The following is a 91,287-nucleotide window of genomic DNA, read 5'->3' on the forward strand; positions in this document are numbered from 1 at the left end:
TTTGCCTGGCGGCAATAGCGCGGTGGTCCCACCTGACCCCATGCCGAACTCAGAAGTGAAACGCCGTAGCGCCGATGGTAGTGTGGGGTCTCCCCATGCGAGAGTAGGACACTGCCAGGCATCAAATTAAGCGTGCTGATATGGCTCAGTTGGTAGAGCGCACCCTTGGTAAGGGTGAGGTCCCCAGTTCGACTCTGGGTATCAGCACCACTTTATTTAAAGTGGGTTTAGAAGTTCGGCAGAAAAAAGAATTTGCTTGGCGGCAATAGCGCGGTGGTCCCACCTGACCCCATGCCGAACTCAGAAGTGAAACGCCGTAGCGCCGATGGTAGTGTGGGGTCTCCCCATGCGAGAGTAGGACACTGCCAAGCATCAAATAAAACAACAAGCCTCATGCGAAAGCATGGGGCTTTTTGTTTTTTCTGATATCTGGCGTTCTGCTCGAGCATGGCCATGCGAAAGGCCCGTCGGGAACGGGCCTTAACGCCGCTTGCGGCGGCCCCGCAGGGGAGAGTCTCAGGATGAGACGAATACTGTAGGACACTGCCAAGCATCAAATAAGCCAAGAGGCCATCCGAAAGGATGGCCTTTTTGCTTTCAGTGCCTCTCATCCTCCCTGCGAAGATCCTGACGCAGCTCGCGCAATGAAACATTTTCACCTTTCCGCCGAATGCTCGACATCGACGGAAAAAAACGCTATCTTCGGGCATCTAGAAGTCTAAACGTATAAATGGATGTGTGAGGATTAAGCAATGCCGATTCGTGTTCCTGATGAGTTACCTGCGGTCAATTTCTTGCGCGGTGAGAATGTCTTCGTGATGACATCCTCGCGGGCAAAAACACAGGAAATCAGGCCGCTGAAAGTGCTGATCCTCAACCTGATGCCAAAGAAGATCGAAACGGAAAACCAGTTTTTGCGCCTGCTTTCCAACTCGCCGCTGCAGATTGATATCCAGCTGCTGCGTATCGACAGCCGCGAATCGAAGAATACGCCGGCGGAGCATCTGAACAACTTCTACTGCGACTTCGAGGATATCCAGAACGAGAACTTCGATGGTTTGATCGTCACTGGTGCACCGCTGGGGCTGGTCGATTTCTGCGATGTTGCCTACTGGCCGCAGATCGAACGGGTGATCGACTGGGCCAAGAACCACGTCACTTCCACCCTGTTCGTGTGCTGGGCGGTACAAGCGGCGTTGAACATCCTGTACGGTATTCCCAAGATGACGCGCGAAGTGAAGCTCTCTGGGGTTTATCCGCACCAAACGCTGCAGCAGCATGCGTTGCTGACGCGCGGCTTCGACGAAAGCTTCCTGGCGCCGCATTCACGCTATGCCGATTTCCCGACCGAGGTGATTCGCCAATATACCGACCTGGACATCCTGGCCGAATCCGAGCAGGCCGGCGCCTACCTGTTCGCCAGCAGGGATAAGCGCCTGGCGTTCGTCACCGGCCATCCGGAATACGATACAATGACGCTGGCGGGAGAGTATTGTCGCGACAACGAAGCTGGCCTCGATCCTGCCGTACCGCTCAACTACTTCCCCGATGACAACCCCGCACTGATACCGAAAGCCACCTGGCGCAGCCATGGCCACCTGCTGTTTTCCAATTGGCTCAACTATTACGTCTACCAGATCACGCCTTACGATCTGCGCCATATGAATCCGACTCTCGACTGATCTTTTCTGCCTGCCGGCGGCTGAATCGAGGCCGCCGCACTGCTCATCCTCTGCACGATCCTCTTTTTACCCGTCAATTCTCCCAAAAAATCATTACCTAACAAGGCGTTAGCTCGTCTTTGCAATTCTATTGGAACCGATTTCCTTACCTGTTGACCGTGTTATTTTCCCTAACCAATTGATAATGAAGTGTTAATAAAATATTTAATAATAAAATGGAAATGGTTTTTGATTTTTATTTTTTGTTGGGTATTCTTAACGCTATCGGGATGAGATCTGACCAGTTTAGGATCGTTTCATCCGCCCTGATCCACAGTGATTTCTGATGAAAATGCGCCGGTCGCTCGGGCGCAACGATGGGAAGGAGCAAGGTCATGACGCAACAGATAGCAGGCACGGAGTTAAGGTTTACGCAGGGTTTCGCCGCAGCGGAGCGCCAGGTGTTAACGGATGAAGCGGTTGAATTCCTGGCGGACCTGGTGGCTAAATTCACGCCGCGGCGCAACGAGCTGCTGGCGGCGCGTGTCCGCTGGCAACAAAATATCGATCGCGGTGAACTGCCGGGATTTATTTCGGAAACTGCTTCCATTCGTGAAGGCAGTTGGCAGATCCGCGGCATTCCGCAAGACCTGCGTGACCGCAGGGTAGAGATCACCGGGCCGGTCGAGCGCAAGATGGTGATCAATGCGCTGAACGCCAACGTAAAAGTGTTTATGGCCGACTTCGAAGATTCGCTGGCGCCAAGCTGGGACAAAGTCATCGACGGCCAAATCAACCTGCATGATGCGGTTAACGGCACCATCTCCTACACCAATGAAGCCGGCAAAATCTACCAGCTGAAACCGAACCCGGCGGTATTGATCGCTCGCGTACGCGGTCTGCATCTGCCGGAGAAGCACGTGCTGTGGCGTGATGAGGCCATTCCCGGCGGCCTGTTCGATTTCGCGCTGTACTTCTACCACAACTATCGCCAGCTGTTGGCCAAGGGCAGCGGCCCGTATTTCTATCTGCCGAAAACCCAGTCCTGGGAGGAAGCGGCCTGGTGGAGCGATGTCTTCAGCTTTACCGAGGATCGTTTCGATCTGCCGCGCGGCACCATCAAGGCGACCGTGCTGATCGAAACCTTGCCGGCGGTGTTCCAGATGGACGAGATCCTGTATCACCTGCGCGATCACATCGTCGGTCTGAACTGCGGCCGTTGGGATTACATCTTCAGCTACATCAAAACGCTGAAGAACCACGGCGATCGCGTGCTGCCGGACCGTCAGTCGGTGACCATGGAAAAACCTTTCCTCAGCGCCTATTCGCGCCTGTTGATCAAAACCTGTCATAAGCGCGGCGCGTTCGCCATGGGCGGCATGGCGGCGTTTATCCCGAGCAAAGACGCCGAAAAAAACGCCTGGGTGCTGAACAAGGTGCGGGCGGACAAAGAGCTGGAGGCCAACAATGGCCACGACGGCACCTGGGTGGCGCACCCGGGCTTGGCGGACACGGTGATGGAGGTGTTCGGCAACGCATTGGGCGATCGCCAGAACCAGCTGGACGTGCTGCGTGAGCAGGATGCGCCGATCAGCGCCGCGCAACTGCTGGAGCCGTGCGACGGCGAACGCACCGAAGCGGGGATGCGCGCCAATATCCGCGTGGCGGTGCAGTACATCGAAGCCTGGATCTCCGGCAACGGCTGCGTGCCGATTTACGGATTGATGGAAGATGCGGCGACGGCGGAGATCTCCCGTACGTCTATCTGGCAGTGGATCCACCACGAGAAGAGCCTGAACGACGGGCGCCCGGTCACCAAGGCGCTGTTCCGCCAGATGCTGCAAGAAGAGATGTTGGTGGTGCGTGAAGAAGTAGGGGAAGCGCGCTTTAACGCCGGCCGGTTCGAAGAGGCGGCGCGCCTGATGGAGCGCATCACCACGCAAGATGAATTAATCGATTTCCTGACGTTGCCCGGCTATGAGCTGCTGGCCTGAACTTTCCCAATCAACCCTACATGACTGAAAGGATAAAAATTATGTCTACCTCTCGCTCTCAACAGATCCAGCAGCTGGAACAGGAATGGAAATCGGCCCGTTGGGAAGGCATTACCCGCCCTTACAGCGCTGAAGACGTGATCAACCTGCGCGGTTCGGTCAACCCGGAATGCACCCTGGCGCAAAACGGCGCCGCCAAACTGTGGGCGTTGCTGAACGGCAAGTCGCGCAAAGGCTACGTGAACTGCCTGGGCGCGCTGACCGGCGGCCAGGCGCTGCAGCAGGCCAAAGCCGGCGTCGAGGCCATCTACCTGTCCGGCTGGCAGGTGGCGGCCGACGCCAACAGCGCGGCGGCCATGTACCCTGACCAATCGCTGTATCCGGTGGACTCGGTGCCGAAGGTGGTCGAGCGCATCAACAACACCTTCCGCCGCGCCGATCAGATCCAATGGGCGAACCAGATTGAGCCGGGCAGCAAAGGGTACACCGATTATTTCCTGCCGATCGTCGCCGATGCGGAAGCCGGCTTCGGCGGCGTGTTGAACGCCTTTGAGCTGATGAAAGCGATGATTACCGCCGGGGCCGCCGGGGTGCACTTCGAAGATCAGCTGGCGGCGGTGAAGAAATGCGGCCATATGGGCGGCAAAGTGCTGGTGCCGACGCAAGAAGCGATCCAGAAACTGGTCGCCGCGCGCCTGGCGGCCGACGTGCTCGGCGTGCCGACGCTGGTGATCGCCCGTACCGACGCCGATGCGGCCGACCTGCTGACCTCTGACTGCGATCCGTATGACAGCGCCTTCGTCACCGGCGAGCGTACGGCGGAAGGCTTCTTCCGCACCCATGCCGGCGTCGAACAGGCGATCAGCCGCGGCCTGGCTTATGCCCCTTACGCCGATATGGTGTGGTGCGAAACCTCAACGCCGGATCTGGATGCCGCCCAGCGCTTCGCCGACGCCATCCACGCCAAATACCCTGGCAAGCTGCTGGCCTACAACTGCTCGCCGTCGTTCAACTGGAAGAAGAACCTCGACGACCAGACCATCGCCCGCTTCCAGCAGGCGCTGTCGGACATGGGCTACAAGTATCAGTTCATCACGCTGGCGGGCATCCACAGCATGTGGTTCAACATGTTCGACCTGGCGCACGCCTATGCGCAGGGCGAAGGGATGAAACACTACGTCGAGAAGGTGCAGCAGGCGGAGTTCGCCGCGGTGGAGCGCGGTTACACCTTCGCGTCGCACCAGCAAGAGGTGGGCACCGGCTACTTCGACAAGGTCACTACCATCATTCAGGGCGGCGCCTCTTCGGTCACCGCGCTGACCGGTTCGACGGAAGAACAGCAGTTCTGATGCGGCAAGCTTGAAGACGTTTCACCCGGAGCCTGCATGCGCAGGCTTCTTTTTCTGGCGGGGGTAAGGATGGCGGCAAAACTGGAGTTGTTGATCGCACAGACGATCCTGCAGGGCTTCGATGCGCAGTACGGCCGCTTTCTGGAAGTGACCGCTGGCGCGCAGCAGCGCTTTGAGCAGGCGGATTGGCCGGCGGTGCAGCAGGCGATGAAAAAGCGCATCCATCTGTACGACCATCACGTCGGTCTGGTGGTGGAGCAGCTTAAATGCATCACCGGGCAGAAATATTTCGACGCCGACTTCCCCAGCCGGGTCAAAGCGGTCTATATCGATCTGCTGCCGGACTACCCGCGTTTTGAGATCGCCGAAAGCTTCTTCAACTCGGTCTATTGCCGGCTGTTCAAGCATCGCGATCTGACGCCGGACAAGCTGTTCGTCTTCAGTTCGCAGCCGGAACGGCGTTTTCGCGACATTCCGCGTCCGCTGGCGCGCGATTTCACTCCCCATGGCGATCTGCCGGCGATGCTGCGCAGCCTGCTGAGCGATCTGCCGCTGCGGCTGCCGTGGGAGGATTTGACGCGCGATATCCGCTATATCACGCAAGCGCTGCAACGCACCTTCAGCGCACAGCAGCTGGCGGGCGCGACCTTTCAGATCGCCAACGAACTGTTCTATCGCAACAAGGCCGCCTGGCTGGTTGGCAAGCTGCGCCTGGCCGACGGCGTTTACCCGTTCCTGTTGCCGATCCACCACAGCGAATCGGGCGCGCTGTTTATCGACGCCTGCCTGACCGGCAAGGCGGAGGCCAGCATCGTTTTCGGCTTCGCCCGCTCTTATTTTATGGTCTACGCGCCGCTGCCGGCGGCGATGGTGGAGTGGCTGCGCGAGATCCTGCCGGGCAAGACCACCGCCGAGCTGTACATGGCGATCGGCTGCCAGAAGCATGGCAAAACCGAATGCTATCGCGAATACCTGACCTTTATGGCGCAGTCGCAGGAGCAGTTCATCATCGCGCCGGGGGTGAAGGGCATGGTGATGCTGGTGTTCACCCTGCCGTCCTTCGATCGGGTGTTCAAAGTGATCAAAGACGAATTCGCCCCGCAGAAAGAGGTGACGCAGGCGCAGGTGATGGCTTGCTATCAGCTGGTGAAAGAGCACGATCGCGTCGGGCGCATGGCGGATACCCAGGAGTACGAAAATTTCGTCGTCGACAAGGCGCGCCTCAGCCCGGAACTGCTGGAAGAGCTGCGGCGCGAAGTGCTGGGCAAGCTGGAAGATCTCGGCGATCGCATCGTGATCAAACATCTGTATATGGAACGGCGCATGACGCCGCTGAACCTGTATCTGGAGCAGGCCAACGACCAGCAGATGCGCGATGCGATTGAAGAGTACGGCAACGCGATCAAGCAGTTGGCCGCCGCCAATATTTTCCCCGGCGACATGCTGTTCAAGAACTTCGGCGTGACGCGCCACGGGCGTGTGGTGTTCTACGACTACGACGAGATTTGCTACATGACCGAGGTCAACTTCCGCGACATTCCGCCGCCGCGTTATCCGGAGGACGAGCTGGCCAGCGAGCCGTGGTACAGCATCGCGCCCAACGATGTGTTCCCGGAAGAGTTCCGCCACTTCCTGTGCGGCGATCGGCGCATTCGGCAGGTGTTTGAAGAGCTGCACAGCGATCTGTTTACCGCGGAGTATTGGCGCGGGTTGCAGCAGCGCATCCGCGAGGGGCATGTGGAAGACGTGTTCGCTTATCGCAAGAAGCAGCGGTTCAGCCAGCGCAGCGGGGCGGCGCTGCCGGCCGCCACCGCTGCGATGTAAATCAGGCCTGGGCGCCCGCCACGGCGGCGCGTGCCAGTTCAGTGATGCGCGCGTAGTCGCCGCTTTCGAGCGCGTCCGCCGGCACCAGCCAGGAGCCGCCGATGCACAGCACGCTTTTCAGCGCCAGATAGCTGCGGTAATTGTCCGGCGAGATGCCGCCGGTCGGGCAGAAACGCACCTGCGGGAACGGGCCGCCGATCGCCTGCAGCGCTTTTACGCCGCCGTTGGCTTCCGCCGGGAAGAATTTAAACTCGCGTAGGCCGTAATCCATGCCCTGCATCAGTTCGGAAACGGTGCTGATGCCCGGGATCAAGGGAATGGAACCGGCGGTGGCGGCTTTGAGCAGCTCGTCGGTCAGGCCTGGGCTGATGGCGAACTGCGCACCGGCTTCGGTCACTTCCCGCAGCTGCTGCGGATTGATCACCGTACCGGCGCCGATGATCGCTTCCGGCACTTCTTGGGCGATGGCGCGAATGGCGTCCATGGCGCAGGCGGTGCGCAGCGTCACCTCCAGCACCCGCACGCCGCCGGCGACCAGCGCTTTCGCCAACGGCACCGCATGTTCCAGCTTGTTGATCACGATGACCGGCACCACCGGCCCCGCCGTCAGGATCTGCTCGGCGCTTGTTGTCCACTTGTTCATGCTGACGTTCTCCTCTGTGGCCGCCGCCAGGCGGCGATGCGGCCAGGCTATCGATTAAAATTTGATGCAGCAGGCGCCCTGCTCGGCGCCTGACAGCTGGCTGCGCAGCGCGCCGAACAGCTCGCGGCCGCAGCCGATGTGTTCCGCGCTCAGATCGGGTTGGCATGGCGTGCGCCGCGCCAGTTCGTCGGCGTCGACCAGCACCTGCAGCTCGCCGCTGCGGCCGTTGACGCGGATCGGATCGCCGTCGCGCACTTTCGCCAGCAGGCCGCCGGTATAGGCTTCCGGGGTGACGTGAATGGCGGAAGGCACCTTGCCGGAGGCGCCGGACAGGCGGCCGTCGGTCACCAGCGCCACTTTGAAGCCGCGATCCATCAGCACGCCCAGCGGCGGCATCAGCTTGTGCAGCTCCGGCATGCCGTTGGCCTGCGGCCCCTGGAAGCGCACCACCACCACGCAATCGCGATCCAGCTTGCCGGCTTCGAACGCCGGCACGATGTCGTGCTGGCTGTCGAACACCACCGCCGGCGCTTCGATGATCTGGTTATCGGCGGGCACCGCCGAGGTTTTCATCACCGCGCGGCCCAGATTGCCGGCCATCACTTTGGTGCCGCCGTGATGTTCGAACGGCTGGGCCACGCTGGCGATCACGCTGGCGTCGAGCGAGCCGGCCACGCCTTCGCGCCACACCAGTTGGCCGTTATCCAGCCACGGTTCTTGGGTGTAGCGGCGCAGGCCGAAACCGGCCACGGTATGCACGTCTTCGTGCAGCAGGCCGTGTTGCAGCAGCTCGCGCACCACCAGCGGCACGCCGCCGGCGGCCTGGAATTGGTTGATGTCGGCCGGGCCGTTCGGGTAGATGCGGCACAGCAGCGGCACCGCCTCCGACAGCTCCGAGAAATCGTCCCAGGTGATGATGATGCCCGCCGCCCGCGCCATCGCCACCAGATGCATGGTCAGGTTGGTGGAGCCGCCGGTGGCCAGCAGCGAGACGATGCCGTTCACCACCACTTTCTCGTCCACCAGGCGGCCGATCGGCAGGTAGTTGCCGGCGGTATCGGTCAGTCGGGTCACCTGGCGCGCGGCGGCGTCGTTCAGCGCGTCGCGCAGCGGCGTGTCCGGATGGACGAAGGAGGCTCCCGGCAGATGCAGACCCATCACTTCCATCACCATCTGGTTGGTGTTGGCGGTGCCGTAGAAGGTGCAGGTACCGATGCCGTGATAAGAGGCCGCCTCGGCCTCCAGCAGCGCCAAACGGTCGGCCTTGCCCTCGGCGTACAGCTGGCGCACGCGCACTTTTTCCTTGTTCGGCAGGCCGCTGCTCATCGGGCCGGCCGGCACGAACAGCGCGGGCAGGTGGCCGAAGGAGAGGGCAGCCATCACCAGCCCCGGCACGATCTTGTCGCAGATGCCGAGGAACAGCGCGCCGTCGAACATATTGTGCGACAGGCCGACGGCGGCCGACATGGCGATCACGTCGCGGCTCATCAGCGACAGTTCCATGCCGTCCTGCCCCTGCGTCACGCCGTCGCACATCGCCGGCACGCCGCCGGCCACCTGGCCCACGGCGCCGACCGCCTTCAGCGCCTGCTTCAGCCGCTCTGGGTAGTGTTCGTAGGGCTGGTGGGCCGACAGCATGTCGTTGTAAGCGGTGATGATGGCGATATCGCTGCGCACCATGTTTTTCAGCGACGCCTTGTCATCGGGCTGACAGGCGGCGAAGCCGTGGGCCAGGTTGCCGCAGGCGAGCTGCGCGCGGTGGACGGTTTGGGAGCGGGCCGCCTCGATACGCGCCAGATAGGCGGCGCGGCTGGCCTGGGAACGGTCGATGATGCGCTGTGTGACACGGGACAAGGTTGGATTAATCATGCCTTCCTCACATTGCTGTTGTTATAGTCGCCGCCTGTGGCGGTGCCCCCGGGGGTGATTTGCAGCCCTGGTGTGCAAGGCCGGGGGCGATGTGGATTTAAAACATCGTGAATGCAATCATGCCGATGACGCCGCCGACGCTGCCCAGAATGGTTTCCATCACCGTCCAGGTTTTCAGCGTTTGCAGTTCGTTGGCGCCGGTGAATTTGCCGAACAGCCAGAAGCCGGCGTCGTTGACGTGGCTCAGCACGATGGAGCCGCCGGCGATGCAGATGGCCAGCGCGGCCAGTTGCCCGCCGCTGAGCCCGAGCTGACTGGTGACCGGCAGCACCAGACCGACGGTGGTCAGGCAGGCGACGGTGGCCGAGCCCTGAATCACCCGCACCATGGCGGACAGCGCGAAGGCGGCCACGGCGATCGGCAGGCCGGCGCCGATCATGGCGTCACCCAGCGCCGGCCCCACGCCGGAATCCACCAGGATCTGCTTGAACACCCCGCCGGCGCCGGTCATCAGCAGGATGATCCCGGCCGGCTGCACCGCAGCGGAGCAGATGGCCAGCGTCTGTTCGTTGCTCATGCCGCGCGGCTTCGCCAGACCGTAAATCACGATCAGGCAGGCCAGCAGGATGGCGGTGAACGGGTGGCCGATAAACTCCAGCCACTGCTGCAGTTGCGAACCGGGGGTGACCAGCCGCGCGCCGATGGTTTTCATGCCGACCAGCACCAGCGGGCATAGCACCAGCGCCAGGCTGAAGCCGAACGACGGCAGATTGCCCTTGGTCAGCGTCGGCTCATTCTCTTCCGGTGGCATCGGCCAGTTGACGAAACGGCTGATAAAGCTGCCGTACAGCGGGCCGGCGATCAGCATGCCGATCACCGCCGCCACCAGGCCGATGGCGATCATCCAGCCGAAATCGGCCTTCATCTGCGACGCCAGCAGCATCGGCACCGGCCCCGGCAGCAGGAAGGAAGCGGCGGCGGCCACGCCGGCGAACAGCGGGATGGCCAGCTTGACGATATTGCCGTCGGTGCGGCGCGCCACGGCGAACACGATGCCGATCAGCAGCACCACCGCCACGTCGAAGAACAGCGGCAGCGCGCAGATCAGCCCGGCGATGCCGAGCGCGTAGTGCGCCTTGCTTTGTCCGAATCGTTTCAGCAATTGCGCCGCAATTTGGTCGAGCGCGCCGACCTCATGCAGGATCTTGCCGAACATCGCCCCGAGCGCCACCACGATCGCCAGGAAGCCCAGCGTGTCGCCCATGCCTTTTTGCATGGTGTCGGCGATGTGTTCCAGCGGCATGCCGGAGAAAATGCCGGCGGCGATGGACACCAGCATCAGCGCGACGAAGGCGTGCATGCGCGCCTTCATCACCAGGAATAACAGCAGTAAAACCGAGCCGACTGCGGTACCGACCAGCGTTACGGTACTCACGCGCACACGTCCTGCGGCAGGAAGCTCTGGATATGGCGGACGGTATCGGCGATCACCGCGTCCAGCGGCTGATTGATGTCGATCGCCATCACGTCGTTCTCGTCGGCGCCCGGTTGCTCCAGCGCGGCGAACTGGGTGACCAGCATCTGCGGCTTGAAGAAGTGCCCGTTGCGCGCCGCCAGGCGGGATTCGATCACCGGGAACTCGCCGTGCAGATAGATGAATGACAGGTTGCCGTTGCCGGCGCGCAGGCGGTCGCGATACTGCTTTTTCAACGCCGAGCAGACGATGATCGACACGTTGTTGGTGCGTTGCATGGCGAAGGCGGCGTCGTTGAGCGCGGCCAGCCACGGCGCGCGATCGTCGTCGTTCAACGCCTCGCCGGCGGCCATCTTCAGGATGTTGCTGCGCGGGTGCAGGAAGTCGCCGTCGAGGAAGCCGGCGGAGAGTTGGCGGGCCGCGGCGGCGGCGACGGCGGACTTGCCGCTGCCGGAAACGCCCATAACGACGTAAATGCGATTTTGATTGTTGGTCATGGCTTGGCTCCAAAACACCGGGTGACGTTACCTTCGTTCAGTTTGATTGTTACCGGTAACATGTTATCGGTAACATTGTCGAAGGAAGTTTGAGCGGTTGCAATGGGCTTTCGCCGTGAGGATCGTTAACTGTGATCGGCTTCAAGCTTTTTTCCTGTGCGCTAAACAGGATGCCGACAGCCTGTTACATGCTGACAACAGAGCATGGCAGGGGAGCAGGGGCGCACTGGGGCGCCCCTCGGATGAGCAGGATTAGCGCACGCCGCCGTAGGCCAGGCTGATCTCTTTCGCCGCGTGGATCACCAGCGCGCCCAGCTCGATCACGCGATCGTCGGTGATGCGCGACACCGGGCCGGAGATGGAAATGGCGGCGAAGGCTTCGCGGTGCTCGTCGAAGATGCAGGCCGCCACGCAGCGCAGGCCGAGCGCGTGCTCTTCGTCGTCAAAGGAGAAGCCCTGTTTGCGGATCTGCGCCAGCCCCTCTTTCAGGTTGTGCGGCGTCAGGGTATGCGGCGTGTAGGTGTGCATGCCTTTCTTGTGCAGCAGTTTGGTCACCTGATCGTCCGGCAGGGTGGCGAGGAACGCTTTGCCGGCGCCGGAGGCGTGCATCGGCAGTTTGCCGCCGATCGGCGCAGACATGCGCATCAGCGCCGTGCACTGCACCTGATCGATGATGATTGCCTGGTACTCGCTGGTATCCAGCACCGCCAGGTTGACCGTTTCACCCGACTCTTCCATCAGGCGGCGCAGCGTCGGATGCACCATCGCCAGCAGGTTGCGGCTTTGCAGGAAGCTGCTGCCGACCACAAAGGCGTGCGAGCCGATGGTCCACAGGCCGAGATCGCCGACCTGGCGCACGAATCCCTGCTGCTGCATGGTGGTGAGCAGGCGGTGAGTGGTGGAGTTCGGCAGGCCGGCCTGCTGGGCCAGATCGGTCAGGGCCACGTTGCCCTGGGCTTCCGAAATGTATTCCAACAGTTTCAGGCCACGGGTCAACGATTGTACCTGACCGGTCGCCGCACTGGCGGCGGGGGCTGCTGCGCGGGGCTTCTTGCCGCGCTTGGCGGGAGCAGGGGTGGCCATGGGTGAGATTCCTTTTTCCGTATGATGGAATTCATTTTCGTTTTTTGCCGATGAATTGCAAGCCGCCGTCAGCTCATCGGAGGTGTTGGCGCACAACCTGAAAAACTCTCAATTGTCGCCTGGCCCTTTGTCCTTACAAGCTGTGCTAGGATGACTCGTTGGTTTTTGCGGCAGTTGAGCAATGGGCTGGATGGCAATGGAAGGGGTTACAGTGACGAATCGAGTAGAACAACTGCGCCGCCAGTTAGCGCAGCGCATTTTGGTGTTGGACGGCGGCATGGGCACCATGATCCAGAGCTACCGTCTGGATGAGCGCGATTTCCGCGGTGAGCGTTTCGCCGACTGGCGCAGCGATCTGAAAGGCAATAACGATCTGCTGGTGCTGACCAAGCCGGAAGTGATCACCGCCATTCATTACGCCTACCTCGAGGCGGGCGCCGATATCCTTGAAACCAATACCTTCAACGCCACCCCCATCGCCATGGCCGACTACCATATGGAGTCGCTGTCCGCCGAGATTAACTATCAGGCCGCCTGCCTGGCGCGCGTCTGCGCCGACGAATGGACGGCGCGCACGCCGGAAAAACCGCGCTACGTCGCCGGGGTGTTGGGGCCGACCAACCGCACCGCGTCCATCTCGCCGAACGTCAACGATCCGGCGTTCCGCAACATCTCGTTCGACGAACTGGTGGCGGCTTACCGCGAATCGACCCGCGCGCTGGTGGAGGGCGGCGTCGATCTGATCATGATCGAAACCATCTTCGACACCCTCAACGCCAAGGCCGCCGCTTTTGCGGTGGAAACCGAATTCGAAGCGCTGGGGGTGGAACTGCCGATCATGATTTCCGGCACCATCACCGACGCCTCCGGCCGCACCCTGTCCGGCCAGACCACCGAAGCGTTTTACAATTCGCTGCGCCACGTCAAGCCGCTGACCTTCGGCCTTAACTGCGCTCTGGGGCCGGATGAGCTGCGTCAGTACGTCGCCGAGCTGGCGCGCATCTCGGAGACCTACGTCACCGCACACCCGAACGCCGGTTTGCCGAACGCCTTCGGCGAGTACGATCTGGATGCGGCCGAGATGGCGCACCAGGTCGGGGAGTGGGCGCAGGCCGGCTTCCTCAATATCATCGGCGGTTGCTGCGGCACCACGCCGGAACATATCGCCGCGATGGCCAAGGCGGTCGAGGGCGTGCCGCCGCGCCGGCTGCCGGAGATCCCGGTCGCCTGCCGCCTGGCCGGTCTGGAACCGCTGACCATCGACGCCAACACCCTGTTCGTCAACGTCGGCGAGCGCACCAACGTCACCGGTTCGGCGCGTTTCAAACGCTTGATCAAAGAAGAGAAATACAACGAGGCGCTCGACGTGGCGCGTCAGCAGGTCGAGAGCGGCGCGCAGATCATCGACATCAACATGGACGAGGGGATGCTCGACGCCGAAGCGGCGATGGTGCGCTTCCTCAACCTGATCGCCGGCGAGCCGGATATCGCCCGGGTGCCGATCATGATCGACTCCTCCAAGTGGTCCGTTATCGAGAAAGGCCTGAAGTGCATTCAGGGCAAGGGTATCGTCAACTCGATCTCGATGAAGGAGGGCGAAGAGGCCTTTATCCACCACGCTCGGCTGGTGCGCCGCTATGGCGCCGCGGTGGTGGTGATGGCGTTCGACGAAGTGGGCCAGGCGGACACCCGCGAGCGCAAGTTTGAGATCTGTCGCCGCGCCTATAAAATTTTGACCGAACGCGTCGGTTTCCCGCCGGAAGACATCATTTTCGACCCGAACATCTTCGCCGTCGCCACCGGCATCGAAGAGCACAACAACTACGCCGTCGACTTTATCGAAGCCTGCGCCGACATCAAAACCCACCTGCCGCACGCGATGATCTCCGGCGGGGTGTCCAACGTGTCGTTCTCGTTCCGCGGCAACGATCCGGTGCGTGAAGCAATCCACGCGGTGTTCCTGTATCACGCCATTCGCAACGGCATGGACATGGGCATCGTCAACGCCGGGCAGCTGGCGATTTACGACGATCTGCCTGGCGAGCTGCGCGAGGCGGTAGAAGACGTGATCCTCAACCGTCGCGAGGATGGCACCGAACGCCTGCTGGAACTGGCGGAAAAGTACCGCGGCAGCAAAGACGGCGAAGCGGCGGTACAGCAGGCGGAATGGCGCGGCTGGCCGGTGGAGAAGCGGCTGGAATATTCGCTGGTGAAGGGCATCACCGAGTTTATCGAGCTGGATACCGAAGAAGCGCGGCAGCAGGCCGAACGCCCGATCGAAGTGATCGAGGGGCCGCTGATGGCGGGGATGAACGTGGTCGGCGATCTGTTCGGCGAGGGCAAGATGTTCCTGCCGCAGGTGGTGAAATCCGCCCGCGTGATGAAGCAGGCGGTGGCCTACCTGGAACCGTACATCGAGGCCAGCAAGCAGCAGGGCACCTCCGCGGGGAAAATCCTGTTGGCGACGGTGAAGGGCGACGTGCACGACATCGGCAAGAACATCGTCGGCGTGGTGCTGCAGTGCAACAACTATGAAATCGTCGATCTTGGCGTGATGGTGCCGACGGAGAAAATCCTGCGCACCGCGCGCGAGGAGAATGTCGACATCATCGGCCTGTCGGGGCTGATCACGCCGTCGCTCGACGAGATGGTCAACGTGGCCAAAGAGATGGAGCGCCAGGGCTTTACGCTGCCGCTGCTGATCGGCGGCGCCACCACCTCCAAGGCGCACACCGCGGTGAAAATCGAGCAGAACTACAGCGGCCCGACCACCTACGTGCAAAACGCTTCGCGCACCGTGGGCGTGGTGTCGGCGCTGCTGTCCGCCTCCCTGCGCGACGAGTTTGTGGCGCGCACCCGCAAAGAGTATGAAACGGTGCGCATTCAGCACGCGCGCAAAAAGCCGCGTACGCCGCCGGTCGATCTGCACAAGGCGCGCGCCAACGCTATGGCGCTGGATTGGGCCGATTATCAGCCGCCGGCGCCACGGCAATTGGGCGTGTTCCCGGTGGTGGCCGGCATCGAGACGCTGCGCCACTATATCGACTGGACGCCGTTCTTCATGACCTGGTCGCTGGCGGGCAAATACCCGCGCATCCTCGAGGATGAGGTGGTGGGGGAAGAGGCCAAGCGCCTGTTCCATGACGCCAATCAGATGCTGGATCGGTTGGCCGCCGAGCGCAGCCTCAACCCGCGCGGCGTTTACGGCCTGTTCCCGGCCAACCGCGTCGGCGACGACGTGGAGGTATACCGCGACGAACGGCGTGACGAGGTGCTGGCGGTGAGCCGCCACCTGCGGCAACAGACGGAAAAAACCGACTTCCCGAACTACTGCCTGGCGGACTTTGTGGCGCCGAAAAGCAGCGGCAAAGCCGACTACTTCGGCGCCTTCGCGGTGACCGGCGGGCTGGAGGAAGACGCGCTGGCGGCGGCGTACGACGCGCAGCACGACGATTACAACAAAATCATGGTCAAGGCGCTGGCGGATCGTTTGGCGGAGGCTTTTGCCGAATACCTGCACGAACAGGTGCGCAAGCTGCACTGGGGCTATGCCGCCGACGAGAGCCTGAGCAACGAGGAGCTGATCCGGGAAAACTATCAGGGCATCCGGCCGGCGCCGGGCTACCCGGCCTGCCCGGAGCACACCGAAAAAGCGACCATCTGGCAGCTGTTGGACGTCAACCGCCACACCGGCATGGAACTGACGGAGTCCTTCGCCATGTGGCCGGGGGCGGCGGTGTCCGGCTGGTACTTCAGCCACCCCGAGAGCAAGTACTTCGCGGTAGCGCAGATCCAGCGCGATCAGGTGGAAGACTACGCGGCGCGTAAAGGGATGAGCGTGAGCGAGGTCGAGCGCTGGCTGGCGCCAAACCTCGGCTACGACGCCGACTGACTTTCCTCTTTAAGGGCGCAGCGATGCGCCCTTGTCATTTACAGCGCTTCCACATCGATGTGCAGCGCGTCGTACCGCCAATACTCCAGGTCACAATCGATCACCCTGTCGTGCTGATCGCGATTCACCCGCGTAATGAACAGCGCCGGGCTGCCGTAGGTCACCTTCAGCATGGCGGCGGCCTGCTGCGGCAGCAGGGTGGGCAGCATGTCGAAACGCACCCGGCCGTAGTGAATGCCGTAGCGCGCGGCGTACAGCGCGGTCAGCGACTGGGTCAGATCTTCGTCCAGAATGCCGGGGAAATAGGCCGGATTGAGGTAGTGCTCGCAGTACAGCACCGCGCGCCCGTCGATGTAGCGCAGCCGGCGAATGCGATAGGCCTGCGCGCCAGGAGGCAGCGCCAGGCGGCCGGCCAGCGGCGCGTCGAGCGTGACGACCGCACTGTCGATCGCTTCGGTATGCGCGGCGCGCCCCTGCTGCTGCGCCATGGCGTGAAAATGGCTGCGCTGCAGCGGGTTGTAGATCAAACGTGGCGGCGAGATGAACCAGCCGCGCCGCACCTGGCGGTAGATGACGCCCTGCGCCTCCAACTGGCCGAGCGCCTCCTGCAAGGTAATGCGGGTGGTGGCGAATTGCTCGCTCAGGGCGCGTTCGGAGGGCAGCTTGCCGCCCGCGGCGAACTCGCCGGCGGTGATGCGGGCGCTTAGCGTTTGGCAGATGGTGGCGACGGTCGTCGGTGCTTCACTCATACAGCGGGTGTCCCGTTTCAGTGCGTTTGGCCTTCCTTAAGGTAGACCAGCGTCGCGTTTTCGCCGTTGCAATGGGTGATAAAACTGTCGCTTTTTTAAGCTGACATATAATTATCACATTCGTCCGTTAGATTGGTTTGGTCCTTGCTGGACTAGTCCAGCCATCCCCACACTACCACCTGGAGCATCAGTTATGAAACGTTTGTGCGCTTCTGTGTTAACCAGTGCCATCGTGTTATCCAGCCAGATGAGCTGGGCCGCGGATACCGATCTGGCGGCGCTGGAGCAGGCCGCGAAGAAAGAAGGCGAAGTCAACAGCGTCGGCATGCCGGACAGCTGGGCCAACTGGAAAGGCACCTGGCAAGATCTGTTGAGCAAGTACGGCCTGAAACATGTCGATACCGACATGAGCTCCGCGCAGGAGATCGCCAAATTCGATGCGGAAAAGAACAACGCCACGGCGGACATCGGTGACGTCGGCGCGGCCTTCGGCCCGGTGGCGGTGCAGAAGGGCGTAACGCAGCCGTACAAACCGTCTACCTGGGATCAGGTGCCGGAGTGGGCGAAAGACAAAGACGGCCACTGGGCGCTGGCTTACACCGGCACCATCGCCTTCATCATCAACAAGCAGCAGGTGAAAGACATCCCGCACAGCTGGGCCGATCTGCTCAAGGGCAGCTATCAGGTCACCATCGGCGACGTCGGTACCGCGTCGCAGGCGGCCAGCGGCGTGCTGGCGGCCACCTACGCCATGGGCGGCAACGAGAAAAACCTCAAGCCGGGCCTGGAATTCTTCGGCAAGCTGGCCAAGGCCGGCCGCCTGAGCCTGAGTAACCCGGTGATCGCATCGCTGGAGAAAGGGGAAGTGCAGGTTGGCGTGGTGTGGGACTTCAACGGCCTGAACTACCGCGATCAGATCGACAAAACCCGCTTTGAAGTGCTGATCCCGTCGGACGGCTCGATCACCTCCGGCTACACCACCATCATCAATAAATACGCCAAGCACCCGAACGCCGCCAAGCTGGCGCGCGAATACATCTTCTCCGACGCCGGCCAGATCAACCTGGCGCGCGGCTATGCCCGCCCGATCCGCGCCGAACATCTGACGCTGCCGGACGACGTCAAGGCCAAGCTGCTGCCGGCCGAGCAATACAAGAATGCGCACCCGATCGCCGATCCGGCGGCCTGGGAACAGAGCGCCAAAGCGCTGCCGCGTTTGTGGCAGGAAAACGTCATTATGTTTATGCAGCAGTGAGTTAACGCACCATGAAAACGATCCTCGTGCTGCTGGACGGCCTCAACTACCGGGTGGCGCACGACGCCATGGGGTATCTGCAGGCCGAATGCGCGGCGGGACGCGGGCGGTTGTACCTGTTGGAGAGCGAGTTGCCCTCGCTCTCCCGGCCGCTGTATGAATGCATCCTCACCGGCGTCACGCCGGTGGAGAGCGGCGTGGTACACAACCACGTCTCGCGCCTTTCCCATCAACAAAGCGTGTTTCATTACGCGCGCGCCGCCGGGCTGACCACCGCCGCCGCCGCGTATCATTGGTTCAGCGAATTGTATAACCGCACGCCGTTCGACGCCGCGCGCGACCGCCACACCGACGCTCCCGAACTGCCGATTCAGCACGGCCATTTCTATTACGATGACGGCTATCCCGACAGCCATCTGTTCGACGACGCCGAAAGCCTGCGCCAGCGTCATCAGCCGGATTTCCTGCTGATCCACCCGATGAACATCGACGACGCCGGGCACCGCTTCGGCCTCTCTTCGCCGCAGTACCGCAACGCGGCGCGGCGCGCCGACGGCTCGCTGTCGCGCTACCTGCCCGAGTGGCTGACGGCCGGTTATCAGGTGCTGGTCACCGCCGACCACGGCATGAACGACGATCGCAGCCACGGCGGGGTGTTGCCGGAAGAGCGCCAGGTGCCGCTGTTCGTGTTCGGCGCGGGTTTCAGCCTGGACGACGCCGATCCGCAGCAAACCGAGCTGTGCGGCACGATCTGCGATCTGCTGCAGGCGCCGCACGACAAGCCGCGCTGCCGGGCGCTGCTGGCGCAGGATGCGCGATGAACAGCAAAACCAAATGGATCGCCGCGCTGTGCCTGCTGCCGTTTATCGTGCTGTTCGGCGCGTTTCAGATCGCCCCGCTGGTGTGGATCGCGGTTCACAGCTTTTTCAGCGAGAGCGGCGGCTGGGGATGGGGCAACTATGTCGATATCCTCACGTCGCCGTTCTACCTGCAGGCCTTTCAGTTCTCGCTGGAGATCTCGCTGTGGTCGAGCGTCTACGGCTTGCTGATTGCATTAGTGGGCAGTTACTCACTTCGCCAGCTCGGCCAGACCCGCTTTCATGACTTCGTGATGTCGTTCACCAACATGACCAGCAACTTCGCCGGGGTGCCGCTGGCGTTCGCCTTCGTCATTCTGCTGGGGTTGAACGGCTGCCTGACGCTGCTGCTGCGCAAATACGGTTTGATGGAGAGCTTCAACCTCTATTCGAAGAGCGGCCTGATCGTGCTGTATACCTACTTCCAGATCCCGTTGGGCGTGCTGTTGCTCTATCCGGCGTTCGATGCTCTGCGCGCCGATTGGCGCGAGTCGGCGGCGCTGCTCGGCGCCGGCCCCTGGCGCTACTGGCGGCATATCGGCCTGCCGGTGTTGGCGCCGGCGCTGATGGGCACCTTCGTCATCCTGCTGGCCAACGCGCTGGGCGCCTACGCCACGGTGTACGCGCTGACCACCGGCAACTTCAACGTGATCCCGATCCGCATCTCGGCGTTGGTGGCGGGGGACATCTCCCTCGATCCGAACCTGGCCAGCGCGCTGGCGATGCTGCTGGTGGCGATGATGGCGTTTATCACGGTGATCCACCAATGGATGCTGCGCAGGAGCTACCTCAATGCGCGCTCATAATCGGATGGAGAATGCTCATGTCGCGTGTTGAACGCCTGTACCACCGCACGGTGACCGGCCTGCTGCTGTTGATTCTGCTGCTGCCGCTGGCGGCGACGCTGGTTTACGCGCTGGCCACCCAGTGGGGCGCCACCATTTTGCCGGACGGTTTTACCCTGAAGTGGCTGACGGCGCTGTGGAGCGATTCGCGCTTTTTGCTGGCGCTGTGGCACTCGCTGCTGATCTGCTTTGGCACGTTGCTGCTGTCGGTGGTGGTGATCCTGCCGGCGATGTTTGTAATCGCTTACTACTTCCCTAGGCTTGACGCGGTGATGAACGTGCTGATCCTGCTGCCGTTCGCCGTGCCGCCGGTGGTGTCGGCGGTGGGGCTGATGCAGCTGTTCGCCGCCGATCCGCTGCCGCTGCTCGGCACCCCCTGGATTTTGGTGGGCTGCTATTTCACCATCGCGCTGCCGTTTATCTACCGCGCCATCAGCAACAACATGCAGGCGATCAACCTGCGCGATCTGATGGACGCCGCGCACCTGCTCGGCGCCAGCACTTGGCAGGCGGCGCTTTGGGTGGTGCTGCCGAACCTGCGCAAGGGCGGAACGATCGCCGTGTTGCTGTCGTTTTCGTTCCTGATCGGCGAGTTCGTGTTCGCCAACCTGCTGGTGGGCAGCCAGTATGAAACGCTGCAGGTCTATCTGTTCAATATGCGCAACGGCAGCGGGCACTTTACCAGCGCGCTGGTCATCTCCTATTTCGCCGTGGTGCTGCTCGTCACCTGGCTGGCGAACCTGCTGAATAAAAACAAGGGCTAACCCGATGGCTTATCTCAACGTCACCCGCCTGAACAAACACTATGGCCAGACCCAGGTGTTTCAGGATATCGATTTCACCGCCGAAGAGGGGGAGTTCGTCACCCTGCTGGGGCCAAGCGGCTGCGGCAAATCGACGCTGCTGCGCTGTCTGGCCGGTCTGACCCCGGTCGACAGCGGGCAAATTTTGCTGCAGGGCCAGGATCTGGTGCCGCTGGCGCCGCAAAAGCGCGGCATCGGCATGGTGTTCCAAAGTTATGCGCTGTTTCCCAATATGACGGTGGAAGGCAACGTGGCCTTTGGACTGAAAATGCAGAAGCTGGCGGCCGGACAGATCGGCCAGCGGGTGCAGGAGGCGCTGGCGCTGGTGGAGTTGAGCGATCTGGCGAAGCGCTATCCGCATCAGCTGTCGGGCGGGCAGTGCCAGCGCGTGGCGTTGGCGCGATCGCTGGTCACTCGCCCGCGTCTGCTGCTGCTCGACGAACCGCTGTCGGCGCTGGATGCGCGTATTCGCAAACACCTGCGCGAGCAGATCCGGCGCATTCAGCGCGAGCTGAACCTGACGGCGATCTTCGTCACCCACGATCAGGAAGAGGCGCTGACCCTGTCGGATCGCATCGTGCTGATGAACAAGGGGCAGATCGTGCAGAGCGGCGATGCGGAAACCCTGTATACCCAGCCGGCGGATGCCTTCGCCGCCGGGTTTATCGGCAACTACAACCTGCTGAGCGCCGAACAGGCCGGCCGCTTGACCGGGCGCAGCTATGTCGGCAAGGTGGCGATCCGCCCCGAATCGATCGGCCTGTTGCCGGCCGGACAGGGGATCGGCGGGGTGATCCTGGGTCACAGTTTGCTCGGGAATGTGGTACGGTATCGGATTCAGGTTTGCGAGGTAGAATTGCTGGTTGACGTGCTCAACCGTTCGGTGGCCGACCTGCGGCCCGACGGCGCGGAAATTGGGCTACACTTGGAACCTGTTGTATTGCGGGAAGTTGCATGACTTCGCAGCGCGGCGCCGGGGCCTTCCCGCCGCCGCATTAACCCTTCTCTTCTGCGGTCTGCCGCCCGCCCGCTGTCCTGCCAGACCCACGCCCGGCAGGCGGGACCGCGCGCTGTATCCGTCATCCTTTGGCTCGCCTCTGTGCGTCGCGTGACAAACATCGGGTATCAGCCTCCTTTGGCCGGGCGTTAATGGAGCGTATCTTCCGTGCTGACCCTTCTTCACCTGCTTTCGTCCGTGGCGCTGTTGGTGTGGGGCACCCACATCGTGCGCACCGGGATCATGCGGGTTTACGGCGCCAATCTGCGGCGCGTGTTGAGCGACAGCGTTGAGAAAAAACCGCTGGCGTTCGTTTCCGGCATCGGCGTGACCGCGCTGGTGCAAAGCAGCAACGCCACCGCGCTGCTGGTGACCTCTTTCGTCGCTCAGGGGCTGGTGGGGCTGGCGCCTGCGCTGGTGATCATGCTGGGCGCCGACGTCGGCACCGCGCTGATGGCGCGCGTGCTGACCTTCGATCTTTCCTGGCTGTCGCCGCTGCTGATCCTGGTCGGCGTCTTCCTGTTCCTCAGCCGCAAACAGATGCGGATCGGCCAGATCGGGCGCGTCCTGATCGGCCTTGGGCTGATCGTGCTGGCGCTGGAGCTGATCGTCGCCGCCGCCACGCCGATCACCCAGGCGGCCGGGGTGAAAGTGCTGTTCTCGTCGCTGACCGGCGACGTGATGCTGGATGCCCTGACCGGCGCGCTGTTCGCCATCGTCAGCTATTCCAGCCTGGCGGCGGTGCTGCTGACCGCCACCCTGACCGCATCCGGCGTGATTTCGCTGAAGGTGGCGCTCTGTCTGGTGATCGGCGCCAACCTCGGCAGCGGTCTGCTGGCGATGATCAACGCCAGCGGCCAGAACGCCGCGGGGCGGCGCGTGGCGCTCGGCAGCCTGCTGTTCAAGCTGGTGGGCTGCATACTGGTGCTGCCGTTCGTCTCCTATCTGGCGGATTTGATGGCTCAACTGCCGGGCGGCAGCGAAGAGCTGGTGATCTATTTCCACGTGTTCTACAACCTGATCCGCTGCCTGGTGATGATCCCGCTGGCCGGGCCGATGGCGACGCTGTGCGAACGGCTGATCGTCGACGAAGCGGCCGACGATCCGCGCATGCGGCCGCGCCATCTGGACGCCAGCGCGCTGGACACGCCGACGCTGGCGTTGGCCAACGCGGCGCGCGAAACGCTGCGCATGGGCGACGTGGTGGAACACATGATGATCCTGCAACGTGAGGTGCTGCACGGTAAGCAGGGGGTCGATAAAGAGGTGCGGCGCCTCGACGATGACGTCGACGTGCTGTACACCGCCATCAAGCTGTATCTGGCGCAGATCCAGAAGGAAGACTTGGGCGAGGAAGACTCGCGCCGCTGGGCGGAGATCATCGAAATGGCGCTCAACCTGGAACAGGCGGGCGACATCATCGAGCGCATGGCCGGCGATGTGGGCGCCAAGTCGCACGCCGCGCGCCGCGCCTTCTCGGCGGAAGGGTTGGCGGAGCTGGACGGGCTGCACGAACGGCTGATCGGCAATCTGCGCTTGGGGCTGTCGGTGTTCCTGTCCGGCGACGTCACCAGCGCCAAGCGCCTGCGCCGTTCCAAGCACCGTTTCCGCATTCTGGATCGTCGCTACGCGCACGCGCACGTCGATCGTTTGCACCAGCAAAACGTGCAGAGCATCGAGACCAGTTCGTTGCATTTGGGATTGTTGGGGGACATGAAGCGCCTGAACTCGCTGTTCTGCGCTGTGGCCTACAACGTATTGGATCAGGATGCGAAAGACGACGATCGCGACTGGGAAGACACCCCGAGCACGCTGTAAAAAAAACGCCCCCGGTTTTAACCGGGGGCGTTGCGTTGGGGCGCGTTATTTGCCGCTGAACACCCCGGCTTTGGCGTCCGCTTGCTGAGTTGAAGCATGGCCGCTGGCGAACGGCACGTTGCCGTCGACGCTTTGCTTCGCCGCGCCGCCTAACAGCCCGCCGATCGTGGCGGCCGCATCGACGCGGCCGCCGCCCTGATAGCGCTGGCCGCTGACGTCCTGCTGGCTGACCTTGCCGCCGCCCAGTTCCACCTTGCCCTGCTGGCTGCGGATCTCGCCGCCGGTCAGTTGGGTTTGGCCGCCGACCTGCAGCGCCACGCCGTGCTTGCCGGTAATCGCCGACTGCTCGCCAACCGCGTTGTTGTTCACCACGTCGGCATTGACCTTGAGGTGCCCCTGGCGACCGGCCGGACCGGTGATGCTGTCTTTCACCGCGCCGCCGACGGTGCGTGCGCCGCGATCCCACAGTGGGCCTTGCGGTTTTTCGCCGGCCGGCGTTGCCGGCAGCGTGACTTTGCCGTCGGCCTTGCTGAAGCTGACCGCGCCGGTGGTGTCCTGCTGCGGATCGAGGCGACGCGCCACGCTGTTGTATTTGTCGGTGGTGGCGTCGGCCACTTTGTTTACCCCGGCCTCCAGTTTCTCTTTCACCTTACCGGCGTAGCGCGGCGTGCCCACCTTCGACAGCTTGGAGGTGACGCTGCTGCCCAGATCGTTGCTGTGGCTCAGGCCGGCATCCACATCCACCTTCACGCCTGTCTCAACGTCTTTGCGGCTTTCAATGCGCAGATCGCCGCCCACCTTGCCCTGGACGCTGTCGGCATCGACGCGCGCGCCGGCGAGACGGGTGTCCTTGCCGCTGTTGATCGCCACGTCGCCTGCGGTGATGCCGGCGTTGGCGTGGGTGGTTTTATCCTGCTGTTCCACGCCGACCTTCAGACCGGCCCCCAGCGTATGGGTGTCTTTGCCGGTGTTCGGATCGATCTTGCCGCCGGCGTCCTTGTTGAATGTTTGGCCGCCTCTGGCGTTGGCTTTGATGCCCAGATTCCAGTTGTCTTTATGCTGCTCGTTTTTGGCGGACTCTAGCAGGATGCCGCCGTTTTTCGCCTCGATCGCGGCGCTGCCGCCGCTGACTTTGGCCCCCTGCAGATGCAGCGCGTCATCGCCTTTGCCGTTGGCGGACAGGGTGACCTTGCCGTCTGAGGCGATAGTGGCGCCCTGGCGCTCGGTCGCGGACTCATTGACCTTGGCGATGTCAAAGGCGCCGCCGGCGGAGAGGCTGCCGCCGGTTTTTTCCTTGCTGTCGCTGCTGCCGGCGCCCAGATCGATATTGCCGGACAGCTTGCTTTCCTTACGCGTTTGGGTCGATTCCGCCGCCTGCAGCGCGACCTTGTTGCCCGCGTTCAGGCTGACGTCGCCCTGGCTCTTGACGTTGGTGCCCTGCAGAGTCAGATCGCGGCCCGCCTTCAGCTCCACGCCCTGGCCGCTGACGTTGCCGACCTGCGCCGTGCTGCTGCTGCTTTCACCGTTGTTGGTGCCGCCGCCGAAACCGGCGCCGAAGTTTTTGCTGTCGGCGGTGAAACCGCCTTTGGCGGACGCTTTGACATTAAAGCCGCTGTGGTTCTCGCTCTGTTTGTCGCTGGCCTGATCGAAGCGGATATCGCCACCGGCATTGACGGCGGTTTTACCGCTGCCGCCGTTCAGCGCGGTACCTTGATAGACCGCGTCTTTTTTCACGTTGACGTTGATGCCGTTGGCCGCGTCGATCGAGCCGGTCACCGCCTGGCTGGCGCTGCTGTTGCTGCGCTGGGTGCCGCCTTCGCCCTTGGCGTCCACGGTCAGATCGCTGCCGGTGGTGGTGTAGACGCGCACGCCGGCGCTGCCGCGGGTGTCGCGGCTCTGCTCGTCCTGACGGTTTGCTGCGGCTTCGCTGCGGTGGCTATCCGCCGTCAGGTTGACCGCGCCTTTGCTCGCCTGGTACTGCGTGCCCTGATCGCGCACTTCGCCTTTGGCATTGATGTCGATGCTGCCGGCTTTCACCGAGCTGACCACTGCCTGCGAGCTGCTGCTGTGTTTTTCGCTGCTGCCGCCCTGTGCGCCGATATCCAGGCCGACGTTAGGCGCGCCGATGCCGCCGATATCATTGATGACGCCGGTGGCGTCCAGCTTGGTCGCTTTGCCGACCGCACGCTCGACCGGACGCGTGACGGCGCTGTAATCGACGTTGGCGCCGATGTTCACGCCGACGTCGGTCTTGTGGGTGGTGCTGCTGTTGCTGTTGGTGGCCGCCAGGTGATCGACGCCGGTGGCGTTCTCTCGATAGGCGCCGCCGACGCTGTGCTGCGCGCCTTGCTGGGTCAGCTTGTCGCGGGCGTTGACAGTCAGGTTGCCTTTGACGTCGCTGCCGGAGGTGACGGCCTTGCTGCTTTGCGTCTGGGTTTTGCTGTTCTCGTAGCCAGCCTCAACGCCGCTGCCGAGTTTGTCGATGCCGCCGGTGTAATAGAAACCGCCGCCGATCTTGGTTTGCTCGGTGTTTGAGGTCGTTTTGTCGTCGGCCGCCAGGAACGAAACCTTGTTGCCGCTGACGCTGGCGTCGCCTTTGTCGGCCACCAATTGAGAACCGCTGAAGGTCACGTCCTTCTCCGCCTTGAGCTTCACGCTGCCGCCGCTGAGGCCTGAGGCGCTGTTCTCGGTGCGGGTGGTTTTCTCGCTGTCGCTGGTGTGCTCGATGCGCAAACCGGCGCGGTATTGCTTGTCGCCGGCTTCTTTGGCGTAGCCGTTAACGGTGAGCGCGGTCTTCTGCTCGTCGATGTTCTGCTGCTGCTCGGCGGCCTTGACGTTGATGTTGCCAGCCTTCGACTCGACGCTCAGCTCACCGCCGCTGGCGACCTGGCTGCCGATCACGTCAGCATCCTTGCGGCTGACCAGCGTCAGGTTGGTGTCGGACTTCAGCTCGCTGGCGGTGCTGCTCTGGTAGCTGTTGTCGGCCTTGTGCGAGCTGCTGGTGATGTTGAACACGGTGCCGGTGCGCGCGTCGATTTTGTCCACGGTGGTGCTCAGCGCGTTGTCGATGCGCAGGCCGCCGTGGGTGGCGGTGACTTCGCCGCCTTTCTGGCCGCGCGCCTTGCTGCCGGTAATAGTGACGCCCTGCTGGCCGTTCAGGCGCAGGGTGCCGCCGCTGGTCAATTCGGAAGCGTGGCTGACTTCGCGGCGATTACTGTTGTTTTTGTTGTCGCCGCCGCCGATGCCGCCCCAGGAGGTTTTGTCATCGCGCACCGCTTTGGCGTTGGCGGTTTTCTGCACCCCGATCTGGATCTGGTTGTCTGCGTCGATCGTCAGATCGCGCTGGGCGTGGACCTTCGCGCCCTGAGTCGAGACATTGCGACCGCCTTTCAACGTCAGTTCGCCCTGGCTGCGCAGTTCGCTGGCCTTCAGGCTCTCGCTTTCGTCGCTGCTGCTCCATCTGCCGGTGCGCAGGCTGGAGGTGTGGTTGCGCTGGTAGCCGCGCTCGCTGGATTTATCCTTCTCCACCAGCCCGGCAAGGTGTACGTCGCGCGCCGCTTTGACGCTCAGCGCGCGGTCGGCGCTGACGTTGGCGCCCAGCAGCGTCACGTCTTCCTGGGTGCTGATGAGTTTGGCGCTACCGCTGGCGGCGACGGTGCTACCTGCCTGCTGCAGCTGTTCGCGCTCGCGGGTGACGTCGTATTGCCAGGAGTAGAACCAGCGATCGTCGGTATGGCCTTGCGTCTGCTTCAACTGCTGGCCGTCGAGCGTGAGTTTGCCGCCCTGCAGCGTGACGTCTTCGCCGCGGATATCGGTGGCGGTGAGATGCGCGTGGTTATCCGCCACCAGGCTGATGTTTTTGCCTTTCAGCTCGGTGCGGGTCAGCTTCTGGCTGCTGCTGCGATCGTTGACGTAGATGCCGCCACGGTAATTTTGATAGTTATCGCCGCCGTTTTTGTTGCTGCTGGCGTCGTCGACGCGGCTTTCGCTGCGGATATCATAGGCTTTCACCTTGAGCTCGTCGCCGGCGGTCAGCTTGCCGGCCAGCTTCACGCCGCTGCCCTGCGCGGTGTTGATGATGTTGATGCGCCCGGCCTGCATGCTGCCGAGGTAGTAGCTGTCCAGCGCGGTCGGCATCTGTTGGCTGGCCTGCACCGTGCCGTCGCGCGCCACGCGGTTAAGGCCGCTGATGGCGTTGATCGTCGCCGAGGTCACTTTACCATTCGAATGTTTGAAATCTTGCACGATCACTTCGCCGCGGCTGTCGATCTTCGGCGCGATCAGATCCAGTACGCCGCCGGCGTTCAGGGTGCCATTGAGGCTCAGGGTGTTGCGGTTACCGAAGGTGCTGTAACCCTGCAGCACGCCGTTTTCCACCAGCGGGTTGCCGACCACCAGTGAGGAATGGCTGGTATTGATGAACCCGCAGCCCTGACAGCTGATGCCGTTCGGGTTGGCCAGCACGTAGTCGGCAGCCATGCCGAAGATCTCTTGCTGGCCATGCAGTAGCGACGGATTGCGGCCGATCACTTCATTGAGGATCACGCTGGCTTCGCGTCCGCCCAGATTGGGGTTGGCGCCCAGTTGGCCGGCCAACTGCGACAGCCCCGCCTCGCGGGAGTTGTTCAGCACCGCGCCGGGCTGGTTGACGTTGAAGTCCTGATATTGGTTGTGCGACAGCCCGTTGCCGTTCGGCGCGACGATATCGACCACCTGCGCGCCGGTGGCTGCGGTGGAGACGCCGGGGCCGTTGGCGCCGTTGGCCGCGACGATCTCTGCGGCGTAGGCGCCGGCGGAAGCGGCGAGAATTATCGCCAGCGCGGCGGCCAGTTTGCCTGCCGCCGAAAGTCTGAAGTTATTATTTTTCATCCATGTCTCTCCGTATATTGCCGTGGGATCCTGCAAAACTGCTGATTAAAAGGTGTAAGAAAAGCGCGCCAGCACCTGAACGGGATCTTCAGGCGTGGCGTGGTTCGACAAAATCCAGCCGCGGCTGACCTCCAGATCGACCAGCGCCTGCCGGTAGCGTAACGTGGCACCGCTGCTCACCCCGGCGCTGCTGCGCCAGCCCGAGTTGTCCTGACGCGGCAGAATGCGGCCAACGTCGGCGCCAAGGCGCGGCGTCAGCGTGGCGGCGCCTAAATTGAAGCTGCGCGACAGCGTGTTCTGCAGATACCAGCCGTTGTCGCCGGACTGGGTGCTGCGGCTGAAGCCGCGCACGGCGCTGCGATCGGTAAGGCTAAGCCACTCCACGCCGGGCAGCGGGTCGCGGCTGTATTGGCCGTAGAACAGGTTGTTGAGCTGATAGGTGGCATCACCCAGCTTGAGGCGCTGGCTCAGGTTGGCGAACAGCTTGCCCTTGGTGAACTGGCTGTCGAGGTGCACCGAACTCGGGTGGCGATCGGCGCCCAGCCAGGGCAGGCCCTGCTCGACGCTGAGGTTGGCGCTGAACACGCCATGGGGCAGAATTTGCAGATGGCTGGCGCTCAGCTCGGCCAGGGTCAGCGTTGGGCTGCTGACCTCAAGACGCACGCTTTCGAAGTAGTTGTCGATGCGCTTGTAGGTCAACTGGCCGCTCAGGCTGTCTATCTGATCGTGGTCGCGATAAAACACGTAGTCGCTGCGCAGCCCGTACTGTTGGGTCTGACCGTGCAGTTTGACCACGTTGTGCGGCAGCTGCTGGTGGTTCTCATAGGACGAGAAGCTGGCGAACCCGCTGAAGGTGAACGCGCCGTACGGCAGCGAATAGAGCAGGGTGTAGGCGCGATTGTAGCGGTGAGCCGGGTTTTCCAGCGTGCTGTTGGCGTTCAGGCTGACGAAGTCCGACAGGCCGAACGGGCTGTCCAGCGTGGCGGTGGCGCGCGCCAGCCACTGGCCGGTGCTTTTCTGGCCGTAATTATCCGTGCCGGCGGTAATCAGCCAGGGCTTGGCGTGCTGATTGCGCAAACGAATGACCGAACCGCCAACCTGGCGGCCGGGTAATATATCCAGCTTGGTGGTATTCGATTGCAAACGGTTGGCCTGATCCAATCCTTGATCGAGTTCGGTTAATTTCAGCGGCTTGCCTTCCAGCCCAGGAAATAATAATCGGCTGTTGACCCAGCGATCGCCGCCTTCTATTTTCTCGATAAATCCTTCGGTCACGCTTAGCCCCAATTCCCCCTGCGAATTAGGGCGAACAATTTGCACGCGTGCGGTGATATAGCCTTTTTGCACATAAAGGCGCGTTAATTCGCGGGTCAGGCGATTGATATCGTTGCTGCTGATGCAGTTTTCCGGCAGCGCGCTCAGGGCCGACAAATCGGCCGGCGAGAGCAGAGTAATGCCTTGCAGGTAAACGCCGGCGATCGGCAGGCACTGCGCGGATTGCGGCAGGGCGGGCGCGGCCGGTTCCGGTTCCGCCAGCAGGCGCTGTTGCTTCAGTTGCTGATAGCGGCGCTGTTCAATCAGCTGGTTGACTTCACGCGTGCTGTCTTGCAGCGCGCGGCGTGATTCCCCCATCGACATATCCCGCATCATGTGGGAATCCGGCAGGGTTTCAGCGGAAAGGGCCGTGCTGACCAGCAGCATCAAGGCGGTGATTTTTTTTATCATTGTAATCCATTATGAGAGGCTGCCGGGGCAGCCAGCCCAATCCATGAGGTTAACCACGGGCGACCGACGGCCGGCCCGAAATAATGAGCGACATGCACATTGCGAGGTATCTCGATTTGCCGCAGCAAATAAGACGGTGGGTATAGATCTAAATAATAATTAGGCTGCTTCTATTTTGGCGGGCAACCCTGGTGACTTAATTAATTAAAAAAAGTGGAGCATCTCTCCCCCTTGCCAACATTATCGGCATGGATAGGAAGAATCTGAATTTTTATTTTTCACGGATGATAGAGGATGGGGGGGATTATGACAATCCGACCAGTGGGAAATACGAAATTTCGCAGAGAAGAACGGGGACGCAAATGTTTGCGTCCCCGCAGGCGGCTTATTTTTTCTTGATGGGGCGTCCGGACCAATAACCCGCCAGCAGCGAGCCGGAGAGATTGTGCCAGACCGAGAACAGCGCGCCCGGCAGCGCGGCCAGCGGCGAGAAGTAGATTTTGCCCAGCGTGGCCGCCAGCCCGGAGTTCTGCATGCCGACTTCAATCGCCAGCGTGCGGCAGGTGGATTCGTCGAAGCCGAACAGCTTGCCGCCCCAGTAGCCGCTCAACAGACCGATGCCGTTGTGCAGGATCACCGCGACGATCACCACCAGGCCGACCGAGGCGATGTGGCTTTGGCTACCCGCCACCACCGCGCTGATGATCGCCAGGATGCACACCATCGACAGCGCCGGCAGCAGCGGCTCAATGCGCTTCACCGTTTTGGTCAGGGTATGGTGGACGATCAGACCCAGGCCGATCGGGATCACCACGATCTGCAGGATGCTGAGCAGCATGCCCATGATATCGACGCTGATTTCGGCGTCGACGTACAGGCGGGTCAGCAGCGGCGTGGCGAACACCCCCACCAGCGTCGAGACCGCCGAGATGGTCACCGACAGCGCCACGTCTCCTTTGGCCAGGTAGATCATCACGTTGGACGCGGTGCCGCTGGCCACGCTGCCCACCAGCACCATGCCGGCGGACAGATCCGGCGGCATGCGGAACAGCATCGCCAGGATCCAGGCCGCCAGCGGCATGATCAGATAATGCAGGAAGATGCCTGCCGCCACCGGGCCGGGGCGCGCCAGCACGCGTTTGAAGTCGTCGAGCCGCAGCGTGACGCCCATGGCGAACATGATCAGCATCAGCAGCGGGCTGACGTAGGGGCCGATGCCGGTAAAGGTGCTCGGCGTGTAATAGGCGGCGACGGACAGCAGTATCGCCCACAGGGGGAATAAGCGCGTGAGTAGTGCCAGCATGCAGGTTTTCCTTAGCCAGATTGAGAACGGTGGATGTGGTTGTGTTTTTATTGCGGGTTCAACAAGCTGAACCTCTGCCGGTTTTGAACGGATTTTTTTAGACGCAGGGGCGCAGCATGCTGCGCCCGCAATCAGGGATAATGACTTATTCGAACAGATTGTGGTGCAGGGTGCGCACCACCTGCTCGGCTTCTTCGCCCGGCACCAGGAAGCACAGGTTATAGCTGCTGGCGCCGTAGCAGATCAGGCGGATGTTGAACGGATCGAGCACGCCGAACACCTCTTTGCCCACGCCGCAGGCCCGCGACAGCTGGTTGCCGATGATCGCCACCAGCGCCAGGTTTTCTTCCACTTCCACCCGGCACAGCGACGACAGCTCGGTCAACAGCGAGGTGGTCAGCAGGCTGCCGCCGACGGAGGTGGCGCCGGTGGTGTCCATGGTCAGGGCGATGCTGACTTCCGAAGTGGTGATCAGATCGACGGAGATATTGTGGCGCGCCAGAATGTTGAACACCTCGGCCAGGAAGCCGCGCGCGTGCAGCATGTTCAGGCTGTGCAGCGTCAGCAGCGTTTGCTTGCGGCGCAGCGCCAGCGCGCGGAACAGCGGCGGGTTCTCGGTGGTGTTGCACACCAGCGTGCCGCCGGCCGCCGGATCCTTGCTGGAGCCGACGAACACCGGAATGTCGCTGCGCACTGCCGGCAGCAGGGTGGCCGGATGCAGCACTTTGGCGCCGAAGGTGGCCATTTCCGCCGCCTCTTCGAAACCGATTTTATCGATGCGCTTGGCTGCCGGCACCACGCGCGGATCGGTGGTGTAGATGCCCGGCACGTCGGTCCAGATATCCACCCGGCCGACGCCGAGCGCTTCGCCGAGCAGCGCGGCGGTATAGTCGCTGCCGCCGCGGCCGAGCGTGGTGGTGCGGCCTTTCGGTTCGCTGCCGATAAAGCCCTGGGTGACCACCAACGCTTCCTGCAGACGCGGCTGCAACTGCGCCTGCGCCAGTTCGCTGAGCGCGGCGCTGTCCGGCACGGCGCGGCCGAAGTGATCGTCGGTGCGCATCACTTTACGCACGTCGAACCATTCGGCCTGCACGTTGCGGGCGCGCAGGATTTCAACGAACAGCAGGGTGGACATCAGTTCCCCATGGCTGACCAGCTCGTCGGTCAACGCCGTCGAGGTGGCCAGCGACGCGGCCTCCGACAGCATGGCGATGTTTTCCAGCAGGCGGTCTATCTCGTCGCGGATCACCGCAGGCGCCGCGAGGCGATCGAGGATGGCGTATTGGATGCGACGAATTTCATCAAGCTGGTAGTTGCGCTTGTCGGCCTCGCAACCTTCGGCCAGGGCGACCAACAGGTTGGTGACGCCCGCCGAGGCGGACAACACCACCAGGCGGACCTGCGGGTTGGCCAGCACGACGTCGGCGCTGCGGTTCATGGCTTCAAAGTCGGCGACGCTGGTGCCGCCGAACTTGGCTACCACGGTGGAATTCTGGGGTACTGCTTGGTTCATGTAGAAACCTCGTGTCAGGGATGCCCGTTTGGGGGCACTGTAATTCCATAGCCTTGGCACAAGGGGAGAGCGGTAAACAGGGGGCAGGCGTAGAGGTCAGGCTACGATACACCCAGAAGCGCCCCACCTTGTCGATCGCCCTGCGGGCGATCCCCTGGTGACAACCCAGGGGATTCAGCCCCTGTAGTCGATACGATAATGGCCGGCCATTACCCTACCTCGGCGTCGCTCCCCCTCGGGTGCCGTCAACGGAGAAACGGCTCCTCTGACACTCTACCTGGGCGACGCGCCTCTTCTGGCTTGCGCACCGGGTGCGCAAGTAGGCTGTTAGGAATAGCCGGTTATCGTCATTCTGTCAACGTACAGACGGTGAGGGATTTTCATCTTGCACCAGCGCGATAAGCGTACAGGGCATCGCAGGCGTGGAACCGGCGCCAATCGGTTGCAGAGAACCGTCTTCCTTTTGGCTGAATAACGGAATAACGCCCTGATGTTTCTCCAAATACTCCAGCCAACCGAAATTTTCGTTCAATTTGGTCGCTTTGATGGTGGCCCCCCTGGCGAGCAGGCTGCTCAGACGGCCGTAGGTGGCTTCCTGATTAAATAAAATTTCGTGCCGGCGGAAACGCGAACTTTCCGCGCTGGCGCCGCGTCCTTTCAACGGCGCCCCCGAGCGAATGGCGAACACGTGATCCTCGCCGAAGAGGTGGCCGAAGTGATAGACGGCCAGCGCGTTTTGGTGACGATTGGGCGACAGCGCCAGCACCTGGGCGATATTGCTCAGGTCAAGATAGTTCTCGGCGTGTTCGGAGTAGGCGTGGCCATAGTAGGCCGGAATGCCGTCCATGCGCGCCTGACGGTAGTATTCCCAGCTGCTGTCGGTGACGATCACCGGCACGTTCAGCTTGATCAGCGCCTGCGCCAGCATGCGCGCTACGCTGTTGGCGCCGACGATCAGCACGCCGCGCGGTTTCTGCTGCTGCACCCGCAGCCAGCGCGCCATCATGCCGCTGGTCAGGCTTTGCAACACCACGGTGCCGATGATGATGGCGAACACCACGGTCACCAGCCGGTCGGCGCCCTGATAGCCACTGCGCTGCAGCGTCAGCGCGAACAGCGAGCTGACCGCCGCGGCGACGATGCCGCGCGGGGCGATCCAGCACAGCAGCAGCCGATCGCGCCAGTGCAGGGAAGAGCGCCAGGTCGACACAGCGATGCACAGCGGCCGGGCGATGAACTGCACCGCCAGCAGCAGCAGGAGCAGCGGCCAGCCCATGTTCCACAGCGCCTGGATGTCGAGCCGCGCCGCCAGAATGATGAACAGCGCCGAGATCAGGATCGCCGACAGCTCCTCTTTGAACGCCAGAATATCGCTGGTGTCCACGTCGCGCATGTTGGCCAGCCAGATGCCCATCACCGTGACGGTCAGCAAACCGGATTCGTCGGCGATGGCGTTGGAAACGCCGAAGGCGGTCAGCATGATCGCCAGCACCGCCAGGTTCTGCAGGTAGCGCGGCAGCCAGACGCGGCGCAGCGCCAGGCCGAGCAGGTAACCGAACAGCGCGCCGGCGATCAGGCCGACGGCGGCGGTCACGCCCAGCGTCCAAAACAGGTGGGTATAGGATTCCGCATTCTGCTTCAGCACGATGAACTCGAACACCAGCAGGGTGAAGATGGCGCCGACCGGATCGATGACGATCCCTTCCCAGCGCAGCACCTGGTTAATGTTGGCGTTCGGTCGCACCACGCGCATCAGCGGGGCGATCACCGTCGGCCCGGTCACCACCGTCACCGCGCCGATCAACGCCGCCAGCTCCGGCGGGAAATCCAGCAGCCACCAGCTGGCGAGGCTGATGACCAGAAAGGTGACCAGCATGCCGACGGTGACCAGGTTGCGCACTACGCCGCCGAGGCCGCGTATCTCCTCGAAACGCAGCGTTAGCGCCCCTTCGAACAGGATGATCGCCACCGACAGCGACACCAGCGGAAACAGCAGATCGCCGAACAGCAGATCCGGCTGCACCAGATGCACCGTCGGGCCGAGCACGATGCCGAACAGCAGCAGCGGCAAGATGGCCGGCAGGCGCAGCAACCAGGCCAGCCACTGCGCAAGCAGCGACGCCAGGCCGATAAGCACCAACATGAGTGGGGCGGATAATTCCATAAGCGAGATCCCTTTCAAATGACGAAATAAGCGACGATGACACAGCCTGATGACAATTCGGCAACCCCGATAACAGGCCGTTAGCCAAAAGTATAGAGTGAAAGCTGAAACGAGGCGGCAATGCGTTGACAGTTAGCGCCTATCGCAAGAAAAGCGATCATAATCACAGTCGAACAGGCTACAATCGGACAAACGCGTCATTTTTATTCTCAAGCCTAAGAGTGTTGCTATGAAAAATATCAATCCTAGTCAAACCGCTGCTTGGCAAGCCCTGCAGCAACATTATGCACAGATGAAAGACGTACGGATCGCCGACCTGTTCGCCCAGGACAGCGATCGTTTCTCCAGGTTCTCCGCGACCTTCAACGATCAAATGTTGGTGGACTATTCCAAGAACCGCATCACGCAGGAAACCCTGGAGAAGCTGCAGGCGTTGGCGAAAGAAACCGATCTGCAAGGCGCCATCAAATCGATGTTCGCCGGTGAGAAGATCAACCGCACCGAAGATCGCGCGGTGCTGCACATTGCCCTGCGCAATCGCAGCAACAGCCCGATCCTGGTCGACGGCAAAGACGTGATGCCGGAAGTGAACGCGGTGCTGGCCAAGATCAAACAGTTCTGCGCGCGCGTCATCGGCGGCGAGTGGAAAGGCTACACCGGCAAGCCGATCACCGACGTGGTGAACATCGGCATCGGCGGTTCGGATCTCGGCCCTTACATGGTGACCGAAGCGCTGCGCCCTTATAAAAACCACCTGAACATGCACTTCGTCTCCAACGTTGATGGCACCCACATCGCCGAAACGCTGCAGCCGCTGAACCCGGAAACCACGCTGTTCCTGGTGGCGTCCAAAACCTTCACCACTCAGGAAACCATGACCAACGCCCACAGCGCGCGCGACTGGTTCCTGAGCAGCGCCGCCGATCAACAACACGTGGCCAAGCACTTCGCTGCGTTGTCCACCAACGGCAAAGCGGTGGCCGAGTTCGGCATCGATACCGACAACATGTTCGAATTCTGGGACTGGGTCGGCGGCCGTTACTCCCTGTGGTCGGCGATCGGTCTGTCGATCGCGTTGTCCATCGGTTACGACAACTTCGAGCAGCTGCTGAGCGGCGCGCACGCCATGGATAAGCACTTCGCCGAAACGCCGGCGGAGAAAAACCTGCCGGTGCTGCTGGCGCTGATCGGTATTTGGTACAACAACTTCTTCGGTGCCGAAACCGAAGCCATTCTGCCGTACGATCAGTACATGCACCGTTTTGCCGCTTACTTCCAGCAGGGCAACATGGAATCCAACGGCAAGTACGTCGATCGCAACGGCAATCCGGTGGATTACCAGACCGGCCCGATCATCTGGGGCGAGCCGGGCACCAACGGCCAGCATGCGTTCTACCAGCTGATCCACCAGGGCACCAAGCTGGTGCCGTGCGATTTCATCGCGCCGGCCATCAGCCATAACCCGCTGGGCGATCACCACGCCAAATTGCTGTCCAACTTCTTCGCCCAGACCGAAGCGCTGGCGTTCGGCAAGTCGCTGGAGACGGTGGAAGCCGAGTTCGCGGCGCAGGGTAAAACCCCTGAGCAGGTCAAACACGTGGCGCCGTTCAAAGTGTTTGAAGGCAACCGTCCGACCAACTCGATCCTGCTGCGTGAAATCACCCCGTTCAGTCTGGGCAGCCTGATTGCGCTGTATGAGCACAAGATCTTCACCCAGGGCGCAATCCTGAACATCTTCACCTTCGATCAGTGGGGCGTGGAGTTGGGCAAACAGCTGGCCAACCGCATCCTGCCGGAACTGGCGGGCAGCGAGAAAATCAGCAGCCACGACAGCTCAACCAATGCGCTGATCAACCGCTTCAAGGAATGGCGCTAATTGCCTGAACTGAAGCCAATAAAAAACCCGCCGCGGCGGGTTTTTTTACGTCTGCGAAAAGTTACAGGTTGATCGGCACTTCGAAGCTGACGCCCGCACCCACGTCATCGGCGGTGCTGTGATCGCTGTCGGTGTACCACAGGCTGGTGTCGAACTTAACCTGTGACGGGAAGGTGTAACCCCAGCCGAGCTGAATGCCCTTCAGCGTATCGGAACGCGGGAACGCCCGGTTGATGGTTTGGTTGTTCGGATTCACCTTGGCGTATACCAAGCGGGTGCTCCAACGCTGGCTGTCGTCCAGCACCAGCTCGACACGACCGGACAACATCTGGCCGTCGCCGCCCATGGCGTGGCCCAGCGGGTAACCTTGCTGGTAGTAACCGCCCCGATAGACGTAGTGGTTGTACATCACGTTGTTGGCGTTGCCGTTAGAACGGGTATCAGAACCTTCGATATGCCAGTTGATGGTGGTCGGGCCCCATTCCGGATGGCCTTCAAGCCCCAACATATAGGCATTATGCGAAGGCAACATGCCGGCTTCATCTTCGCCGGTGATTTGGCCATAAAGGCTGACCGGCATGCCGACTAGCGGCTGCAATTTGAGTTTGAAGTCAAAGCCGCCCAACTGGTTGCCCGGATCGTTTTTCGGATCGCCGGTATTGTCGTTGCCGGTTACGCCATCCCAGAAGGAACGCCAGGAGTGCGGACGGCCATCACCGCCCCACATCATGACGCGTGAAGCGCCCAGCTCCAGGAAGTCGGTCGGCATCATGGTCAGGCGACCGCCGAACAGTTTGGTATCCGGCACGGCAGCGTACTGCGACAGCTGGCCGGCGGACAACTGGTATTGCCAGCGGCCGATCCACGACAGCCACGGCGTTTCAAACGGCGATTGGTCGGCGCGCTGCAGCATAAAGCCGGCGACCGGGCGCGCGGCGTCGGAGCGGATCAGGCTGCCGTCGTAACCCGGGCCCCACCACTGGGAGACCTCGCCGAAGGAGAGCCATTGGTTCCAGATTTTCACCGCGCCGTAGGAGCCGTTCATATTGAATTTGGAGCCGTCGCTGACGCGCTGGTCGCCTTCCACCGAGCCCTGCAGACGCACGTCCCAGAACTCGCCGTTGGCGCCGGCGCCGATGGTCAGGCGATCGTCGGCGTACTCGTTTTGGCCGAAGCCCTGCGGGGTGCCGGGTTTATCGGTCGAGGCATAACCGCTGACGCGGATGTTGGCTTTCAGGGCGTCAACGCGGCGTTGCACGCGGTCGATGACGTTTTTCTCGGTATTGGTGACCGGTTTGGCCTGCGCAATAACGGAACTGATCTCTTCCTGACTCAGTGGCCAGGTGGACAGGCTGACGTTGATGACGCCGCGGTCAGACAACCAGGCGAGATCGTTACGCAGATCGTTGTCAGGGGCTACCAGGCCGGCGGCGTGGCCGGATAATGCACAGGTAAACAGGCCCGCAGCGACCAGTCCGTTAAGTTTAGCGCGCATAAAGAATTCCCTTGTTAATTCGAGGTTATTGGTTTTATGTAAAGATCTCTGTGACCCATGATAGTTGACATTTCGATTTGCTACAAATCTATAAGCCAGAAACATCTTATTATAACTTTATGAATTAAATGAGGTTTAAAGTGCTTTCGCGAAGGGCGTAATTTTTAGGACAATGCCTATATTGGCAAGCTTGAATCATATAAGCGGTATTCAGAGAGAGGTTTTATGGCAAAAACGTCGCGTTCGATAATGATAGCGAAAGGGCTGCAGCGAGTGCTGAACGTGGGCCTTCTGCTGCTGGCGGCAATTCTGGTGGTGTTTCTGGTCAAGGAAACCATCCATCTGGCGAAGGTGTTATTTATCAACAGCGAAGAGTCGTCCTCTTACCTGTTGATTGAAGGCATCGTGATTTATTTTCTGTACTTTGAATTTATCGCCTTGATCGTCAAGTATTTTGAGTCGGGTTATCATTTCCCGCTGCGCTATTTTATTTATATCGGCATTACCGCGATTATTCGTTTGATTATCGTGGATCACAAAAATCCCATCGACACCCTGATCTACGCGGCGGCGATATTGGTGCTGGTGGTGACGCTCTATCTGGCCAACACCGATCGGCTGAAACGGGAGTAGCGATAAAAATGGCGGCCAAAGGCCGCCAAAGACACAGGATATAATTACCCGTCGTCTTTCAAGCGACAGCGTTGTTGACTGCACTCGCTAACCCCAGATACTTACTGAAGTAAGCGCCTGGGCTTAGCGAGCTGGTCGCCTAGCTGTAACTTGAAAAAAGATAAGGAAAAACATCAAACGCACTGCAGTGGCACAAATTACCCCTTCACGCCGCCGGCCGTCAGGCCGCCCACCAACCAGCGCTGCGCCAGCAGGAACACGGCGGTAATCGGTATCGCCGACAGCACCGCGGCGGCGGCGAAATCGCCCCACAGGTAGTTCTGCGGATTGAGATATTGCTGCATGCCCACCGCCAGCGTGTAGCTGTTTACATCGCGCAGCAGCAGCGACGCCACCGGCACCTCGGTGATGGCGGCGATAAACGACAGAATGAACACCACCGCCAGAATCGGCACCGACAGCGGCAACAGCACCAGACGGAACGCCTGCCACGGCGTGGCGCCATCCAGCGCCGCCGCCTCTTCCAGCGAATTGTCGATGGTTTCGAAATAGCCCTTGATGGTCCAGACATGCAGCGCGATGCCGCCCATATAGGCGAAGATCACGCCGCCGTGGGTGTTGAGGCCGATAAACGGAATGTACTGGCCCAGGCGATCGAACAAGGCGTACAGCGCCACCAGCGACAGCACCGCTGGAAACATCTGGAAGATCAGCATGCTTTTCAGCAGCGTGCTCTTGCCGCGAAAACGCATGCGGGCGAAGGCGTAGGCGCAGGTGGTGGACAGCGTCACGATGCCGATGGCGGTGATCGCCGCGATCTTGATGGAGTTCCACAGCCACAGCAGCACCGGGAACGGCGGCGGCGTCACGCTGCCGTCGGCGTGGGTGACGCTGAAGCCGAGCGCCAGCCGCCAGTGATCCCAGGAGAGGGTTTCCGGTATCAGGCTGCCGGTGGCGAAGTTGCCGGCGCGCAGCGAGATGGCCACCACCATCAGCAGCGGGAACATGATCAGGGCGATAAAGCACAGCATCAAAATGTGGGTGATCCACAGGCGCAGGCGCTGGGATTTGGGTTGAACCATGGCCATCGTTATTCTCCCTAATCGAAGTTCATCTTGCTGGCTTTCAAATTCAGGATCGCCAGCGCGCCCACCAACAGGAAGATCAGCGTGGCGATGGCGGCCGCCAGCCCGAAGTCTTGCCCGCCGCCGCCTTCGAAGGCGATGCGGTAGGTGTAGCTGACCAGCAGATCGGTATAGCCGGCCGGCGTGGTGGTGCCGATCATGTCCGGGCCGCCGTTGGTCAGCAGCTGGATCAGCACGAAGTTGTTAAAGTTGAAGGCGAAGCTGGCGATCATCAGCGGCGTCAGCGGCTTGATCAGCAGCGGGAAGGTGATGCGGAAGAAGTTTTGCCACGGGTTGGCGCCGTCCATCGCCGAGGCCTCGTACAGATCGTCCGGGATGGCCTTCAGCAGCCCCATGCACAGGATCATCATGTACGGGTAGCCGAGCCAGGTGTTGACGATCAGGATCATGCTCTTGGCGGTGAGCGGATCGCTGAACCAGGCCGGTTTGATGCCGAACAGGTGGCTGAGCATCATGTTGATCTCGCCGAAGCTCTGGTTGAACAAGCCTTTGAAGATCAGGATCGAGATGAACGACGGTACCGCATAGGGCAGGATCAGCAGCACGCGGTAGATCGCCTTGCCTTTCAGCGCCTCCCACTGCACCACGCAGGCCAGCACCATGCCGACCGCCACGGTGAGGATCACCGTCATCACCGAGAACACGATGGTCCAGATGAAGATCGACACGAACGGTTTTTTGATGCCCTCGTCCTGCAGCACCCGCAGGAAGTTTTTCCAGCCGGTGGTGACGGTATAGCCTGGGCTCAGGGTTTCCTGCGCCCAGCCGCCGTCGGCGTTGATCGCCTGATAGAAGCCGATGTCGCCGTTCGGCCGGTAGCGCACCTGAGTCTGGTTATTGGTCAGCGTGCTGCCGTCTTGGTCCAACGCATACAGCGGGCGGGTGCCGGAGAACTGGCGCAGGGAGCTCATGCGCAATTCATCGCCGTCCGGCAGCTGCGCCACCAGTTGGCTCAGCGCCTGCCGGTTCTGGGTGATCACCCGCAGCGTGGCGGGTTCGCCCTGCGGCGCAGCGCTCTGGGCCGTCAATTTCAGGGGAGGCGGCGGCGTCGCGTCGAGGCGGAAAGGCTCGGAAATCAGCGGCTGTTCACTGTCCGGCGAGGTCAGCTGCAGGCGCCACCGCTGGTTTTCCGCCGGGTAGAGGCCGAAGGTGAAGGTTTTGCCGCTTTGGAACTGACGCTGCATCAATACCGATTGCGCGCGCTCAAACGTCAGCTGGTTGGTGCTGCTGTAGTTGGTAAAGGCGATGGCAATGGTGCAGATCAGCGGGAACAGGACGAACAATCCCATGCCGGCGACGCCGGGATACACATAGCGCCAGGCGTAGGCGCGGCGGTTGGCGAAGACGTAAAGCCCGGCGCTGACCAGGATCAGCGTCAGGATGGCGAACAGGTATTCACCCTGTGCATACATCAACACAATCAGGTAGCAGGTCACCAGGCTGAACAGGCCGACCACCAGCCATTTCAGCGCGTCGCTTTGCCACCACTTCGATTTTTTACGCGCAGGCGTCCCGGCGTGAGCGAATTGCATAGGGCGTTCCTTTCTGTGAAGCAACGGCGGGGCGACACGGCGCCCCGCACAACGACATTACTTGGTGATACGGGTCTGCACATCGTCCAACGCGGCTTTCACCGTTTGGCGGCCGCTGACGGCATTGAGCACCGCGCTGCGTTCGGCGTACCAGAAAGCGCTCATCTGCGGAATGTTCGGCATGATCTCCCCGTTTTGCGAGTTCTGCATGGTGGCGGCGATCTTCGGATCTTTGGCCAGCGTTTCCTGGTAGGACTTCAGCGCCACCGCGCCCAGCGGTTTGTCTTTGTTGACGTCCGCCAGCCCTTCGTTGGTCAGCAGATAGTTCTCGAGGAACTCGGTCGCCAGCTCTTTATTCGGGCTGGCGGCGTTGATACCGGCGGTCAGCACGCCGACGAACGGTTTGGACGGTTTGCCTTTGAAGGTCGGCAGCAGCGTTACGCCGTAGTTGATTTTGCTCTGCTCGATGTTGTTCCAGGCCCACGGGCCGTTGATGGTCATCGCGGTCTGGCCTTTGTTGAACGCGGCTTCGGCGATCGAGTAATCGGTATCGGCGTTGATGTGTTTGTTTTTCACCAGATCGACGATGAACTGCAGGCCGGCCTGCGAACCGGCGTTGACGACGCCGACATCCTTGATGTTGTATTTGCCGTTCTCATACTTGAAGGCATAACCGCCGTCGGCGGCGATGATAGGCCAGGTGAAGTAGGGTTCCTGCAGGTTCCACATGATGGCGCTCTTGCCGCTGGCGCGCAGCTGTTTGTCCAGCGCCGGGATCTCTTCCCAGGTCTTCGGCGGCTGTTTGACCAGGTCTTTATTGTAAATCAGCGACAGCGCTTCGACGGCGATCGGGTAGCCGATCAGCTTGCCGTCATAGCGTACGGCGTCCCAGGTGAACGGGAACAGCTTGTCCTGGAAGGCTTTGGACGGGTGGACTTCGGCCAGCAGGCCGGACTGCGCATAGCCGCCGAAGCGATCGTGGGCCCAGAGGATGATGTCCGGGCCGTCGCCGGTGGCGGCCACCTGCGGGTATTTCTCTTCCAGCTTGTCGGGATGCTCGACGGTGACTTTGATGCCGGTGTCTTTTTCGAATTTCTTGCCGACTTCGGCCAGGCCGTTATAGCCTTTGTCGCCGTTGATCCAGATAACCAGTTTGCCTTCCTCTATCTTGGCGAAGGCGGAAGAAGAGAGCACCAGGGTGGCCAGTGCCGAGAGCGCCAGCGTACGGGCGAGGGTAATGCTGCGAGTCATAATCCAGTCCTTCTTTTGTGGGCACATAAATCAAGGAGAGACGTTTCGCGATCATAGTGGGTCACAACGCGACATATTCTCATCCTCCCCCCCTCTACGCCCCTGAGATGAGGAGTGTGATCCAGTTAACGTTGCGCTCTATTCTGTGGCGTCAGGCACAAAATAGGGGGGCGATTTTTGCCGGATTGATCACAGATTTGCCTTAAGCGCGGAACTTCTCATCGCCGCGGTCGTTCTCTCATCCTCCCGTCTCCTCCCCCATGAAAAATCCTGTTACGGATGATTACCCTTTCCGGCGACTCCCGCACTATCGGCCCATTGATTTTCAACGCCACGCGCAGCAGGGATACCGGATTTATGTCGTCAATGCCTATAGCCACTCAGCCCACCCTGTACCGGATCCATCCGGCCAGTTTCCGTGACGGAAACGGGGACGGCGTGGGCGACGCGCACGGCATGCTGGCGGCGCTGCCGTACCTGAAAGCGCTGTCGATCGACGGCCTGTTGCTGCCGCAGGCGCTGGCGCCGGAGGCCGAAACGGCGGTGACGGGCGAAGGGCTGACGCTGTGGTACGCCGACGAAGCCCATCGCGTTCGTCATGCCGCCGCCGCGCAGCGGTTCGCCCACGGCGCGCTGGCGCTTGACGTGATGCCGTTCAGCGCGGAAAAGCTGGTGGCGGTGCTGCACGCCCGCCGCGCCACGTTGGCGGACAGCCTGTGGAGCACCGGTGACGCCGATCAGCCTCGGGTGGTCAGCCGCTGGGGGCAGGGCGACCTGCGTTCCGCCGCCGCCTTTTTGACGCTGCTGGCGATGTTGCCGGCGCCGATCTGCCTGTACCAGGGCGAGGAGCTGGGGCTGCCGCACGCCGCCGGCCTGCAGGATCCGCGCGGCGCGCAAACGCCGATGCCGTGGCATGAAGCGCCCGAACAGGTCACCGCCGGCGAAGTCAGCTGGTATCAGCAGGTGGCAATCGAACACCGCGCGTTGGCCATCAGTCGCCAACAGCACGACAGCCACTCCACCTTGCGTTACTGCCAGACGCTGCTGGCCCTGCGCCGTTCGCCGCTTTTCCAGCGCGGCGAGCTGAGCGCGGTCAGCCAGCGCGATGGCGTGGTGCGCTTACTTATTACCCATCAGGATCAATGCCTTGAAGCGCTGATAAACCTGCAGCCTTATACTCAGGCGGCCGCGCCGTCTGAGGCGACCTTGCCGTTGGCATGGCAGCACGGCGCGCAGCAAGAGGGTCATCAATGGGTTTTGGCGGGCTTTGCCTCCGCCATTTTCACACGACATGTTAACTGCGAAAGCAGGGGAGTAACGCATGGCTAGCGTGACACTGCGCAGCGTTTATAAGGCCTTCGGTGAGGCCGTGATTTCCAAAGACGTCAATCTGACCATCGAAGACGGCGAGTTTGTGGTGTTTGTCGGGCCGTCGGGCTGCGGCAAATCGACGCTGCTGCGCATGATCGCCGGGCTGGAGGACATCACCTCCGGCGACCTGCTGATCGGCGAGAAACGCATGAATGAAGTGCCGCCTTCCGAGCGCGGCATCGGCATGGTGTTCCAGTCTTACGCGCTGTATCCGCACCTGTCGGTGGCGGACAACATGTCGTTCGGCCTGAAGCTGGCCGGCGCCAGGAAAGCGGAAATCAATCAACGGGTGAACCAGGTTTCCGAGGTGCTGCAGTTGGCGCACCTGCTCGATCGGCGGCCGAAGGCGCTGTCCGGCGGGCAGCGTCAGCGCGTGGCGATCGGCCGCACGCTGGTGGCCGAGCCGGACGTGTTCCTGCTCGACGAGCCGCTGTCCAACCTCGACGCCGCGCTGCGGGTGCAGATGCGCATCGAGATCTCCCGCCTGCACAAGCGCCTGCAGCGCACCATGATTTACGTCACTCACGATCAGGTCGAAGCGATGACGCTGGCCGACAAGATCGTGGTGCTCGACGCCGGGCGCGTGGCGCAGGTCGGCAAGCCGTTGGAACTGTATCACTATCCGGCCAACCGCTTCGTCGCCGGGTTTATCGGCTCGCCGAAGATGAACTTCCTGCCGGTCAAGGTGACCGCAGCGGAATCACGGCAGGTGCAGGTTGAACTGCCCAACCGCCAGCTGGTGTGGCTGCCGGTGGAGGGCGCGGGCGTTCAGCCCGGCGCCAACCTGTCACTGGGCATTCGCCCCGAACATCTGCTGCCCGGTGAAGCCTCTGAAGTGCGGCTTACCGGCGACGTACAGGTGGTAGAGCAGCTCGGCAACGAGACGCAAATCCACATCCAAATCCCGGCCATCCGTCAAAACCTGGTGTACCGCCAGAACGACGTGGTGCTGGTAGAAGAAGGTGCCACATTCGCCATCGGCCTGCCGCCTCACCGTTGCCACCTGTTCCGTGAAGACGGTACGGCATGTAAACGGCTGCACCAGGAGCCGGGCGTTTAAAGCATCAAAGTCGGTATAACAGGAGAATAATGATGACTACTCTGCGCAAACTTCCTCTGGCACTGGCTGTCGCCGCCGGTGTTCTCTCCACCCAGGCGCTGGCCGTGGATTTCCACGGTTACGCCCGTTCCGGCATCGGCTGGACCGGCAGCGGCGGTGAGCAACAGTGCTTCAAGGCCACCGGCGCCGCGAGCAAGTACCGTCTCGGCAACGAATGCGAAACCTACGCCGAATTGAAACTGGGGCAGGAAGTGTGGAAAGAAGGCGACAAGAGCTTCTATTTCGACACCAACCTGGCCTATTCGGTCTCGCAGCGTTCCGACTGGGAAGACGTGACCCCGGGCTTCCGCGAAGTCAACGTGCAGGGTAAAAACCTGATCGATTGGCTGCCAGGCTCCACGCTGTGGGCCGGTAAGCGCTTCTATCAGCGTCATGACGTTCACATGATCGACTTCTACTACTGGGATATCTCCGGCCCGGGCGCCGGTCTGGAAAACATCGATCTGGGCTTCGGCAAGCTGTCCGCCGCCGTGACCCGCAACTCGGAATCTGGCGGCTCTTACGGCTACCTGGATAACGAATGGAAACAGCGTCCGACCGTCAACGATACCTTCGACGTGCGCCTGGCCGGGCTGGAGCTGAACCCGGGCGGCACCCTGGAGCTGGGCGTGGACTACGGCCGCGCCAATGCGCAGGACCACTACCGCCTGGCCGACGGCGCCAGCAAAGACGGTTGGATGTTCACCGCCGAACACACGCAAAGCATCCTGAACGGTTACAACAAATTCGTGCTGCAGTACGCCACCGACTCGATGACCTCGCAGAACAACGGCCGCAACGAAGGCGCCACCATCGATAACAACGGCAAGATGATCCGCGTGTTGGATCACGGCGCCATCGACTTCAACGATCAGTGGGCGCTGATGTACGTCGCCATGTTCCAGGACATCGACCGCGACAACAACAACGGCACCACCTGGTACACCGTGGGCGTGCGTCCGATGTACAAATGGACGCCGATCATGAGCACCCTGCTGGAAGCCGGCTACGACAACGTCAAATCTCAGCGCACCGGCGATCGCAACGGCCAGTACAAAGTGACCCTGGCGCAGCAGTGGCAGGCGGGCAACAGCATCTGGTCGCGTCCGGCCATCCGCCTGTTCGCCACCTACGCCAAGTGGGACGAGAAGTGGGGTTACGCCACCAGTGACGATACCGGGTATAACGCCGGCACCGCTTACAACGACACCAGCATGCATACCTTCAGCCGCGGCAAGGATGACGAAGTCACCTTCGGCGCCCAGATGGAAATTTGGTGGTAACGACAGGACGGGGAGGGCCGCCGGCTCTCCCCCAACCGCATTCGCCGCGACCCGATCTCTTGCCTGATCCGCCGCGGTGCTGAAAGAGGATATAACGATGAAAAAGAATCTGCTGTCACTCTGCCTGTCGCTGGCGCTGACCGTCGGCGCGCCTTTGGCGGCCAACGCCGATACGCCGGCCAACGTTTCCGTCGCCCCGGCCATCAGCGCCGCCACGTTGCAAAGCCTGCCGTGGCAGCCGCTGCAACCGCCGGTGTCGCAAGAAGTGAAGCTCGACGCCGTTAGCCCGCAGCTCAATCAGGGCGACATTCAGGGGGCGATCGCCGCCTATACGCTGCCGGCCGATCGCGGTTCGCTGGAAGTGACGCTGAGCAGCCTCGCCAAGAACAATTCGCTGTACGCGCCGAGCGTGCTGGTGCTGGACGAGCATCTGCGCCCGGCGGCGTATTACCCGAGCAGCTATTTTCCTTACCAGCCGCCGGGAGCGATGTCCTCCGATCGCCTCGAAGGCACGCTGAAACTGACGCCGGCGCTCGGTCAAAAACAGATTTACCTGCTGGTGTACACCACCCGTCAGGATTTGGCGAAAACCACGCAGCTGACTAACCCGGCCAAGGCCTACGCGCAGGGCGTGGGCAACGCGGTGCCGGATATCCCGGATCCGATCGCCGGCCACGCGACGACCGGCACGCTGAAGCTCAAGGTGACCGCGGAACAGGGCACCGGCAACGTGATGATCGGCATGCTGCAGCCTGCGCCGACCGTGGCGCCGGTGGTGGTGGGATCAAGCGCACCGGCCGCCGTGTCGGCGCCTGCACCGACGCCGGAGAAACCGGCGGAGCCGATGCTCAACGACACCGAAAGCTACTTCAATAACGGCATCAAGCAGGCGGTGAAGGCGGGCGATATCGACAAGGCGCTGAAGCTGATGAATGAGGCCGAGAAGTTGGGCTCGACCACTGCGCGTAAAACGTTTATCAGCAGCGTTAAAGGCAAGGGGTAACACCCGGCGCTGCCGATGCTGGCTCGATGATTGGTGCGCTTTGGCGCACCTTTTTTCATCCGCGGGCCAGCGTTGCGCCGATCAACGCCAGCAGACGGGCGTTGTCGACCTGCTGCATGATGCGCACCGGCTTGCCCTGCGGCGGCGGCATGCCGACCGTCAGGCGCAGGCTGTCCGGCCGCCAGCGGCGTGAGCTGCCGCGCGTCAACGCCCCTTCCAGCGCCACATCCACATGGAACATGTCGGTGGTGACCAGCTGCGGTTCCAGCAGCCAGGCGATCACCAGCGCATCATGGATCCAGCAGCCCGGCAGGCGCCGCGTATGGCGCGAATAATCGATCCATGGCTGCGTGGTGGCGCGCAAATAGCGGCACAGCGGCGTGTCCGGCTGCGTCAGGACGGCCAGATCCGCCTGGGTCAGCATGGTCTGGGTGGTGACGTCCAGCGGCGCCAGCGTGATATTGGCGCCGCTGTTCAGCACCAGCCGCGCCGCTTCCGGATCCAAACCAAAATTGGTGTCCTTGATGTACCCTTCGACGTTGAACACGCCGCCCATGATCACGATCTCTTTCACCGCCTGCGCCATCTGCGGGTACAGCTGCATGGCGTGCGCCACGTTGGTCAGCGGGCCGATCGCCGCCAGCGTTACCTCGCCGGGATGCCGGCAGATCAGTTCGCCGATGGCGATGGCGGCGTCCGGTGCGGGCGCGTTGGCGAGCGAGGGCGCGGGCAAGTCGCGCCACAGCGCTGCCAGCTTGGGATCGGCGATCGGCCTGTCCAGATGCGCGCGCCATGGTTCCGGCGGCTCGCTCAGGGCGCGCGCCGCGCCGAGGGCGACCGGCACCTGGTAGCCGCTTTGCGCCAGCAGCTCGCTGGCGACGGCGAAGCCCACTTCGCGCGGGGTGTTGCCGGCCACGATGCTGATCAGTTCCAGCTGCAGCTGCGGTTTGGCCGCCAGCGCCAGGGCCAGCGCCAGGCCGTCGTCGACGTTGGCGCCGGGAACGCCGTTGCCGGGATCGCAATCAATGATCAAACGCATAGAAGGTGTCCTGAAAAACCGCTAACAGCCGCACGAGCGGCGGATGCGCAGTTGAAAAGCGAATTCATGCAGCTCGGCGGACGCGGCGCCGGCGGCCAGCATGGCGATGGCCCGCTTGGCCATGGCGTCGATCGGCTGCTCGACCGCGCTGAGCGGCGGCACGCTGAATTCGGATTGCTGCGTGCCGTTAAAACAGATCAGCGCCAGATCGTCCGGCGCGCGCAACCCATGCTCCGCCAGCGCCGACAGGCAGCCGAGCGCCTGCTGCTCGTTGGAGGTGAAAACGGCGCGCGGGCGCGGGCCTTGCACCATGCGCTGGGTGGCCTGGTAGCCGCCCTGGCGGGTGTAAGGCGCCTCGAAAATCCACTCGTCGCGCGGCGCAATGCCCGCCTCCAGCAGCGCATCGCGCCAGCCGTTCAGGCGATCCTGCGCGTTGAGCATGGTTAGCGGACCGATAAAAATGCCGATGTCGCGATAGCCGTGCTGCAGCAGATGGCGGGTCGCCTGGCAGGCGGCGTCGCGCTCGTCGACGCGGATGGCGCAGACGCCAGCCTGGCTGTCGATAGTGTCTATCATCACGCAGGGCGTGCCGGAGGCGCGGATCAGCTCGAACCACGGATGGCGATCGACGCTGGTGTACAGCAGGCCGTCGACCTGGCGACGCAGCAGGTTATTGATCAGCTCATACTCGCGCTGCCGGTCATCGCCGGCGTCGCCCAGCAGCAGCACGCGGCCGCGGCTGAAAGCCTCCTGCTGCAGCGCCCGCGCCAGCGTGGCGAAGAACGGGTTGGAAATATCCGGCACCACCAGCCCGTAGGTTTGCGTGCTGCCGGAGGCCAACGCCCGCGCGATGTCGTTCGGCCGGTAGCCGGTCTGCTCGATAGCCGCCAGCACGCGCAGCCGGGTGGCTTCCGCCACCGGGCGCGGGCCGTTGTTGATCACATAGCTGACCACGGCGACGGAGGTGCCCGCTACGCGGGCCACGTCGGCGCGGGTAACGCGTCGCGCGGAGTGATTATCCAAATTGAGGTCCTGTTCGCCTTCTCGCTACGCGGCATCCTGCGGCAGGTTGAGATCGCGGCCGCGGGTTTCGGGAGCAAAGAAGGTGGTGATTAAGCCGATGGCCGCCATTACAACAAAATAGCAGGCGACAGGCCACCAGTGACCGAAACCGGACAGCAGCGCGGTGGCGATCAGCGGCGCGGTGCCGCCCGAGAGGATCGAACCGAGCTCTTTGGCGAACGCCATCTTGGAGTAGCGATTCTTCACGCCGAACAGTTCGACGCCGTAGGCCGCCTGAACGCCGAAGATCCCCAGCGACGCGATGCACATGCCGACCACGATCACCGAGATGACGATAGCCGGTTCACGGCTGTCGAGCAGCCAGAACGCCGGGAAGGCGTACAGCACCAGCAGCAGGCAGAACCACCGGTAGGTGATGCGGCGGCCGAAACGATCGGACAGCCAGCCGGCCAGCGGGATCACCAGAAAACCGCACAGCGAGGCGATCAACACCGCCAGCGCCGGCACCGATTTATCGACCATCAGCACCTTGGCGACATAGCCGACGATAAAGCCCTGGCACAGGTAGGAAGGGCCGTTTTCGCCGATGCGCAGGCCGAGCATCACCCAGAACGCCTTAGTGCGCTGCAGGTAGCTGCGCGTATCCGGCGCGGCCTGGGCGGCGTCCAGCATGCGCTGGTGGTTTTGCTGCAGCTCGCGTTCGAACACCGGCGTTTCCCGCACGTGGCGGCGCAGGTACAGCGCCACCCCGGCGATCAGAATGCTGGCGAGGAACGGAATGCGCCAGCCCCAGCTCATCAGGTCTTCCTTGTCCAGCTGCAGCACCAGCAGCCATACCAGCGACGCCAGCAGGGTGCCGCTGTTGGAGCCGATGGCGATGATCGACGCCACCAGCCCGCGCCGCTTGGCTGGCGCGTATTCCGCCAGCATCACCGCGCCGCCGGACAGCTCAGCACCGGCGCCGAACCCCTGCGCGAAGCGCAGGATCACCAGGCAGGCGGGCGCCCAGACGCCGATTTGCGCATAGGACGGGATCAGGCCTATCAGCGTGGTGGAGAGACCCATCAGCGCCACGGTGGTGATCAGCACCACGCGGCGGCCTTTGCGGTCGCCGATCCAGCCGAACACCAGCGCGCCGATCGGCCGCGCGACGAAGCCGACGGAGTAGGTGGCGAAACTGGCCAGCAACGCCACCAGCGGCGTGGCTTCCGGGAAAAACACGTCGCCGAACACCATGCCGGCCGCCAGGCCGTACAGCGCGAAGTCGACGTATTCCATGGCGGTGCCGAGCCAACAGGAGAAGGTGGCGCGCCAAAATTGGCTGCGCCCCTCTTTGGTCGCCAGGCGTTCATCGGCCGCCAACGCGGCGTCGGCGGTCTGTGAAGGGGCAAGCGTTGTTTCGCTCATGGCAGTGCTATCCTCTTTTGTTCTGCGCCTGGAGGGGCGCGGTTAAAGATGGTTTCCCTGGTGCCGGCAACAAAGGTGTGCCGACAAATCATGTCGGACGCATGGCGATTCAACGCTGCCGTATCAGGGTATCTACGCGCGTAGATAACACAACGCGAGGAAGCTGAAACTTTGCGGGCGATCACAGAATCGTCAGCGCGCCGGGAAATGAAGATAGAGAATGCGGATGGCAAAAAGATGACAGAACCCCGGTTTTTCCGGCCGATAGGCCTGCCGTTTTCGCCACGAATCAGCCTGCCGCTTTCGCATTTCTGCGCTACAATGGGGGCCTGTTAACAGTTTGTATCGTCTGGCGCGCCGTACCGGCTGCGGTTCAGGCGAGGAGTAAAGCAATGTCTGGCATCAGGGATTCCATCCTGCCGCCGCTGGAGTGGTTATCCGAACAGGATCCTCCGGCGCCCGCCGCCGTCAGCGACTGGCTGATGGAGTTAGGCTCCATGACCCGCCGATTTGAACGCCATTGCGCCCAGGTGCGCGTTGAACCGCAGCGCGAATGCTTCGTCACGCGCGAGGCGCTGGGCGACGAGGCGAACCACCTGCCCGACAGCCCGCGCTACTGGCTGCGCGAAGTGGTGCTGCTGGGCGACGACCAGCCCTGGCTGCTGGGGCGCACGGTGATCCCGGAACATACGCTGACCGGCCCCGATCAGGCGTTGGTGGATTTGGGGACGCTGCCACTCGGGCGCTATCTGTTCAGCAGCGGCGATCTGACCCGCGACTATATCCATATCGGCCGGCAGGACGCGCTGTGGGCGCGTCGTTCACGGCTGCGGCTGGCGGGCAAGCCGCTGCTGCTGACCGAACTGTTTTTACCGGCTTCGCCGCTGTATTCAGCGGTTCCCGCATAAGAGAGGAGAGCAGACGTTGGAGGGAAGCGTGACTCAAAGTAAATGGCGGGCTTACAGCCATTTGATGCGCATTGATAAACCGATCGGCACGCTGTTGCTGTTGTGGCCGACGCTGTGGGCGCTGTGGTTGGCCGGGAAAGGCGTGCCACCGCTGTCGATTCTGGTGGTGTTCGTGCTCGGCGTGTTCCTGATGCGCGCCGCCGGCTGCGTGGTGAATGACTACGCCGATCGCGCGGTGGACGGCTACGTAAAGCGCACTGCCGGGCGGCCGATGCCGAGCGGCCGGGTGAGCGCGAAAGAGGCCAAGGTGCTGTTCGTGGTGCTGGTGCTGATCTCGTTCTGCCTGGTGTTGACGCTGAATGCGATGACCATCTGGCTGTCGCTGGCGGCGCTGGCGCTGGCCTGGGTGTATCCGTTTATGAAGCGGGTGACCAACCTGCCGCAGTTCGTGCTGGGCGCCGCGTTCGGCTGGGGCATTCCGATGGGCTATGCGGCGGTCAGCGAATCGCTGCCGCTCAGCTGCTGGCTGCTGCTGCTGGCGAACATCTGCTGGACGGTGGCCTATGACACGCTGTATGCGATGGTCGATCGCGATGACGACCTCAAGATCGGCATCAAGTCCACCGCTATCCTGTTCGGGCGTTATGACAAGCTGATCGTCGGGCTGTTGCAGTTCGCGACGCTGTTGCTGTTGGTGTGGGTCGGTTATCTGGCGCAGCTCGGCGGCGCGTTTTACTGGTCGCTGTTGCTGGCGGGCGCGCTGTTCATTCACCAGCAGAAGCAGATCGCCGGGCGCGAGCGCGAGGCCTGTTTCAAGGCCTTCCTGCAGAACAATTATGTTGGGCTAGTGGTGTTTATCGGCATCGCGCTCAGCTATCTGCCGGCGTAACGGTTTCCTGCAGCAAGAAAAAGGCACCCCAAGGGGTGCCTTTTGTGTTTTCGCGCCGGGCGAAATCACTCGTCTTTCTCTTCTTGCGCATCGGTTTGCGGCAGAGCGTTGGTCTCTTCCGGCATGTTGACGCTTTCGATGGTCAGCTTGATTTCCGGCGTGATCAGATCGCTCAGCATGTTGTACACCTCGAGGGTGTGCTCGCGGATCGCATCGCCGCTGTCGTTGATGTAGCCTTCTTCGCGCAGCGTCGCCACCAGGGTGGAGAACACCGCCTTGTCGAAGAACTCCGGCGCGTTGATGCCGTGCAGCACCGACAGACGCTGCGCCATGATGCGGCTCTCTTTCTCCAGCGCGCCGCGGTTGATGCTCGGGTTGGCGCTGAGGATCGACATGGTGATGGCGTAGCGTTGCAGGGTTTCGCGCACCCCGGCGGCCAGCAGCTGCAGCGGGCGAATGCGCGCCGGGTTCAGCACCAGCTCGTCGCCTTTGTCGCAGATCAGCTGTTGACGGATCAGCTCGTCGATCATCGGCCGCAGCACGTCCGGCAGTTGCTCCTTGTCGTTATGCAGGAACAGCTCGGCTTTCAGCATCGGGTAAATCATGCCAATCTGGCGCAGCAGTTCTGCGCGCGATACCCGGCGATGATGCATCACGATGCTGGCGATCAGCGACGGCAACACCAGCAGGTGGTGGATGTTGTTGCGGTAATAGGTCATCAGCACCGCCTGCTCGCGCGGCAGAATGATGATGTCGCCGATGTTGTCCTTTTCCACCTCGAACTTGTTCATGTTCAGCGCGTGATCCAGCAGCTCGTCCGGCGTCTGCGACGGTACGGTGACGTCATGCGCGTAAGGCGCGTTGCGCATCAGCTGCAGGTAGCACTCGAGCTGCTCGAGCAATTGTTCGCGGGTCAGCGAACGCTGGCGCGAGGCCAGCAGCGCGGTGGAACACAGGTTCATGGCGTTGGCCGCGGCGGCATTGTTGATGCGCACCATGATCTGGCCGGCGAGATCGTTGACCGTCGGCGTCAGCCAGCTTGGGCGCTGAGCTTCGATCGGATCGATCGACTCGCGCCACTGCGGCACGTGCTGGTTGAGGTAAGCGGTCAACGGCAGCGGTTCGCCGAAGTTGACGTAACCCTGGCCCAGATTGCGCAGTTTGCGCAGGCCGCGCAGCATCTGCAGCAGGCTCTCTTTTTCCTTGGTGGCGCCGCGCAGCTCTTTGGCGTAAGTGCCCACTTCCATCACATGCTCGTAGCCGATGTAGATCGGCACCAGCGTGATCGGACGGGCGCCGCCGCGCAGCATCGCCTGGATGGTCATCGACAGGGTGCCGGTTTTCGGTTCCAGCAGACGCCCGGTGCGGGAACGACCGCCTTCCACGAAGTATTCCACCGAGTAACCGCGGGTGAACAGCTCGCCGAGGTATTCGCGGAACACCGTCGAGTAAAGCTTGTTGCCCTTGAAGGTGCGGCGGATGAAGAACGCGCCCAGGCGACGGAAGATCGGGCCAGCCGGCCAGAAGTTGAGGTTGATGCCCGCGGCGATGTGCGGCGGCACCAGGCCCTGGTGATACAGCACGTAGGACAGCAGCAGATAGTCCATGTGGCTGCGGTGGCAGGGTACGTAGACAATCTCGTGGCCGTCCTGCGCGAGCTGGCGCACGCGCTCGGCGTTGGTGACGTTGATGCCCTGATACAACCGGTTCCAGGTCCAGCTCAGCACGCGATCGGAAAGACGCACGGTTTCGTAGGAGAAGTCGGCGGCGATCTCTTCCATCAACGCGATGGCGTTCTGCTGGGCCTTCTCGTGCGAGATCTTCTTGCTGCGCGCTTCGTCCTCGACCGCTTTTTCGATCGCTTTGGACGCCAACAGCTTGTTGAACAGATCCTGACGGGCCGGCAGGCTTGGGCCTACAGCGGCCAGGCGCTGACGCGAGAAGTGCATGCGCGCCACGCGCGCCAGTTTCTGCGCGATGGTTTTATCCGTGCCGTGTTCGGTGGCCATGCGGCGCAGCGACACGGTGTTGGAGAAGCGCACGAAGCTGTCGCGGCCGAGCCACAGCACGGCGAAGAATTTTTGCACGCCGTTCAACAGACGCAGGTGCGGCGTGCCGTGGCCTTCGCGGCCCGGCGAGCGGCCGAACATGACCGAAACCGGCAGCATCTGAATGTCGAGATCCGGATTGCTGCGATGCAGATCCAGGTAGTCGTGGAACAGCTTTACCGACTCTTCTTTCGGGGTGTAGTAGCGGAACACGCGCGGGCCGTCGTGAATGAACACGTAGCTCGGCAGCACGGTGCCGTCGATCTCCAGCGCGTTGAGCGGATCGGGCAGATCCTGCGCCAGGCACTGGGTGCGCAGCGTCAGCAAATCCGCCTTGGAATTGTAAGGTAAAACATACAAAATCGGCCGTGAGGGATCCAACCCTAGCTCGGTAACCGGATCTGAAGGGATGACCTTACTTCTTACCAACAATTTAAGTGGTAAATTCAATATTTTATAATAAATTTTACGCCAACCTGACATAACAACGTGAAGCCTCTTGTTAGCAATGCGCCGCAAGCATACCAGAAACCGGGTAGCAGATCTGTGGTGTTCGAAAACCGAGAGCCGTCAGCGCGGACTGTTCTAGACTCTTTTTATTATGACCGACCTCTGAGAAAGGCACGAAAACATGGCAAACCAAGCAACCGGATTGACCCGCATCATCAAGGCCGCCGGCTATTCTTATAAAGGGCTTTCCGCCGCCTGGCAACACGAGGCGGCGTTCCGCCAGGAACTGGTGGTGACCCTCCTGGCTATCATACTGGCTGTCTGGCTGGACGTGGGTGCGATAGCGCGCATTTTATTGATCGGATCGGTGGCGCTGGTGATGATCGTCGAGATCCTGAACAGCGCGATCGAGGCGGTAGTGGATCGCATCGGCAGCGAACACCATGAGCTGTCCGGGCGGGCCAAGGACATGGGATCGGCGGCGGTGTCGCTGGCGATCGTGCTCGCGCTGTTTGTTTGGGGCACGGTCTTGTGGCAGCATTTCGGCTGACGCAAAGCGCCTACTGACTGATTTTTATTTATTCTTCGGTTCCCAATCCGCGCTTACCTGTATATACTCACAGCAAGACTGTATAAACAAACAGGGGGCGGAATGAAAGCACTAACTACCAGACAGCAAGAGGTCTACGATCTGATTCGCGATCATATTTCGCAAACGGGCATGCCGCCGACGCGTGCCGAGATCGCGATGCGTCTGGGGTTCCGTTCGCCTAACGCCGCCGAAGAGCACCTGAAGGCGCTGGCACGCAAAGGCGTGATCGAAATCGTCTCCGGCGCGTCGCGCGGTATCCGCCTGCTGATGGAAGAAGAAGAAGGGCTGCCGCTGATCGGCCGCGTCGCCGCCGGCGAGCCGCTGCTGGCGCAGCAGCACATCGAAGGGCACTACCAGGTGGATCCATCCCTGTTCAAACCGAGCGCCGATTTCCTGTTGCGGGTGAACGGCATGTCGATGCGCGACATCGGCATTCTGGACGGCGATCTGCTGGCGGTGCACAAAACGCAAGACGTGCGCAACGGCCAGGTCGTGGTCGCGCGCATCGAAGACGAAGTGACGGTCAAACGCTTGAAAAAGCACGGCAACGTGGTTGAACTGCTGCCGGAGAACAACGAATTCCAACCGATCGTGGTCGATCTGCGCCAGCAGAATTTCACGATCGAAGGGCTGGCGGTCGGCGTGATCCGCAACGGCGACTGGATTTAATCGCCGCGCCATCACCGCCGCTCCCTGTATCAATCGCCCCTGTTTTGGGGCGTTTTTGTTTCTGACTTCGCCCTTCGTCACTCTGTCACAGGAACATCCCATCATGCGCCTGATTTCCGCCTTCACCAGCGACACCGATAAAGCCCTGTGGCGCCTCGCCCTGCCGATGATTTTCTCCAATATCACCGTGCCGCTGCTCGGGCTGGTGGACACCGCGGTGATCGGCCACCTCGACAGCCCGATCTATTTGGGTGGCGTGGCGATCGGCGCGGTGGCGACCAGCTTCCTGTTCATGCTGCTGCTGTTCCTGCGCATGAGCACCACCGGCCTCGCGGCGCAGGCGCTGGGAGCGAAGAACCCGCAGGCGCTGGCGCGCGCCTTTATGCAACCGCTGCTGCTGGCGCTGTTGGCCGGGGGGGCGATCGTCCTGTTGCGCTACCCGCTTATTGAACTTGCGCTGCGGATCGTCGGCGGCGATGGCGCGGTGCTGGAGCAGGCGCGGCGTTTTCTTGAGATCCGCTGGTTGAGCGCGCCGGCGGCGCTGGCCAACCTGGTGCTGCTGGGCTGGCTGCTCGGCGTGCAGTACGTGCGTGCGCCGGTGATCCTGCTGATCGTCGGCAACCTGCTGAACATCGTGCTGGATATTTGGCTGGTGATGGGCCTGGGTTGGAACGTGCGAGGGGCGGCGGCGGCCACCGCCATCGCCGAATATGCCACGCTATTGCTCGGCCTGTGGCTGGCGTGGCGGGTGATGCGTCTGCGCGGTATTACCCTGGCGATGCTGCGCCAGGCCTGGCGTGGCGATCTGCGTCGCCTGCTGGCGCTCAATCGCGACATCATGTTGCGTTCATTGCTGCTGCAGCTGTGCTTTGCGTCGCTGACCATTTTCGGCGCTCGCCTGGGGAGCGATGTGGTGGCGGTTAACGCGGTGTTGATGAACCTGCTGACGTTTACCGCCTATGCGCTCGACGGCTTCGCTTATGCGGTGGAGGCCCATTCCGGCCACGCCTACGGCGCCCGGGACGGCAGTCAACTGCGTAAGGTGTGGCACGCGGCCTGCAGGCAGGCGGGGCTGGTCGCGTTGGCCTTCGGCCTGGCGTATGCCGTTACCGGCCAGCAGATCGTGGCGGCGTTGACCTCCCTACCGGAGCTGCGCGCGTTGGCCGCCCACTATTTACCGTGGCAGGTCATTTTGCCGCTGGTCGGGGTGTGGTGTTATTTGCTGGATGGCATGTTTATCGGCGCCACGCGCGGCGCTGAGATGCGTAACAGCATGGCGGTGGCCGCGGCAGGGTACGGTTTGACGCTGTTCAGTGTGCCGCTGCTTGGCAACCACGGGCTCTGGCTGGCGCTGGCGGTGTTTCTGACGTTGCGTGGCGTGGCATTGGGCTGGATTTGGCACCGCCACCAGGTGCGCGGCAGCTGGTTTACTGCACATTAAACCGGACGTTTTGTTGGGTTAATGGTTAGTTTTTCTTATGATTTTGGTCATGTTTGCTTACATGTTTTCAGCCTTGGTCTGTTCGCGTTAGTTCGTTGTTTGTTAGCGTTTTTTGTTTTTATCTTGTTTGTTAATGGTTTTTTATTCTGTGTTTTGGCTTTTTTATTTCCATGTTTAACTAGAATGAATCATGTGGCTGGTAAATGAAGGGGAGCGGTGCTTCTTAAGGTGAAGGAAGCATCAACCAGAAAAATTTCTGGTTAACCCCGGCCGGCAACAGGGATCACTGATTCACCACAGGTTAACGGAGAGACTATGAATAAAGATCAAGCCGACGGTAACTGGAAGCAGCTGAAAGGCAAAGTGAAAGAGAAATGGGGCAAGCTGACCGATGACGATCTGACGGTCATCGAAGGGAAACGCGAACAGCTGGTCGGCAAAATTCAGGAGCGCTACGGTTACCAGAAAGAGGCGGCCGAAAAAGAGGTGAAAGCCTGGGAAGATCACACCAAACACCGCTGGTAACACGCAGGGCCGCCACTGACGGCGGCCGGCAACAGCGCAGGCCGGCGTCGCTCCATCCTCTGGTGCCCCGGCCGCAGGTACAGGGAAGTACCTGACTTCGTCTTACTTCTTCTTGATGGCGATGCTGTGATCGTGTTCGGCGCAGTCATGCTTGCTGTCACAAGCTTCAACTTCAACGCAACCGGCGCACAGACCGTGCGCTTCCACTACGCTGTGCCGCAGTGCAAATCCGGCTTCCTGCGCCAGCTTCCGCAGCGTTTCCTCCACGCCTTCGGTGGTGCGTTCGGTCACCTGGCCGCAGCGGTCGCAGATAAACAGCGCGGACGTATGCATCGGCTGTTCGAAATGGTGGCACAGCACGTAGCTGTTGGCCGACTCCACTCTATGGATAAACCCTTGCTCCAGCAGAAAATCCAGCGCGCGGTATACCGTCGGCGGCTTGGCCTGCGGTTCGGCGACGCGCAGCAGATCGAGCAGGTCATATGCGCTGATTGCACCGGGTTGCTGAGTCATCAGACGCAGCACTTCCAGCCGTTGCGGCGTCAATCGCACATTGCGTTGCTGGCAGAGGCGTTCAGCCTGCGCCAGCAGCTTTTCCTGGGTGGTTGAGTTCATCGCAAATATCCCGGTACGTAAAAAAGCCGATTTTACCATGATTACGGCGAATCGCCGAGAGTTGCCCCCTTTTCCCCTGATGATAGCGCAGGGAAAGGCGCGCCGATCGCGCTAAAAGAGAGATGCGTCACAACTTTTCCCCGCCGTCGGGCGGCAAATCAACGTTGCCGGTTTTAGCGCTGGAGAGCGGGGGACGAGCGCGGTATAACGCCTTTCACCCGCGTGATGAGCAGGAGCCCTGTGTGATGACGGAAAGAGAGAAGCTGTTAAGCGGCCTGGAGTACAACAGCCGCGATGAAGAACTGATCGCCCTGTACCATCGGGCGAGGGCGTTGATCAAAAGCCTGGGGGCGCTGGACTCGCATCAGGCGGACGAGAAAAACCGCCTGCTCGGCGAGCTGTTCGGCACCTGGGGGGAGGCGAGCTGGATTGAAACGCCATTCTGGTGCGACTACGGGCAGCATGTCCGCATCGGTAAAAACTGTTTTATCAACGTCAACGCGGTGTTCCTCGACTGCAATACCATCACCATCGGCGACAACACGCTGATCGGCCCCAACGTGCAAATCTATACGCCGAGCCACCCGCTGAAGGCCACAGAGCGGTTCACCAGCGATCCGGATTTCCCTTTCCGCACCTCGGCGCAGCCGGTGTCCATCGGCAACAACGTCTGGATCGGCGGCAACGTAGTGATCCTGCCGGGAGTGACCATTGGCGACGGCACGACCATCGGCGCGGGCAGCATCGTCACCGGCGACATCCCGGCCAACGTGCTGGCGCTGGGGCAGCCATGCCGGGTTATCCGCTCGTTGGAATAGGGCGTTATCGACGAGCAGGAGGCAAGGGGGCGGGATGGCTCTCTTTGCGGTGCGGGCTGTCGTTTGCCAACGGGCGGTCATCGGCCAATGCCAGACGTGCGGCCGCCAAACGGCTCATGACGGTGCCGATCGGCACCGCCAGCACGTTCGCGGCCTCCCGGTAAGACAGCCCTTCGACATACACCAGAAACAGCGCGTTGCGCTGGGCCGTCGGCAGCCGGCTGACGCGCCGCATCACTTCATGGATCCAGACCGGCCGTTCGCCGTTGTCCGCATCGCCCAGCTCTTCCGCCGCCATGCAGCCTTGCCCCTGGCGAAGATGTTGGGCGCGAACTTCATTGAGCCAAATGGAGTGCAAGATGGAAAACAGCCAGCGATCCAGGTGTGAACCGGGGGTGAATTGCGCGGCGCGCTCCAGCGCACGCAGGCAGGTGGCCTGCACCAGATCGTCGGCGACATCCCGCCGGTGCGAAAGCACCAGCGCATAGCGCCACAGGCGGGAGAGATAGTGGCCGAGTTCATCGCGTATCGCATCGCCGCTGATAGTCACCTCCGCAGGCGCGTCGGATCAAGATTCCGGGTGGTGGTCGATGGCCGCCGCCAAATCGCGGTACTCCTCGCACCCGCTGCCGCACAGCGACTGGATCACCTGCAGCTGTTGGCGAGCCAGATCGGGCCGGCCTTTCAGCATATAGGCTTCCCCCAGATACTCGCGCACTTTGGGGTATTTCGGATCGAGGGCTACTGATTTTAAATAATAGCCGATCCCTTCATCGGTGCGGCCAAGTTTGCGCGTGGCGTAGCCGCGATAGTTCAGCGCAACGGCGGTGTTGGGATTTTTCAACGTATTGAGCATATCGAGCGCTTCCTGATAGCGGCCGCTTTTCGCCAGTGCATAGGCGTAGTTAGTGCGGTCGGCGTCGTCGACCTTGCCGCTTTTATCTACCATGCAGGTCTGAGTTTTGCTGTCGTAGACCTGGCCTTTCGGACAGGTTGGCGGGGTTTGGCCGCTGCCGTCGCCGCCCATCGCCAGCGCTGCGCCGGACAACAGCAGGCAGCCGGCAATGGCCGATGCCAGCAGGCGTTTAATGAAGCTGTTCATGGTTATGTCCTCAAGGCAGAGGCGCCGTGCGCGCCCGTAATGAGATAACACCTGAACGAGCGGGTTTATTCGCCTTGTCTCCGCTTATTTTTGCCGGCGGCAAGCGGGTTTTCCCAACGGCGCCGATTGTCGTTATAATAGCCGTTTGCGGCCGCGCGCCGTTCGTTGAACCCAGACAGACTCAGGTAGCCAGTAACTCAGCATGACGAAAGACAACCACGCCCCAACCTACGCCGCCAATCGTTTCTCCATCGCGCCGATGCTCGACTGGACCGATCGTCATTGCCGTTACTTCCACCGCCTGCTGACCAAGGAAACGCTGCTGTACACCGAGATGGTGACCACCGGCGCGATCATCCACGGCAAGGGTGACTATCTGGCCTACAGCGAAGAAGAGCATCCGGTGGCGCTGCAGCTGGGCGGCAGCGATCCGGCCGCGCTGGCGCATTGCGCCAAGCTGGCGGAGCAGCGCGGTTACGATGAGATTAACCTCAACGTCGGCTGCCCGTCCGATCGGGTGCAAAACGGCATGTTCGGCGCCTGTCTGATGGGCCAGGCGGCGCTGGTCGCCGATTGCATCAAGGCGATGCGCGACGTGGTGTCGATCCCGGTGACGGTGAAGACCCGCATCGGCATCGACGATCAGGACAGCTACGCCTTCCTGTGTGACTTTATCGAGACCGTTGCCGGGCGCGGCGAGTGCGACATGTTCACCATCCACGCGCGCAAGGCCTGGCTCTCCGGCCTCAGCCCGAAAGAAAACCGTGAAGTGCCGCCGCTGGACTATCCACGCGTCTATCAGCTGAAGCGGGATTTCCCGACGTTGACCATCGCCATTAACGGCGGGGTGAAAACGCTGGAAGAGGCGCGGCAGCACCTGCAGCACTTGGACGGCGTGATGATGGGGCGCGAGGCGTATCAGAATCCGGGTATCCTGGCGCGGGTCGACAGCGAACTGTTCGGCGCGCAGACCGCGGTGCCGGACAGCGTGGCGATCGTCGAAGCGCTGTATCCGTATATCGAGCGCGAGCTGTCTAACGGCACCTATCTTGGCCACATTACTCGCCATATTCTCGGTCTGTTCCAGGGCGTGCCGGGCGCGCGCCAGTGGCGTCGCCATCTGAGCGAGAACGCCCACAAGCCGGGCGCCGATGCGCGGGTGGTGGAGCAGGCGCTGGCGTTGGTGCGTCAGCCGCGCGTCGAAATGGCGTAATCCATAAAAAATTTGACCAACAGTTAGTCTTTTTCGCCAGGCGTTCGGTACGTTACCGGATGCCTGCCTTAGGTTTTCAATAGGTTAGCCCATACGCCGTTCTGGCACGCTTCTTGTAATCCACTCTGCAGATACGTTGTATTGCAAAGGAGCAATCATGTTGGAAATCTTCTTTCTCATTGGTTTTGTGGTGATGCTGATGGTGACCGGCATCTCGCTGCTGGGGATTTTCGCTGCGCTGTTGGTGGCGGCGGCATTCATGCTGTTGGGCGGGCTGTTCGCAGTGGTCATTAAGCTGCTGCCGTGGCTGATTTTGGCGGTGGTTGGGGTATGGATTTACCGTTCAATGCAGAAACCCCAGATCCGGCGTTACTGATTTTTTGCTGAATAATCAGACAGTCACACTGAAACTTGCACAATTTCCCGCACCGCGAATGCGGCAGCGATCACAGCTTGGCAGTTTTCCCCGGCGATGTGGCACATAAAGCGTGTTTTTTGCCGGACGGGGCTGTTAGGATGTTGGTCGATGCAGTGATGCGACCGATTTCATCACCGTGAGAGACACCTAAAATTCGTGTTGCTAAAGCAACCCCTGTCTCTGGCGGACTCTGCTCTACCCCTACAAAACGCAGTAACAGAAAGGGCTCCGCAAGGAGCCCTTTTCTTTGGCCGCGATCAGGGGATCAGCAGGCTGGAACCGCTGGTGCTGCGGCTTTCCAGCACCTGGTGCGCACGCTGGGCGTCGGCCAGCGCGAATTTCTGCTCGTCTCTCACTTCCACCCGAATGGCGCCGCTGCCGATCAGCGAGAACAGCTCGTTGCTGGCATACTGCAGCTCGGCGCGGTTGGTGATGTAGCCGTTGAGGGAAGGGCGGGTGACGTACAGCGAGCCCTTTTGATTCAGCAGCGCCAGATCGACGCCGGTCACCGGGCCGGACGCGTTGCCGAAGCTGACCATCAGGCCGCGCCGCTTCAGGCTGTTGAGCGAGGCCTGCCAGGTGCTTTGCCCCACCGAATCGTATACCACGCCGACCTTCTCGCCGTGCGTCAGCTCGGCCACCCGCTGGGCGATATCCTCTTTATGGTAGTTGATGGTGGCCCAGGCGCCGGCCTGCTTCGCCAGCGCCGCCTTCTCGTCGGAGCCGACGCTGCCGATCAGGCGCGCGCCCAGCGCTTTGGCCCACTGACAGGCGATCAGCCCGACGCCGCCGGCGGCGGCATGGAACAAAAATACTTCACCCGGCTGCACTTCGTGGGTCTGGCGCAGCAGATAGTGCACCGTCAGCCCTTTCAGGAAAGAAGCGGCGCCTTGCTCAAAGCTCAGGTTGTGCGGCAGCAGCGCCACTTTCTCTTCCGGCACGTTGTGGATCTCGCTGTAGGCGCCGAGCGACGACTGCGCATACACCACCCGGTCGCCCGGTTTGATCGCGCTGACCCCGGCGCCGACCTTGACCACCACGCCGGCCGCTTCGGTGCCGAGGCCGCTCGGCAGGCTGGCCGGCGCGTACAGCCCGCTGCGCACATAGGTGTCGATGTAGTTGATGCCGATCGCCTTGTTCTCGATCTGCACTTCACCGGCAGCCGGATCGAGCGGTGTAAAATCAACGTATTGCAAGACTTCCGGTCCGCCGACGGCGGAGAATTGAATGCGCTTGGCCATTGGGTTACCTCGTTGGAGTGTCTGATTTCACCCTATTCTTTTTAGTATCGGAGATCCAGTTCGCCCGTGCGGGGTTCAATACCTTTTTTGCATCGGTTATGACGCAAAAATCACGTATACTCTCGCGTCAGGATCCTTCATTCGCAACCGGATAAAGACTACGTTTCATGGCAGGAAAAAAACCAACCAACAAAACAAACGCGGACGAAACCAGAGAGCGTTCCAGAGATCGTCAGATGGAAGGGCTGAAGATGCCGCCGCACTCGCTGGAGGCCGAGCAGTCGGTGTTGGGCGGTTTGATGCTGGATAACGAGCGTTGGGACAACGTGGCGGAACGCGTGGTCGCCAACGACTTCTTCAGCCGCCCGCATCGCCTGATCTTTACCGAGATGCAGCGTCTGCTGGAGATGAGCAAGCCTATCGACCTCATCACCCTGTCCGAATCGCTCGAACAGAAGGGCGAGCTGGACTCGGTGGGGGGCTTCGCCTACCTGGCCGAGCTGTCGAAAAACACCCCGAGCGCCGCCAACATCGGCGCCTACGCCGACATCGTGCGCGAGCGCGCGGTGGTGCGCGAAATGATCTCGGTGGCTAACGAAATCGCCGACGCTGGCTACGATCCGCAGGGGCGCAGCAGCGAAGACCTGCTCGATCTGGCAGAATCCCGCGTATTCCAAATCGCCGAGAACCGCGCCAGCAAAGACGAGGGCCCGAAGGGCATCGAACGCATCCTGGAAGACACCGTCTCGCGCATTGAACAGCTGTATCAGCAGCCGCATGACGGCGTGACCGGGGTCGATACCGGTTATCAGGACCTCAACAAGAAAACCGCGGGCATGCAAAAGTCCGATCTGATCATCGTCGCCGCCCGTCCATCGATGGGGAAAACCACCTTCGCCATGAACCTGTGCGAGAACGCCGCGATGACCCAGGAAAAACCGGTGTTGATCTTCAGCCTGGAGATGCCCGGCGAGCAGATCATGATGCGTATGCTGGCGTCGCTGTCGCGCGTGGATCAGACGCGCATCCGTACCGGTCAGCTTGACGACGAGGATTGGGCGCGCATTTCCAGCACCATGGGCATCCTGCTGGAGAAGCGCAACATGTACATCGACGACTCCTCCGGCCTGACGCCGACCGAAGTGCGCTCGCGTGCGCGGCGCATTTTCCGTGAGCACGACGGGCTTAGCCTGATCATGATCGACTACCTGCAGCTGATGCGCGTGCCGGCCCTGTCCGACAACCGTACGCTGGAGATCGCCGAGATTTCGCGCTCGCTGAAGGCGCTGGCGAAAGAGCTGCAGGTGCCGGTGGTGGCGCTGTCGCAGCTGAACCGAAGCCTGGAGCAGCGCGCCGACAAACGCCCGGTCAACTCCGACCTGCGTGAATCCGGCTCCATCGAGCAGGACGCCGACCTGATTATGTTCATCTATCGTGATGAGGTGTATCACGAGAACAGCGATCTGAAAGGGATCGCGGAAATTATTATCGGTAAGCAGCGTAACGGCCCCATCGGCACCGTGCGCCTTACCTTTAACGGCCAGTGGTCGCGTTTCGATAACTACGCGGGGCCACAATACGATGACGAATAATCAGCTAAGGAACTGAAATGAAAGCGGCAACCGCTGTAATCGACCGCCGCGCTCTGCGACATAATCTGCAACAGGTGCGCCGCCAGGCGCCGCAAAGCCGCCTGATTGCCGTTGTGAAAGCAAACGCTTATGGACATGGCCTGCTGGAAACAGCACACACCCTGCAAGACGCCGACTGCTACGGCGTAGCGCGCATCGGCGAGGCGCAGATGCTGCGCTCCGGCGGCATCGTCAAGCCGATCCTGTTGCTGGAAGGCTTCTTCAGCGCCGAAGACCTGCCGGTGCTGGTGGCGAACAACATCGAAACCGCGGTGCACAGCATCGAACAGCTCGAGGCGCTGGAGCAGGCCGAGCTGGCGCGCCCGGTGCCAGTGTGGATGAAGCTCGATACCGGCATGCATCGGCTGGGGGTGCGCCCCGAACAGGCGGAGGCGTTTTATCAGCGTCTGTGCGCCTGCCGCAACGTGGCGCAGCCGGTCAATATCATGAGCCACTTCAGCCGCGCCGACGAGCCGGGATCCGACGCCACGCTGAAACAGATCGCCTGCTTTGAGCAGTTCGCGCGCGGTAAACCGGGCCAGCGCTCGGTCGCCGCTTCCGGCGGCACGCTGCTGTGGCCGGACGCCCACAACGAGTGGGTACGCCCCGGCATCATTCTGTACGGCGTGTCGCCGTTGGATAGCGGCAGCGGCGCCGAGCATGGTCTGCAGCCGGCGATGACGCTGAAATCCAGTCTGATCGCGATGCGCGAGCACAAGGCCGGCGAAGCGGTGGGCTATGGCGGCACCTGGGTCAGCCCGCGCGATACTCGCCTTGGCGTGGTGGCGATGGGGTACGGCGACGGCTACCCGCGCAGCGCGCCGACCGGCACGCCGATCCTGATCAACGGCCGCGAAGTGCCGATCGTCGGCCGGGTGTCGATGGACATGATTTCGGTCGATCTCGGGCCGGCCGCCGCCGATAAAGTAGGGGATGAAGCGGTGCTGTGGGGGCCGGCGTTGCCGGTCGAGCGCATCGCCGCCTGTACCGGCATCAGCGCTTATGAACTGATCACCAAGCTCACGCAGCGCGTGGCGATGGAATACATCGGCGACTGATACGCCGCAGGGGCCGACGCGCGTCGGCCCCGTTCTTCAACGCGTTACTTCTTTACCGCCAACCACTTGTCGATAATTTTCTGATACTCGCCGGTCGCCTTGGCCAGGTGCAGCCACTGATCCACATACAGTTTCCAGCTCAGATCGTCGCGCGGCAGCATGTAAGCCTTTTCGCCGTACTGCATCGGTTTGGTCGGATTCACCGCGCACAGCTTCGGATAGCGCTTCTGCTGGTACAGCGCCTCGGAGGCGTCGGTGATCATCACGTCCGCCTTGCGATCCACCAGCTGCTGGAAAATACTCATGTTGTCGTGCGTCAGCGTCAGCTTGGCTTTTGGCAGATAGGCGTGCACGAAGGCTTCGTTGGTGCCGCCCGCCGGTTCCAGCAGACGCACCGACGGTTTGTTGATCTGTTCTATCGTGCGGTATTTCTTCACGTCGGTGCAGCGCACCAGCGGAATTTTGCCGTCGGTATCCAGCTTGTCGGCGAAGAACACCTGTTTTTGTCGCTCCAGCGTGACGGAGATGCCGCCCATGGCGATGTCGCACTTGCCGGAGACGAAGTCCGGCGTCAGGGTTTTCCAGCTGGTTTTCACCCACTTCACCTTGGCGCCCAGGCTCTTCGCCAGCGATTCCGCCATGTCGATATCGATGCCTTCATAGCTGCCATCTTCCTTGAGGAAGGTGTAGGGCTTGTAGTCGCCGGTGGTGCAGACCTCCAGGGTCTTTTGCTGCAGCACTTTGTCTAGGTGGGATTGTGCGCCGGCGCTGCCGGCGGCGAGCAGCAGCGCGAGAGGGAGTAACTTTTTCATCTGGCGTCCTTTTTATACATTCGTGGTTTTATGCGTTACTTCGCCGTTAATTGTCGTTTGCCTGCATGAGTTAGCCGTTTTTTATGCCGCTTACCGGCGAAAACGCCGGGCGTTGCTGCTGTACGCGATTTAAGCGCCAGGGTGTGACGTCGGCAACGGTAAAAAAACTGGTAGGCTGTAACGTCAACATTTATTAACACAGTTTACAGGTGGCTATGTACAACATTGACGATTTTGATATGAAAATCCTGACGCTGTTACAGGCCAACGGCCGTTTGACCAATCAGGAGCTGAGCGAACTGGTGGGGCTTTCCGCTTCCCAGTGTTCACGGCGGCGCATCAGCCTGGAACAGGCGCAGCTGATCCGCGGCTACCACGCGCGGCTGGCGCCGGAGGCGGTCGGCCTGGGGCTGGTGGGGCTGATTGAAGTCAGCCTGATCACGCACGCTCAGGAGCAGATCGACAGCTTTCATCAGATGCTGGAGGACGTGGACGCGATCCTGGACGCTTACAAGACCACCGGCGACGCCGATTACCTGCTGAAAGTGGCGGTGGCGGACCTGCCGGCGCTGAGCGAGTTCATCAGCCAGACGCTGTCGCCGCACAAAAGCGTGGCGCATATCAAAACGGCGGTGGTGCTCAATCGCATCAAGGAAAATGGTTTGTTGCCGGTGACGCGAGAAAGCTGAAACCGAATACGCTTTTCCGTCTATATTAGGAACGTAACGCTGTGCCCAAACCACAATAAATAAACCAGGAGAAAAAAACGTGTTCCAGAACGTTGACGCCTATGCCGGCGATCCCATTCTGTCGCTGATGGAAAAATTCAAACAAGACCCGCGCGCGCACAAGGTGAACCTGAGCATTGGCCTGTACTACGATGCGCAGGGCGTTATTCCGCAGATGCGTGCGGTCGCCGCGGCGCAAGCGCAGTTGAACAGCGTCGAGCACGGCGCCTCGGTATACCTGCCGATGGAAGGGCTGCAATCCTACCGCACCGCCATCCAGCATTTGCTGTTCGGCGAGCAGCACCCGATGCTGCAGCAGGGGCGCATCGCCACCATTCAGACCGTCGGCGGTTCCGGCGCGCTGAAAGTGGGCGCGGACTTCCTGAAAAGCTACTTCCCGAATTCGCAGGTGTGGGTCAGCGATCCCACCTGGGAAAACCACGTCGCCATCTTCAGCGGCGCCGGTTTCAAGGTGAATACCTATCCGTATTTTGACGGCGAAAGCCTGGGCGTGAAGTTCGACGCCATGCTGGCTGCGCTGAAACAGCTGCCGAAGCACAGCATCGCGCTGCTGCATCCGTGCTGTCACAACCCGACTGGCTCAGACCTGACCCCCGCCCAGTGGGACGAAGTGATCAAGGTGATCGCCGATCGTGAGATCATTCCGTTCCTCGACATCGCCTATCAGGGCTTCGGCGGCGGTATGGAGCAGGACGTCTACGCCATTCGCGCCATTGCGGCGGCCGGCTTGCCGTGCCTGGTGAGCAACTCGTTCTCGAAGATCTTCTCGCTGTACGGCGAGCGCGTCGGCGGCCTGTCGGTGGTGTGCGAAAGCGAAGAAGCGGCCGGGCGCGTGCTGGGCCAGCTGAAGGCGACCGTGCGCCGCAACTACTCGAGCCCGCCGAACTTCGGCGCGCAGCTGGTGGCCAAAGTGCTGAACGACGCTGAGCTGAAAACCCAGTGGCTGAATGAAGTGGAAAGCATGCGCACCCGCATTCTCGAAATGCGCCACGCGTTGGTGGACACCCTGAAGAGCGCGCTGCCGCAGCGCAACTTCGATTACCTGCTGGCGCAGCGCGGCATGTTCAGCTACACCGGCTTCAGCGCGGCGCAGGTCGATCGCCTGCGCGAAGAGTTCGGCGTCTACCTGATCCACAGCGGCCGCATGTGCGTGGCCGGCCTGAACCACGACAACGTGCGTCAGGTAGCCGAGGCGTTTGCTGCGGTGCAGTAACGCCTGTTAGTCTGAACGGACGTTCATCGGGAGCGATAGCGATATCGCTCCTTTTTTATTGCCGGCGCGCCGCCGAAGTTGCCGCAAACCGGAGAGAGAATATACTGATTGAGGGGCGCTCACTCATGTGGCATCAGCAAACGCTAATCCTCAGCGCAAAAGCGCGTGGCTTTCATCTGGTTACCGACGAGATAGTCAACCAGTTAACCCACTTACACCGCCTGCAAACCGGCCTGCTGCATCTGTTGCTGCAGCATACCTCGGCCTCGCTGACGCTCAACGAGAACTGCGATCCCACGGTGCGAGCCGATATGGAGCAGCATTTCCTGCGTCAGGTGCCGGAAAACGCCCCCTATCAGCATGATTACGAAGGGCCGGACGACATGCCGGCGCACATCAAATCCTCGCTGCTGGGCGCTTCCTTGACGCTGCCCGTCAGGCACGGGCGGCTGATGTTGGGCACATGGCAGGGCATCTGGCTGGGGGAGCACCGCATCCACGGCGGAGCACGCCGTATTGTGGCCACATTACAGGGGGAATAACCCAATGAATAACAGCGCATTGCTGGAGTACTGCATGGCGAAGCCGGGCGCGGAGCAAAGCGACCAGAACCAGTGGCAGGCCAGCCAGATCAAGGTGGGCGACGTGATGTTCGCCATGGTGTGCGAAGTGGAAGGGCGGCCGGCGCTGGCGGTCAAGTCCAGCCCGGAGCTGGCGGAAAGCCTGCGCGAACACCACCCTGAGATCGTCGCCTGCAATGGCCTGAACAAGGCGCACTGGAATACGGTGTTTCTCGACGGCAACCTGCCGAACTCGCAGTTTTATACGTTGATCGACAGCTCCTATCAGCTGGTGGTGGAAGGCTTGCCCGAACACGTGCGCCAGGAACTGCGCGCCTGATTGCCGGGCGGCGGCGCCGCCCGTTTTCTCCTGCTTTCTCGCGTTAAACCGTGATCGGGGCTTTAAATTGGGAACGTTCCCTTTTTATTGCCGGGCTAAAGCGGCTACGCTTGGGCATTCAAGAAACGCGGATGAAGGAGGCCGACATGGCCATGAGCGAAGAAAAGCGCAAGATGATCGCCGGGGAACTGTACGACGCCGGCGATGAACTGCTGCGCAGCGAGCGTCGGCGCGCGCGCCAGATAACGCATCGCTACAACCACTCATCGCCGGAAGAGGGCGAGCTGCGCAAACAGTGGCTGGACGAGCTGCTGGGCGGCTATCAAGGCGGCGCCATCGAGCCGACGTTCCGCTGCGACTATGGCTATAACATCTATCTCGGCAAGAACTTCTACGCCAATTTCGACTGCGTGATCCTCGACGTGTGCGAGGTGCACATCGGCGACAACTGCCTGCTGGCGCCGGGCGTGCATATCTACACCGCCACCCATCCGCTGGACGCCGAGACGCGCGCCGGCGGCGCGGAGTTCGGCAAGCCGGTCAAGATTGGCGACAACGTGTGGATCGGCGGGCGCGCGGTGATCAATCCGGGCGTGACCATCGGCGATAATGCGGTCGTGGCCTCCGGCGCGGTGGTCACCAAAGACGTGCCGGCCAACTGCGTGGTGGGCGGCAACCCGGCGCGCGTGCTGAAAACGCTGTAAGCCCGTCGGGCGGATTAAAACATGCTGCCATGGCGCTCGAAGCCGTGCATCTCGATGTCTTTGAGCGCCTTGAAGCGTTTGACCATCACCGCATGGTCTGACAGCAGATTGCTGATGCGAACAAACAGCTCCTTGTTCTCTTCTTCGCACTGCTCCAGCCAGGCCTGCGGATTCACGCCGTGCTGCATCCAGGGGCCGACGGCCAGCAGCCGCACTGTGTTGGCGTAGTTCGGGCACACCGCGAGCGCCACGCGATCGGCGGAATACTCCTGCGCGCGAGTGGTCGCCAGGCCGGGCAACACCAGCGACTGCGGCACGACGCCGATCGCCAGACGCCACAGCGACACGTGCCGCAGCTTGTGATGGGCCAATTCATGGGCCAGCACGAACTCCACGATCTCCGGCGCGGTGGGCATCAGCATGGCGATTTCAGCATGGATCACCACGTAGCGCTGGCGGCGGTTGCACTCCAGCGCGAAGGCGTTGACCACGCCGTTGCCGTTGGTCAGATAAAGCTTGGGCAGCGTCTTGAGTTCCAGCCGACGGCCGATATCCTGATACAGCGCGAACAGTTCCGGAAATTGCGCCGGCCCGATGCGCAAGGCGTTGGATTTCGCCTGTGCGGCGAGATAGAAACGGTAAATATAGAAAGCGATCGGGATCAGCGGTAATAACGCGAGCAGGCTGAGGGTATCCAATGTTTCCTTGGCGTCGTCTCCCAACCCAAGTGCAGTTCCATCTGTATTTACCACGACGGCGGCGATGCCAAATAAAAAACCGAATAAGGTAATTATCGCCGATAGCCAGATCATGGGCATTTCCCAGCGGTGGCGAAATGCGGTGAAATTACGACATTCCGTCGCATGATGTTGACACATAAAATATCCTTAATAAGGGAGAGCCACGCCTGACATTGTCAGGTAAATAATGAATGTTTAATTATCCATCCGTTTACCTAACACTCAGCTAAACTGTAGTTCGTTTTTTAATCATGGCATTTATCCCTTCCTGCACAGACTTAGGCAAAAAACGTCAGAAGCTGTAGCTGGCGCTGGTGAAGGCCATGCCTGAGGTGGTTTTCTCAACGATGGGGCTGTCGGCCGCGTCGCCCAGCAGGCGCGTTACGCCGACGCCGGCCTGGAAGGCCACGTTCGGTCGCCATTGGTAGTTGAGCGCGGCGGTGAGCGTCGCGTCCTTGAAGCCGCTGCCCGGCCGATACGTGCTGAAGGCGCTGTGCTGCGCCTGCTGCGACGTCACGCCGAAATAGCCGCGCTGATAGCCGCTGTTGGCCCAGGTGGTGGAGAGATTGCCGATAAGCGTCAGCTGTTCGCTGAGCGGATATTGCCCGGTCAGTCCGCTTTCCACATAGGCGGTGTGGCCCAGTTCTTCCCCGCCGTAGCTGCGTTTGCGCGTCGCCTGCATCCCTTTGACATAGGCGCGGAAGGGGTCGAGTTGGTAGCTCAGCTCAGCGCCGGCTTCCAGCGCGCCGCCCAGTTTGCCCATGCCTTTGAGCCGGGTGTTGCGCCCGCGCAAGGTTTTGATTTCCTCGTCACGGCCGGCGTCATAGTTGAGCAATAACGCGATGCCGACGGGCCCGGCGATGGGGAATTGCCAGCGCGCCCCTTCGCTGCCCGCGCTGAATTCTCCCCAGCTGGCGTTTTGATAGCCGGCATTCACCTGATACAGCGGTTCAATGCTGTAAAAAGACGAGCCTTCATAGGCGGGAGCGACGGCGAGGCCGCCGGCGAGCGTTAAAGACGCTTCGCCGTCCTGCGCCTGACCGGCGAGAGGAAAAAGAAAGAGCAGGGCGGCGGCAGAGGTACCCAGTTTATTATCCACGTTAAACACCTTTATATCATCCCATTGAATAAACGGCCCGCAGGCCCGCGTTTAAATGACGGCTTATTGATAAACGCCATGTTTATATTGATTAATCGGCAGACGACGGCGCGCCATTGGCGTTATTTCACCGCAATAGTGAAACGCATGGGGAATAAACAAAAGCCAAACAAATGGCATGATGGGGCGAGTTTATTATTGGCTGGGTTCAAAGCGCCTGTTTTTAAAGGAATGATGCAGAGAAGAGTATTTAATGTTTCTCGCAGAAGGATAGGTTGATTGCTCAACGAGGCGGAATAGGGCGCCTCGTTGAGCGTATCATCCGCCGTTATTTTTCCAACAGCGGTTTCAGGAAGCGCGCGGTGTGCGATTTTTCACACTCGGCGACCGTTTCCGGCGTGCCGGCGACCAGGATCTCGCCGCCGCCGCTGCCGCCTTCCGGCCCCAGATCGACGATCCAGTCGGCGGTTTTGATCACGTCCAGGTTATGCTCGATGACCACGATGGTATTGCCCTGATCGCGCAGCTGATGCAGCACCGCCAACAGCTGTTGGATATCGGCGAAGTGCAGACCGGTGGTCGGCTCGTCGAGAATATACAGCGTCTGGCCGGTGCCGCGTTTCGACAGCTCGCGCGCCAGCTTGACGCGCTGCGCCTCACCGCCGGAGAGCGTGGTGGCCGACTGGCCGAGGCGGATGTAGGACAGGCCGACATCCATCAGGGTTTGCAGCTTGCGCGCCAGCGCCGGCACCGCGTCGAAGAAATCGCGCGCTTCTTCGATGGTCATCTCCAGCACTTCGTGGATGCTCTTGCCTTTGTACTTCACTTCCAGCGTTTCGCGGTTATAGCGTTTGCCTTTGCACTGGTCGCACGGGACGTAGATGTCCGGCAGGAAGTGCATCTCGACCTTGATCACCCCGTCGCCCTGGCAGGCTTCACAGCGCCCGCCCTTGACGTTGAAGCTGAAGCGGCCCGGCGTATAGCCGCGGCTGCGCGACTCCGGCACGCCGGCGAACAGCTCGCGCACCGGGGTGAAGATGCCGGTGTAAGTGGCCGGGTTGGAGCGCGGCGTGCGGCCGATCGGGCTCTGATCGATATCGATCACCTTGTCGAAATGTTCCAGGCCGGTCACTTCGCGGAATGGCGCAGGCTCGGCGATGGTGGCGCCGTTAAGCTGGCGCTGGGCGATCGGGAACAGCGTATCGTTGATCAGCGTCGACTTGCCGGAGCCGGACACGCCGGTGATGCAGGTAAACAGACCGACCGGCAGCGTCAGCGTCACGTCCTTCAGGTTGTTGCCGCGCGCGCCGCTCAGCTTCAGCACCTTGGTCGGATCGGCCTGCACGCGCTGCGCGGGGATGGCGATCTCGCGCTTGCCGCTGAGGAACTGGCCGGTCAGCGATTCCGGCTGCGCCATGATGTCGTCGACGGTGCCTTCCGCCACCACCTGGCCGCCGTGTACGCCGGCGCCGGGGCCGATGTCGATCACGTGGTCGGCGGCGCGGATGGCGTCTTCGTCATGCTCCACCACAATCACCGTGTTGCCGAGGTTGCGCAGGTGGATCAGCGTTTCCAGCAGGCGCTCGTTGTCGCGCTGGTGCAGGCCGATCGACGGCTCATCCAGCACGTACATCACGCCCACCAAACCGGCGCCGATCTGGCTGGCCAAGCGGATACGCTGCGCTTCGCCGCCGGAGAGCGTTTCCGCCGAACGGGACAGCGACAGGTAGTTCAGGCCGACGTTCACCAGGAACTTCAGGCGATCGCCTATCTCTTTCAGCACTTTTTCGGCGATCTTGGCGCGCTGGCCGCTGAGCTTCATGTTCTGGAAGAAGGTCATCGCGTGGCCGATGCTCAGATCGGAGATCTCCGGCAGCGTAGTGTCTTCGACGAACACGTTGCGCGCTTCTTCGCGCAGGCGGGTGCCGTGGCATGAGGCGCAAGGGCGGTTGCTGATGAACTTCGCCAGCTCTTCGCGCACCGCGCTGGATTCGGTCTCTTTATAGCGGCGCTCCATGTTGTGCAGCACGCCTTCGAACGGGTGGCGGCGCACGGTGGTGTCACCGCGATCGTTGATGTATTTGAATTCGATCGACTCTTTGCCGGAGCCGCTCAGCACCGCTTTCTGCACGTTGGCGCTCAGGGTGTTGAACGGGGCTTCGACGTCGAACTCATAGTGCTCCGCCAGCGAGCGCAGCATCTGGAAGTAATAGAAGTTGCGGCGATCCCAGCCGCGGATCGCGCCGCCGGCCAGCGACAGCTCGGGGTTTTGCACCACGCGATCCGGATCGAAGAACTGTTGCACGCCCAGGCCGTCGCAGGTCGGGCAGGCGCCGGCCGGGTTGTTGAAGGAAAACAGGCGCGGTTCCAGTTCGCGCATGCTGTAGCCGCAGATCGGGCAGGCGAAGTTGGCGGAGAACAGCAGCTCGTCCGCTTTTTCGTCGTCCATGTCCGCCACCACCGCGGTGCCGCCCGAGAGCTCCAGCGCGGTTTCGAACGATTCGGCCAGGCGCTGCGCCATGTCGTCGCGCACCTTGAAACGGTCGACCACCACTTCGATGGTGTGTTTTTTCTGCAGCTCCAGCTTCGGCGGATCGGACAGATCGCACACTTCACCGTCGATGCGCGCGCGGATATAGCCCTGGGCGGCCAGGTTTTCCAGCGTTTTGGTGTGTTCGCCCTTGCGATCTTTCACCACCGGCGCCAGCAGCATCAGGCGCTTGCCTTCCGGCTGGCTCAGCACATTGTCGACCATCTGGCTGACGGTCTGCGCCGCCAGCGGCACATGGTGATCCGGGCAGCGCGGCTCGCCGACGCGGGCGAACAGCAGGCGCAGGTAGTCGTGGATCTCGGTGATGGTGCCGACCGTGGATCGCGGGTTATGCGAGGTGGATTTCTGCTCGATGGAGATCGCCGGCGACAGACCTTCAATATGGTCGACGTCCGGTTTTTCCATCAGCGACAGGAACTGGCGCGCATAGGCGGAGAGTGATTCGACATAGCGCCGCTGCCCTTCGGCATACAGCGTATCGAAAGCCAGCGAAGACTTGCCGGAACCGGACAGGCCGGTGACGACGATCAGTTTGTCACGCGGGATGATCAGGTTGATGTTTTTCAGATTATGGGTTCGAGCACCACGAACTTCGATATTGTCCATTTACACTTCCCGTCTTGATGATACACCGCGCCTGTCGCGATTTTTGCGGGGGATTTTGTGATGGATCTCGCAAAAAACCGGCACAGCCAGGTCGAAACGCATAATTATGACACAAAAAAACCTGAATGGATATCCAGTATGCGAATGCAATAAGGTCGATTGGAAAGACAATTCTGGAATGCAATTCGCACTTATCAACACGGGTGTGGTTTCGTACTCAGCGTGGTAAACTGACGCGTTTATACTGTGTAGAAATCAATCATCGGGAGAAGTGCTCATGGCCAGCAGAGGCGTAAACAAAGTAATTCTGGTCGGGAATCTGGGTCAGGATCCAGAAGTCCGTTACATGCCGAACGGCGGCGCAGTGGCCAACATTACCCTGGCGACCTCCGAAAGCTGGCGTGACAAAGCGACCGGCGAACAGAAAGAGAAGACCGAGTGGCACCGCGTCGTGCTGTTCGGCAAACTGGCTGAAGTGGCGGGCGAATACCTGCGCAAAGGCTCTCAGGTTTACATCGAAGGCTCCCTGCAGACCCGTAAATGGCAGGATCAGAGCGGCCAGGATCGCTACACCACCGAGATCGTGGTTAACGTCGGCGGCACCATGCAGATGCTGGGCGGCCGTCAGGGCGGCGGCGCACCGGCCGGTCAATCTGCCGGCGGCCAGGGCGGTTGGGGCCAGCCTCAACAGCCACAGGGCAGCAACCAGTTCAGCGGCGGCCAGCAGCAGTCTCGTCCGGCGCAGAACAGCGCTCCGGCGACCAGCAACGAACCGCCAATGGATTTCGACGACGATATTCCGTTCTGATCTCCGGCCGTTTGCAGCCAATAAAAAAGCCCCGCAAGGGGCTTTTTGCATTTTAGGGACGGTTACGCCGAGAAGCCGCCGTCGATGCTCAGGCTGGCGCCGGTGATATAACCCGCCTGCGGGCCGGCCAGGTAAGCGACAAAACCGGCGATCTCTTCATCTTTGCCGTAGCGGCCGATCGCCATCAGCTGCTTGAGCTGATCGGCGAACTCGCCGGCGTCCGGGTTCATTTCGGTGTCCACCGGGCCGGGCTGCACGTTGTTGACGGTGATGCCGCGCGGGCCGAGATCGCGCGCCATGCCTTTGGTCAGGCCGACCAGCGCCGATTTGCTCATCGCATACACCGCCGCGCCGCCGAACGGCACGCGCTCGGCGTTGGTGCTGCCGATGTGGATGATGCGCCCGCCGTCGTTCATGTGGCGCGCCGCCTCTTGGCTGGCGACAAATACGCTGCGCACGTTAACCGCCAGCATGCGATCCAGATCGTCCAGCGCCAGCGCTTCGGTGCTGCCCAATGTAAACACCCCGGCGTTGTTCACCAGAATATCCAGGTTGCCGAAGTGGCTCACCGCCTGGCGAACCGCCTGCTGCAGCGCCGCTGCATCGGTGCTGTCGGCCTTGATGGCGAGGGCTTTGCCGCCGGCGGCGGTCACGGCGCTCGCCACCGCTTCTGCGCGATCGGCCGAGGCGGCGTAGGTAAAGGCGACGGCGGCGCCTTCGTTCGCTAACCGTTTCACGATGGCGGCGCCGATGCCGCGGGAGCCGCCCTGAACGAATGCGACTTTGCCTTGCAGAGGTTGTGCTGTCGTCATGCTATTTCTCCAAAGTGGGTGAGGGTTTTGCGCTGTCATTCAGTATGGGTGAAATGAATGGCGATCACTGTCCACAAAGAGCTCTGACCGCCTGAAACGAGAAAAGCCCCTTGCGGGGCTTCTTTCTTCCGTCGATTGGCTGTCCGACGATCAGTTGAAGATTTCTGCGGTGCCGTACAGTTTGTTTTGGCCGCCGGCGGCGACGATGCGGTAGGAACTGGCGCCCGACGCGGCGGCTTTGCTGGCCAGTTCGCTTTCCAGCGCGCTCAGGTTGGCGGCGCCGCTCACGGTGACTACGCCGATTTTCTGCGCGTCTGCGGCTGGCTGGCTGGTTGGCAGCTCAGCGGCGAAGGTAGCGAAAGAAGCGGTAGCCAGCAGTGCAGCGGTAGCAAAAATTTTGACGTTTTTCATGATGTGTTCCTCAGAGTATTTATTAGGTGAGAGCGTGTTGTCTCTCGATGTGTTAAATACTAGTGCACCGGGTGTGAATAAAAAATCGGAGAGTTTTGAGTATCTCTGTCAAATAAATTGACGGTTTTTCAGCCGTTGGCGTGCGGTAAAAATTGCCACTACCCTTTACAGACGATCCTTAACCGGAGAAACGTCATGACGGTAAACGCGTTTATCGGCAGCTGGGCGTTGGTGTCGTCGGCGTTCAAAAACCAGAACGGCGAGCTGAATTACCCGCTGGGCGAGCAGGTGTTGGGGCGCATCCACTATGAGGCCAACGGCACGATGGCGGCGCAGCTATACAGCGCCGTGCGGCCGCGTTTCGTCGCCGACGATTTGGCGCAGGGATCCGAGCGGGAGATCCATGCCGCCTTCATCAATATGATTTGCTATTTCGGCCGTTATCAGGTGGAAGAAAGCGAGCAACGGGTGGTGCATCAGGTTGAAGGCTGCTCGTTCCCCAATTGGATAGGCAGCCGTCAGGTGCGCTTTTACGCCTTTAACGCCGATCGGCTGACGTTGCGCACGGTGCCGCTGCAGCTCGGCAACGGCGTGCAGATCGGCGAACTGGTGTGGCAGCGGACAGGAGCGTCATCATGATCATTGTTCATCATCTCAATCACTCGCGGTCGCAGCGCATTCTGTGGTTTTTGGAAGAGCTGGGCGTGCCCTATCAGGTGCAACGCTACGAGCGCGATCCGCACACTCTGCTGGCGCCGCCGGCGCTGAAAAAGATCCACCCGCTGGGCAAATCGCCGGTGATCGTCGATGGCGATCTGACGCTGGCGGAATCCGGCGCCATTATCGAATACTTGCAGGAAGCCTACGACGCACAGGGCATGTTTATGCCGACGGACTTCCACGCGCGCCAGCAATACCGCTACTGGTTGCACTACGCTGAGGGATCGCTGATGCCGCTGTTGGTGATGAAGCTGGTGTTCAGCCGTCTCGGCCAGCCGCCGATCCCCTGGCTGCTGCGGCCGGTGGCGGGCGCGATCGGCAAGGGCGTACAGCGCGAATACCTCGACAAACAGATCGCGCCGCACTGCGAGTATCTCGAACAGCACCTGAACAAGGGCAGCTGGTTCGTCGGCAACGATTTCAGCGCGGCGGACATACAGATGAGCTTCCCGCTCGAGGCGATGGCGGCGCGCGGCGCGTTGGACAATTGCCCGAAACTGCGCGGCTTCCTGCAGCGCATCCACGCCCGGCCCGCTTACCAGCGGGCGCTGGAACAGGGCGGCCCTTACGACCTGCTGAGTTAAGCGGATGGGCTATACTCGATGGGGTCATTCTTCATCGGAGGTAGCCCATGGCTACGCAAATCTTCGTAAATCTGCCCGTACGCGATCTGCCCGCCTCAATGGCGTTTTTCACCCAGCTCGGCTTCAGCTTCAACCCGCAATTTACCGACGATACCGCCGCCTGCATGGTGGTCAGCGACACGATTTACGTGATGCTGCTGACCCACGACAAATTCAGGATGTTTACCCCGAACCCGATCGGCGACGCCAAACAGGCCACCGAAGTGTTGGTGTGCCTGTCGCAACCCAGCCGGGCGGCGGTGGACGAACTGGTGCGCAAGGCGATCGCCGGCGGCGGCAATACCTATCATCCGCCGCGGGACTATGGCGTGATGTACGGCCACGGATTTCAGGATCTGGACGGCCATATCTGGGAATTGATGTATATGGATCCCGCAGCGGTGCAGGCGCAATAAGATCGCCGTGAAACAGGCTGGCAGGGGCGCCGGATCGCCCCGTCTTTTCGCGCACAAGCCCTTCCCGCCGCTTTCTGCATAAATTGCCGCGATCTTTAGTTGATTAGACGCTAGGGAAGGCAGGATAATCGTTTGCCTTGAATAAACCACCATAAATCACCCGTACCGCGCGCTGCGAGTTAAACGTTTGCCTTGGTGCGCATCGCCGTTGGCGGTGCGACGGAAGGGCAAGGAAGCGGAACGTGACGTAAACGATTACGTGGCGATCAGGCGCGGGCGAGATTACAGGCCTGCTGCGACGGGCCGATTCATGAAACACAGGGGAAGTAACCTATGTCGAACTCTCAAGCGAACCACGCCGCAAAACCAACCGGCGGGCTTGATGGCTATTTTAAAATTTCCGCGCGCGGCAGCAGCGTGCGTCAGGAGGTGGTGGCGGGGCTGACCACCTTCCTGGCGATGGTGTACTCGGTGATCGTGGTGCCGAGCATGCTGGGCAAAGCGGGCTTCCCGCCGGCGGCGGTGTTCGTTTCCACCTGTCTGGTGGCCGGTCTGGGCTCGCTGCTGATGGGGCTGTGGGCTAACCTGCCGATGGCCATCGGCTGTGCGATCTCGTTGACCGCCTTTACCGCTTTCAGCCTGGTGCTCGGCCAACATATCAGCATTCCGGTGGCGCTGGGCGCGGTGTTCCTGATGGGCGTGCTGTTTACCGTCATCTCGGTCACCGGCATCCGCGCCTGGATCCTGCGCAACCTGCCGATGGGCGTGGCGCACGGCACCGGCATCGGCATCGGGCTGTTCCTGCTGCTGATCGCCGCCAACGGCGTCGGCCTGGTGGTGAAGAACCCGCTGGATGGCTTGCCGGTGGCGCTCGGCGCGTTCACCTCTTTCCCGGTCGTCATGACGCTGGTCGGCCTGGCGGTGATCTTCGGCCTGGAGAAACTGCGCGTGCCCGGCGGCATTCTGCTGGTGATCATCGCCATTTCCATCATCGGCCTGATCTTCGACCCGGCGGTGAAATATCAGGGGCTGTTCGCCATGCCGAGCCTGGCGGACGCTGACGGCAAATCGTTGATCTTCAGCCTGGATATCATGGGCGCATTGCAGCCGGTGGTGTTGCCGAGCGTGCTGGCGCTGGTGATGACCGCGGTGTTCGACGCCACCGGCACCATCCGCGCGGTAGCCGGGCAGGCCAACCTGCTGGATAAAGACGGCCAGATCATCAACGGCGGCAAGGCGCTGACCTCAGATTCCCTGAGCAGCATCTTCTCCGGGCTGGTGGGCGCCGCGCCCGCCGCAGTCTACATCGAGTCCGCCGCCGGCACCGCCGCGGGCGGCAAGACCGGCCTGACCGCCACCGTGGTCGGCGTTCTGTTCCTGCTGATCCTGTTCCTGTCGCCGCTGGCCTATCTGGTGCCGGTCTACGCCACCGCGCCGGCGCTGATGTACGTCGGCCTGTTGATGCTGAGCAACGTCACCAAGCTGGACTTCAACGACTTCGTCGACGCGATGGCCGGCCTGCTGTGTGCCGTGTTCATCGTGCTGACCTGCAACATCGTCACCGGCATCATGCTGGGCTTCAGCTCGCTGGTCATCGGCCGCATCTTCTCCGGCGAATGGCGCAAGCTGAACATCGGCACCGTGCTGATCGCCGTGGCGCTGGTGGCGTTCTACGCCGGCGGCTGGGCGATTTAAGCCTCTTGGATTTCCCTCGCCCATCGGGCGGGGGAGCCTGTGACGGCAATTCCCTTCTTAAGATAAGTCTTCTTCTGCTCTGCACCGCGTTTTGAAAGGCACAACAAGCTTTAACGGCTGTAAAAAAAGTGATCTACTATCGGGACCAACGCAGGCCCTGAGCCGATGTCGTCTGAATCGTAGAGTCTAAGGAAAGCATGGAAATCTTTTTTACAATCCTCATTTTGATCCTGGTGGTCTCCCTGTCCGGGGTGGTGACGCGCATGTTGCCGTTCCAGGTGCCGCTGCCGCTGATGCAAATCGCCATCGGGGCCCTGTTGGCCTGGCCGCATTTCGGGCTGCACGTCGATTTTGATCCCGAACTGTTCCTGGTGCTGTTCATCCCGCCGTTGCTGTTCGCCGACGGCTGGAAAACGCCGACGCGCGAATTCCTGCATCACGGGCGTGAAATTCTCGGCCTGGCGCTGGTGCTGGTGCTGATCACCGTGGTCGGCGTCGGTTATCTGATCTACGCCATGGTGCCGGGCATTCCGCTGGTGGCGGCCTTCGCGCTGGCGGCGGTGCTGTCGCCGACCGATGCCGTGGCGCTGTCCGGCATCGTCGGCAAAGGGCGGATCCCCAAGCCGATCATGGGCGTGCTCGAGGGCGAGGCGCTGATGAACGACGCGTCCGGCCTGGTGTCGCTCAAGTTCGCCATCGCGGTGGCGATGGGCACGATGGTGTTCACCGTGGGTGGCGCGACCCTTGAATTCCTCAAAGTGGCGATCGGCGGCCTGTTGGCCGGCGTGGCGGTCACCTGGACTTACAGTAAATCGCTGCGGGTGATGAGCCGCTGGAGCGGCGACGATCCGGCGACCCAGATCGTGTTCCTGCTGCTGCTGCCGTTCGCGTCCTACCTGATCGCCGAACATATCGGCGTTTCCGGCATCCTGGCGGCGGTGGCGGCGGGGATGACCATCAGCCAATCCGGCGTGATCCGCAACGCGCCGCTGGCGATGCGCCTGCGCGCCAACAGCGTGTGGGCGATGCTGGAATTCGTGTTCAACGGCATGGTGTTCATCATGTTGGGCCTGCAGCTGCCGGGCATTCTTGAAACCTCCATCCTGCAGGCGGAGCTGGATCCGACCATCCAGACCTGGTATCTGTTCGCCGACGTGGCCACCATCTACGCCGCGCTGCTGGTGCTGCGTTTCACCTGGCTGTGGGTGATGAAGAAGGCCAGTAACCGCTTTATGAAAAAGCGTCCGCTGCAGTTCGGCGATTACAGCACGCGTGAGCTGTGGGTGGCGTCGTTCGCCGGGGTGCGCGGGGCGATTACCCTTGCCGGCGTACTGTCGATACCGCTGTTGCTAAGCGACGGCACCGCCTTCCCGGCGCGTTATCAGCTGGTGTTTATCGCCGCCGGGGTGATCCTGCTGTCGTTGATTGTCGGCGTGCTGGCGTTGCCGCTGCTGTTGCGCGGCGTGCAGGTGACCGACAAGAGCGCCAGCAAGCAGGAAGAGCGGATGGCGATCGCCATGGCGGCCGAGGTGGCGATCGAGAGCGTGAATAAAATGGAAGAGCGCCTGGTCGCCGATACCGAAGAGAACCTCGATCCGCAGGTGTTGAAAGAGGTCAGCTCGCGGGTGACGGGCATGCTGCGGCGGCGTATCGCGTCGAAAGACGATATCGAGAATGCGCTGGCGATGGAGAACCTCGAGCGGCGTTTCCGCCTGACGGCGCTGCGCGCCGAGCGCGGCGAGCTGTACCACCTGCGCGCCACGCAGAAAATCAGCAACGAGACGCTGCAAAAACTGCTGCACGATCTCGATTTGCTCGAAGCGCTGCTGATCGAGCGCGAAGGGTAAACGCAGAGGGAGGAATAAACGTTTTTCCTCTTATTTCCGTCCCGAAGGGCCGCCTGTGCGGCCCTTGTTTTTTGGCTACTTGACCGGCGGCCAGTAGTCGCGGCAGCAGGCTATCCAGGCTTGCGCGCTGTGCGACAAATAGCTGCCCTGGCGCCAGATCAGGCCGATTTTCCATTCCATGCGCGGCTCCAGCGGCAGCCAAACCAGGTTTTCCTTATCCAGCCAGCGGCAAACCGGTTCCGGCAGCATGGCGATGCCCACGCCGGCCTGCACCATCGAGGCGAGGAAGTCCCACTGGCCGCTGCGCACCGCGATTTGCGGCTCAAAACCGGCCTGGCTAAACGCCTTCATCAGCATCTTGTACAGCGCAAAGTCTTCGTTATAAATCAGGATCGGGCTGTCGGCCAATTCGGCGATATTGATGCGGGTGCGATTGAGCCACTGCGGCGTGCGCGGCGCCACCACGCACATCGGATGGCCCAGCAGCGGCAGAAAGGTCAGCGGCTGTTCCGAATCGAAGGGCAGCACCGTCATCGCCAGATCCAGCTCGCCGGACATCACCGCCTGCTCGACCGACAGCCCGCCCAGTTCGGAAATTTTTAATTCGATGCCGGGGTAGGTCTGGCGAAAACGGCGGATTAGATCGGCGATCTGCCTGCCGACCATCGGCGGAATGCCGAGCCGCAGCACCCCTTTTTTCACTGAACCGATGTCTTCCAGCTCCGCCTCCAACTGGCGGAATTCGTCTAGGATCGTCAGGCCGCGCTGATACACCGCCTGGCCGCTGTCGGTCAGGCGCAGCTTGCGGCCTTCGCGGATCAGCAGCGTGCACTCCAGCTCCTCCTCCAGATGCCGCAGCATCTTGCTGATGGTGGGCTGGGTGACGAACAGTTTTTCCGCCGCGCGGGTGAAGCTTTGCTGGCGCACCACTTCAACGAAGTAGCGCAGGGTGCGGACATCCACGTTAGGGTTCTCCTTGGGGACGCTACCGGTGGGAAACTATTCCCGGACGGCATGATGTCGATAATTTTAATTCATTTCAGGCGTGGTTTCCCGGCTGCGTATACTGTAGGCCGTCAATTTATTGTTTGAGGTCATCTTTCATGTCTCTGGCGTTACGCCGCGTAGCCCCCTCCCTGCTGACCCGTTTGCAGGTGCCGATTCAGGTGGCGTTGTATGCGGCGCTGTTCCTGCTCGCCGATCGTCTGGTGCAACAATTCCACCTGCCGCTTCCCGCCAATATCGTCGGCATGCTGATGCTGTTGGCGCTGATCCTGCTGCGCATTCTGCCGCTGAGCTGGGTCAAGGCCGGTTCCCGCTGGCTGCTGGCGGAAATGCTGCTGTTTTTCGTGCCGGCGGTGGTGGCGGTGGTCAACTATGCCCAGCTGCTGATGGTCGAGGGCTGGAAGATCTTTCTGGTGATCGCGGTCAGCACCATGCTCACGCTGGGCGCCACCGGGCTGGTGGTGGACAGGGTATATCGGCTGGAGATTTGGCTGCAGCGACGGAAGCAGCGCCATGAATGATTTCATCCTTAGCCTGGCCTGTTTTCTGGCGACGCTGGCGCTGTACTTCGCCAACAAGAAACTCTATCGCCGCCGCCGCACGTTGCTGCTGATGCCGCTGGTGCTGACGCCGATGATTCTGGTGTTGCTGCTGGTGGTCACCCATATCTCCTATCAGGACTACATCGGTGAAACCCACTGGCTGCTGTGGCTGTTGGGGCCGGCGACCATCGCCTTCGCGGTGCCGGTGTACGAGAACCTGCATATCATCCGTCGTCACTGGCTGTCGCTGACCGCCGGCGTAACGACGGCGGTGCTGGTGGCGGTGTACAGCTCGGTGTGGCTGGCGCGCTTGCTGACATTGCCGGAAGAGGTGCAGCGCAGCCTGGCGGTGCGGTCGATCACTACGCCGTTCGCGCTGGAGGCCGCCAAACAGATGGGCGGGCAGCCGGATCTGGTGGCGCTGTTCGTGGTGATCACCGGGGTGTTCGGCATGGCGGTGGGGGATATTTTGTTTTTGCGGCTGGCGGTGCGCAGCCGTCTGGCGAAGGGCGCCGGATTTGGCGCCTCGTCGCATGGCGCCGGCACCGCCCGCGCCTATGAGCTGGGGCCGCAGGAGGGCGTGGTGTCGAGTTTGGTGATGATGCTGGCCGGCATCATCACGGTCGTGGCCGCGCCATTGATCGGCCGGCTGATGTGGTAAGACCTCTTGGGGCGGGCTCTGCCGCCCCATTGACCTTGTCTGCGGTTGGGAACGGTGCCGTTGATTTGCGCACGAAAAAACGCAAAATTTTTTCAGCATAATTTTTCCCATTGTTATAACAAAAAGCGATAGAGCCGCTGCCGATAAAACCGGGCATAAATTTCGATGACAATGAATTAATTAAATTATTAATTATTGTTTTTCAAACAATAAAGTATAACTTATTGATATGGAGAGGCTCTTATCGTAAGAATTGCTGCATATTAACCTCGATAAATAATACAAAAAAATATTAATTATTATCCAATTATATCAGGTTAATACAAGTTCAATACCCTCGTCATCCCTGAGTAATATCGGGGAAATAAAATGGTCATTTATTCCCTTTCGCACGTTTCGCCAAAAAAAATATCCTCTCCTATACTTCACAGCTCAGCAAATTGAGGCGCAGGGGGGACCTCTGGATTAGCCATTCTATCCTTTCTTAGTTGGGGGAGACCCAGCTTTTCTACGGTTTTTTTATTCTGACTTGAACTGTCGGGCGGCCAGCCTTTGCCTAAATCCTGACGGTCTATTTCATTAACGTAATGAAAACGTGCTAGAGAATATTATGAACAAACAAACTGATGTGAAGAGTGGGGAATTCCGTGCAGGGGCTCAGGCCGCAACGGAGAAAGTTGAGCTGCATGAAATAACAACCGCCCAGCGTGAACTCTGGCTGGGGGAAAACATCTCCAAAGATTTGTCATTCAATATCTGGGGCTACGGACAGGTCGACGGGCCGCTCAACGTTAAGCTACTGCGGCAAGCCATCGACGCCATCGTCGAAGAAACGCCGGCTCTGCAAGCGCATTTTGTGGAAAAAGACGGTGAGCTTTATCAATACCGCGCGCCACGTACACATGAGCCGCTGTTCACGCTCGATCTCAGCAAGGAGCCCGATCCTCTGCAGGCGGCCAGACGCTGGATGGTGGCGGATTCGGCGCTGCCGCGCCGCGCTACGGGAGAAGAACCTTTTAGTTTTTATGTCATTACGCTCGCGCCGCAGCGCTACATCCTCTATCGCCGTTTCCACCATATGATCACCGACGGCCGCAGTGCCGAGGAAGTGATGCGGCGCATCGCGGCTTACTATAACGCGCTGGCGTCCGGCGGCGTCATCCCTGAATTCGCCAACTGCAATTTCTCTCTGCTGTATGAAAACGACATCAAGTACCGCGACTCTTCGCGCTTTTCTTCCGATCAGGCGTTTTGGCGGGAATATACCGCCGCCGCGCCGCAGAGCTTGTCACGCAGGGCCGTATTGACGCCGGACGCTGCGATGCACCACAACACGCAGCTGCTGGAAAAAGAGGCATTGGATCAGCTGCAGCAACAAGCTGACAATATCGGCGTACACCGTGCGCATATATTGGCCGCCGCCGTAGCATTATGTTTCTACAGCTTAACCGGCAGCGAATATCTTAATTTCAGCATGCCGGTGACCGGGACAAGGGAACGAAACAGTATTGGTATGACCTCTAACGTTGTCCCTTTGATTATTAAGGTTGAACCTCAGCTAAGCCTGGCTGAATTTATCCAGAAAGTGGCGGCTGAAATAGCGAAAGTGGTTCGCCATCAATTATATCGTGGGGAGGATATTCGGCGTGATAATGGCGCAACGGATTCCGCCTGGTTTGGCCCTTCAATTAACATCGTTTCTTTCGACCATGGCGATCCTTTCTGGGGATGCCGCACCCGTTGGTATTACGGTGGCAATATTCCGTCCGGCGATCTACAGATTATGCTGTATGAAGACCAGCAGGCGAATGAACTGGACGTCACTTTTTCTGACGCCGCCTATGCAAATTCATTAGACGATCTGGATGTTTTGCAGCGTCGTTTCCAGTTCATTTTACGCGCGCTGAACGCTTCAACGACGGGAACGATCGAGGCGTTGGATCGGCAAGTGGCGACGTTGGCGGATGCCGGGGCCGGCGGCAGCTTTTACGCCAACCGGCGGCAACCGCCTGCCGGCGGCATCATCCGTTGGGATCGCCCGGCTCAGGCGCTGCAGCGCCTGGTGAGCTCGCTGAGCCATGGCGCGGGATGCGCGGCGAAGATACTGTTGGCGGAGCGTGTGCTGGGCGTGACGACGCTGCTGGCGGTGAGCGATGAACGCCAGGCCGAACCCGGCACCCTGCTGCGCATCGAGACCGACGGCTGGGAGATCGCCGCGCATCCCGGCATGGTGCGCGTCGGGCCGTTCTTGCGCGCCGACGGCTCGATTCAGCCGGGTGATGCGCTGGCGCAGGCCTGCGGCCTGTCTGTCGGCTCGGTCTTGCCGACGCTTAGCGATGCCGAAGCTTCGCTGTTAGGCGCGGCCTATGGCGCCAGCGCCGACAGCGCCGCTTTCTGGCAACCGCGTCTGACACGCTTTTATCCGGCGCCGTTCCCGCCAGGGCCTGACCGCCGGGCGGACCTTCCCGCACGCTGGCAGGCCACGGCCTGGCAGCGCCTGGAAAAGATTGCCGGCGAGCAGGTGCTGGCGGCAGCAACCCTCTATCTGGCGCGCATGTGTAATGAAACCGATTTTCAGCTGGGTTGGATTACGTCGAACGATCGGGATTGGGGACGTTGGGCTCACCTGAGCGCGCGCGTGCTGCCGCTGCAGGTCTCAGTTGATCACTCCTACAATTTCCAGCAGGCATTGGCCGCGCTGGAACAAGAATACGGCCGGTTGCGCGCTCATGCTGATTATCATCCCGCGTTGCTGACGGGCGATGCGGATCTGCGGGCGCCCCAAGCTTGGCCGACGGCGGTATCGATCGTCAGCCGGCGTTCAGAGACAGGGTTGCAGCCTGAAGACGAGGGCGTGGCTGCCATCATGGCTTCCGGCTCGCGCGCGGTATTGCAAATCTGCAAGGCTGACGGCGCCTTCCGTTGGGTATACGACGCCGCCTCAGTGGCTGACGAACAGATGTTGCGTGCGACGCAACATCTGCTGATGCTGCTCAACGACGCGGTGAGAGCGGGCTCTCATCGTCGCACCATCGGCGAACTCAATCTGGTTTCCGAGGAAGAACGCACGCAGTTGCTGCAGGGCCTCAATCACACCGTTGCTTCGCACTCGCCGGCGGCGTGTCTGCATCGGCTGTTCGAAGCGCAGGTCAAACGCACGCCAGATGCGACGGCGATGACATACGGCGATGACAGCCTGACTTACGCTGAATTGAATACCTGGGCGAACCGATGGGCCCATCGGCTGATAGAGCTTGGCGTACAACCGGACAGTCTGGTGGCGCTGTGCGCCGGACGCGGTCTGCCGATGCTGGCCGGGTTGCTGGGGATCCTCAAAGCCGGCGGCGCCTATGTGCCGTTGGATCCCGCCTATAGCGGAGAGCGGCTACAGTACATCCTGGCGGACTCCGCGCCGGTGCTGCTGTTGGCGGATGAACTCGGCAGGCAAGCGCTGGGCGGCTGCGAGGTGCCGGTATTGGCGCTGGAACAGCCGTTGACGGGGAAAGGCGACGATCTGCAGGACGTCGAGGTGCGGCCATCACACCTGGCGTATGTGATTTACACCTCCGGTTCGACCGGCAAACCGAAAGGGGTCATGGTGGAGCATCGCCAGGTCGCGCGCTTGTTCAGCGCCACCAACGCCTGGTTTAACTTCAGCGCCGCCGACAAGTGGTGCTTGTTCCACTCATTCGCCTTCGACTTTTCGGTTTGGGAGATCTGGGGCGCCTGGTTGTATGGCGGCCAGCTGTTCATCGTACCGCAGGAGATCGCCCGTTCGGCGCCGGACTTTTATCATTTCCTCTGCCGCAGCGGCATCACGGTATTGAATCAGACGCCGAGCGCCTTCAAAGCCTTTATCCAGGCTCAGGCGCACAGCGAAGCGCGCCATCAGCTGCGCGAGATCGTGTTCGGTGGTGAAATGCTGAAACCTTCCGATCTCGCGCCGTGGTTTGCTCGTCCAGAGAACCGGCAGACGCGATTGGTCAACATGTACGGCATCACCGAAACCACGGTGCACGTGACGTACCGGCCGCTGTCGGCGCAGGATACGGCGATCGTCGCCAGCCCGATCGGTTGCCGCATTCCGGATTTGCGACTGTATCTGCTGGGCACCGATGGCGAACCGGTGCCGATGGGAGCGATCGGCGAACTGTACGTCGGCGGTGAAGGGGTGGCGCGAGGCTACCTGAACCGGCCCGAATTGACGGCGGAACGTTTTCTCGAAGACCCTTTCAACCGGGCGCCGGGTGCGCGCATGTATCGCACCGGCGATCTGGCGCGCTATCTGCCGGGGGGGGATATCGAATACCTGGGGCGCAACGACCAGCAGGTGAAAATCCGCGGTTTCCGCATCGAGTGCGGTGAGGTGGAAGCGCAGCTGAGCGCCGATCCGCGCGTGCGCAGCGTAGCCGTGGACGCTATCGACGATGGCGACGGGAATAAGCGACTGGTGGCGTGGGTAGTTCCGGCGCCGGTGACGGAACGCGCTACGCTGGCGACCGAATTGCGCCGGCATCTGCAGGCGCGGTTGCCGGACTATATGGTGCCGGCGGCTTACGTTTGGCTGGAGGCGTTGCCGCTGACCGGCAACGGCAAATTGGACAAGCGCGCCCTGCCGGTGCCGCAGGTCGACGCCTGCGCGCGCGAGGCCTATGCGCCGCCGCAGGGCGAGGCAGAAAATCTGTTGGCGGCTATCTGGCATGAGCTGTTGGGCGTAGAACGGATTGGCCGTTACGACCACTTCTTCGAACTGGGCGGGCATTCGCTGATGGCGGTGCGCCTGGCGAACCGCGTGCAACAGGCCGGATGGCAGCTGCCGTTGCACGCGCTGTTCGCCAGTCCGGTGTTGCACGTGTTGGCCCAGGCGCTGCAGGTTGCGCCGACGCAGGAATCGATCCCGATGCTGCCGGTGGCGCGCGATGGGGAATTGCCCCTGTCGTTTGCTCAGCAGCGTCTGTGGTTCCTGACCCAGTTGGAGGGGATGAGCGAAACCTACCATATCCCGCTGGCGTTGCGGCTGCGCGGTCGGTTGGACCGGCAGGCGTTGCAACAGGGGCTGGACGCGCTCTATGCGCGCCACGAATCGCTGCGCAGCCGGTTCATCACCCGGGAAGATCGGCCACAGGTACAGATTTTGCCGGCAAACGGGTTACCGCTTGCGTTCCACGATCTGCGACGTCACCCCGCGCAGGCTGAAACGCTGTGCCGTCAGGCGGCCACTCAATCGTTCGATTTGACGCAGGGGCCGCTGGTGCGCGCCGCGCTGCTCCGCCTGGCGGATGAGGAACATCTGTTCCTGCTCACCTGCCATCACATCGTCTCCGACGGCTGGTCGACCGGCATACTGCTGCGCGAATTGGGCGCGCTGTACGGCGCTTTCCGTCGCGGCGAGGCCGATCCGCTGCCGCCGCCGA

General features: G+C 61.4%; 72 protein-coding genes, 1 tRNA gene, 2 rRNA genes and 1 riboswitch. Of the genes, 45 read left to right on the plus strand and 30 right to left on the minus strand.

Annotation, left to right across the window (positions count from 1 at the left end; translation table 11 throughout):
• Positions 1 to 4 precede the first annotated feature (4 nt).
• The 7 genes from rrf (J9788_RS24105) to aceK all read left to right on the plus strand — a co-directional run bounded on the left by rrf (J9788_RS24105) (position 5) and on the right by aceK (position 6,828).
• A 5S ribosomal RNA gene (gene rrf / locus J9788_RS24105) occupies positions 5 to 120 on the plus strand.
• A gap of 14 nt (positions 121 to 134) precedes the next feature.
• Positions 135 to 210 (plus strand) — tRNA-Thr (locus tag J9788_RS24110).
• A 45-nt stretch (positions 211 to 255) separates the two neighbouring features.
• Positions 256 to 371, plus strand: a 5S ribosomal RNA gene (gene rrf, locus J9788_RS24115).
• Between the two features lie 381 nt (positions 372 to 752).
• The gene (gene metA / locus J9788_RS24120) at positions 753 to 1,682 is read left to right on the plus strand and encodes a homoserine O-succinyltransferase (protein ID WP_025304485.1); all 930 of its coding nucleotides are present in this window, start codon (positions 753 to 755) and stop codon (positions 1,680 to 1,682) included.
• A 374-nt stretch (positions 1,683 to 2,056) separates the two neighbouring features.
• Positions 2,057 to 3,655, plus strand: coding sequence for a malate synthase A (aceB, locus tag J9788_RS24125; protein ID WP_182265771.1), 1,599 nt, complete (start codon positions 2,057 to 2,059; stop codon positions 3,653 to 3,655).
• Positions 3,656 to 3,696: 41 nt separating this feature from the next.
• Positions 3,697 to 5,004 (plus strand): isocitrate lyase, encoded by a 1,308-nt coding sequence (aceA, locus tag J9788_RS24130; RefSeq protein WP_182265772.1) that lies wholly within the window; start codon positions 3,697 to 3,699, stop codon positions 5,002 to 5,004.
• Between the two features lie 69 nt (positions 5,005 to 5,073).
• Positions 5,074 to 6,828, plus strand: a complete 1,755-nt coding sequence (aceK, locus tag J9788_RS24135; protein WP_182265773.1) for a bifunctional isocitrate dehydrogenase kinase/phosphatase — start codon at positions 5,074 to 5,076, stop codon at positions 6,826 to 6,828.
• A gap of 1 nt (position 6,829) precedes the next feature.
• Here aceK and J9788_RS24140 read toward each other — a convergent pair whose 3' ends face one another.
• The 5 genes from J9788_RS24140 to iclR form a co-directional block, all read right to left on the minus strand.
• Positions 6,830 to 7,471, minus strand: coding sequence for a bifunctional 4-hydroxy-2-oxoglutarate aldolase/2-dehydro-3-deoxy-phosphogluconate aldolase (locus tag J9788_RS24140; RefSeq protein WP_025304481.1), 642 nt, complete (start codon positions 7,469 to 7,471; stop codon positions 6,830 to 6,832).
• A gap of 54 nt (positions 7,472 to 7,525) precedes the next feature.
• On the minus strand, positions 7,526 to 9,340 hold the full coding sequence (gene edd / locus J9788_RS24145; RefSeq protein WP_182265774.1) for a phosphogluconate dehydratase: 1,815 nt from the start codon (positions 9,338 to 9,340) through the stop codon (positions 7,526 to 7,528).
• 97 nt (positions 9,341 to 9,437) lie between these two features.
• Positions 9,438 to 10,775, minus strand: a complete 1,338-nt coding sequence (gene gntU / locus J9788_RS24150; RefSeq protein WP_046897204.1) for a gluconate transporter — start codon at positions 10,773 to 10,775, stop codon at positions 9,438 to 9,440.
• Positions 10,772 to 11,311, minus strand: coding sequence for a gluconokinase (gntK, locus tag J9788_RS24155; protein WP_004936645.1), 540 nt, complete (start codon positions 11,309 to 11,311; stop codon positions 10,772 to 10,774). The genes gntU and gntK overlap by 4 nt, the downstream gene beginning before the upstream one ends.
• Positions 11,312 to 11,563: 252 nt before the next feature.
• Positions 11,564 to 12,394, minus strand: a complete 831-nt coding sequence (gene iclR / locus J9788_RS24160) for a glyoxylate bypass operon transcriptional repressor IclR (protein WP_004936648.1) — start codon at positions 12,392 to 12,394, stop codon at positions 11,564 to 11,566.
• 196 nt (positions 12,395 to 12,590) lie between these two features.
• Here iclR and metH point away from each other — a divergent pair, with 196 nt between their 5' ends.
• Positions 12,591 to 16,286 carry a methionine synthase gene (metH, locus tag J9788_RS24165; protein WP_182265775.1) on the plus strand — a complete coding sequence of 1,232 codons (3,696 nt, stop codon included), beginning with the start codon at positions 12,591 to 12,593 and terminating at the stop codon, positions 16,284 to 16,286.
• A gap of 38 nt (positions 16,287 to 16,324) precedes the next feature.
• On the opposite strand, the gene J9788_RS24170 is transcribed toward metH, so the two are convergent.
• On the minus strand, positions 16,325 to 17,035 hold the full coding sequence (locus tag J9788_RS24170) for a UTRA domain-containing protein (RefSeq protein ID WP_015379250.1): 711 nt from the start codon (positions 17,033 to 17,035) through the stop codon (positions 16,325 to 16,327).
• A 193-nt stretch (positions 17,036 to 17,228) separates the two neighbouring features.
• On the opposite strand from J9788_RS24170, the gene J9788_RS24175 reads away from it, so the two are divergent.
• From J9788_RS24175 to J9788_RS24200, 6 genes are all read left to right on the plus strand, one after another.
• Positions 17,229 to 18,290: an ABC transporter substrate-binding protein gene (locus J9788_RS24175; protein WP_033631954.1), complete on the plus strand. Its 1,062-nt coding sequence runs from the start codon at positions 17,229 to 17,231 to the stop codon at positions 18,288 to 18,290.
• Between the two features lie 11 nt (positions 18,291 to 18,301).
• Complete coding sequence (locus J9788_RS24180; RefSeq protein WP_046897175.1) at positions 18,302 to 19,111, plus strand: alkaline phosphatase family protein; 810 nt, start codon at positions 18,302 to 18,304, stop codon at positions 19,109 to 19,111.
• Entirely contained in the window at positions 19,108 to 19,953 is an 846-nt protein-coding gene (locus J9788_RS24185) for an ABC transporter permease subunit (RefSeq protein WP_099784424.1), read from the plus strand. Before J9788_RS24180 ends, J9788_RS24185 begins: the two co-directional genes overlap by 4 nt.
• Before the next feature lie 17 nt (positions 19,954 to 19,970).
• Positions 19,971 to 20,756, plus strand: coding sequence for an ABC transporter permease (locus J9788_RS24190; protein WP_046897177.1), 786 nt, complete (start codon positions 19,971 to 19,973; stop codon positions 20,754 to 20,756).
• 4 nt (positions 20,757 to 20,760) lie between these two features.
• Complete coding sequence (locus J9788_RS24195; RefSeq protein WP_033651200.1) at positions 20,761 to 21,753, plus strand: ABC transporter ATP-binding protein; 993 nt, start codon at positions 20,761 to 20,763, stop codon at positions 21,751 to 21,753.
• Between the two features lie 207 nt (positions 21,754 to 21,960).
• Entirely contained in the window at positions 21,961 to 23,610 is a 1,650-nt protein-coding gene (locus J9788_RS24200; protein WP_033644385.1) for a Na/Pi cotransporter family protein, read from the plus strand.
• Positions 23,611 to 23,655: 45 nt separating this feature from the next.
• Here the strand turns inward: J9788_RS24200 and J9788_RS24205 are convergent, their stop codons facing one another.
• The 5 genes from J9788_RS24205 to J9788_RS24225 form a co-directional block, all read right to left on the minus strand.
• Positions 23,656 to 28,479 carry a hemagglutinin repeat-containing protein gene (locus tag J9788_RS24205; protein ID WP_182265776.1) on the minus strand — a complete coding sequence of 1,608 codons (4,824 nt, stop codon included), beginning with the start codon at positions 28,477 to 28,479 and terminating at the stop codon, positions 23,656 to 23,658.
• Positions 28,480 to 28,524: 45 nt separating this feature from the next.
• Positions 28,525 to 30,204: a ShlB/FhaC/HecB family hemolysin secretion/activation protein gene (locus J9788_RS24210; protein WP_033651202.1), complete on the minus strand. Its 1,680-nt coding sequence runs from the start codon at positions 30,202 to 30,204 to the stop codon at positions 28,525 to 28,527.
• Positions 30,205 to 30,589: 385 nt separating this feature from the next.
• Positions 30,590 to 31,507, minus strand: a complete 918-nt coding sequence (gene panS, locus J9788_RS24215; protein ID WP_094143450.1) for a ketopantoate/pantoate/pantothenate transporter PanS — start codon at positions 31,505 to 31,507, stop codon at positions 30,590 to 30,592.
• A gap of 145 nt (positions 31,508 to 31,652) precedes the next feature.
• Positions 31,653 to 33,020 (minus strand): lysine-sensitive aspartokinase 3, encoded by a 1,368-nt coding sequence (gene lysC / locus J9788_RS24220; protein WP_046897180.1) that lies wholly within the window; start codon positions 33,018 to 33,020, stop codon positions 31,653 to 31,655.
• A 108-nt stretch (positions 33,021 to 33,128) separates the two neighbouring features.
• Positions 33,129 to 33,323, minus strand: a riboswitch (Lysine riboswitch).
• Between the two features lie 52 nt (positions 33,324 to 33,375).
• On the minus strand, positions 33,376 to 35,184 hold the full coding sequence (locus J9788_RS24225) for a sodium:proton antiporter (protein ID WP_004936687.1): 1,809 nt from the start codon (positions 35,182 to 35,184) through the stop codon (positions 33,376 to 33,378).
• A 229-nt stretch (positions 35,185 to 35,413) separates the two neighbouring features.
• Here J9788_RS24225 and pgi point away from each other — a divergent pair, with 229 nt between their 5' ends.
• The gene (gene pgi / locus J9788_RS24230) at positions 35,414 to 37,060 is read left to right on the plus strand and encodes a glucose-6-phosphate isomerase (RefSeq protein WP_182265777.1); all 1,647 of its coding nucleotides are present in this window, start codon (positions 35,414 to 35,416) and stop codon (positions 37,058 to 37,060) included.
• 61 nt (positions 37,061 to 37,121) lie between these two features.
• Here pgi and J9788_RS24235 read toward each other — a convergent pair whose 3' ends face one another.
• Positions 37,122 to 38,555: a capsule assembly Wzi family protein gene (locus J9788_RS24235; RefSeq protein WP_099784416.1), complete on the minus strand. Its 1,434-nt coding sequence runs from the start codon at positions 38,553 to 38,555 to the stop codon at positions 37,122 to 37,124.
• Positions 38,556 to 38,780: 225 nt separating this feature from the next.
• On the opposite strand from J9788_RS24235, the gene psiE reads away from it, so the two are divergent.
• A complete protein-coding gene (gene psiE, locus J9788_RS24240; RefSeq protein WP_015379238.1) occupies positions 38,781 to 39,188 on the plus strand; it encodes a phosphate-starvation-inducible protein PsiE in 408 nt (135 codons plus the stop codon).
• 197 nt (positions 39,189 to 39,385) lie between these two features.
• On the opposite strand, the gene malG is transcribed toward psiE, so the two are convergent.
• From malG to malE, 3 genes are read right to left on the minus strand one after another with little or no spacing between them, the layout of a single operon-like run.
• Complete coding sequence (gene malG, locus J9788_RS24245) at positions 39,386 to 40,276, minus strand: maltose ABC transporter permease MalG (RefSeq protein WP_025304466.1); 891 nt, start codon at positions 40,274 to 40,276, stop codon at positions 39,386 to 39,388.
• A gap of 11 nt (positions 40,277 to 40,287) precedes the next feature.
• Positions 40,288 to 41,865: a maltose ABC transporter permease MalF gene (gene malF / locus J9788_RS24250; RefSeq protein ID WP_046897184.1), complete on the minus strand. Its 1,578-nt coding sequence runs from the start codon at positions 41,863 to 41,865 to the stop codon at positions 40,288 to 40,290.
• A 57-nt stretch (positions 41,866 to 41,922) separates the two neighbouring features.
• Complete coding sequence (gene malE / locus J9788_RS24255) at positions 41,923 to 43,116, minus strand: maltose/maltodextrin ABC transporter substrate-binding protein MalE (protein WP_182265778.1); 1,194 nt, start codon at positions 43,114 to 43,116, stop codon at positions 41,923 to 41,925.
• 357 nt (positions 43,117 to 43,473) lie between these two features.
• On the opposite strand from malE, the gene J9788_RS24260 reads away from it, so the two are divergent.
• The 4 genes from J9788_RS24260 to malM all read left to right on the plus strand — a co-directional run bounded on the left by J9788_RS24260 (position 43,474) and on the right by malM (position 47,872).
• The gene (locus J9788_RS24260; RefSeq protein WP_182265779.1) at positions 43,474 to 44,445 is read left to right on the plus strand and encodes an alpha-amylase family glycosyl hydrolase; all 972 of its coding nucleotides are present in this window, start codon (positions 43,474 to 43,476) and stop codon (positions 44,443 to 44,445) included.
• A complete protein-coding gene (gene malK / locus J9788_RS24265) occupies positions 44,438 to 45,547 on the plus strand; it encodes a maltose/maltodextrin ABC transporter ATP-binding protein MalK (RefSeq protein ID WP_046897186.1) in 1,110 nt (369 codons plus the stop codon). The genes J9788_RS24260 and malK overlap by 8 nt, the downstream gene beginning before the upstream one ends.
• A gap of 32 nt (positions 45,548 to 45,579) precedes the next feature.
• Positions 45,580 to 46,869 (plus strand): maltoporin, encoded by a 1,290-nt coding sequence (locus tag J9788_RS24270; protein ID WP_046897187.1) that lies wholly within the window; start codon positions 45,580 to 45,582, stop codon positions 46,867 to 46,869.
• A gap of 97 nt (positions 46,870 to 46,966) precedes the next feature.
• On the plus strand, positions 46,967 to 47,872 hold the full coding sequence (malM, locus tag J9788_RS24275) for a maltose operon protein MalM (RefSeq protein ID WP_046897188.1): 906 nt from the start codon (positions 46,967 to 46,969) through the stop codon (positions 47,870 to 47,872).
• Positions 47,873 to 47,927: 55 nt separating this feature from the next.
• Here malM and J9788_RS24280 read toward each other — a convergent pair whose 3' ends face one another.
• From J9788_RS24280 to J9788_RS24290, 3 genes are read right to left on the minus strand one after another with little or no spacing between them, the layout of a single operon-like run.
• The gene (locus J9788_RS24280; RefSeq protein WP_182265780.1) at positions 47,928 to 48,911 is read right to left on the minus strand and encodes a nucleoside hydrolase; all 984 of its coding nucleotides are present in this window, start codon (positions 48,909 to 48,911) and stop codon (positions 47,928 to 47,930) included.
• 21 nt (positions 48,912 to 48,932) lie between these two features.
• Positions 48,933 to 49,934, minus strand: a complete 1,002-nt coding sequence (locus J9788_RS24285; RefSeq protein WP_046897190.1) for a LacI family DNA-binding transcriptional regulator — start codon at positions 49,932 to 49,934, stop codon at positions 48,933 to 48,935.
• A gap of 24 nt (positions 49,935 to 49,958) precedes the next feature.
• The gene (locus tag J9788_RS24290) at positions 49,959 to 51,341 is read right to left on the minus strand and encodes an MFS transporter (RefSeq protein WP_033651213.1); all 1,383 of its coding nucleotides are present in this window, start codon (positions 51,339 to 51,341) and stop codon (positions 49,959 to 49,961) included.
• A gap of 392 nt (positions 51,342 to 51,733) precedes the next feature.
• Here J9788_RS24290 and ubiC point away from each other — a divergent pair, with 392 nt between their 5' ends.
• Positions 51,734 to 52,249 carry a chorismate lyase gene (ubiC, locus tag J9788_RS24295; protein WP_033651214.1) on the plus strand — a complete coding sequence of 172 codons (516 nt, stop codon included), beginning with the start codon at positions 51,734 to 51,736 and terminating at the stop codon, positions 52,247 to 52,249.
• A 16-nt stretch (positions 52,250 to 52,265) separates the two neighbouring features.
• Entirely contained in the window at positions 52,266 to 53,138 is an 873-nt protein-coding gene (ubiA, locus tag J9788_RS24300; RefSeq protein WP_025304455.1) for a 4-hydroxybenzoate octaprenyltransferase, read from the plus strand.
• A 65-nt stretch (positions 53,139 to 53,203) separates the two neighbouring features.
• Here ubiA and plsB read toward each other — a convergent pair whose 3' ends face one another.
• Positions 53,204 to 55,669 carry a glycerol-3-phosphate 1-O-acyltransferase PlsB gene (plsB, locus tag J9788_RS24305; protein WP_046897191.1) on the minus strand — a complete coding sequence of 822 codons (2,466 nt, stop codon included), beginning with the start codon at positions 55,667 to 55,669 and terminating at the stop codon, positions 53,204 to 53,206.
• Between the two features lie 148 nt (positions 55,670 to 55,817).
• Between plsB and J9788_RS24310 the strand changes: the two genes are divergently transcribed.
• The 4 genes from J9788_RS24310 to J9788_RS24325 all read left to right on the plus strand — a co-directional run bounded on the left by J9788_RS24310 (position 55,818) and on the right by J9788_RS24325 (position 58,863).
• A complete protein-coding gene (locus J9788_RS24310; protein ID WP_015379225.1) occupies positions 55,818 to 56,186 on the plus strand; it encodes a diacylglycerol kinase in 369 nt (122 codons plus the stop codon).
• 102 nt (positions 56,187 to 56,288) lie between these two features.
• Positions 56,289 to 56,897 carry a transcriptional repressor LexA gene (lexA, locus tag J9788_RS24315; RefSeq protein WP_025160136.1) on the plus strand — a complete coding sequence of 203 codons (609 nt, stop codon included), beginning with the start codon at positions 56,289 to 56,291 and terminating at the stop codon, positions 56,895 to 56,897.
• A gap of 103 nt (positions 56,898 to 57,000) precedes the next feature.
• Positions 57,001 to 58,338: an MATE family efflux transporter DinF gene (gene dinF / locus J9788_RS24320; RefSeq protein WP_046687895.1), complete on the plus strand. Its 1,338-nt coding sequence runs from the start codon at positions 57,001 to 57,003 to the stop codon at positions 58,336 to 58,338.
• 315 nt (positions 58,339 to 58,653) lie between these two features.
• Complete coding sequence (locus tag J9788_RS24325) at positions 58,654 to 58,863, plus strand: CsbD family protein (RefSeq protein ID WP_004936743.1); 210 nt, start codon at positions 58,654 to 58,656, stop codon at positions 58,861 to 58,863.
• A gap of 102 nt (positions 58,864 to 58,965) precedes the next feature.
• Here J9788_RS24325 and zur read toward each other — a convergent pair whose 3' ends face one another.
• Complete coding sequence (zur, locus tag J9788_RS24330) at positions 58,966 to 59,478, minus strand: zinc uptake transcriptional repressor Zur (protein ID WP_046897192.1); 513 nt, start codon at positions 59,476 to 59,478, stop codon at positions 58,966 to 58,968.
• A gap of 245 nt (positions 59,479 to 59,723) precedes the next feature.
• Between zur and J9788_RS24335 the strand changes: the two genes are divergently transcribed.
• Positions 59,724 to 60,296 (plus strand): sugar O-acetyltransferase, encoded by a 573-nt coding sequence (locus tag J9788_RS24335; RefSeq protein ID WP_182265788.1) that lies wholly within the window; start codon positions 59,724 to 59,726, stop codon positions 60,294 to 60,296.
• A gap of 4 nt (positions 60,297 to 60,300) precedes the next feature.
• Here J9788_RS24335 and J9788_RS24340 read toward each other — a convergent pair whose 3' ends face one another.
• Both J9788_RS24340 and J9788_RS24345 read right to left on the minus strand, forming a co-directional pair.
• A complete protein-coding gene (locus J9788_RS24340; protein WP_072056024.1) occupies positions 60,301 to 60,846 on the minus strand; it encodes an RNA polymerase sigma factor in 546 nt (181 codons plus the stop codon).
• A gap of 18 nt (positions 60,847 to 60,864) precedes the next feature.
• A complete protein-coding gene (locus J9788_RS24345; protein WP_046897194.1) occupies positions 60,865 to 61,398 on the minus strand; it encodes a tetratricopeptide repeat protein in 534 nt (177 codons plus the stop codon).
• A gap of 202 nt (positions 61,399 to 61,600) precedes the next feature.
• On the opposite strand from J9788_RS24345, the gene dusA reads away from it, so the two are divergent.
• Together dusA and pspG are read left to right on the plus strand one after the other, a co-directional pair.
• Positions 61,601 to 62,611 (plus strand): tRNA dihydrouridine(20/20a) synthase DusA, encoded by a 1,011-nt coding sequence (gene dusA, locus J9788_RS24350; RefSeq protein ID WP_182265781.1) that lies wholly within the window; start codon positions 61,601 to 61,603, stop codon positions 62,609 to 62,611.
• Between the two features lie 157 nt (positions 62,612 to 62,768).
• A complete protein-coding gene (gene pspG / locus J9788_RS24355; protein WP_033644411.1) occupies positions 62,769 to 62,987 on the plus strand; it encodes an envelope stress response protein PspG in 219 nt (72 codons plus the stop codon).
• A 299-nt stretch (positions 62,988 to 63,286) separates the two neighbouring features.
• Here the strand turns inward: pspG and J9788_RS24360 are convergent, their stop codons facing one another.
• Positions 63,287 to 64,270, minus strand: a complete 984-nt coding sequence (locus J9788_RS24360) for a quinone oxidoreductase (RefSeq protein WP_033644412.1) — start codon at positions 64,268 to 64,270, stop codon at positions 63,287 to 63,289.
• Between the two features lie 167 nt (positions 64,271 to 64,437).
• Between J9788_RS24360 and dnaB the strand changes: the two genes are divergently transcribed.
• A complete protein-coding gene (dnaB, locus tag J9788_RS24365) occupies positions 64,438 to 65,862 on the plus strand; it encodes a replicative DNA helicase (protein ID WP_025160134.1) in 1,425 nt (474 codons plus the stop codon).
• Between the two features lie 17 nt (positions 65,863 to 65,879).
• Positions 65,880 to 66,959 (plus strand): alanine racemase, encoded by a 1,080-nt coding sequence (gene alr, locus J9788_RS24370; RefSeq protein ID WP_182265782.1) that lies wholly within the window; start codon positions 65,880 to 65,882, stop codon positions 66,957 to 66,959.
• A 44-nt stretch (positions 66,960 to 67,003) separates the two neighbouring features.
• On the opposite strand, the gene J9788_RS24375 is transcribed toward alr, so the two are convergent.
• Entirely contained in the window at positions 67,004 to 67,771 is a 768-nt protein-coding gene (locus J9788_RS24375; RefSeq protein ID WP_182265783.1) for a transporter substrate-binding domain-containing protein, read from the minus strand.
• A gap of 215 nt (positions 67,772 to 67,986) precedes the next feature.
• Between J9788_RS24375 and J9788_RS24380 the strand changes: the two genes are divergently transcribed.
• From J9788_RS24380 to maa, 5 genes are all read left to right on the plus strand, one after another.
• The gene (locus J9788_RS24380) at positions 67,987 to 68,460 is read left to right on the plus strand and encodes an Lrp/AsnC family transcriptional regulator (protein ID WP_025304444.1); all 474 of its coding nucleotides are present in this window, start codon (positions 67,987 to 67,989) and stop codon (positions 68,458 to 68,460) included.
• Between the two features lie 79 nt (positions 68,461 to 68,539).
• Entirely contained in the window at positions 68,540 to 69,733 is a 1,194-nt protein-coding gene (locus tag J9788_RS24385; RefSeq protein WP_033644416.1) for an amino acid aminotransferase, read from the plus strand.
• Between the two features lie 125 nt (positions 69,734 to 69,858).
• Positions 69,859 to 70,275: a secondary thiamine-phosphate synthase enzyme YjbQ gene (locus J9788_RS24390; protein ID WP_004936779.1), complete on the plus strand. Its 417-nt coding sequence runs from the start codon at positions 69,859 to 69,861 to the stop codon at positions 70,273 to 70,275.
• Positions 70,276 to 70,279: 4 nt separating this feature from the next.
• Complete coding sequence (locus J9788_RS24395; protein ID WP_046897199.1) at positions 70,280 to 70,633, plus strand: MmcQ/YjbR family DNA-binding protein; 354 nt, start codon at positions 70,280 to 70,282, stop codon at positions 70,631 to 70,633.
• Between the two features lie 146 nt (positions 70,634 to 70,779).
• Positions 70,780 to 71,337: a maltose O-acetyltransferase gene (maa, locus tag J9788_RS24400; RefSeq protein WP_042785802.1), complete on the plus strand. Its 558-nt coding sequence runs from the start codon at positions 70,780 to 70,782 to the stop codon at positions 71,335 to 71,337.
• A gap of 14 nt (positions 71,338 to 71,351) precedes the next feature.
• Here maa and J9788_RS24405 read toward each other — a convergent pair whose 3' ends face one another.
• The 3 genes from J9788_RS24405 to uvrA form a co-directional block, all read right to left on the minus strand.
• Positions 71,352 to 72,149, minus strand: a complete 798-nt coding sequence (locus J9788_RS24405) for a M48 family metallopeptidase (protein ID WP_158524121.1) — start codon at positions 72,147 to 72,149, stop codon at positions 71,352 to 71,354.
• Positions 72,150 to 72,369: 220 nt separating this feature from the next.
• Positions 72,370 to 73,176, minus strand: coding sequence for a MipA/OmpV family protein (locus tag J9788_RS24410; protein ID WP_182074507.1), 807 nt, complete (start codon positions 73,174 to 73,176; stop codon positions 72,370 to 72,372).
• A gap of 328 nt (positions 73,177 to 73,504) precedes the next feature.
• On the minus strand, positions 73,505 to 76,333 hold the full coding sequence (gene uvrA, locus J9788_RS24415) for an excinuclease ABC subunit UvrA (RefSeq protein WP_033644422.1): 2,829 nt from the start codon (positions 76,331 to 76,333) through the stop codon (positions 73,505 to 73,507).
• A gap of 277 nt (positions 76,334 to 76,610) precedes the next feature.
• On the opposite strand from uvrA, the gene ssb1 reads away from it, so the two are divergent.
• Entirely contained in the window at positions 76,611 to 77,141 is a 531-nt protein-coding gene (ssb1, locus tag J9788_RS24420; RefSeq protein ID WP_182265785.1) for a single-stranded DNA-binding protein SSB1, read from the plus strand.
• Between the two features lie 62 nt (positions 77,142 to 77,203).
• Here ssb1 and J9788_RS24425 read toward each other — a convergent pair whose 3' ends face one another.
• Positions 77,204 to 77,953 carry a 3-oxoacyl-ACP reductase family protein gene (locus tag J9788_RS24425; protein WP_147881343.1) on the minus strand — a complete coding sequence of 250 codons (750 nt, stop codon included), beginning with the start codon at positions 77,951 to 77,953 and terminating at the stop codon, positions 77,204 to 77,206.
• Between the two features lie 150 nt (positions 77,954 to 78,103).
• Positions 78,104 to 78,364 (minus strand): YdgH/BhsA/McbA-like domain containing protein, encoded by a 261-nt coding sequence (locus tag J9788_RS24430; protein ID WP_047573541.1) that lies wholly within the window; start codon positions 78,362 to 78,364, stop codon positions 78,104 to 78,106.
• Between the two features lie 195 nt (positions 78,365 to 78,559).
• On the opposite strand from J9788_RS24430, the gene J9788_RS24435 reads away from it, so the two are divergent.
• From J9788_RS24435 to J9788_RS24455, 5 genes are all read left to right on the plus strand, one after another.
• On the plus strand, positions 78,560 to 79,003 hold the full coding sequence (locus J9788_RS24435) for a lipocalin-like domain-containing protein (protein ID WP_033644432.1): 444 nt from the start codon (positions 78,560 to 78,562) through the stop codon (positions 79,001 to 79,003).
• Positions 79,000 to 79,668 carry a glutathione S-transferase family protein gene (locus J9788_RS24440; RefSeq protein WP_033644433.1) on the plus strand — a complete coding sequence of 223 codons (669 nt, stop codon included), beginning with the start codon at positions 79,000 to 79,002 and terminating at the stop codon, positions 79,666 to 79,668. The genes J9788_RS24435 and J9788_RS24440 overlap by 4 nt, the downstream gene beginning before the upstream one ends.
• A 47-nt stretch (positions 79,669 to 79,715) precedes the next feature.
• A complete protein-coding gene (locus J9788_RS24445) occupies positions 79,716 to 80,123 on the plus strand; it encodes a VOC family protein (protein WP_015379207.1) in 408 nt (135 codons plus the stop codon).
• 333 nt (positions 80,124 to 80,456) lie between these two features.
• Entirely contained in the window at positions 80,457 to 81,818 is a 1,362-nt protein-coding gene (locus tag J9788_RS24450; protein WP_033644434.1) for an NCS2 family permease, read from the plus strand.
• 197 nt (positions 81,819 to 82,015) lie between these two features.
• Entirely contained in the window at positions 82,016 to 83,665 is a 1,650-nt protein-coding gene (locus tag J9788_RS24455) for a Na+/H+ antiporter (protein WP_004936822.1), read from the plus strand.
• 75 nt (positions 83,666 to 83,740) lie between these two features.
• On the opposite strand, the gene J9788_RS24460 is transcribed toward J9788_RS24455, so the two are convergent.
• Positions 83,741 to 84,628 (minus strand): LysR family transcriptional regulator, encoded by an 888-nt coding sequence (locus tag J9788_RS24460; RefSeq protein WP_182265786.1) that lies wholly within the window; start codon positions 84,626 to 84,628, stop codon positions 83,741 to 83,743.
• A 140-nt stretch (positions 84,629 to 84,768) separates the two neighbouring features.
• Here J9788_RS24460 and J9788_RS24465 point away from each other — a divergent pair, with 140 nt between their 5' ends.
• The 3 genes from J9788_RS24465 to J9788_RS24475 all read left to right on the plus strand — a co-directional run.
• Positions 84,769 to 85,191 (plus strand): CidA/LrgA family protein, encoded by a 423-nt coding sequence (locus J9788_RS24465; protein WP_082997290.1) that lies wholly within the window; start codon positions 84,769 to 84,771, stop codon positions 85,189 to 85,191.
• The gene (locus tag J9788_RS24470; RefSeq protein WP_004936833.1) at positions 85,184 to 85,873 is read left to right on the plus strand and encodes an LrgB family protein; all 690 of its coding nucleotides are present in this window, start codon (positions 85,184 to 85,186) and stop codon (positions 85,871 to 85,873) included. The genes J9788_RS24465 and J9788_RS24470 overlap by 8 nt, the downstream gene beginning before the upstream one ends.
• Positions 85,874 to 86,483: 610 nt before the next feature.
• Positions 86,484 to 91,287 (plus strand): non-ribosomal peptide synthetase (locus tag J9788_RS24475; RefSeq protein ID WP_209333069.1); only part of this gene is annotated, 4,804 nt, incomplete at its 3' end.

It is taken from the genome of Serratia sp. X10 (genome assembly GCF_017811775.1).
Lineage (GTDB): Bacteria > Pseudomonadota > Gammaproteobacteria > Enterobacterales > Enterobacteriaceae > Serratia > Serratia ureilytica.

Coding starts and splice junctions, on each gene's coding strand:
- metA (WP_025304485.1), top strand. CDS start 753: ATGCCGATTCGTGTTCCTGATGAGTTACCTGCGGTCAATTTCTTGCGC.
- aceB (WP_182265771.1), top strand. CDS start 2,057: ATGACGCAACAGATAGCAGGCACGGAGTTAAGGTTTACGCAGGGTTTC.
- aceA (WP_182265772.1), top strand. CDS start 3,697: ATGTCTACCTCTCGCTCTCAACAGATCCAGCAGCTGGAACAGGAATGG.
- aceK (WP_182265773.1), top strand. CDS start 5,074: ATGGCGGCAAAACTGGAGTTGTTGATCGCACAGACGATCCTGCAGGGC.
- J9788_RS24140 (WP_025304481.1), bottom strand. CDS start 7,471: ATGAACAAGTGGACAACAAGCGCCGAGCAGATCCTGACGGCGGGGCCG.
- edd (WP_182265774.1), bottom strand. CDS start 9,340: ATGATTAATCCAACCTTGTCCCGTGTCACACAGCGCATCATCGACCGT.
- gntK (WP_004936645.1), bottom strand. CDS start 11,311: ATGACCAACAATCAAAATCGCATTTACGTCGTTATGGGCGTTTCCGGC.
- iclR (WP_004936648.1), bottom strand. CDS start 12,394: ATGGCCACCCCTGCTCCCGCCAAGCGCGGCAAGAAGCCCCGCGCAGCA.
- metH (WP_182265775.1), top strand. CDS start 12,591: ATGGAAGGGGTTACAGTGACGAATCGAGTAGAACAACTGCGCCGCCAG.
- J9788_RS24170 (WP_015379250.1), bottom strand. CDS start 17,035: ATGAGTGAAGCACCGACGACCGTCGCCACCATCTGCCAAACGCTAAGC.
- J9788_RS24175 (WP_033631954.1), top strand. CDS start 17,229: ATGAAACGTTTGTGCGCTTCTGTGTTAACCAGTGCCATCGTGTTATCC.
- J9788_RS24180 (WP_046897175.1), top strand. CDS start 18,302: ATGAAAACGATCCTCGTGCTGCTGGACGGCCTCAACTACCGGGTGGCG.
- J9788_RS24185 (WP_099784424.1), top strand. CDS start 19,108: ATGAACAGCAAAACCAAATGGATCGCCGCGCTGTGCCTGCTGCCGTTT.
- J9788_RS24190 (WP_046897177.1), top strand. CDS start 19,971: ATGTCGCGTGTTGAACGCCTGTACCACCGCACGGTGACCGGCCTGCTG.
- J9788_RS24195 (WP_033651200.1), top strand. CDS start 20,761: ATGGCTTATCTCAACGTCACCCGCCTGAACAAACACTATGGCCAGACC.
- J9788_RS24205 (WP_182265776.1), bottom strand. CDS start 28,479: ATGAAAAATAATAACTTCAGACTTTCGGCGGCAGGCAAACTGGCCGCC.
- J9788_RS24210 (WP_033651202.1), bottom strand. CDS start 30,204: ATGATAAAAAAAATCACCGCCTTGATGCTGCTGGTCAGCACGGCCCTT.
- panS (WP_094143450.1), bottom strand. CDS start 31,507: ATGCTGGCACTACTCACGCGCTTATTCCCCCTGTGGGCGATACTGCTG.
- lysC (WP_046897180.1), bottom strand. CDS start 33,020: ATGAACCAAGCAGTACCCCAGAATTCCACCGTGGTAGCCAAGTTCGGC.
- J9788_RS24225 (WP_004936687.1), bottom strand. CDS start 35,184: ATGGAATTATCCGCCCCACTCATGTTGGTGCTTATCGGCCTGGCGTCG.
- pgi (WP_182265777.1), top strand. CDS start 35,414: ATGAAAAATATCAATCCTAGTCAAACCGCTGCTTGGCAAGCCCTGCAG.
- J9788_RS24235 (WP_099784416.1), bottom strand. CDS start 38,555: ATGCGCGCTAAACTTAACGGACTGGTCGCTGCGGGCCTGTTTACCTGT.
- psiE (WP_015379238.1), top strand. CDS start 38,781: ATGGCAAAAACGTCGCGTTCGATAATGATAGCGAAAGGGCTGCAGCGA.
- malG (WP_025304466.1), bottom strand. CDS start 40,276: ATGGCCATGGTTCAACCCAAATCCCAGCGCCTGCGCCTGTGGATCACC.
- malF (WP_046897184.1), bottom strand. CDS start 41,865: ATGCAATTCGCTCACGCCGGGACGCCTGCGCGTAAAAAATCGAAGTGG.
- malE (WP_182265778.1), bottom strand. CDS start 43,116: ATGACTCGCAGCATTACCCTCGCCCGTACGCTGGCGCTCTCGGCACTG.
- J9788_RS24260 (WP_182265779.1), top strand. CDS start 43,474: ATGTCGTCAATGCCTATAGCCACTCAGCCCACCCTGTACCGGATCCAT.
- malK (WP_046897186.1), top strand. CDS start 44,438: ATGGCTAGCGTGACACTGCGCAGCGTTTATAAGGCCTTCGGTGAGGCC.
- J9788_RS24270 (WP_046897187.1), top strand. CDS start 45,580: ATGACTACTCTGCGCAAACTTCCTCTGGCACTGGCTGTCGCCGCCGGT.
- malM (WP_046897188.1), top strand. CDS start 46,967: ATGAAAAAGAATCTGCTGTCACTCTGCCTGTCGCTGGCGCTGACCGTC.
- J9788_RS24280 (WP_182265780.1), bottom strand. CDS start 48,911: ATGCGTTTGATCATTGATTGCGATCCCGGCAACGGCGTTCCCGGCGCC.
- J9788_RS24290 (WP_033651213.1), bottom strand. CDS start 51,341: ATGAGCGAAACAACGCTTGCCCCTTCACAGACCGCCGACGCCGCGTTG.
- ubiC (WP_033651214.1), top strand. CDS start 51,734: ATGTCTGGCATCAGGGATTCCATCCTGCCGCCGCTGGAGTGGTTATCC.
- plsB (WP_046897191.1), bottom strand. CDS start 55,669: ATGTCAGGTTGGCGTAAAATTTATTATAAAATATTGAATTTACCACTT.
- J9788_RS24310 (WP_015379225.1), top strand. CDS start 55,818: ATGGCAAACCAAGCAACCGGATTGACCCGCATCATCAAGGCCGCCGGC.
- lexA (WP_025160136.1), top strand. CDS start 56,289: ATGAAAGCACTAACTACCAGACAGCAAGAGGTCTACGATCTGATTCGC.
- dinF (WP_046687895.1), top strand. CDS start 57,001: ATGCGCCTGATTTCCGCCTTCACCAGCGACACCGATAAAGCCCTGTGG.
- J9788_RS24325 (WP_004936743.1), top strand. CDS start 58,654: ATGAATAAAGATCAAGCCGACGGTAACTGGAAGCAGCTGAAAGGCAAA.
- zur (WP_046897192.1), bottom strand. CDS start 59,478: ATGAACTCAACCACCCAGGAAAAGCTGCTGGCGCAGGCTGAACGCCTC.
- J9788_RS24335 (WP_182265788.1), top strand. CDS start 59,724: ATGACGGAAAGAGAGAAGCTGTTAAGCGGCCTGGAGTACAACAGCCGC.
- J9788_RS24345 (WP_046897194.1), bottom strand. CDS start 61,398: ATGAACAGCTTCATTAAACGCCTGCTGGCATCGGCCATTGCCGGCTGC.
- dusA (WP_182265781.1), top strand. CDS start 61,601: ATGACGAAAGACAACCACGCCCCAACCTACGCCGCCAATCGTTTCTCC.
- pspG (WP_033644411.1), top strand. CDS start 62,769: ATGTTGGAAATCTTCTTTCTCATTGGTTTTGTGGTGATGCTGATGGTG.
- J9788_RS24360 (WP_033644412.1), bottom strand. CDS start 64,270: ATGGCCAAGCGCATTCAATTCTCCGCCGTCGGCGGACCGGAAGTCTTG.
- dnaB (WP_025160134.1), top strand. CDS start 64,438: ATGGCAGGAAAAAAACCAACCAACAAAACAAACGCGGACGAAACCAGA.
- alr (WP_182265782.1), top strand. CDS start 65,880: ATGAAAGCGGCAACCGCTGTAATCGACCGCCGCGCTCTGCGACATAAT.
- J9788_RS24375 (WP_182265783.1), bottom strand. CDS start 67,771: ATGAAAAAGTTACTCCCTCTCGCGCTGCTGCTCGCCGCCGGCAGCGCC.
- J9788_RS24380 (WP_025304444.1), top strand. CDS start 67,987: ATGTACAACATTGACGATTTTGATATGAAAATCCTGACGCTGTTACAG.
- J9788_RS24390 (WP_004936779.1), top strand. CDS start 69,859: ATGTGGCATCAGCAAACGCTAATCCTCAGCGCAAAAGCGCGTGGCTTT.
- J9788_RS24395 (WP_046897199.1), top strand. CDS start 70,280: ATGAATAACAGCGCATTGCTGGAGTACTGCATGGCGAAGCCGGGCGCG.
- maa (WP_042785802.1), top strand. CDS start 70,780: ATGGCCATGAGCGAAGAAAAGCGCAAGATGATCGCCGGGGAACTGTAC.
- J9788_RS24405 (WP_158524121.1), bottom strand. CDS start 72,149: ATGATCTGGCTATCGGCGATAATTACCTTATTCGGTTTTTTATTTGGC.
- uvrA (WP_033644422.1), bottom strand. CDS start 76,333: ATGGACAATATCGAAGTTCGTGGTGCTCGAACCCATAATCTGAAAAAC.
- ssb1 (WP_182265785.1), top strand. CDS start 76,611: ATGGCCAGCAGAGGCGTAAACAAAGTAATTCTGGTCGGGAATCTGGGT.
- J9788_RS24425 (WP_147881343.1), bottom strand. CDS start 77,953: ATGACGACAGCACAACCTCTGCAAGGCAAAGTCGCATTCGTTCAGGGC.
- J9788_RS24430 (WP_047573541.1), bottom strand. CDS start 78,364: ATGAAAAACGTCAAAATTTTTGCTACCGCTGCACTGCTGGCTACCGCT.
- J9788_RS24435 (WP_033644432.1), top strand. CDS start 78,560: ATGACGGTAAACGCGTTTATCGGCAGCTGGGCGTTGGTGTCGTCGGCG.
- J9788_RS24440 (WP_033644433.1), top strand. CDS start 79,000: ATGATCATTGTTCATCATCTCAATCACTCGCGGTCGCAGCGCATTCTG.
- J9788_RS24445 (WP_015379207.1), top strand. CDS start 79,716: ATGGCTACGCAAATCTTCGTAAATCTGCCCGTACGCGATCTGCCCGCC.
- J9788_RS24450 (WP_033644434.1), top strand. CDS start 80,457: ATGTCGAACTCTCAAGCGAACCACGCCGCAAAACCAACCGGCGGGCTT.
- J9788_RS24455 (WP_004936822.1), top strand. CDS start 82,016: ATGGAAATCTTTTTTACAATCCTCATTTTGATCCTGGTGGTCTCCCTG.
- J9788_RS24465 (WP_082997290.1), top strand. CDS start 84,769: ATGTCTCTGGCGTTACGCCGCGTAGCCCCCTCCCTGCTGACCCGTTTG.
- J9788_RS24470 (WP_004936833.1), top strand. CDS start 85,184: ATGAATGATTTCATCCTTAGCCTGGCCTGTTTTCTGGCGACGCTGGCG.